Source organism: Gilliamella sp. W8136, assembly GCF_016101285.1.
Classification (GTDB): Bacteria; Pseudomonadota; Gammaproteobacteria; order Enterobacterales; family Orbaceae; genus Gilliamella; species Gilliamella apicola_N.
On the sequence record NZ_JACFQU010000008.1, the window covers coordinates 57,672 to 165,253 of the forward strand.

Annotated in this window: 94 protein-coding genes and 2 pseudogenes (1 of these 96 only partly in view); 29 read left to right on the plus strand and 67 right to left on the minus strand. The window is 34.7% G+C overall.

Annotated elements, in window-relative coordinates; all coding sequences use genetic code 11:
- From H3T96_RS06565 to ilvI, 19 genes are all read right to left on the minus strand, one after another.
- Positions 1-323, minus strand: partial view of a sugar-binding transcriptional regulator gene (locus H3T96_RS06565; RefSeq protein ID WP_065737256.1) — the beginning only. It extends 652 nt beyond the left edge of the window; 323 of the gene's 975 nt are visible here — the first part of the coding sequence; the start codon lies at positions 321-323; the stop codon falls past the left edge of the window.
- 23 nt (positions 324-346) lie between these two features.
- Positions 347-1,126 (minus strand): triose-phosphate isomerase, encoded by a 780-nt coding sequence (locus H3T96_RS06570; RefSeq protein WP_144091925.1) that lies wholly within the window; start codon positions 1,124-1,126, stop codon positions 347-349.
- A 369-nt stretch (positions 1,127-1,495) separates the two neighbouring features.
- Entirely contained in the window at positions 1,496-2,146 is a 651-nt protein-coding gene (gene dhaL / locus H3T96_RS06575; protein ID WP_144091924.1) for a dihydroxyacetone kinase subunit DhaL, read from the minus strand.
- Between the two features lie 18 nt (positions 2,147-2,164).
- Complete coding sequence (locus H3T96_RS06580; protein ID WP_039129964.1) at positions 2,165-3,163, minus strand: dihydroxyacetone kinase subunit DhaK; 999 nt, start codon at positions 3,161-3,163, stop codon at positions 2,165-2,167.
- Positions 3,164-3,205: 42 nt separating this feature from the next.
- The gene (locus H3T96_RS06585) at positions 3,206-3,550 is read right to left on the minus strand and encodes a hypothetical protein (RefSeq protein WP_144091923.1); all 345 of its coding nucleotides are present in this window, start codon (positions 3,548-3,550) and stop codon (positions 3,206-3,208) included.
- A gap of 25 nt (positions 3,551-3,575) precedes the next feature.
- Positions 3,576-4,049 (minus strand): hypothetical protein, encoded by a 474-nt coding sequence (locus H3T96_RS06590; RefSeq protein WP_144091922.1) that lies wholly within the window; start codon positions 4,047-4,049, stop codon positions 3,576-3,578.
- A gap of 15 nt (positions 4,050-4,064) precedes the next feature.
- Entirely contained in the window at positions 4,065-4,448 is a 384-nt protein-coding gene (gene dhaM, locus H3T96_RS06595; protein WP_144091921.1) for a dihydroxyacetone kinase phosphoryl donor subunit DhaM, read from the minus strand.
- Positions 4,449-4,748: 300 nt separating this feature from the next.
- Entirely contained in the window at positions 4,749-5,660 is a 912-nt protein-coding gene (locus H3T96_RS06600; RefSeq protein WP_144091920.1) for a lysine exporter LysO family protein, read from the minus strand.
- Positions 5,661-5,856: 196 nt separating this feature from the next.
- Entirely contained in the window at positions 5,857-6,783 is a 927-nt protein-coding gene (locus H3T96_RS06605; protein WP_186279248.1) for a VirK/YbjX family protein, read from the minus strand.
- 250 nt (positions 6,784-7,033) lie between these two features.
- Entirely contained in the window at positions 7,034-8,335 is a 1,302-nt protein-coding gene (gene eno, locus H3T96_RS06610; RefSeq protein ID WP_025315203.1) for a phosphopyruvate hydratase, read from the minus strand.
- A gap of 48 nt (positions 8,336-8,383) precedes the next feature.
- Entirely contained in the window at positions 8,384-10,021 is a 1,638-nt protein-coding gene (gene pyrG, locus H3T96_RS06615) for a glutamine hydrolyzing CTP synthase (protein WP_025315202.1), read from the minus strand.
- Positions 10,022-10,238: 217 nt separating this feature from the next.
- Entirely contained in the window at positions 10,239-11,816 is a 1,578-nt protein-coding gene (locus H3T96_RS06620) for an IgaA/UmoB family intracellular growth attenuator (RefSeq protein ID WP_144091919.1), read from the minus strand.
- A 340-nt stretch (positions 11,817-12,156) separates the two neighbouring features.
- Positions 12,157-12,849 (minus strand): Crp/Fnr family transcriptional regulator, encoded by a 693-nt coding sequence (locus tag H3T96_RS06625; RefSeq protein ID WP_086327696.1) that lies wholly within the window; start codon positions 12,847-12,849, stop codon positions 12,157-12,159.
- 174 nt (positions 12,850-13,023) lie between these two features.
- Complete coding sequence (tsgA, locus tag H3T96_RS06630; RefSeq protein WP_144091918.1) at positions 13,024-14,202, minus strand: MFS transporter TsgA; 1,179 nt, start codon at positions 14,200-14,202, stop codon at positions 13,024-13,026.
- 39 nt (positions 14,203-14,241) lie between these two features.
- On the minus strand, positions 14,242-14,943 hold the full coding sequence (deoD, locus tag H3T96_RS06635; RefSeq protein ID WP_039128350.1) for a purine-nucleoside phosphorylase: 702 nt from the start codon (positions 14,941-14,943) through the stop codon (positions 14,242-14,244).
- Positions 14,944-14,996: 53 nt separating this feature from the next.
- Positions 14,997-15,191: a hypothetical protein gene (locus tag H3T96_RS06640; RefSeq protein ID WP_198248618.1), complete on the minus strand. Its 195-nt coding sequence runs from the start codon at positions 15,189-15,191 to the stop codon at positions 14,997-14,999.
- A complete protein-coding gene (locus H3T96_RS15040; protein WP_144091955.1) occupies positions 15,133-15,255 on the minus strand; it encodes a hypothetical protein in 123 nt (40 codons plus the stop codon). Before H3T96_RS15040 ends, H3T96_RS06640 begins: the two co-directional genes overlap by 59 nt.
- A gap of 78 nt (positions 15,256-15,333) precedes the next feature.
- Entirely contained in the window at positions 15,334-15,828 is a 495-nt protein-coding gene (gene ilvN / locus H3T96_RS06650) for an acetolactate synthase small subunit (RefSeq protein WP_039128719.1), read from the minus strand.
- Positions 15,828-17,546, minus strand: coding sequence for an acetolactate synthase 3 large subunit (ilvI, locus tag H3T96_RS06655; protein WP_039128722.1), 1,719 nt, complete (start codon positions 17,544-17,546; stop codon positions 15,828-15,830). Before ilvI ends, ilvN begins: the two co-directional genes overlap by 1 nt.
- 304 nt (positions 17,547-17,850) lie before the next feature.
- Here ilvI and ygfZ point away from each other — a divergent pair, with 304 nt between their 5' ends.
- Positions 17,851-18,729, plus strand: a complete 879-nt coding sequence (gene ygfZ / locus H3T96_RS06660; RefSeq protein WP_144091917.1) for a tRNA-modifying protein YgfZ — start codon at positions 17,851-17,853, stop codon at positions 18,727-18,729.
- Between the two features lie 409 nt (positions 18,730-19,138).
- Here the strand turns inward: ygfZ and H3T96_RS06665 are convergent, their stop codons facing one another.
- The 5 genes from H3T96_RS06665 to ppdD form a co-directional block, all read right to left on the minus strand.
- On the minus strand, positions 19,139-20,290 hold the full coding sequence (locus H3T96_RS06665) for a M20 aminoacylase family protein (protein WP_144091916.1): 1,152 nt from the start codon (positions 20,288-20,290) through the stop codon (positions 19,139-19,141).
- 165 nt (positions 20,291-20,455) lie between these two features.
- Complete coding sequence (locus H3T96_RS06670) at positions 20,456-21,190, minus strand: A24 family peptidase (protein ID WP_186279247.1); 735 nt, start codon at positions 21,188-21,190, stop codon at positions 20,456-20,458.
- 35 nt (positions 21,191-21,225) lie between these two features.
- Positions 21,226-22,401, minus strand: coding sequence for a protein transport protein HofC (gene hofC / locus H3T96_RS06675; protein WP_144091914.1), 1,176 nt, complete (start codon positions 22,399-22,401; stop codon positions 21,226-21,228).
- Positions 22,398-23,507, minus strand: a complete 1,110-nt coding sequence (locus tag H3T96_RS06680) for an ATPase, T2SS/T4P/T4SS family (protein ID WP_144091913.1) — start codon at positions 23,505-23,507, stop codon at positions 22,398-22,400. Before H3T96_RS06680 ends, hofC begins: the two co-directional genes overlap by 4 nt.
- A 33-nt stretch (positions 23,508-23,540) precedes the next feature.
- Positions 23,541-23,972 (minus strand): prepilin peptidase-dependent pilin, encoded by a 432-nt coding sequence (gene ppdD / locus H3T96_RS06685; RefSeq protein WP_086326789.1) that lies wholly within the window; start codon positions 23,970-23,972, stop codon positions 23,541-23,543.
- Between the two features lie 203 nt (positions 23,973-24,175).
- On the opposite strand from ppdD, the pseudogene ampD reads away from it, so the two are divergent.
- Both ampD and H3T96_RS15050 read left to right on the plus strand, forming a co-directional pair.
- Positions 24,176-24,724: pseudogene (gene ampD / locus H3T96_RS15045) on the plus strand (1,6-anhydro-N-acetylmuramyl-L-alanine amidase AmpD); the annotation flags it as partial.
- The gene (locus H3T96_RS15050; RefSeq protein ID WP_370545722.1) at positions 24,704-25,039 is read left to right on the plus strand and encodes a YqcC family protein; all 336 of its coding nucleotides are present in this window, start codon (positions 24,704-24,706) and stop codon (positions 25,037-25,039) included. The pseudogene ampD and the gene H3T96_RS15050, both read left to right, overlap by 21 nt.
- Before the next feature lie 119 nt (positions 25,040-25,158).
- On the opposite strand, the gene mltG is transcribed toward H3T96_RS15050, so the two are convergent.
- Positions 25,159-26,169: an endolytic transglycosylase MltG gene (gene mltG, locus H3T96_RS06695; protein WP_172398402.1), complete on the minus strand. Its 1,011-nt coding sequence runs from the start codon at positions 26,167-26,169 to the stop codon at positions 25,159-25,161.
- Between the two features lie 6 nt (positions 26,170-26,175).
- Positions 26,176-27,264 (minus strand): alanine racemase, encoded by a 1,089-nt coding sequence (gene alr, locus H3T96_RS06700; protein WP_144091911.1) that lies wholly within the window; start codon positions 27,262-27,264, stop codon positions 26,176-26,178.
- A 207-nt stretch (positions 27,265-27,471) separates the two neighbouring features.
- Here alr and H3T96_RS06705 point away from each other — a divergent pair, with 207 nt between their 5' ends.
- Positions 27,472-29,619, plus strand: a complete 2,148-nt coding sequence (locus tag H3T96_RS06705) for a TonB-dependent siderophore receptor (protein ID WP_198248619.1) — start codon at positions 27,472-27,474, stop codon at positions 29,617-29,619.
- Positions 29,620-29,701: 82 nt separating this feature from the next.
- Here H3T96_RS06705 and H3T96_RS06710 read toward each other — a convergent pair whose 3' ends face one another.
- Positions 29,702-30,031, minus strand: a complete 330-nt coding sequence (locus H3T96_RS06710) for a nitrous oxide-stimulated promoter family protein (protein ID WP_144091910.1) — start codon at positions 30,029-30,031, stop codon at positions 29,702-29,704.
- A gap of 72 nt (positions 30,032-30,103) precedes the next feature.
- Here H3T96_RS06710 and H3T96_RS06715 point away from each other — a divergent pair, with 72 nt between their 5' ends.
- Positions 30,104-30,934, plus strand: a complete 831-nt coding sequence (locus H3T96_RS06715) for a shikimate 5-dehydrogenase (RefSeq protein ID WP_186279246.1) — start codon at positions 30,104-30,106, stop codon at positions 30,932-30,934.
- 74 nt (positions 30,935-31,008) lie between these two features.
- Here the strand turns inward: H3T96_RS06715 and ycaO are convergent, their stop codons facing one another.
- Positions 31,009-32,775 carry a 30S ribosomal protein S12 methylthiotransferase accessory factor YcaO gene (gene ycaO / locus H3T96_RS06720; RefSeq protein ID WP_144091909.1) on the minus strand — a complete coding sequence of 589 codons (1,767 nt, stop codon included), beginning with the start codon at positions 32,773-32,775 and terminating at the stop codon, positions 31,009-31,011.
- 127 nt (positions 32,776-32,902) lie between these two features.
- Between ycaO and H3T96_RS06725 the strand changes: the two genes are divergently transcribed.
- Complete coding sequence (locus H3T96_RS06725) at positions 32,903-33,262, plus strand: DUF4282 domain-containing protein (RefSeq protein WP_086326889.1); 360 nt, start codon at positions 32,903-32,905, stop codon at positions 33,260-33,262.
- A 106-nt stretch (positions 33,263-33,368) separates the two neighbouring features.
- Here the strand turns inward: H3T96_RS06725 and tsaD are convergent, their stop codons facing one another.
- The 4 genes from tsaD to coaE are packed head-to-tail and all read right to left on the minus strand — an operon-like array spanning position 33,369 to position 35,989.
- Positions 33,369-34,394 (minus strand): tRNA (adenosine(37)-N6)-threonylcarbamoyltransferase complex transferase subunit TsaD, encoded by a 1,026-nt coding sequence (gene tsaD, locus H3T96_RS06730; RefSeq protein ID WP_144091908.1) that lies wholly within the window; start codon positions 34,392-34,394, stop codon positions 33,369-33,371.
- Positions 34,394-34,612, minus strand: a complete 219-nt coding sequence (yacG, locus tag H3T96_RS06735) for a DNA gyrase inhibitor YacG (protein ID WP_065737285.1) — start codon at positions 34,610-34,612, stop codon at positions 34,394-34,396. Before yacG ends, tsaD begins: the two co-directional genes overlap by 1 nt.
- Before the next feature lie 28 nt (positions 34,613-34,640).
- Positions 34,641-35,378, minus strand: coding sequence for a cell division protein ZapD (zapD, locus tag H3T96_RS06740; protein ID WP_144091907.1), 738 nt, complete (start codon positions 35,376-35,378; stop codon positions 34,641-34,643).
- A 2-nt stretch (positions 35,379-35,380) separates the two neighbouring features.
- Positions 35,381-35,989 (minus strand): dephospho-CoA kinase, encoded by a 609-nt coding sequence (gene coaE / locus H3T96_RS06745; protein WP_086351400.1) that lies wholly within the window; start codon positions 35,987-35,989, stop codon positions 35,381-35,383.
- Between the two features lie 406 nt (positions 35,990-36,395).
- On the opposite strand from coaE, the gene lexA reads away from it, so the two are divergent.
- Both lexA and H3T96_RS06755 read left to right on the plus strand, forming a co-directional pair.
- A complete protein-coding gene (gene lexA, locus H3T96_RS06750) occupies positions 36,396-37,022 on the plus strand; it encodes a transcriptional repressor LexA (protein ID WP_065737288.1) in 627 nt (208 codons plus the stop codon).
- A 51-nt stretch (positions 37,023-37,073) separates the two neighbouring features.
- Entirely contained in the window at positions 37,074-37,445 is a 372-nt protein-coding gene (locus H3T96_RS06755; RefSeq protein WP_086327406.1) for a hypothetical protein, read from the plus strand.
- 121 nt (positions 37,446-37,566) lie between these two features.
- Here the strand turns inward: H3T96_RS06755 and H3T96_RS06760 are convergent, their stop codons facing one another.
- The 3 genes and pseudogenes from H3T96_RS06760 to H3T96_RS06770 form a co-directional block, all read right to left on the minus strand.
- Positions 37,567-38,271 carry an ABC transporter permease gene (locus H3T96_RS06760; RefSeq protein WP_086327407.1) on the minus strand — a complete coding sequence of 235 codons (705 nt, stop codon included), beginning with the start codon at positions 38,269-38,271 and terminating at the stop codon, positions 37,567-37,569.
- Between the two features lie 16 nt (positions 38,272-38,287).
- A pseudogene (locus H3T96_RS06765) lies at positions 38,288-38,970 on the minus strand (ABC transporter permease).
- A gap of 3 nt (positions 38,971-38,973) precedes the next feature.
- Positions 38,974-39,759 (minus strand): lysine/arginine/ornithine ABC transporter substrate-binding protein, encoded by a 786-nt coding sequence (locus H3T96_RS06770; RefSeq protein ID WP_144091906.1) that lies wholly within the window; start codon positions 39,757-39,759, stop codon positions 38,974-38,976.
- Positions 39,760-41,337: 1,578 nt separating this feature from the next.
- Between H3T96_RS06770 and argS the strand changes: the two genes are divergently transcribed.
- On the plus strand, positions 41,338-43,071 hold the full coding sequence (argS, locus tag H3T96_RS06775) for an arginine--tRNA ligase (RefSeq protein WP_144091905.1): 1,734 nt from the start codon (positions 41,338-41,340) through the stop codon (positions 43,069-43,071).
- Positions 43,072-43,198: 127 nt separating this feature from the next.
- Here argS and H3T96_RS06780 read toward each other — a convergent pair whose 3' ends face one another.
- Positions 43,199-43,492 carry a putative quinol monooxygenase gene (locus tag H3T96_RS06780; RefSeq protein WP_144091904.1) on the minus strand — a complete coding sequence of 98 codons (294 nt, stop codon included), beginning with the start codon at positions 43,490-43,492 and terminating at the stop codon, positions 43,199-43,201.
- A gap of 580 nt (positions 43,493-44,072) precedes the next feature.
- On the opposite strand from H3T96_RS06780, the gene H3T96_RS06785 reads away from it, so the two are divergent.
- The 8 genes from H3T96_RS06785 to H3T96_RS06820 all read left to right on the plus strand — a co-directional run bounded on the left by H3T96_RS06785 (position 44,073) and on the right by H3T96_RS06820 (position 54,810).
- Positions 44,073-45,092: an amidohydrolase family protein gene (locus H3T96_RS06785; protein ID WP_025315173.1), complete on the plus strand. Its 1,020-nt coding sequence runs from the start codon at positions 44,073-44,075 to the stop codon at positions 45,090-45,092.
- A gap of 573 nt (positions 45,093-45,665) precedes the next feature.
- On the plus strand, positions 45,666-48,188 hold the full coding sequence (locus tag H3T96_RS06790) for a type VI secretion system Vgr family protein (protein WP_144091903.1): 2,523 nt from the start codon (positions 45,666-45,668) through the stop codon (positions 48,186-48,188).
- Between the two features lie 3 nt (positions 48,189-48,191).
- Positions 48,192-50,924, plus strand: a complete 2,733-nt coding sequence (locus H3T96_RS06795) for a hypothetical protein (protein ID WP_144091902.1) — start codon at positions 48,192-48,194, stop codon at positions 50,922-50,924.
- Positions 50,924-51,730 (plus strand): hypothetical protein, encoded by an 807-nt coding sequence (locus H3T96_RS06800; RefSeq protein ID WP_144091901.1) that lies wholly within the window; start codon positions 50,924-50,926, stop codon positions 51,728-51,730. The genes H3T96_RS06795 and H3T96_RS06800 overlap by 1 nt, the downstream gene beginning before the upstream one ends.
- Positions 51,711-52,625, plus strand: coding sequence for a hypothetical protein (locus tag H3T96_RS06805; protein ID WP_144091900.1), 915 nt, complete (start codon positions 51,711-51,713; stop codon positions 52,623-52,625). Before H3T96_RS06800 ends, H3T96_RS06805 begins: the two co-directional genes overlap by 20 nt.
- Complete coding sequence (locus H3T96_RS06810; protein WP_186279245.1) at positions 52,603-52,779, plus strand: hypothetical protein; 177 nt, start codon at positions 52,603-52,605, stop codon at positions 52,777-52,779. The genes H3T96_RS06805 and H3T96_RS06810 overlap by 23 nt, the downstream gene beginning before the upstream one ends.
- 334 nt (positions 52,780-53,113) lie before the next feature.
- On the plus strand, positions 53,114-53,374 hold the full coding sequence (locus H3T96_RS06815) for a PAAR domain-containing protein (RefSeq protein WP_039126882.1): 261 nt from the start codon (positions 53,114-53,116) through the stop codon (positions 53,372-53,374).
- The gene (locus H3T96_RS06820) at positions 53,374-54,810 is read left to right on the plus strand and encodes a hypothetical protein (RefSeq protein ID WP_144091899.1); all 1,437 of its coding nucleotides are present in this window, start codon (positions 53,374-53,376) and stop codon (positions 54,808-54,810) included. The genes H3T96_RS06815 and H3T96_RS06820 overlap by 1 nt, the downstream gene beginning before the upstream one ends.
- 130 nt (positions 54,811-54,940) lie before the next feature.
- On the opposite strand, the gene H3T96_RS06825 is transcribed toward H3T96_RS06820, so the two are convergent.
- A complete protein-coding gene (locus tag H3T96_RS06825; protein ID WP_039126875.1) occupies positions 54,941-55,321 on the minus strand; it encodes a VOC family protein in 381 nt (126 codons plus the stop codon).
- Between the two features lie 134 nt (positions 55,322-55,455).
- Here H3T96_RS06825 and H3T96_RS06830 point away from each other — a divergent pair, with 134 nt between their 5' ends.
- On the plus strand, positions 55,456-56,400 hold the full coding sequence (locus tag H3T96_RS06830) for a YafY family protein (protein ID WP_144091898.1): 945 nt from the start codon (positions 55,456-55,458) through the stop codon (positions 56,398-56,400).
- Positions 56,401-56,503: 103 nt separating this feature from the next.
- Here H3T96_RS06830 and H3T96_RS06835 read toward each other — a convergent pair whose 3' ends face one another.
- The 6 genes from H3T96_RS06835 to H3T96_RS06860 form a co-directional block, all read right to left on the minus strand.
- Positions 56,504-56,719, minus strand: a complete 216-nt coding sequence (locus H3T96_RS06835; protein WP_144091897.1) for a hypothetical protein — start codon at positions 56,717-56,719, stop codon at positions 56,504-56,506.
- A gap of 192 nt (positions 56,720-56,911) precedes the next feature.
- On the minus strand, positions 56,912-58,303 hold the full coding sequence (locus H3T96_RS06840) for a hypothetical protein (RefSeq protein WP_144091896.1): 1,392 nt from the start codon (positions 58,301-58,303) through the stop codon (positions 56,912-56,914).
- A gap of 263 nt (positions 58,304-58,566) precedes the next feature.
- Positions 58,567-59,457, minus strand: coding sequence for a 23S rRNA pseudouridine(2605) synthase RluB (rluB, locus tag H3T96_RS06845; protein ID WP_039126869.1), 891 nt, complete (start codon positions 59,455-59,457; stop codon positions 58,567-58,569).
- 175 nt (positions 59,458-59,632) lie between these two features.
- On the minus strand, positions 59,633-60,136 hold the full coding sequence (locus H3T96_RS06850; protein WP_144091895.1) for a DUF3592 domain-containing protein: 504 nt from the start codon (positions 60,134-60,136) through the stop codon (positions 59,633-59,635).
- A gap of 21 nt (positions 60,137-60,157) precedes the next feature.
- Entirely contained in the window at positions 60,158-60,778 is a 621-nt protein-coding gene (locus H3T96_RS06855; protein ID WP_144091894.1) for an L-threonylcarbamoyladenylate synthase, read from the minus strand.
- A 45-nt stretch (positions 60,779-60,823) separates the two neighbouring features.
- Positions 60,824-61,657: a PHP domain-containing protein gene (locus tag H3T96_RS06860; RefSeq protein ID WP_144091893.1), complete on the minus strand. Its 834-nt coding sequence runs from the start codon at positions 61,655-61,657 to the stop codon at positions 60,824-60,826.
- Positions 61,658-61,728: 71 nt separating this feature from the next.
- On the opposite strand from H3T96_RS06860, the gene rraB reads away from it, so the two are divergent.
- Positions 61,729-62,124, plus strand: a complete 396-nt coding sequence (gene rraB / locus H3T96_RS06865; RefSeq protein ID WP_039126862.1) for a ribonuclease E inhibitor RraB — start codon at positions 61,729-61,731, stop codon at positions 62,122-62,124.
- Positions 62,125-62,211: 87 nt separating this feature from the next.
- Here rraB and H3T96_RS06870 read toward each other — a convergent pair whose 3' ends face one another.
- The 5 genes from H3T96_RS06870 to prfA all read right to left on the minus strand — a co-directional run bounded on the left by H3T96_RS06870 (position 62,212) and on the right by prfA (position 69,588).
- Positions 62,212-64,890: a beta-N-acetylhexosaminidase gene (locus H3T96_RS06870; protein ID WP_144091892.1), complete on the minus strand. Its 2,679-nt coding sequence runs from the start codon at positions 64,888-64,890 to the stop codon at positions 62,212-62,214.
- Positions 64,891-64,899: 9 nt separating this feature from the next.
- Complete coding sequence (locus H3T96_RS06875) at positions 64,900-66,315, minus strand: OprD family outer membrane porin (RefSeq protein ID WP_144091891.1); 1,416 nt, start codon at positions 66,313-66,315, stop codon at positions 64,900-64,902.
- 483 nt (positions 66,316-66,798) lie between these two features.
- Positions 66,799-67,653, minus strand: coding sequence for a 3-deoxy-8-phosphooctulonate synthase (kdsA, locus tag H3T96_RS06880; protein WP_086308427.1), 855 nt, complete (start codon positions 67,651-67,653; stop codon positions 66,799-66,801).
- Between the two features lie 16 nt (positions 67,654-67,669).
- The gene (gene prmC / locus H3T96_RS06885; protein WP_039126859.1) at positions 67,670-68,506 is read right to left on the minus strand and encodes a peptide chain release factor N(5)-glutamine methyltransferase; all 837 of its coding nucleotides are present in this window, start codon (positions 68,504-68,506) and stop codon (positions 67,670-67,672) included.
- Positions 68,503-69,588 carry a peptide chain release factor 1 gene (gene prfA / locus H3T96_RS06890; RefSeq protein WP_039126855.1) on the minus strand — a complete coding sequence of 362 codons (1,086 nt, stop codon included), beginning with the start codon at positions 69,586-69,588 and terminating at the stop codon, positions 68,503-68,505. The genes prmC and prfA overlap by 4 nt, the downstream gene beginning before the upstream one ends.
- A 347-nt stretch (positions 69,589-69,935) precedes the next feature.
- On the opposite strand from prfA, the gene H3T96_RS06895 reads away from it, so the two are divergent.
- The 3 genes from H3T96_RS06895 (at position 69,936) to H3T96_RS06905 (ending at position 74,218) form a co-directional block, all read left to right on the plus strand.
- Complete coding sequence (locus H3T96_RS06895; RefSeq protein ID WP_039126852.1) at positions 69,936-71,120, plus strand: carbohydrate porin; 1,185 nt, start codon at positions 69,936-69,938, stop codon at positions 71,118-71,120.
- A gap of 171 nt (positions 71,121-71,291) precedes the next feature.
- A complete protein-coding gene (manA, locus tag H3T96_RS06900; protein ID WP_144091890.1) occupies positions 71,292-72,479 on the plus strand; it encodes a mannose-6-phosphate isomerase, class I in 1,188 nt (395 codons plus the stop codon).
- Positions 72,480-73,489: 1,010 nt separating this feature from the next.
- On the plus strand, positions 73,490-74,218 hold the full coding sequence (locus H3T96_RS06905; protein WP_198248620.1) for a GntR family transcriptional regulator: 729 nt from the start codon (positions 73,490-73,492) through the stop codon (positions 74,216-74,218).
- Between the two features lie 100 nt (positions 74,219-74,318).
- Here H3T96_RS06905 and deoC read toward each other — a convergent pair whose 3' ends face one another.
- Positions 74,319-75,029 carry a deoxyribose-phosphate aldolase gene (gene deoC, locus H3T96_RS06910; RefSeq protein WP_144091889.1) on the minus strand — a complete coding sequence of 237 codons (711 nt, stop codon included), beginning with the start codon at positions 75,027-75,029 and terminating at the stop codon, positions 74,319-74,321.
- Between the two features lie 191 nt (positions 75,030-75,220).
- Between deoC and H3T96_RS06915 the strand changes: the two genes are divergently transcribed.
- The 4 genes from H3T96_RS06915 to H3T96_RS06930 are packed head-to-tail and all read left to right on the plus strand — an operon-like array spanning position 75,221 to position 77,864.
- The gene (locus tag H3T96_RS06915) at positions 75,221-75,646 is read left to right on the plus strand and encodes a PTS sugar transporter subunit IIA (protein ID WP_144091888.1); all 426 of its coding nucleotides are present in this window, start codon (positions 75,221-75,223) and stop codon (positions 75,644-75,646) included.
- A gap of 26 nt (positions 75,647-75,672) precedes the next feature.
- Positions 75,673-76,164, plus strand: a complete 492-nt coding sequence (locus H3T96_RS06920) for a PTS sugar transporter subunit IIB (RefSeq protein ID WP_025315142.1) — start codon at positions 75,673-75,675, stop codon at positions 76,162-76,164.
- A 24-nt stretch (positions 76,165-76,188) separates the two neighbouring features.
- A complete protein-coding gene (locus tag H3T96_RS06925) occupies positions 76,189-77,022 on the plus strand; it encodes a PTS sugar transporter subunit IIC (RefSeq protein ID WP_186279243.1) in 834 nt (277 codons plus the stop codon).
- A 14-nt stretch (positions 77,023-77,036) separates the two neighbouring features.
- Positions 77,037-77,864 (plus strand): PTS system mannose/fructose/sorbose family transporter subunit IID, encoded by an 828-nt coding sequence (locus H3T96_RS06930; RefSeq protein WP_144091886.1) that lies wholly within the window; start codon positions 77,037-77,039, stop codon positions 77,862-77,864.
- A gap of 358 nt (positions 77,865-78,222) precedes the next feature.
- Here the strand turns inward: H3T96_RS06930 and H3T96_RS06935 are convergent, their stop codons facing one another.
- The 8 genes from H3T96_RS06935 to H3T96_RS15055 are packed head-to-tail and all read right to left on the minus strand — an operon-like array spanning position 78,223 to position 87,072.
- Positions 78,223-79,107 (minus strand): putative type VI secretion system effector, encoded by an 885-nt coding sequence (locus tag H3T96_RS06935; protein ID WP_144091885.1) that lies wholly within the window; start codon positions 79,105-79,107, stop codon positions 78,223-78,225.
- Positions 79,108-79,133: 26 nt separating this feature from the next.
- Positions 79,134-80,012 carry a putative type VI secretion system effector gene (locus H3T96_RS06940; RefSeq protein WP_144091884.1) on the minus strand — a complete coding sequence of 293 codons (879 nt, stop codon included), beginning with the start codon at positions 80,010-80,012 and terminating at the stop codon, positions 79,134-79,136.
- A 26-nt stretch (positions 80,013-80,038) separates the two neighbouring features.
- Positions 80,039-80,923 carry a putative type VI secretion system effector gene (locus H3T96_RS06945; RefSeq protein WP_144091883.1) on the minus strand — a complete coding sequence of 295 codons (885 nt, stop codon included), beginning with the start codon at positions 80,921-80,923 and terminating at the stop codon, positions 80,039-80,041.
- 49 nt (positions 80,924-80,972) lie between these two features.
- Entirely contained in the window at positions 80,973-82,226 is a 1,254-nt protein-coding gene (locus H3T96_RS06950) for a type VI immunity family protein (RefSeq protein WP_144091882.1), read from the minus strand.
- An 18-nt stretch (positions 82,227-82,244) separates the two neighbouring features.
- Entirely contained in the window at positions 82,245-83,498 is a 1,254-nt protein-coding gene (locus H3T96_RS06955) for a type VI immunity family protein (protein WP_144091881.1), read from the minus strand.
- 18 nt (positions 83,499-83,516) lie between these two features.
- Positions 83,517-84,770: a type VI immunity family protein gene (locus H3T96_RS06960; RefSeq protein ID WP_144091880.1), complete on the minus strand. Its 1,254-nt coding sequence runs from the start codon at positions 84,768-84,770 to the stop codon at positions 83,517-83,519.
- 18 nt (positions 84,771-84,788) lie between these two features.
- The gene (locus tag H3T96_RS06965; RefSeq protein ID WP_144091879.1) at positions 84,789-86,042 is read right to left on the minus strand and encodes a type VI immunity family protein; all 1,254 of its coding nucleotides are present in this window, start codon (positions 86,040-86,042) and stop codon (positions 84,789-84,791) included.
- 34 nt (positions 86,043-86,076) lie between these two features.
- Complete coding sequence (locus H3T96_RS15055; RefSeq protein ID WP_144091878.1) at positions 86,077-87,072, minus strand: VRR-NUC domain-containing protein; 996 nt, start codon at positions 87,070-87,072, stop codon at positions 86,077-86,079.
- 26 nt (positions 87,073-87,098) lie between these two features.
- On the opposite strand from H3T96_RS15055, the gene H3T96_RS15060 reads away from it, so the two are divergent.
- Positions 87,099-87,194 (plus strand): hypothetical protein, encoded by a 96-nt coding sequence (locus H3T96_RS15060; RefSeq protein ID WP_370545721.1) that lies wholly within the window; start codon positions 87,099-87,101, stop codon positions 87,192-87,194.
- Between the two features lie 580 nt (positions 87,195-87,774).
- On the opposite strand, the gene H3T96_RS06975 is transcribed toward H3T96_RS15060, so the two are convergent.
- The 8 genes from H3T96_RS06975 to aceE form a co-directional block, all read right to left on the minus strand.
- The gene (locus H3T96_RS06975; protein ID WP_144091876.1) at positions 87,775-89,028 is read right to left on the minus strand and encodes a type VI immunity family protein; all 1,254 of its coding nucleotides are present in this window, start codon (positions 89,026-89,028) and stop codon (positions 87,775-87,777) included.
- Between the two features lie 18 nt (positions 89,029-89,046).
- Complete coding sequence (locus H3T96_RS06980) at positions 89,047-90,300, minus strand: type VI immunity family protein (RefSeq protein ID WP_144091875.1); 1,254 nt, start codon at positions 90,298-90,300, stop codon at positions 89,047-89,049.
- An 18-nt stretch (positions 90,301-90,318) separates the two neighbouring features.
- Positions 90,319-91,572, minus strand: coding sequence for a type VI immunity family protein (locus H3T96_RS06985; protein WP_144091874.1), 1,254 nt, complete (start codon positions 91,570-91,572; stop codon positions 90,319-90,321).
- A 36-nt stretch (positions 91,573-91,608) separates the two neighbouring features.
- Positions 91,609-93,177, minus strand: coding sequence for a VRR-NUC domain-containing protein (locus H3T96_RS06990; RefSeq protein ID WP_186279242.1), 1,569 nt, complete (start codon positions 93,175-93,177; stop codon positions 91,609-91,611).
- A gap of 20 nt (positions 93,178-93,197) precedes the next feature.
- Positions 93,198-96,182: a type VI secretion system Vgr family protein gene (locus tag H3T96_RS06995; protein ID WP_198248622.1), complete on the minus strand. Its 2,985-nt coding sequence runs from the start codon at positions 96,180-96,182 to the stop codon at positions 93,198-93,200.
- Positions 96,183-97,617: 1,435 nt separating this feature from the next.
- On the minus strand, positions 97,618-99,042 hold the full coding sequence (gene lpdA, locus H3T96_RS07000; protein WP_086308754.1) for a dihydrolipoyl dehydrogenase: 1,425 nt from the start codon (positions 99,040-99,042) through the stop codon (positions 97,618-97,620).
- A gap of 16 nt (positions 99,043-99,058) precedes the next feature.
- Entirely contained in the window at positions 99,059-100,675 is a 1,617-nt protein-coding gene (gene aceF, locus H3T96_RS07005; RefSeq protein WP_144093138.1) for a pyruvate dehydrogenase complex dihydrolipoyllysine-residue acetyltransferase, read from the minus strand.
- Between the two features lie 12 nt (positions 100,676-100,687).
- Complete coding sequence (aceE, locus tag H3T96_RS07010) at positions 100,688-103,354, minus strand: pyruvate dehydrogenase (acetyl-transferring), homodimeric type (protein ID WP_039128263.1); 2,667 nt, start codon at positions 103,352-103,354, stop codon at positions 100,688-100,690.
- Positions 103,355-103,731: 377 nt separating this feature from the next.
- Here aceE and lipB point away from each other — a divergent pair, with 377 nt between their 5' ends.
- Together lipB and lipA are read left to right on the plus strand one after the other, a co-directional pair.
- On the plus strand, positions 103,732-104,349 hold the full coding sequence (lipB, locus tag H3T96_RS07015) for a lipoyl(octanoyl) transferase LipB (RefSeq protein WP_039128260.1): 618 nt from the start codon (positions 103,732-103,734) through the stop codon (positions 104,347-104,349).
- Between the two features lie 18 nt (positions 104,350-104,367).
- Positions 104,368-105,327 (plus strand): lipoyl synthase, encoded by a 960-nt coding sequence (gene lipA / locus H3T96_RS07020; RefSeq protein WP_144093140.1) that lies wholly within the window; start codon positions 104,368-104,370, stop codon positions 105,325-105,327.
- 94 nt (positions 105,328-105,421) lie between these two features.
- Here lipA and H3T96_RS07025 read toward each other — a convergent pair whose 3' ends face one another.
- Both H3T96_RS07025 and H3T96_RS07030 read right to left on the minus strand, forming a co-directional pair.
- Positions 105,422-106,624 carry a hypothetical protein gene (locus tag H3T96_RS07025; protein ID WP_144093142.1) on the minus strand — a complete coding sequence of 401 codons (1,203 nt, stop codon included), beginning with the start codon at positions 106,622-106,624 and terminating at the stop codon, positions 105,422-105,424.
- Positions 106,624-106,896 (minus strand): PAAR domain-containing protein, encoded by a 273-nt coding sequence (locus tag H3T96_RS07030; RefSeq protein WP_039128253.1) that lies wholly within the window; start codon positions 106,894-106,896, stop codon positions 106,624-106,626. The genes H3T96_RS07025 and H3T96_RS07030 overlap by 1 nt, the downstream gene beginning before the upstream one ends.
- Between the last annotated feature and the right edge of the window lie 686 nt (positions 106,897-107,582).

Genomic DNA, 107,582 nt, shown 5'->3' on the forward strand with positions numbered 1-107,582 from the left:
ACACTCGATAAATAATTAGTCACAAGTGCGGCTACTTGTCTGCGTTGTTCATCCTCATCTTGATGATCTAAAGCAATTAGCGCTCGTTTTATACCAAAACTATTAATAAATTGTTGTTCGATTCTTGAACTAAATATTGGATGATATTTAACATTAATTTCTACAATTCCTTCCGATCTTGCTTTTTTAAGTAACCGACCGACTTTAATGCGAGAAATACCAAATCGCTTAGCAATCTCTTCTTGAGTCTGCTCATACTCATAGTAAGCAACAGCAATTTCGGTAAGGAGCTCTGTTTCTTGCTTATCTTCAAATATATCCATTATTTTAGCCTTTTGTCATAACATTAATTTTGCTGATTAATTGCTGATAATATATTACAAAAACCTGTCGCTTGCCATGCACTACGACCAATAAATAAGCCATCAATATCTGGTTGAGCAATTAATGAAGTTGAATTTTCGAGATTTACGCTGCCTCCATATAAAAGTATCATTTGATAGGCGATCTGTTGACCATAGAGTTTAACTAAAGCTGATCGCAGCTGATGATGAATATATTGTGCCTCTTCTGGAGTTGCGGCAATACCATTTTCACCTATCGCCCATATTGGTTCATAAGCTATAATCACTTGGGTCGCGTGCTGTTTATCAATCTCAAATAAGGCTATTTTCATTTGTTTAATCACTGTTTCAGCTGATACATCTAAAGACTTTTCCTCATAACTATCACCAATACAAACTAAAGGTGTTAATCCATGTTTCAAAGCAGCTTTCACTTTTTTATTAATGGCTATATCATTTTCACCAAAATTAGCCCGACGTTCAGAATGCCCTATTTCAACAATTTTTGCTCCTGTATCTTTGACCATGATAGGCGATATTTCACCGGTAAAAGCGCCCGAATCTTCAAAGTGCATATTTTGTGCACCAGTTAAACAATTAATTTTATTATTTAGTAGATAATCTGAAACTTCACGAACACAAGTAAAGGGAGGAATAACAAAAGGTTGGATTTGAGACTTTAAATTTTCTGGATAAAAAGTTCGAAATTGCTCACAAAATAATAACGCTTCTGCAAGCGTTTTATTCATTTTCCAACTGGTGCCTATGTATATTTTTTTCATAACTCATCCTTTAAATAATCACATAATTTTCAGGCAAAAGTGTTAGCCAATTTAAATATAAATAAATGAGTTTAATAACATAAAGATAAAAATAGTTTCACTTATCATTGATTGAGTAAACTAACTTGCCTAAAACAATTTGAAAAGGTTATATAAAAACACTTCATTCTCGAATTTTTTAAATTTCAAGAATAAAGTGTTATTCTAAAAGGTTTGATATAAGCATCTGCTCGTGTAAGTAGATCTTTCCCTTGTACATATCTGTTAGGACTGACAAAAACCTTATCCATATTATTACCCTCATAGAAATACATCGCTAACCAATTAATCATCATTAAATTAAATAATAATTAATTTACTACTCTAGAATTACTTCTCTAGTTTCAATTGTTTTAAAAATTCATTCATAATCATCCAAGCTGATTCAGAACCGGCATCCCTATGACCAATTGCCCTTTCACCTAATCGCATTGACCGACCTTTTTTTGGAATTAAATTAATGGTTTTGTCTGAACCTTTTTTCATCTCACTTACGCAAGTTTCCAATGTCTTAATCGGATCATCCTCTTCTTGATAATGTTTCAATACATTAAGACCCGGTATGAGAGCATCAATCATGGTTTTATCATTGAGTTCGGCTTTTCCACGCATTTGTACCGCCTCTACCCCATCTTGGTACATTTGGCAAAATTCTTTAAAAGTTACCGATTGTTTTCCAACGGTATGATTAGCCATTTTCATAAAAAAACTGCCATATAAAGGGCCTGATGCACCCCCAACTTTACTCAATAAAATCATGCCAACTTTTTTCATCAACTCTGCAATATCTGCCGTTGTCTCGGATAATATATCGAGTTGCTTTGAAACTTCACGAAAGCCAATGGTAAGATTGATACCATGATCACCATCACCAATATCTGAATCTAATTGACTTAAATGATCGCGATTTTGCTCTGCCATATCAGCAATTTTTTTGAATGTCTCAATAAAATAAGTTTTGTTTAGTTCCAAAGCGCTCATTTTTTCTCTCCTTGAAGATTAATAGGCAATCTTGAAATAAGGTGTATCACAAGGATGACTTAATAAACCTTTCAACTCATCATCAAGTTTGATCATAGAAATAGACATGCCTACCATATCCATTGAAGTGACATAATTACCAACAAGCGGTTGATAAATCTTGATCCCCTTTTGTTCAAGTAATTTATGTGTTTTTCGATAACAGATATATTGATCCATTAAAGCTAGACCACCTAATCCATTTATCAGTAACTGAACTTCGTCACCAGCTTGTAGTTTTGATTCTTGTAAAAGATGATCGATTAATTGGCTTACCACAATATCGGCTTTTGCCAATTTGGTTCTTTCTATACCAGGTTCACCATGAATACCCATGCCAACTTCCATATCACCATCTTGCATATCAAAAATAACTTCACCTGTCACTGGCAAGGTAGACGAAGATAAGGCGACCCCCATGGAATAAGTATTCGCATTGGCTTTTTCAGCTAGCGCTTTAACTTTATCTAAGTCATAACCTTTCGCTGCTGCACTGGCTGCAATTTTGAAAACAAACACATCGCCAGCCACACCTCGCCGATCAGCAATATTTTGTGATGAATAGATATCGTCAGTCACGGTAACCGTCTCAACACGGATCCCCTCTTCAGCAGCTAATTCTGCCCCCATATCAAAATTCATTACATCACCAGCGTAATTTCCATATACAAAAAGGCATCCCTTACCACAATCAACAGCCTTTACAGCTTCATAACAATATTCAGGAGAAGGAGAAGTATTTACATTCCCCACCGCTGCTGCATCTGCAAAATCTTTACCGACATATCCTAAAAATGCCGGTTCATGTCCAGAACCGCCTCCAATAATGATTCTTACTCTTGGTTCAGTACTAATATGTTTACTTACCACAACTCGATCACAATTTTGTTTAAGTTCAACATAACTGCTGTGTGCTAAGCAGTATCCTTCTAACATCTCTTCAACAACATCATAACCATCATTAATCAATCTTTTCATATTGTTACCTATCCATCCTTCCAACATCTACTGCATCACTAATCAAACTAGGAAAAGTGATAATATATATCCACCGACAATACCTGCACTTACAGCTGCCATAACATTTTTTGCAGATTTGAGTTTGCTACCACCTGTTAAAGCCGAAGCTACCCACACACCGACCCCTGCTGCTAATCCTTGGTCGACCCATGCCGAACCACTTTGGGTGATCATGGGGGTTGCTATGCCGTGATTAATGCACCAGACAGTACCAACAATGAAAGCAGCGGCCATCCATCCACCAATAGGGCCCCAATTATCGACCATCCGTCCCCATGCCATCCTTATTACAAATGGGAAAATAAACGCCCCAATTAAAGTGGCTATCGCGAGTTTTATAGACATAATTATTCACTCCAGAATTCAGTATTTATCTCTTTTTTTGAAAAACTTTGATTTGTTTGCTGCGTAAAATCTTCTCTTTTGTCTCTTTTAATTTTTCAAAATCAGAACGCCTCAAACCTGGCTCTCTTGGATTTTCATTGATAAAGTCTTTTTTCTTTGCCATATCTTTTTCAATGTAAGCGGCTGTAATACCACCTAAAGTCGCACCACAGATAACTAACAATATAGTGGGTAATGAAGCAACAAAAGCGCTACCACCTTGGAGAAAGGTGTCTCGCATAATGCCACACACGGCAATTGCCAATCCCATGTCAACAAAAGCTGCATCATCTTCATTACCTGTTAAATTAATATAATGATTCATATACCACATTGGTCCGATAATCATAATTGCAGCCAAATATCCGCCAAAGATACCGTAAGCGCCTAATTGAGACCAAACCGCCATAACGATCATTCCTGCAATACAATAACCAACAAAACTTCGAAAAAATTTCATCTCAATTATCTCTTATTAAATATTTTGTAATTCAGCTAAAATACCTTCAATATCGTCATCCACCATAGCTTGAATTGATGCAACAAAAGCACCCTCAACTAAAGGTGCATCAACTAATGTCACTTTGTTTTTTAATGGTTCGTCTTCTATAAGGTCAATGGCTGTTTCAGCACTTAAAATGGCACTACCAATATCAGCAAAGATTAGAATATTACGATGATCAGAAGATTGTTTGATGATGTTATAAATTGCGAGAGGATCTGTTCCCATTCGACCATCTTCCGTTCCCCCTGCTGAAAAAATTTTTACATCACCTGTTGAATCCACCATCTCTTCTATCATTTCTTTAAGCCCATCAGTGATTTTTCTACTGTGTGACACTAATACGATACTAACCATGAAACCTCCGAACAAATGATTGATAGATTATCTTTTGTTCGATTATATAGAGTAAAAAAATAGAGAAAATTATTTTTTAATAAATTTGTGACTAAGATCTAAATATTAAAATGATGAGAATTTATGGCTAAATGAATGACGATTATTAGTAATTATTGAATTAAAGATAGGATAAATGATTTAAATTTCTTAATAATGGATAATAAGAGCAGAGTAATGGGTTATTAAATTTATGATCATAAGTTTAAGATTAAAACAAAAGTAAAAAGTTAAATTTTAATAATGAGTTGTTACTCATTATTAAAAAAAGAAGCCATAATTAAATAACGTCATGAATATTGGCATAATTAAGGTTAATAAAAATCCTTGCACAATTGCAGAAGGAACAATCATTATACCTGCGCCTTTTTGTAGCATCGGTAAGGTAAAATCCATTGAGGTGGCACCACATAAACCCAGTGCAGTAAGTTTATAACGTTTTATTAAACTCGGAATTAAAATGATGGCGCATAATTCGCGTAAAATATCGTTTAAAAAGGTGGCACTACCAATAATTGCACCATGCGCTTTTGTCATTAAGAGTCCAGAAAGTGAATACCAGCCAAACCCTGATGACATAGCTAATCCAACCCGAATTGGCTGATTGAATATCAATGCCGCTATAATACCGCCTAAAAAAGTACTTATTATTACAATTATTGTGGTAGCAATACCAACTTTACTAAGTAAGATTTGCTTTAATGAGATATTATTACTTCGTAACTGAATACCAACTAATAAGAGTAAAAAGATCAAAACAACTTTAGTAATATCTTCATTATAATGCCAGATAAAAAGAGGAATTAGGCCAGCAATAAAACCTAGAATCAAAGCAATACAAACCCGTAATGATTCTAAAATCATTTTAAAGCGTGAGCCAATATCATGTTTAGTATGAGTGGTTTGCCAAGGTAGAAAAATATCAAATAACATCAAAAAGATAAAATTACCACCAAAAGTACATATAAATAAAATACCAGCATAAAATAAGATGGTTTGTAAATTATCTTTGAGATTATCAAGGTGAGCTAATTCGGATCCCATTAGAAATAGAATAAAATAAACCATCCAGCTAAGGGTTTTGTTAATTTTGGTTATCCATTGTTGGTTTTTAAAAGTAATTAAATATCCCAAACACAATGGCACAAATGCAATAAGAAGACCAAAATACATTTTTTATTCCCTGACTATTTAGTTTTAATTATTATCTTACTCATATGAAGTTTTCGATAAATCGACAATTGGGTTAAGTAGACTAGCATAATTATGCAGGAGTCGATTTTACGTGTCGCTTGTAAACACCCAATACAAGCGACAATTTTGTCTATTTTAATATAGAGATATTGTGATTAACAATAAAGCTAGTTTATTATTTTAATAAAGCCAAATTCTCTGTAATACTATTTTCAAGTTGATCCAATAAAGCATAACGATTGCGATATTCTGATCGTTTTTTACTAGCGATTTCATCCAGTGATTTTCGATAGATTTGATTTGGCAATATAAATAAACCATTGCTGTCTTGCTTGCCATCAATGGTTAACCAGAAATCATCATAATCCGATAAAATACGTTCTTGTCGGCTATTGTAGCGCCAATTATTGTAAATATGCGTTTTATTACCCACCGCCACTATTTGTTCTAGATTAAAATAGCGCGCAATGACTAAGATCGCCTCTAGCGCAACACGTTTAGGAAACAGTCCATAACACTGTTTTGTTGCTTGTTGTACTCGAATGCGAGCCTCACGATGACCTGTACCTTGTAGTCCAGCAATAAAAAGTGTTGTTTTTTGTTGATATTGCATTATCGTAAAAGTTACCGTAGCCAGATCAATGCCATCGTTATCATAAAAATATAGACTGATTTCACCTTCACGAGCAAACTTATTGCGTGCTTGAATAGCGATTTTGATATTAGCATCATTTTTTACCTTAACATCAGCCAATACAAAAGCGATATTCGGATTATAAAAAGCTTTAGTCATACTGTCTGGATGTTTAGCTAAAAAATCATAATGGTAGGCTAATGCCTCAAAACGTTCTTGTTGACTTAGACAAGAGGCTAAATAAGGTCGTTGTAATTTACATGGTAAATTGGTTTGGCATGATAAATAATAGCCCAATAATGGATATAATCTCAATTTATCCAATAATTTGAATGTTATCGGACTTAAAAATAAGGTTCGAAAAAAAAATTTGAAACGATAAGTCGATTTTAGCCACAGTTCATTAAGCGGCAGTTTACCGGTACAAAGCCAGTTAAACAGTTGCCACTTACTTTTAGGCTGGGACATATTCGTAATATTATTCATAAGCAAAAAAATTAAATCAATAAGTTATTTTATTAAATAGTTATATGATGACTAAACTAATAAATAATAATGAAATATTAGTAAAAAGCCATAAAAATCGAACAATAAGGTTACAACACAATCTGAGTTGGCGCAACTGTTCCGAATAAAAGACTGAATTATGTGAAAATAAAAAACGGTGAACTGGTCACCGTTTTTCTATTAAAGTAAATAATTAGTTTAATAACAATAATTATTGTCCTTTAACTTCTTTCAAACCGTTGAAAGGTGCTTTAGAACCTAATGCTTCTTCAATACGAATTAATTGATTATATTTAGCAACACGATCAGAACGGCTCATAGAACCAGTTTTGATTTGACCAGCAGCTAAACCAACAGCTAAATCAGCAATAGTTGAATCTTCAGTTTCACCAGAACGATGAGAAATAACAGCTGTATAACCAGCATCTTTCGCCATTTTAACTGCAGCGATAGATTCAGTTAATGTACCAATTTGGTTCACTTTAACTAATATAGAGTTTGCGATGCCTTTTTCAATACCTTGTTTGAAGATTTTAGTATTAGTAACAAATAGATCATCACCAACTAATTGAATTTTGTTACCAAGAGCCTTAGTTTGGTATGCCCAACCTTCCCAATCACTTTCATCTAAACCATCTTCGATAGATACGATTGGATACTCATTAGTTAAACCTTCTAAATAGTGAGTAAATTCTTCAGCAGTGAATTCTTTGTTGCCTTCACCTTTTAATACATATTTACCTGTTTCTTTGTTATAGAATTCAGAAGCAGCACAGTCCATCGCTAAAGTAATGTCTTTACCTAGTACATAACCTGCTTTTTCTACAGCTTCTTTAATGCATGCTAATGCTTCTGCATTTGAACCTAAGTTAGGCGCAAAACCACCTTCATCACCAACAGCCGTATTCATACCTTTAGCATGTAAAACTTTTGCTAAGTTATGGAATACTTCAGAACCCATACGGATTGCTTCACGAACTGTTTTAGCACCAACTGGTTGAATCATGAATTCTTGTAAATCGATGTTGTTATCAGCGTGTTCACCACCATTGATGATGTTCATCATTGGTAATGGCATAGAGTATTGACCTGGTGTGCCGTTAAGATCTGCGATATGTTGAAAAAGTGGAACACCTTTAGCAGCAGCAGCAGCTTTAGCAGTTGCTAAAGAAACAGCAAGGATTGAGTTAGCACCTAAGTTAGATTTGAAGTCAGTTCCATCTAAGTCAAGCATGATTTGGTCGATAGCTGCTTGATCTAGTGCATCCTTACCAACAACAGCTTTAGCGATTGGGCCATTTACATTTTCAACAGCTTTTAATACGCCTTTACCTAAAAAGCGAGATTTATCACCATCACGAAGTTCTAATGCCTCACGTGAACCTGTTGATGCTCCTGATGGAACGATTGCTAGACCAACAAAGCCACCTTCTAAATGAACTTCTGCTTCAACAGTTGGGTTACCACGAGAGTCGATTACTTCACGACCATGTACTTTAACGATTTTTGCCATGTTATTTTCCTCTATATGACAGATATATTACTAATGTTAATCCAAAAACTATTTTTGTTGCTGCTCTTGATAAGTTTTGGCAGCTTTCACAAAACTCCCAAATAGTGGGTGTCCATCTCGTGGTGTCGAGGTAAATTCCGGGTGGAATTGACAAGCAACAAACCAAGGATGATCTGGGATTTCAATGATCTCAACAAGTTTTCTATCTGTTGAAAGACCTGTTACTTTTAACCCAGCCTCAACTACTTTTGGTAATAAATTATTATTTACTTCGTAACGATGACGATGACGCTCCGTGATCGACTCATTTTTATACATGCTATATACTAATGAATTCGGTTCTAAATGGCAAATCTGAGATCCTAAACGCATAGTACCACCTAAATCACTGTTTTCATTACGTTGTACTACATTACCTGATTCATCGCTCCACTCAGTAATTAAAGCGATAATAGGGTTAGCACAGTCTTTAACGAACTCAGTAGAATTGGCATCTTTAATCCCAGCTACATTACGTGCATATTCAATCATTGCAACTTGTAAACCAAGACAAATACCTAAATAAGGGATTTTATTTTCACGGGCATAACGAGCTGCCATGATTTTACCTTCAACGCCACGATAACCAAATCCACCAGGAATGAGAATCGCATCTAAACCTTTTAACAGATCCGTACCGCGTGATTCAAGATCTTCTGAATCAATATAACGGATATGCACAGTTAAACGATTTTTTAATCCACCATGTTTTAATGCTTCATTCACTGATTTATAAGCATCAGGTAGAGCAATATATTTACCCACCATACCAATTGTAACTTCACCAACTGGATTGGCTTCTTCATAAATTACTTGTTCCCACTCAGAAAGATCCGCTTCTTTGCATTCAAGATGGAAACGATTGCAAACAAAGGTATCTAAATTTTGTGATTTTAATAATGCCGGAATTTTATAAATAGAATCGACATCTTTAAGTGAAATAACTGCACGCTCAGGCACATTACAAAATAGTGCAATTTTAGATCTTTCATTTGCAGGAATAATGCGATCAGAACGACAAATAAGAACATCTGGTTGAATACCAATTGAAAGAAGTTCTTTCACTGAATGTTGCGTTGGTTTGGTTTTAACTTCACCAGATGATGCTAAATAAGGCACCAATGTTAGATGCATAAATAGAGTGTGCTCACGACCAACATCAACGGCTAATTGACGGATCGCTTCTAAAAATGGTAACGATTCAATATCCCCTACCGTGCCGCCAATTTCAACAATGGCGACATCAAAACCTTTTGCACCTTCAATTACACGTGATTTAATCTCGTTAGTAATATGAGGAATAACTTGAATGGTTGCCCCTAAATAGTCTCCACGACGCTCTTTACGCAATACGTCAGAGTAGATACGTCCAGTTGTGAAGTTATTTTTACGTGTCATTTTAGTACGTATAAAACGCTCATAATGACCTAAGTCCAGATCTGTTTCAGCACCGTCCTCAGTCACAAAAACTTCACCATGTTGAATAGGGCTCATTGTACCCGGATCAACATTAATGTAGGGATCAAGTTTTAGCATGGTGACTTTTAAATTGCGGGCTTCTAAAATTGCAGCAAGAGACGCTGCGGCAATGCCTTTACCTAAAGAAGAAACGACACCGCCTGTAACAAAAATATAATTCGTGACCATTAATACCAGACCATTATTTATTTAATTGAATAATATTGCATCGATTTTAAACTATAAAAATCACTGCAATATACGATGAATCAGACGGGAAATTAGTATAACAGAATCTGCCTTAGCTCACAATTGAATAATTAAGCACAGCAAATAACTTGCTCACTTTGCTCAATTAAATAACATCAATTATTCAGCTAATCCGCCTAAATATTAATCCAAACCATTAATTTGTATCTTGAATAAATTTATCTTTATAGTTACTGATTATTTTTTCTAGTCTCAAATGATTCGAACCTTTTTTCCAAATAATCAAAATACTATTGATTAAGCTGATTAAGATAACAAATAGAAATACGCAATTGTTGATCAAAATAGGCGATGAAAAAGAAAATAACTGTTTTTTATCAAAATTATAGATTGTTTGCGTAGTTACTAATAATTTCGAATTCTTCTCATTGTGATAATTTCCACTTTTTACTATATCTGCTTTTTTAAGGTTGCTACTATTACCTGAAAAAATTGCATTATAATCAGTTTGTGGTTTGATTGACGATTTATTTATGCTGTTTTTATCATCAATGTTTCTAATGGTGATCAAATCATTTAATATCTGATAGGTAAAATCTAATTTTTCACCGGCATTGGTAAGAAAGAACATTAACACGGCAAGTATTAACCCCGTAATAGCTAATAAAACATTATGGTAGATAAATTTTGGTGCGCCATAATTTTTCACTTCTTCACTTATTGATAAATAGTCACCGTAACTGAGTAATTGTGCAGTTTCAAGCTCTGCCTGCATATCAATCGATACATCACTGTTATTAGGAAGAAACATTTTCCAGTGTTCGGGATAAAAGACATTAAAATTTGATTCAATACTTAATTGATGATTAACAGGACAGTTATCCCTAATTTGTGCTTTAATATGATTAACATACTCGCTAGGTATTTCTCGCTTTATATACGATGCTATCATAGATAATATGAAACAGATGATTGAAAAGGCAACCAGTACGAGCGATTGAAAATGCTCTAAAGCCAATAATCCCATCACGCCAAATACAAACAATCCAATCATTAATTTGCCAGAGTTGCTCCGGTCTTCGATTGCTGTTTCAAATTGATTTTTTTCTCTTTTGTTAAGAATCTCAAAAGTAGGTACTCTTTCTGATTCTTCTGTTATTAGTTGAGTAAAGGTTTCATTTGCGCTTTCAGCTTTACTCAAAGGAATAGGTATTAATTTTCCCGTCTGCCAATATTCTATAATTTGATTTTCTTTACGACAAGATAGATTTATACCAGCTTCCAATAAATCATAATTGTTTATTTTAACAACAATTGCATAGCTTCTAGTCAAAACAACTTCTGCAGTATTGATGTAGTTTGTCTGAATTCTAATGTCATCGTCACATAAAATATTCTGAAACCCTTTAATACGACTTTCCATATGGTAAGGAAAGAATAACCGTAGACTCCCCATCTTGTAATAGTAATCATAATGACTTTCATCGGGATAATCTTTTTCAATATAACTCTTGATTCTCATGACATCCAAACTGATTAATGAACTTTGCCATTGATAAGGAGGAGAAATAAAATCTTCATTATCAAGATAAGGCTTAAGCAAAAAAACTTCTTCTTCAGTTAACTGTCGGACGGCATTTTCACGGATAACGACATCACCTTCAAGTGGCCTTTCTTTATACAGATCATTCAGTATTTTTGGTTTCTGGATAATCCCCTTTACCAAAGATGGCAAGTAACCAACAAAAAATATAATCGCTAAAATATATAACATACTATTGATTTCTTATAAAAATAAATAAACAACGATATTGCCTAACTTAACTTCATAATATTAAATGATTTCGTCTGCATTAGATTAATTTACTCTGAAACCAGTAATACTATGGCTATAGTAATAACAACTATCACTCACCTATCAGACAATATAGATTGTCAGACAAAAACCATGCCAGCTAAAATAGCATAATGATTGATAAATTCTTTTGACTGTTCATCTAATATTTAAATTCCTTATTTTAAAAATTATTTATTTTTTTATTTAAATACAGCTCATTTATAAAATAATAAAAAATTATTTATCTGCTTGCTGTAATGTGTTAACTCTTTTTTAATTATTTGGCGAGTTTCTCCTGACATTCAATAAAAGCTTTAAGCTTATCGATATCTTTAATCACCAATTTTCCAGCAACTTTATGTACGATATCTAAATTTATTAATTCATTAACAGCGCGGCGATAGACACGATCTGTTGTACCAAAACGTTCAGCTTCTAGGTAGCTTTTTTGAAAATTATTGACTGGATGTACATTTAGATGATGCTGATAAATATCAAAAGCAATATTAAAACAAATTGAATATAACGTTCTTTTTAATAAGATATCTAATGTTTCTTGATAATCAAAAGCGATAGCACTGGCAAAAAACAGCGCTAATTTAGGGTGTTCAAGTAATGATAGATATAATTTATCAATACTAACTATAGCAATGGTTAACACATCTTCGGCAATAATATCAAATTGACATAAATAATCGGTAAAAAACTCCATTTCACCAAAAATATGCTCATCACAATCTATGGTACCAAGATGAAAACAGCGCCCATTATTTGCCTGATAACGTATCGAAATCGTACCATTATAAACAACAATTAACTTATCGACTTTACATCCCTGCCGGAAAAGAATCGTCTTTTCATCAACAATTTTTTTATCAACAATACACTGCTCTATAATTGTTTCAAATAATTGATTATTATCTTGCCAATATTGGCTAAAACGACCTTTATTTAATGATCTCAACTGCATAAAATTATCACAACTAACGAACTTTTAATCACAATATTACTTTATATTTGTAAAATCTAGATATTCAACTATCCATATCATTATCTTATTTTAATATGGCATAATTATAATCAACTGTGATAATAATAGCGATATACTATTTTATTTTAACTTTTTGTAATTCATTATTTTTTGTTAAATTTTATCGATACTACTTATCCTCTTCTTCTCGATCATTGAAATAGCTAACATTATAATAATAATTACATAAAAAACTGGGATTGCATTCATAATAATTTGAATACTGAAATACTTACTCAATACAGAACTAATTGCCGGACTAAACATGGCTCCAGCACTGCCACTAATTAAAATATATGACACATTTTTACTTGAGGCATTCTTTACAAATGTCACGCCGTAAGCGACAAAGGCATTATATAATGCAGCACAAACAAAACCATATCCATAGGTAAAGTAACCAATATAATCAATATGTTGAATATTAACAATCAACAATGTCATAATAAAGGCTAATATAATAATAGTTACGAAAAAATACTCAATTTTAATGCGTGTAACAATTGCTGTCGAAACCAGAGCACCTATCAAGGCTGCACCCCAATATTGAGTAATAATATTGCCTGCATTTTCAAATGTAATAGAAAATTTATAACTTACAAATAATGGCGCCCAAGTTAAAAAAGTGTATAAGGCAAGCATTGCCAAAAATAATCCAAAACCAGCAGATAAAATGCCAAAGTTCCATTCAGATTTTTGATGACTTTGCTGTTTTTGATCAGCAAAAGGCTTACTAATTAAATTAAAATTGGTAAATAGAATGATAACTAACATCAATACAGTGACAATGCCAACCGTTAAATAGCTAGTAGCCCAAGACAGGTCATGGGTTAAAGCGTAGGTTGTAATAAGTGGAAAGATCACGCCAGCAATATTGAAAGTAGCATCTTGTACAACTAATATTGTACTTTGTATTTTATCTTGCCAAGTAGATACCACAATTGTACCAGCAATACACAAACCTATTCCACCACATAAACCAACCAAAATCATACAAAATTTAAGTATTATTAGAGATTTAGTGAGATATAAAACAAATGAACATATTATGATAATACTATAATTTAGTAAGGTAATTCGTTTAATACCAATAATATCAATTAAAAAAAATGCTAAAATTGTTCCCAATAATGCCCCTCCATTTAATAAAGAAAAAATGAATGCAACATTATCGATATCAGCACTGAAACTTTGTGCAATTGGTTCAATTAGCATACCAAATTGACTGGCAAAACCAGCCATAATGAAATTCGCTAAAAAACTGATAAGAGTAAGAGATAATTTATTTTTCATTTTATTATCCAAAAATATGCATTACATTACTAATTAAGATTATGTGGCAACATTTAAAGCCAGCTTTATCATATTATTGAATGTTAATTGCCTCTCCTCTGCAGTCGTTTCTTCGCCAGTTAAACAATGATCGGAAACCGTTAAAATGGCTAATGACTCAATATTAAATTGCTGTGCAATACCATATAGACCTGCGACTTCCATATCTATACCTAAAACACCCGATCTTTCGAGCGTACCAATTAACGTTTCATCTGGGTCATAATAAAGATCACCACTAAAAACATTACCAACTTTTACAGGTAAACCCATCTCATTAGCTATTTCATATGCACGATGTAATAATGAAAACGTCGCGGATGTTGCAATGTTATAACCATTAGCTCTTTTTTGATTAGTCATAGAATCTGTTCCAGCAGCCATCGCTAAAATAACATCTCGCATTTTAATGCCTAGTTGGGTAGCACCTATACTACCAACTCGAATAATGCGCTTAACGTTATAGTCATTAATTAATTCATGTGCATAAAGTGTCATTGATGGGATACCCATTCCATGTCCCATCACAGAAACAGCAACACCATCATAAAGGCCTGTATATCCAAGCATATTACGTACATTACAAACTTGTTTTGCGTCAGTTAAATAATTTTCTGCAATAAATTTGGCTCGTAAAGGATCGCCAGGCATGATAACGGTTTGCGCAAAATCGTTAGGATTAGCATTGATATGTGCGGTCATAATATTTCCTGATTAATTAGTGATTTATTTCCAAATTATAATCAGAATATATTTCATTCAACTAGGACATAAGTCCGAAATCGTTGTTCTATGCCACATTTTTGGAATTTTTTGGGTAATTTGATAATTAAATTATCATTGATTTTTAGAAAGTCGCTTAATGCGCCTTTCGTTTTTTTTAAAGATAACTTATTTGACTGTTTTTTCGCTGCAGGATAAGCCGATAATACCAGATCGAACCATTTCAACTATATTACAGGTTTCACGAATTGAAGAAAGAAATGACTCAAGTTTGTTACTCGTTCCTATTATAAAAAAGGCGCTTAATAAAAGTGTCCAACTTTATGGGGTCACTTCATAATGCGCCTTTCGTTTTGTTTTGAAGATAACTTATTTAACCGTTTTTTCGCTGCGAGATAAGCCGATAATACCAGATCGAACCATTTCAACTATATTGCAGGTCTCTCGAATTGAAGAGAGAAATGACTCAAGTTTGTCACTCGTACCTGATAATTGCACAATATAGTGAGTTGCTGTCACATCGACAATCGAACCTCTAAAGATATCGGCACAACGTTTAACTTCATCACGAGCATCTGACGTTTTAGCCGCTATTTTCACTAACATAATTTCACGCTCTACATGTGGACCTTCGGTTAAATCATTAACACGATACACATTAACTAGTTTATGAAGTTGTTTTTGGACCTGTTCAAGCACATGTTCATCACCTGAGGTTTGAATCGTCATTCGACTCATTGTCGGATCTTCAGTTTGTGCGGTCGTAATGGATTCAATATTAAACCCACGTTGTGAAAACAAACCAATGATACGTGACAATGCGCCTGGCTCGTTTTCTGTTAAAATTGATAAAATATAACGCATTAGGTTCTCTCCGTTTTACTTAACCACATTTCATTCATTGCCCCACCGCGAACTTGCATTGGATAAACATGTTCTGTGGCGTCTGTCATGACATCAATGAAAACCAAACGATCTTTTATCGAAAGCGCTTTTTTAAGCATAGGTTCAAGATCTTCCCGTTTGTTAATCATCATACCCACATGACCATAAGCTTCAGCAATTTTTGCAAAATCAGGTAACGACTCCATATAAGATGAAGAGTGACGACCAGCATAAATCATATCTTGCCACTGTTTAACCATTCCTAAAAAACGGTTATTAAGATTTAAGATAATAACAGGCAAGCCATATTGCAATGCCGTTGAAAGTTCTTGTATATTCATTTGAATACTGCCATCGCCTGTAACGCAAACAACCGTTTTATCAGGAAACGCTAATTTAACGCCAAGTGAAGCAGGCAAACCAAAGCCCATGGTCCCTAACCCGCCCGATGTAATAAAGTGACGCGGTTTATCAAATGGGTAATAAAGTGCAGTGAACATTTGATGTTGTCCCACATCCGTTGCCACATATGCATCACCTTTAGTTAATTTGTATAACACTTCTATGGCTTCTTGAGGTTTGATACTTTGACCTTCATGACTATAGGCTAAGCAGTGTCGTGCACGCCAATGTTCAATTTGTTTCCACCAATCAACTAATGCATCAAAATCACGTTCGATGTTTAACTCATCCAACATGGATAACATGATTTCAAGAACGACTTTGGCATCACCAACAACAGGAATTGTCGCATGAATTGTTTTGGATATTGAGGTAGGATCGATATCAATATGGATAATTTTGGCTTTTGGACAATATTTTTCAACGTTATTGGTCGTTCGATCATCAAAACGTGCACCAATAGCAAGAATCACATCGGCATTATGCATCGCCATATTGGCTTCATAAACACCATGCATACCAATCATCCCTAAAGAATGTTTGTCCGATCCAGGAAAAGCACTGATACCCATTAGTGTTGAAGCAACAGGTAAATTCAATGTTTCCGTAAGCGTTTTAACTTCACTACTTGCATCAGCACTAATTACACCACCACCAACAAATAACACTGGCTTTTTAGCAGACAATAAAGTAGTTAATGCTTTTTTGATCTGTTTTTTATGACCTTGAATAGTTGGATTATAAGAGCGCATTAATACTGTTTCTGGATAATGATAAGTGTATTTATTAGCAGGATTAACAATATCTTTCGGTAAATCAATTACGACTGGTCCCGGTCTACCTGTTGAGGCGATATAAAACGCTTTTTTTATCGTTTCAGGAATATCTTTACTATTTTTAATTAGGAAGCTATGTTTAACAATTGGACGCGAAATACCAACCATATCACATTCTTGGAAAGCATCATTGCCGATAAGATTACTGGCAACTTGACCAGACAAAATAACCAATGGCACTGAGTCCATATAGGCAGTGGCAATGCCTGTTATCGTATTGGTTGCGCCTGGCCCTGATGTGACCAAAACCACGCCAACATCACCAGTTGCTCTGGCATAACCATCCGCCATATGGACAGCGGCTTGTTCATGACGAACTAAAATATGCTCAATACCACCGAGTGTGTGAATTGCATCATAGATATCGAGAACACTACCACCAGGATAACCAAATATCTGTTTTACTCCTTGATCAATCAAAGATTGAATGACCATCTCCGCACCTGACAATTTTGCCATGCTTATTGCCTCCAATATAACTTATTTGTCATTTAATATTTCATTTTGCATTAACTTATACATAAAATCAATAAACTCAATGATATAAGGGATACAAATTTTGTTAATCAAAAAATATATTAAATTGTGAGAAATAAAACTAATTAAAACAATGTTTAATAATTTTCTTTAAAATAATATAATATTCTTTAAAATATTATTTATTGATTTTATTGTTATTTTTATCGTATTTATATAAACTCTTAATAAGTTAATCTCTGGCAATACTGATTCAAGATTCCATTACTATAATATAGGCGTTATTATGAGCATTCTCTCAATTAAACCCATCTCACTTGCCGATTGGCAATTAGTCAAAGTTTCTGGTACTGATAATCATAAATACTTGCAAGGACAAGTAACAATAGATATTGACAATCTCACAGAACAAACAGCATTATTTGCTGCTCATTGTGATCCTCAGGGAAAAATGTGGAGCAATTTGTTATTATTCCAACGAGGTCAAGATATTTACTATATTGTTCGAAAAAGTGTAGTAGAAAAACAAATGGCTGCCTTAAAAAAATATGCAGTCTTTTCAAAAGTCAATATTGAACCTGTTACCGACTTAAATATTGTCGGATTAGATTCTCAAGCAATACCGAGCGAAATACTTGCAAAATTTACGGATAATAATTGTTTTACTGAAAACAATGTTACCTATATAAAATTAACCTCTCCTCATGTTCGAGTAATTAAGATAACACCAGAGGCAATCGATGATGATTTAGAGCCTTGTAGTCGTTGGTTACAACTTGAGTTAGAAGCGGGTTATGCCATTATTGATGCAGAAAATACCGAAAGCTTGTTACCTCAAGCCTGTAATTTGCAATATCTTAATGCTATCAGTTTTGATAAAGGATGTTATTGTGGGCAAGAAATGGTCGCTCGCGCACAATATCGTGGAGCCAATAAACGCGGACTTTATTTATTAGCCGGCAAAAGTGCTGTTTTACCTGTTATTGGTGGCACCATAGAATACCAAATTGATGGTAATTGGCGAGAAAGCGGTCAAGTTTTAGCAGCTTTAAAACTTAATCAAGATAATGAAATTTATGTGCAAGTTGTGCTGGCTAATGGCATCGATTTTAATACCCCATTTAGAGTAAAAGGGGAAATTGATAGTGCACTTAGTTTCCATTAGTTAAATATTATTTTAAGGACATTTATCAAACAGTTAACCAAAAAATATTATTAATTGGTTAACTGTTTAATCATTTAAGTATGTTTACAAATTATAGATTAATTAATATCGACTTTTGTTTGACCAATTCTGTTGTCTCAATTAGCCAAACATTCTTTCAATGATATTCGTCAAACAATTAACCAAAAATATTGTTAATTGGTTAACTGTTTAATTATTTTAATATTTATATAGATTATAGATTAATTAATATCGACTTTTGTTTGACCAATTCTTATTGTCTCAATTAGCCAAACATTCTTTCATTGATATTCGTCAAACAGTTAACCAAAAAATATTGTTAATTGATTAACTGTTTAATCATTTAAGTATTTTTACAAATTATAGATTAATTAATTAATATTAACTTTTATTTGCCTAATTCTTGATTGACTATTTCAATAAAATACTCAACGCCAGTTGTTAAAACTTCATCATTGAAGTTATAAGCTGGATTATGTAAATTAGCACCTTGCCCCGCACCTAACCACACATAAGCACCGGGTATTTTTTTTAGCATAAAAGCGAAATCCTCAGCACCCATTGATGGATTTGGATCAATAATAACACTGGCTTCCCCGACAACATTTTTAGCTGCTTTAATGGCAATGTCTGCTTGCTTTGCATAATTGATAGTAGCAGGATAACGTCTTTGATAGTCTACCTCAGCTTTAGCTTCAAATGTGGATGCAATACCTGTAGCAATTTGTTTAATACGATTTTCAGCCATATCTTGAATTTTTGCATCGAAAGTCCTGACTGTTCCTCGAATAACGGCTTGTTGCGGTATCACATTCCAAGTATCGCCACTGTGTATTTGAGTTACACTGACCACTAATGAACTGAGTGGATCTGCATTACGGCTTACAATACTCTGTAAACCATTAACAATTTGAGTTGCGGTTAAAATCGTATCTTTACTTAAATGAGGTGCTGCTGCATGGGCACCGACACCCGTAATTTTAATTTCAAAAACATCATAGGATGCCATCATTGGGCCATGGGTTACATAGAAATGGTTAAGTTGCATATTAGGTTGATTATGGATACCATACACAGCTTCAATTGGAAAACGTTCAAATAATCCATTTTCCACCATAACACGCGCCCCACCTTCATTTTCTTCTGCAGGTTGGAAAATGACAACTACTGTTCCAGCAAAATCTCGATGTTCACTTAAATATTTGGCTGTTCCTAATAATGTAGCAGTATGACCATCATGACCACAAGCATGCATTTTACCCGGTATTGTTGAGCAATAAGTAATTTTATTTTCTTCAATAATATCTAATGCATCAATATCAGCTCGTAAAGCAATCCATCGACCATCTTTATTACCTTTAATAATACCAACTACACCCGTTGGTGCAAACTCTGTATAGAGTTCGTTAATACCAAAAGATTTCAGTTTTTCGATTATAAATTTTGTCGTATTTAACTCTTCAAAAGCGGTTTCTGGATGGGCGTGGATATGATGACGCCAAGTGATCATATCTGATTTCAATTCATTGATAGTACTCATTATAAATTCCTTATTGATTCTCGTCTTTAACTGAGTCAGTATAAATGTTCATTACTATACTGCTATTTCATCTTTTATGAAAATAACTATTTTTACTAAGATTATTGATTTTAGTTATATCGTGAAACTGAAACAGTTATAAGCCTACAAATTGTTGACTAAAACTTATAGTTGACCTGAAATTTCTTGACAAAAATAACAGAGACAATAACCCGAAATTAATAAAAAGGGACCAAATGGAATAATCGTCAAAGACTGTTTTTTCAGAATATTCTTCTGAAAAAAATAATAGAACATACCTAGTAGCGAGGCAATTATCAATAATAGTGCAATTAATTGATATGGAACCCAAGTACCTAGAGCTGCAAGTAGTTTTATATCACCTCCGCCTAATCCCTGCTTGTTAGAAATCAGATAAAACAAAATAGCAGGTAATTTAAGCAAAAGATAACCACATAAAATACCAATTAATGCGTCATTTAACCTAATGTTTGTTATATTGAAATAGGCTGCAATTAATCCAGCCCACATCAAAGGTTGAGTAAAAAAATCAGGCAGTAAAAAGTATTTAAAATCAATGGATGCCAACAATAAAAAATAACAACTTAGAAACATTAAAATAAAACTCTGATAACTGAGGCCTTTATGCAAATAAATCACTAAAAATAAAGTAGCGACCAGCAATTCCCAAGCAACATATTTGAATAAAATGATGCTTTGACAGTAATAACAACGCCTTTTTAAAATGAGCCAAGAAACAATTGGAATTAATTGCCAAACGTTTAATCTCGTTTGACAACAAGGACATTTTGAACGTTGCAAGCTTATTTCTTTCAGATAAACTGATAATGTTTGTGATGGAGCAAAACGACAATATGCAACATTAATAAAACTACCCACACATAGACCTAGACATATGACTATAAGCATTATCATTAGTGAATTACTTCTCCGAGTTGAAATATCGGTAAATACATAGCAATTATTAAACCACCAATGATCACAGCCAAGACTAACATCAATAAAGGTTCAAAAGCTTGGGATAGATTTTCTATCAATGTTTGATTCTGTACTTCATAATAAAGGGCTAAACGACTTAACATCAGATCTAAAGTACCGGATTGCTCACCGACATGAATTAACTGACGGCACAAGTTAGGAAAACAGGGTTGTAGATGTAAAACATGACTGAATGAGTGCCCTTGCTCAATGCCTGAAATGATTTGTAAAATACTATTACGATAAATACAATGGTAAGAAGCATTAGCCGCAGCGGTTAAACCCGCCAATAACGGAATTCCGGCTTTTTGAGTGATCGCAATTGTTTGGAAAATTTGAGTTAAACAGCTTGTTTGAATGATCTTATTAACAAAAGGGATTTTCATTAAGGCGATTTCAATTTTGTTACGGTATTGCTTGTTAACGTAACGTTGAAAAACAAAAAAACTCCCTACTAAAATCATACACCCTATTTGCCAGCTTTGTTGCAGATAGTCAGCAATATCAATAATGCACTGAGTAAAAAAAGGAAGCTCTGCATCAAAATCATGATAGATATCAGCAAATTTTGGTAAAACAAATAATAACATGACTAAGCTTACAATTATGGCTACCGATAATAAAAACACAGGGTACCGCATTGCTTTTTTAAGATTTTTTTGTAATTTAATGGATTTTTCGAGCAATGATGCTAATTGCTCAAAACTCTCATCAAGTTTACCCGTCAGTTCACCCGTGGCAATAATTTCACAATACAGTGAAGAAAACACATAATTATATTTGGCTAATGCATTGGATAAGGACTCACCTTTTACAATTTGCGCCTCAATTTCATTTATTAAATATTGCCAATGAGGTTTAGATTGTTCTTCCGCCAATAAATTTAGACTTTCAATTATCGATAATCCAGCCTTTAACATCGTTGCCAATTGTGTCGTTATATTCAGTAATTCCGATCGGTTAAAGCTACGCGCCGTTATAAAATTGCCCGCTTTTACTTTTATGGCTAATTTACCTTGTAATAATAGCTGTTTTTTGGCATCACTTTGTGAAGTTGCGATTATTTGATATTGATGAAAATCCAAGTCATACCAAAAATAGAGCCTCTTCATACAAAATCACCTAAAACACGATACAATTCGGCAACTGAGGTAATACCCTCTTTGACCATTTTCTGACCTGCTTTTTTTAAGGTGATCATATTGGATGGCGCACGAAGCTGATGAGTCAATATTTGATGTTGAATTTCTGGAGTGATTACCAGAAATTCGTATAATCCAATTCGTCCTTTATAACCGCCAACACAATGTGAACATCCCGATGCAACATAATGCGGGATAGTTTCATCAGCTAAAAAAATTAATTGGTTGGCCACCACTTTACAGCTATTGCAAAGCTTACGCACTAATCGCTGTGCAATAATCAACTTCAAACTGGATGAGAGCAGATAATTTTCAATGCCCATTTGATTTAAACGTGTCAACGCTTCAATACTTGAATTAGTATGTAATGTTGATAAAACCAAATGTCCTGTTTGCGCTGCTTGAATGGCGATTTCTGCGGTTTCTTGATCGCGAATTTCACCGATCATCATCACATCGGGATCTTGCCTTAACAGTGCACGTAGTATGATAGAAAAAGTCAAACCGGCTTTAACATTCACAGAAGTTTGATTGATACCTTCAATTGGCACTTCAATCGGATCTTCAACACTGCAAATATTTCGATCACTGCGATTTAACTTTTTCAGTCCACTATACAGTGTCACCGTTTTACCACTTCCAGTTGGCCCCGTTACTAAAATTAACCCTTGCGGATAATCGAGTATTTGCTGAAAATGATTTAAATCATCAACACTCAAACCTAAATCATTAATAGTCAACTCAGAGTCATGATTATCCATAACACGTAATACAATCTTTTCACCGTTTATGACGGGTAAAGTTGCTATTCGCATGGCATAACGATCAATCACCAATTGTCCATCTTGGGGTAACCGCTGCTCAGCAATATTAAGATTGGCCATAATTTTCAACCTAGCCGTTATTTGTTTGGCTAATGATAATGGTGGTGTAAGCATATCTTGCAGCACACCATCAATACGCATTCGAATACGATAGTAATTTTGATAAGGTTCAAAATGAATATCCGAAGCACGTTTATCCAACGCCGATAGGAGTAATTTATCAAGGCTGGCAACTAACTGTTCTTCTTGCATTATAAATTTTCCTTATTCTGAATTTTTACGAGATTAAAATTTGAAAATATCTTCACATGCAGCTGTCAAACTGTCATCTAGTGGTGAAGTTAAGCAAGTTCGTGTCCAATCTAATCCGCCATGAGCACTATTTTCAGTGGGTGTTAAAGTTGTCGTTAACCCGGTCAAAGCACTGGCACCCACTAATGTAATCGCGCCATTTGTAACGGTAACGGATGTAACATAATTCGTACTTTTAGTCAGTGGCACGCCATTGCTACCACTTTTACAATGAGTTAAATTTCCTTGTTCAATTGCACAAATTTCAACGGCTGTCTTATAAGCCGTCATCGTTTGCAACATATCGGTTAAAGCCGCTTTTTTTACATATCCTTGATAAGCAGGCAAACCAATGGCAGTTAAAATAGCGATTACAACAATTGCAATCATTAGTTCGAATAAAGTAAATCCTGATTGATTGGACATAAATTCCTCGGGAAACAAAGCAAATGATTTAAGTTCTGCCTTTATAGCAAAACAAAAAAATGAAATAATAAGAGAATCGATATTCTGGAAAAAAGAATGCACCATGTTTGCAACGATCCGAATTTAGTAAGCTTTGTTTGTGAAATATGTCGCAAAGACAAGCTGATGAATGAAAGATCTTTTAAAATGAGTTGGAGTTTACTATGTCACTAAAAATTGTTAATGGTTGGTTACAAGGGATCAAACAGATCATTTCGCCTTTTTATGATGAACGCCCAACCGATAAATCTATATCTTTACTGGTGATCCATAATATCAGCTTACCACCTAATCAATACGGTGGGCCTTATGTAGAACAGTTATTTACCGGTAAACTTGATCCGAATGAACATCCCTACTTTGCAACAATTTATCAATTAAAAGTATCAACTCATCTGTTCATTCGTCGAGACGGAGAAATCATTCAATTTGTACCGTTCGATAAACGAGCTTGGCATGCAGGTAAGTCAATCTTTGAGGGGCAAGAAAACTGTAATGACTTTTCAATTGGTATTGAAATGGAGGGATGTGATACTGATAATTTTACAGATATACAGTATCAACAACTTGCAGCGGTAACCTTATTACTACAACAAACTTATGCTATAAAAAATATTATCGGTCATAGTGATATTGCGCCCGACCGTAAAACGGATCCTGGTCCATGTTTTGATTGGCAATTTTATCGAGGATTGCTTACTCAAAAATCACAAGTAAAGCTATTTGAAAAACAACTAGAGTTAATTATCGCAGAGCTACAAAAAATTGCATTATGGCAAACATCGCCACCGAATCCTGATGCCTTTTTAAGTGAGCAACCCTTTGCGCTTGATACTATGCAAGCCCATGAATGGTTACAATGGATTTTTATTCCACGCATGCGAGCACTTATTGAAGCTAATGCCAATTTACCTCAATTTGCTTTACATCCGTACTTTGAAGAAGCACTAAAAGATGAAGAAGCAAACATTCATAATTTATTAAATCTGATTAAACAGCTTGATGAATTATCCTCCTCACAAAAATAAAGATAAAAAAATTACCGCATTCAATTTGCGGTAATTTTCAAGTTAACATCAATATGGAGCCAATCAAAACAGTTGAGAATACCATTAATCTCATTTAGGTGACTTTAAAATTAATCATCCTATTTTGACAATTTACGATACTCATTGACTGCCTGTAGATGATTTCCATAATTATCAGAAAACGTATGTCCACCTGTGCCATTGGCTACGAAGAATAGATAATTTGTTTTAGCCGGGTGCGCTGCGGCTTCTAATGAGGCTAAGCTTGGCATAGCAATGGGGGTTGGCGGTAATCCATCAATAACATAGGTATTATATGGATTTTGGGTATCTGTTAAGTCGATACGCCTAATCACTCCAGTATAATTATCGCCTAAACCATAAATAATAGTAGGATCGGTTTGCAACTTCATTTTGGCTTTTAAGCGATTAACAAACACTGAAGCAACATTGGCACGCTCAGAACTAAGAGCCGTTTCTTTCTCAATGATTGAAGCAATAATCAACATTTCATAAGGTGATTGATAAGGTAAATCATTATCGCGGTTACCCCATATTTTTTGTAAATTGCTTTTCATAGTCATATGCGCACGTTTTAATATATTAATATCTAACGTATCTGCCGTATAAAGATAGGTATCAGGGGTTAACCAACCTTCAATTGAACCTTCAATCCCTAATAATTTTGCGATCTCTTCGTCTGTTTTGCCAGCCAAGGTTTGCTGTATATAAGGCGTGTTTTGAATCACTTTTAGCCAATCTTTAGCACGTTTACCCTCAACAAATTGAATAGAGAAATTACTCTCTTTACCTGATACTAATAAGCGCAAAAATTCTTCGACGGTCATATGAGGGTGTAGTTGATACGTTCCAGCTTTGATGGAGCTTAAGGAGGGATCTAACTTAGATAAATAAGGCAGCAGAAAAGCTCTATCCATCAATTTCGTCTCTTTGAGTTGAGTAATTAATTGATGCATTGATGTGCCTTTTTTCAAAACAAACATTTGATTATCAGGTGTCACATTAATTTGCTGCTTGGAAAATTGCTGTAAAGAATAGTAACAGATACTGAAAGAACCAACGACAATTGCAACAAAGGTAAATAACGTATATAAAAATATTTTCTTAATCATAACTTATCTATCTACATAATGGATTTTTGCTCGTGCAGTTAAGCGTGTAACTAATTCATAAGGGCTAATGCCCGTGTATTTAGCGATCTCTTCAACGGGTAAATCTTGTCCCCAAAAGATCACTTCATCACCTGGTTTTTCCTGACTATCGATACCTAAATCGACTACAATCATGTCCATTGATACATGACCAACAATCGGCACTCTACGACCATTCACTAAAACGGGCGTATTTTCGGGAATATTTCTTGGGTAACCATCGCCATAGCCCATAGCTACGACACCGAGTTTTGTATCGCGCTGGCTACGCCAGATCTGACCATAACCGACAGATTCACCTTTTTTATGGCTGCGTACCGCGATAAGTTCCGATTTGAATGTCATGGCTGGTCTCAATTCAGCAATGGGATCATTAAAGGGTGAAATGCCGTATAAACTAATACCAGGGCGCACTATTTCACGTTGTGATTGCGTCCAAGCAAGCGTACCACTTGATGCTGCTATCGAACATTTACCAATTAATGATTTATCTTCGATTGAGGCAATGAACTGATCAAACAATTTGATCTGTTTTGCAGTTTGTTCTGAGGTTAATTCATCAGCAGAACTAAAATGACTTATAATATTAATTGGTTTACGCACCACCGAACAACTGGCTAAGCGATAAAATTCTGCCTTTGCTTCCTCAAGATTAAATCCTAAACGATGCATCCCTGTATCAAGTTTAAACCATGCAGTAATTTCGTTTTCTAGAGGAGATGATTGTAATGCATCAATTTGCCATTTACTGTGAACAGCTGATTGGATATTAAAATCGACTAAATCAACAATATCATCATGTGGAAAAAAACCTTCTAAACAAATGATAGGAGTATTGATCCCTTTTTGACGCAACAGCATTGCTTCACAAATCCGTGCTACACCAAAACAATCCACCATGTTTTGTAACAGTTCAGCCACACCTACAATTCCATGCGAATACGCGTTTGCTTTAATGGTTGCCACCAATTGACTATTTGGTGCAATTTTTCGAATATACTCGACATTATGAACAATTGCTTGACGATTAACTTCTATTACTGCGATAGACATTTTTATCAACCTAAATTTTTCTTAAGTCATCATTGTAAATATTGTTATCAATAATGACAAATTTTTCTTTTCATAAAAAAACCTATTTTTACCATTAAAATTTTCACAATTCTAATTAATTTAATTATTTACACATATAATAATAATGATTATCATTTGCATTAAATTTACATAAATAGTTTAAAGTTGTACAGGATAAAATAGATAATGAGAACAATTAGTACCAAAAATTTCATTAAACCAAGCTGTTATATAGCAATATTGAATATCTGCTTTTGTATGGATACTTTTGCAGAAGAGCGAAAAAACAATCCACAAGATACCATTATTGTGACAGCCGATCGTAATGAAAAAACTGTTTGGGACAGCTCAATATCAGTCAATGCAGTCAATCGAGATGATATTGATAAGCAAAATGGTGATTCTGTTGTTGAAGCATTACGTGACATCCCTGGAGTTGAAATTACCGATAATGCTCTTGCTGGACGCAAACAGATCATGATCCGTGGTGAAGCGCCTTCACGCATTTTAATGTTAATTGATGGGCAAGAAGTAACTTATCATCGTTCCGGACACGGATCGAGTGCCGGTGTGTTAATTGATATGGAATCGGTTGAACGCATTGAGGTGATTAAAGGACCTCACTCTGTATTATACGGTTCACAAGCTATTGGTGGTGTGGTTAATTTTATTACACGTAAAGGTAGCAAAAATGGTTCTCCCATCAATGGTGATATGAAATTTATTTATAATCAATCGACAGATGGTTTTACTGAGATGGGTACCGTAAACGGTTCAATTGACGGTATTTTTGATTACCGTATTAGTGGAACTTATGCTGAAAATAATGATCGCAAAGCCTATCAAGGCAAACTGCACAATACCGATTTTGGTAATAACAGTTTAAGTTCATGGTTTGGGCTTAATCTGGATAAACATAAATTGGGTATCTCACTAGATCGTTATAAACTTGATACTAAAACCTATACTGATAAAGATGATACCTCACCACAAGTTAAAGAATTCTGGGTAAAACTACCCAAATTACAACGAGAAAAAGTTGGATTGTTTTATGATTATGAAGCCAATGGTGATTTCTTAAAAAAACTTCATTATGATGCTTATGCACAAAAACTAAATCGTCAATTTAGAAATCATGTTGTGGTATCACCTGCACCTATTATGAATGTTACAACTAATACCGCAACTGATGATGAACAAAAAACGTATGGTATGACATTGCAATCAGATTTTGAGCTACGCAAGGATATGAATCTTATTACGGGTATGCAATATCAACAAGATAATGTCGATCAAGATTCACATAATGTCGTCGTATCAAAAATGCCTTCACCAAAAGCAAGTTATACACAACACAGATATCTAACCAATAAATGGCAGCAATCCAGTATCTCACTATTTGGCCAAAATGATTGGACAATTACTGATGATATTTCTTGGAATATTGGCGCTCGCCAATATTGGGTACAATCAAAATTAAAAAAAGGTCACACGACAATCAATAAAGTTCCAATTATAGGTGCGACTTCCTCCAATTATAAAATTGATGGCAGAAAGAAAGATCATGATAATAACTTTGTTGTATCGTCAGGTTTAACCTATTCTGGAATTGAACATACGCAATTAAGAGCCTCTTTTGCCCAAGGATATGTTTATCCAACACTTTCACATCTTTATGCAGTCACTTCAGCGGCTTCGCAAACAATCTATGGTAACGCTAATTTAAAAGCTGAAAAATCCAATAACTACGAAATTGGGTTACGTTATAATAATAACCAATGGTTAATTGATGGGGCGATTTATTTTTCAGATGCAAAAGATTATATTACGCAAATGAATTGTAATGGTTCGGCGATTTGTGATGGCACATCTGGGCGAAATTACACTTATTACGGTAATGCCAATAAAGCCAAAACTCATGGTCTTGAATTGAGTATTGAATATTTAGAACTACCCGTTACCCCTTATCTAAAAGGCAATTATTTACGTCGTAAAATTGAAACAGAAACCTATACAACTTATGATACTGGCAACCCACGCTTTACAGGGAATGCAGGGATAAAACATACTGCTTACTTTGATAAATTTGATATCGATTCCGATCTGTTTATGCGATTTGCGACTAAAGCCACACAACGTAGTGATTCATCGGTGTATCATTACAGTGGTTGGTCAACGCTCAACTTATCTGCAACCACCTCGTTCGGTTTAGATCGTCAGTACCATATTGGGATAGATCTCAATAATATATTAAATAAGAACTATAGGACTGCTTATGAATCGATTCCTGCGGCTAAATTCCACGCTATAATTAGTGCAAGTATGAAATTTTAGATTGAAAGATTAACCTTGCTCACTCATGAGTGATTATGATCAACATCGAATCGTTTTGAGTGAGTAAAACCGATTAGTCACACTATTTTCGGGTCAAATTTTTATACAAATGCTTAAACGCCATGATAGGATGATGGATAATCATTCGAGGTCCTGAAAAGCGCATAACTTGTTTAATTTTCTGTTTATAATCCTTACGATAACAATGCTTCGGGCAACGCTCGCAGGTCGTTTTCTGCTCTCCAAAACGGCACATGGTTAAGCGTTGCATGGCATATTGCAATAAGTCGTTACATTCTTCACATAACTGATTAGCTTTAGAGTGATGATGTTTGTTGCAATATAGATAAATCATTGCACTAACGGTTTTCTTTTCTTCTTGTATTTTGGGTCCGGTATTATTAGCAACCATAATCTTACATGTCAGATGAATAAAGTGTTAAAATAAATATGAATTTAATTATGATCACAAGGATTCGTTGTAATGGCAAGAATTATTAACAAAGATACCACCGTTTGCATGTCCCTTTCAGCAAGACCTAGCAATTTTGGCACCCGTTTTCATAACTATTTATATGAACAACTTAATTTAAATTATCTCTATAAAGCCTTTACCACTAATAACTTAAAAGATGCGATTTATGGTATCAAAGCATTAGCCATTCGTGGCTGCGCTATTTCAATGCCTTATAAAGAAGCGTGTATTGAGTTTATTGATGAATTGGATGATTCTGTAAAATCGATCCAATCGGTCAACACAATTGTTAATACTGATCACCATTTAAAGGCTTATAATACCGATTATATTGCTGTTGCTAAACTGATTGAAGAAAATCACATTGATAATAATACCCCTTTTGTATTAAAAGGAAGTGGTGGAATGGCCAATGCGGTGATTGGTGCCTTTTATGATGCAGGTTTTAAAAATGGCATAATTGCAGCACGCAACCAAACTAAAGGTGAAGCGTTAGCCAAGCGTTATGGTTATGCTTGGGTTAAAAATGAGCAAGACATCGCACCTGAACAGGCAAAACTCATTATTAATGTAACGCCAATTGGAATGCTAGGCGGTGCTGAAGCCAACGATCTGGCCTTTCCACAATTAATGATTGAAAATGCCGATATTGTATTTGATGTAGTTGCTCTGCCCGTAGAAACACCTATGATCAAATTGGCCAAATCACTCAATAAAATCATTATTTCCGGTGCAGATGTCGCTGTAATACAAGCACTGGAACAATTTGTGTTATACACCGGCGTTACGCCAAGTAAAGAGTTAGTGAAGCAAGCTGGAGATTTTGCTAGGCAGGGTTAAACAATAGTCTATTCCACCCGCTTTATGGGTGGAATAATATCAAAAGTAGATGAACCACTTTAACAATTGGAAATTTATAACATAGCTTGATGTAACTTCTGATACACTGCCAATAACTTTTGATGCATCGCGAATTGTTGCAAATTATTATTGGATGATTTATCCGTCATGGTTAAATCAGCTAACCCAAAAAACGTTTTTTCGCCATTGGCATATTGCCACATCTCATCAACACACTCTTTACCATACATTTTATAAAATGCATCTTGATAATGGTTGAACTGTTTTTTATCTCGCTCAAGAATAAAATTAACCAATGTTTGTAAGCAACGATAAGCATGATTGCGTTGAGGGGTAAAAATTGACTCGTTCATTTCTACTGTCCAATCAATCCAAGCTTGGGCTTGCTCTAAATCTTTTGCTGCCAATGCCATCATCGCTTTAAGTTCACCAATACGTAACGTTAGCCAAGCATTATCCGATCCAGTTGCAATACCGAGCAATTCACGAACTCGGGCAAAATCATCTAAGCCTTCTTCATCCAATTGTTCAATAATATTCAGATACTGTTTAGCCGTCAGTTTTTTATAAGGCAACGATAAAATCAGATCTCGCAGATGAATCGCCATATTATTATTGGCAAACAACAAATCTTCTGGTGGATAGATTTCTGACATTCCAACCGCTAAAATTCGACAAGCATAGACGCCTAAATGCTCATAATCCATAATTAATACTTCGATTTTATGGCGGTTAAAAATCGCCATTAAGTTTGCAAATTCCTGTTCGGTGGTTCCAGAAAAATCCCAATCCACAAATTCATAATCAGATTGTTGATTAAATAGATCCCAAGAAATTAAACCACTTGAATCGATAAAATGTGTTTCTAAATTACTCAAATCTGCGACATCATCGTTATCAAAGCTTGGTGGCGAAAACACATCAAGATCTTTCAAACTGCGACCTTGCAACAGCTCAGTAACGGTTCTTTCAAGGGCAACGCCAAAATTAGGATGCGCTCCAAACGACGCATAACTCGTACCATTTTGAGGATTAAATAACACGACACAAATTACTGGAAATTCCCCACCAAGAGACGCATCAAAGCAGTAAAGCGGAAATCCTTCTTTTTCTAGCGCCTCAATTGCTGCTAATACCTCAGGATAGCGATTAATCACATCAGTTGGTATAAGCGGTAAACTAATCGCCTCAGCAATAATTTTATTTTTGGCAAAACGTTCGAAAATTTCGGATAGCCCCTGTACTCGAGCTTCATTACAGGTGTTGCCAGCAGACATACCATTAGAAGCGTATAAATTAGCAATCAAATTGACAGGCACATAAACTGTTTTTTGATCTGACTGTTGAACAAAAGGTAAAGCACATATGCCTCGTTGCGGATGACTTGATTGCAAATCAATTAAATCCATAGCCGTCAATTCGTCATTGGGATTGTAAAACTCAAGCAATTTTTCAGATAATAATCCTTCAGGTAAAAACCCATCTTCAGGGATTGGGAACCATTTTTCTGTTGGATAGTGTACAAAATCTGCATTGGCTGCACTTTGACCCAAATAAAAATCGGAAAAGAAATAGTTAGTCGATAATCGTTCAAAATACTCGCCTAGCGCTGACGCTAACGCAGCTTTTTTACTTGCTCCTTTACCATTGGCAAAACAAAGTGGGCATTCGGTGTTTTGAATATGAACAGACCAAACATTTGGCACAGGGTTAAGCCAAGAGGCTTCTTTCACTTCTAAATTATAGTTAGCTAATTGTTGATGAAAATAGTTAATAGAATCTTCAAGAGCAGCGTCTTTGCCGGGGATAAAAGTTTTCATGTAGTTTCTCAAAAGTTTTTTATATGATAAAAATATTGCTTTATTGGTAGATTTATTCTTAAATGTATACGCTATTGATCTAAATTAAAAGTATTAATCATCAATAATTTTTAATTAAGGAAATAAAATGAAAAAAATAATAAATTCTGAGAATTTTTCACTAGCTGACTTTTTCTTTTTCAAAAAAATGATCACTCCAGTATTCATTACTGTTATTTATTGGATAACATTAGTTTTTATCGCATTGGGCGGATTGGGTGTGATTTTTGCTAGTTTTGCAAGTTTTCAATACAGCTTTTTTGGTGGAATGTTTACGCTTATTAGCGGTATTATTACTCTTGTAGTTGGAATTATTTCAGCCAGAATTGGTTTTGAATTAATATGTGTTTTATTTAATATTAACCGAAACATCGAAAAGTTAGCATTAAATAAAGATGATGATCTTAACAATCGTTCAGATGATCAAACTACAATTAGCCAAAATTAATTTTAGTTTTCTAGTCACATAAAAAGTGGGAAAAATTCCCACTTTAATAAAATCATTCCCTAAAAAAATTTAAAACGAATAACAGACCAACCATTAATCAATGATATTATGACACATTTAGCTCGCTTAACGGCCATCTTGGTCGGACATTAATTGCTAAATCGCTATACTGTTGTTGTTTTAGATGAATCATACCTGCATAGGCAATCATAGCGCCATTATCCGTACAAAATTCAATGCGAGGGTAGTAAACCTGACCTTTACGTTGTGCCATCAGCTCAGCTAATTTATTACGTAATGTTTTGTTGGCACTTACCCCACCGGCAATCACCAAGCGGTTAAAACCCGTTTGCTCAAGTGCTCGGCGAGATTTTATTAATAATGTATCAACTAACGCATCTTCAAACGCCCGTGCGATATCGGCTTTCGTTTGTTCATCAAGATCAACACCTTGATTATACTGATGGATAGTATTGGCCGCAGCCGTTTTTAATCCCGAAAAACTAAAATCCAGTCCGGGACGATCCGTCATCGGTCTTGGAAAATGGAATCGAGAAGAATCACCTTGCTCAGCTAATTTCGAAAGTTTAGCACCACCCGGATAATCTAAACCAAGTAATTTAGCTGTTTTATCAAATGCTTCACCAGCCGCATCGTCAATAGATTCGCCCATTAAGCGATATTGACCAATACCGGTCACACTAATAAGCTGTGTATGCCCACCAGAAACAAGTAACGCCACAAACGGATACTGCGGAGGATTATCTTCCAACATTGGCGCAAGTAAATGCCCTTCCATATGATGCACTGCAACAGCTGGGACATTCCAAGCATAGGCAAGAGAACGACCTATTGACGCTCCAACCATTAAAGCTCCCACTAAACCGGGCCCTGCAGTATAAGCAACACCATCAATATCCGCTGAGGTTAAATTAGCTTCTTTTAATGCAGCTTGAATTAAAGGGACTGTTTTGCGAATATGATCACGCGAGGCCAGTTCAGGGACAACGCCACCATAATCAGCATGTAATTTAATTTGTGAATAAAGTTGGTTTGCGATCAAGCCTTGCTCATCATCGTAAATAGCAATACCTGTTTCATCACATGAAGTTTCAATTCCAAGTACTTTCATTAATGTTTACCTACATAATCGGAAAGGTCATCTTCACTCCAAAGATCTTGTTCAGATATCTCTTTATCTGCAATGCGGTGTTCTTCATTAGCCCACTCACCGAGATCGATAAGTTGACAACGTTTACTGCAAAACGGTCGATATATACTTTTGTCTGACCACTCAACATCCTTTTGACAAGTTGGACATTTGACAAATTGGATAGTTTCTTTATTCATTTAAACTCTTTTAAAATATTTAATAATGTTAACAACAAGCTAATTCAAATTCGATTGCTTCGGTATGGGTGTTTTCATTCGCTTCAAGAGGTATAAATCGAATACTATAACGAGACATATGCCCAGAAACTTGCGGATAAACATTTTTATCCAATGAAACACGAATTCGAATTAAATTAAACTCGCCATTGGTTTCTTGAAAAAAATTATTGCTACAAACAAATGGTTTAAAATTACCCATTTGCCGAATCATTTGCATACAACATGACAAGGCCTCATCAAGAATTGCCAAATGTTGTAACCAGTTTTGCACTTGCCTATCACGTTTTTCTTGTAACTGCTCTAACCATAAATAAAAGGATGGCAGATCAAAACTACAGCATCCTCCTGGGATCATTAAACGTTGACGAATCGCAGTAATAAAACGGTCATCTTTTAAGGCCTGCCCTAATCGCATAACCGAGTTAAATTTAACCAAGTAGGCATCAAATTGATTAATTAAATTATTCAATAACTCTTGATCGACACCGTCGATATTTACCCATGATAAAAGTCTATTTTTTTGGGTCTCAATTTCCTTGATTAATTCACTTTTTACATCATTGCGTTCAATGATTTCTAATAGTTCAGATAGAGCATGAAAAAATAAAAGCGCATTATTTTGATCAAAATGACTGTGCAAATTTAATTGCTTTAATAAAAATTCAATACGTAACCATGTTCGCATCTTTTCATTTAGTGGATGTTCAAAAATAATTTTATCCATACTTAACCATTCTTAATATTAAAGTTATTCAGATATTGTTGATGCAATTTATTTACTTGTGCGGTTAATGAAGTCAAATCACCATTATTAACAATGATATCATCAGCATACGTTAATCGTTTTTGAGAAGAAATTTGTGACGATATCATTTTCTTTGCTAGCGATTCATCGATATTATCTCTTTGGATAAGTCGCTCTAATTGTAATTGTTCTGGCGTATCAACCATTAGGACTCTATCAGCCAAATTATGTAAATTATTCTCAACTAATAGGGGGACAACCCAAATTACATAAGCAGCAGTTTGCTGGGCAATTTGGATTTGTGTTTGTTCTTGAATGATTGGATGTAACAAATTATTTAGCCAAAGTCTTTCATGATCATTATTGAAGATAATGTCTCTTAATTGACTACGGTCTATCTCATTATTGGGTAATAAAATTTCTTGGCTAAAATGTTTAACAATCACCTTATAGGCATCAGTTCCTATTTCAACAACTTGCCGAGCAATGACATCAGCATCAATAATAGGCACACCTAACTGAGCAAAAAGGTTAGCGATGGTACTTTTACCACTAGCGATTCCACCACTCAGAGCTACAATATAAGGCATGAAATAGATTCCAAATCCAATCAAATAAAATTCTTCTAATAGTATAACATACAAGTGATTTTCATTACATACGCCAAATTATCTAAAAAGTAAAGAAAACAGCGAATTTTGTTTAGATATCATAAGCAATATTTGTTCAAAATAGCGTCAGGATTGATCAACGAATTGATTTTTTTGAAAATAGTAAAACCGTGTTATTTTTTTTTGCCCAATTGATTAAAATAAATAGCTGTTTTAAGCGTATCATCCTGCAAATAGTCGAAAAAATGGTGTTTATTTTGCAGAAATAAGCCCACTATTACTTTGATTTATCATCATACCGAAAATAAATTTAATAAAATTGTTGGTTTTATATCTATAGCTGTATATAATCACATGCATCTGTATAAAAAAACAGGAATTAATAATGAGACCATTAACGGAACGCCAAAGACAGATTTATGATTTAATCAAAGATAATATTCAAACAACTGGCATGCCACCAACTCGAGCTGAAATTGCCCAAAAATTAGGATTTCGCTCAGCAAATGCAGCAGAAGAACACCTAAAAGCACTTGCCAAAAAAGGGGCAATTGAAATGATTGCCGGATCATCTCGAGGAATTCGTTTATTACTGGAAAGACAAGAAGAGCAAAATGATTTTCAGGGAATTCCTTTAATTGGACAAGTTGCAGCAGGTTCGCCAATTTTGGCACAAGAACATATTGAAAGTCACTACCAAGTCGATCCATCCCTATTTAAACCTCATGCCGATTTTTTACTTAGAGTTCATGGTATGTCAATGAAAGACATCGGGATTATTGATGGTGATCTGCTTGCCGTACACAAAACGCAAGACGTAAAAAATGGGCAAGTCGTGGTTGCTCGCATTGATGATGAAGTAACAGTTAAAAGACTTTCACGTAAAGGTAAACATGTACAATTAATTGCCGAAAACGAAGAGTTCTCACCTATCGAAGTTGATCTTGAACAGCAAAGTTTTGCAATTGAAGGAATTGCTGTTGGTATAATTCGTAATGGATCATGGATGTAAGAACAAAGTTGGTATAAAATGGCGAATAATTGTTAATTAGGAGATAACAATATGTGGCTATTTTGGTTATTTGAATTTTTAGGATTTGTTGCAGTTATTTTACTTATCGTTGCTTACTGTCGTATTCGTAATCAAAGATTTTGGTCGTTTACTTGGAAATATTTAAAGTGGATATTATTGTCAATTGTTGGCGTTTGGTTGGTGATAGCCGTACTTTGTCGAAATGATCTCTACAATGCCACTCATTGTTATTTTCGCGGAGTGAGTATGCATGCCCAAACAAAATATTCCATCTATTTGGGCGAATGTCAGATAGAAACGCCAAGTGGCAGTTATGTACCGATCGATCGAACTCGAGCATTACCTGGCTCAAGTGACCATGGTAATCATGACGACGTAAATGATATCTATCCAACTAATTAAATAGTTAAATCTTAAAAATCAGGCTATCACAACTATGATAACCTGATTTTTTTATTACGATAAAATCTTAATCCACTGATTCAAAACACTGTTTTGTATATTTATGTTTAAAATAATGATACTAATAATGCTGATATGCTAAACAATACTTTTCTAACTTTTTAAAACCAAAGATTAATACAAAACTCACACAAAGATAGATAACCGCCGCTATGCCAAACGCATGAAAAGGTTGATAGGTTTCAGCATAAATATCTCGAGCAATTTTCATTACATCTTGAACCGTTACCGTAAATGCCAGTGCCGTCGAATGTAACATAAAAATCACTTCATTACTGTAAGCAGGTAAAGCAATATGAAAAGCTCTTGGAAAGATAATATATTGATATAATTGCCAACGATTAAAGCCTAATGCCGTTGCAGCTTCAATTTCACCGCTTGGCACATTGCGTATGGCCCCCGCAAAAACTTCAGTTGTATAAGCACAAGTATTAAGCGTGAAAGCCAAAATAGTACAATTCAAACCGCTTTGAAAAAAATCGTCTAGCCACTGGTGATCTTTAACAATGCTTAACGTATAAATTCCTGTATAAATCACAAGTAATTGTACATACAGCGGTGTGCCTCTAAAAACATAGGTGAATAACCAAATTGGCAGTTTGATAAATTTATTTGAGCAATTACGCCCAATGGCTAAAAAAATAGACAAAATACCGCCAAACAAAACAGATAAAATTAAGATCCAAAGCGTCATAGCTAGGCCAGTAATATTATAGCCATCAGTCCATAACAAAGCTTGCCAATAATCTTGAAGAATTTCTATCATTCTATAATGCTCTTTTTTATGATTTTGCTTTTGTTAGGCCGACTGAATAACGCCTATCTAGCCAATTTAATACAAGAATCGAAATAGTGGTAAAAAGCAGATAAAAAGCCGCTGCGATTAATGCAAAAAATAACGGTTGATAAGTTGCTTCCCCTACTGTCTTAGTCGCTTTAACTAAATCAAATAGTCCTAATAGTGAAACCAACGCCGTTGCTTTTAATATAATGAGCCAATTATTAGCCATACCAGGAAGCGCAAAACGCATCTTAAAGGAAACATCACATAACGAAATACCTGCATCTGACTAAATCCAAGTGCTACCGCTGCATTTAGGGTATTTTTTGATACGGCTTGATAAGCGCCACGAAAGGTTTCCGTAAAGTACGCACCATAAATAAATCCAAGCGTTAAAATACCCGCAACAAAGGGATTAACTTCGATAATATCGGCATTAAAAAAATCAGTGATATTATTGACTGCAAATTGCAAACCAAAAAAGATTAACATCATTAACACCAAATCAGGCACACCTCGAATGACCGAAGTATAAATCTGACATATTAATCGCAATGTTTTTAAATGTGACAATTTACCAAGTGCACAAACCACACCCAGTAAAACGGCAACCACTAAAGAAGCAATTGCCAGTCCTATGGTAATTAATGCACCTTGAAAGATGAGTAAACTATAGCCCTGCATTACTTATTTCTTATTATAAACATCAAAATCAAAGTATTTATCGTTGATTTTTTTATAGGTGCCATCGGCTAAAATCTCGACAAGTGCTTTGTTAAAAGCTTCCTTAAGTTCATTATCTTTTTTACGGAATCCTAAACCTACCCCAACATCAAAATATTTTTTATCGGTAAGTGCCTCACCGGCAAAAATAAAACCTTTTCCTTGAGGTTGTTTTAAAAATGCATAGCTTCCTGTTACTTCATCTTGCAGAGCCGCATCTAAACGCCCTGCTACTAAATCAGAAAAAACTTGTAACTGATTTTGATAAGGAACAATGGTCACACCCTTTGGACGCCACACTTCATTAGCAAAATGTTCTTGTGAAGTACCTTGTTCAATGCCGACTCGTTTCCCTTTTAATGACTCAACTGTCGGCAGGATATTAGTGCCCTCTTTTGTTATCAGACGTGATTTAGTGGCAAAAATTTCATCTGAAAAAGCTATCTGCTTTTTACGTTTTTCAGTCATCATCAATGATGATGAAATCATATCAATCTTTCTTGATAAAAGGGATGGAATTAACGCATCAAAGTCAGTGGTTTGAAAAACACACTTAACATTTGCTTTTTCACAAAGTGCTTTAGTTATTTCAATGTTAAAACCCGTAATTTCACCATTTTCATCAATGTAATCAAATGGAGCATAAGAAGTATCAGAACCTATTTTAATTGATTCAGGTAATGCAGCTTGACTGTTTAGGGATATGCTTAAAAAGACAAGGCTAGATAATACTTTTATAAATTTTTTCATCCGAATACTCATGTAATTTATTAAAGAAGTAATATAACGGGTAATTGAAATTTTTAATAATAAAAAAATATTATTAACCTACTGCAAAATATAAGGATTTTCTTATAAAAAACTATTCTATAAACGGAGCTTTTCTAGTTTTAAACCAAAAACAAATGAAAAGTCTAATATAATAAAAATATTAAAAACTGAATCACATTAAAAACGACAATTATAACTTTGTAAAAATTATTCAGGAGTCTATACCGTTTCATTTTCTTAGCTTGAAATAATTGTTTAAAAGACGACTTATCATTGTTATTAAATGTAATGAGATAATTGACTACAGATTCTTTTAACTTACATGCACTAATCATCAAATACCAATAAATTTTTCTGGAATATCTTTACTTCAATAAACTGCCAATATGTGAATAATAAACTTGATTGCATAAAAACGGTTTACATAAATGTTTTAAAAAACATGATTAACTTACTTCACTAAACCGATCTTCTTTAGGTTTAAACCAAAAAAAATGATCAATCTAATACAATAAAAATATTAAAAATCGAATCACATTAAAAACGACAGTGATAACTTTGTAAAAATTATTCAGGAGTCTATACCGTTTCATCTTCTTAGCTTGAAATAATTATTTAAAAGACGACTTATCATTGTTATTGTATGTAATCAGATTATTGGCTACAGATTCTTTTAACTTACATGCACTAATCATCGAATACTAATAGATTTTTCTGGAATATCTTTACTTCAATAAACTGCCAATATGTGAATAATAAACTTGATTGCATAAAAACGGTTTACATAAATGTTTTAAAAAAACATGATTAACTTACTTCACTAAACCGATCTTCTTTAGGTTTAAACCAAAAAAAATGATCAATCTAATACAATAAAAATATTAAAAATTGAATCACATTAAAAACGACAGTTATAACTTTGTAAAAATTATTCAGGAGTCTATACCGTTTCATCTTCTTAGTTTGAAATAATTGTTTAAAAGACGACTTATCATTGTTATTGTATGTAATGAGATAATTGATTACAGATTCTTTTAACCTACATGCACTAATCATCGAATACCAATAAATTTTTCTGGAATATCTTTACCTCAATAAACTGCCAATATGTGAATAATAAACTTAATTGCATAAAAACGGTTTACATAAATGTTTTAAAAAAACATGATTAACTTACTTCACTAAACCGATCTTCTTTAGGTTTAAACCAAAAAAAATGATCAATCTAATACAATAAAAATATTAAAAATCGAATCACATTAAAAACGACAGTTATAATTTTGTAAAAATTATTCAGGAGTCTATACCGTTTCGTTTTCTTTTGTTTGAAGTGATAATTTAATTGATTAGTAAAAAACTAGATGAGGTAATTAATGGATTGGTAGTTTGAATAAATTTTTGAAATCATACATAAGTTTTGTTATAAAAATAGCCATTGAGTCATTAAAAACAGTCCTACTATTCTAAAAAAAGCCCTCTAAAACTAATCCTACAGTGACAATTTATCACTTTGTCGGTATCATATTGGGCATTTTATTATAATCGATTAGGTTTAGTGTGAATATTCAACAATTATTAACGCAACGCGTTTCGCAAGCAATGATTCTGGCTGGCGCCGATAACAACTGTGATGCTTTAATTAAGCAATCGGCTAAGGTGCAATTTGGTGATTATCAAGCTAATGGTATTATGGCAACCGCAAAAAAACTAGGTATGCCACCAAGAGCATTGGCAGAAAAGGTTTTACAGCATTTAGATATTGATGATATTGCCGATAAAGTTGAAATTGCTGGTCCGGGTTTTATTAATATTTTTCTAAAAAATAGTTGGATTGCCGAGCAGAATGAAATCGCATTAAACAGTGATAAACTCAATATTACTTTACCTGCTAAGCCACAAACGATTGTGGTTGACTATTCAGCGCCAAACGTCGCTAAAGAGATGCACGTTGGCCATTTGCGTTCAACCATCATTGGTGACGCCAGTGTGCGGGTATTATCTTTCTTAGGTCACAATGTCATTCGCGCTAACCATGTCGGCGACTGGGGTACACAGTTTGGTATGTTGATTGCTTATCTTGAAAAGATGCAAAACGAACATGCTAATGATATGGAACTATCGGATTTAGAATCTTTCTATCGTGCAGCAAAAAAACATTATGATGAAGATGAAGTCTTTGCTGAAAAAGCTCGTAATTATGTGGTTAAATTACAAGGCGGTGATGAGTACTGTCGTGATATGTGGCGTAAGCTTGTTGATATTACCATGACACAAAACATCGCAACTTATAAACGATTAAATGTGACATTAACAGTTGAAGATACCATGGGCGAAAGCATTTATAACAGTATGCTACCGGGTATTGTTGCCGATCTTAAACAGAAAAAATTAGCGGTTGAGAGTGAAGGTGCTATTGTTGTATTTTTAGATGAGTATAAAAATAAAGAAGGCGAACCAATGGGTGTTATTATCCAAAAACGTGATGGTGGCTATCTGTATGCAACAACCGATATCGCTTGTGCAAAATACCGTTATGAAACGTTACATGCTGATCGTATTCTTTATTATACTGATTCTCGTCAACATCAACATTTAGAGCAAGTATGGACGATTGTACATAAGGCTAAATATGTTCCAGAATCATTAAAATTAGAACATCATATGTTTGGTATGATGCTTGGTAAAGATGGCAAACCATTTAAAACACGTTCGGGTGATACCGTAAAATTAAATGACTTGCTTGATGAAGCTTGTGAACGCGCAAGCTCGCTCATTCGTAGCAAAAATCCTGATCTGTCAGAAGCTGAACTTGCCCAAATCGTTGATGCTGTTGCTATCGGTGCTGTCAAATATGCAGATCTTTCCAAAAACCGTACTACCGATTATGTATTTGATTGGGATAATATGTTGTCGTTTGAAGGAAATACTGCGCCTTATTTACAGTATGCTTATACTCGAGTGCTGTCCGTGTTTAGAAAGTCTGATATTTCTGAAGACAGCTTAACAGGCGATATAAGTTTGGACAGCGATAAAGAGCGCGCTTTAGCAACTCGTTTAATCCAATTTGATGAAACGATCACTACAGTAGCAAACGAAGGTACGCCACATGTGCTTTGTGCTTATCTTTATGAAATTGCAACACTGTTTTCAAGTTTCTATGAAAACTGCCCTATTTTGACGGCTGAAAATGAAAACTTGAAGCAAAGCCGTTTAAAATTGGCTTCATTAACGGCTAAAACACTTAAAGTTGGTCTTGATATGTTAGGTATTAAAACCGTCGATAAGATGTAATTAAAAAGATAGCCAGTAGTAATTAAGTAAATAAAATTATCTTGCAAAAAATCCATTTAAAAGCCACCGATAAAAATTGTATCGGTGGCTTTTTTATATTTAAATATATTGTTAACCTGAAAAGATTTTAGAAATTAACAGGTTTTGCTACACAAATATCTAACCCATCTACGTGATCTTTGGCAAACGTAGCAAACTCAACAAAATGTGGCATTGCGTTATGACTGTCTATAGCCGCTTGAGAAGCCCATGTTTCAATTACTACATAAACATTAGGATTACTAATACTCTGATTAAGTTCATAATGGAGGCAACCTGCTTCTTTTTGGCTCTCTTCAACAAGTTTTTTTAAAATAGGTTGAAAAGCTTCGTAGTATTCTGTTTTAACTGTAATTGTCGCGATAATACTTAAATGGCTCATATAAACCTCTTGATGTTTAATCTAAATAATCAAATTAAGAGTATAGCTAAAATTACCGATTAGTAAAAAGAGATTACGAACATGATGTCTATTTTTAATTATTTCTACTCATCATTGATTACTCATAGAAATTGGATACACACGAGTAAATGATGGCAGACATTCAATAAATTTTTCTATATTTATCTGAAAGTTGAAATATTGACTTAGCATAAAAATATCTCGATTTTTGGACTAGTAAATCTTTATATAAAATATAGAGTTATATGTTAAAAATTGCCATAGACCCAAAACCATCTTATAAAAACCCTGTATTTAGGCTCGAAAAAATCTAAAAAATAATACTTTAACCATTTCATTTATTTAGATATTTTTTAAAATTTTAAGCTTGCTATTAACCCCAATTTGGTTAGAATTCCAATAGTTTTATACACCAGTCTAGGTTAGCTTGATATGTTAAATTTGAATCAACAATATTTTCGTCCACAATTGTTGATTTTTTTAATCCTCCTTCATGGAGGATTTTTTTATCCACCATTTTTATTAAATCCCAAAAGTAATTGAATTATAGAGGCACATTATGACCGATAATAAAAAAATGTTATCCACCAGTCGAGATCAAAGTTTAAAAGCATATTTGATGAATAAAATAAAGCAAAATGGCGGTTGGGTTAACTCACATATGCATGCCGATCGTGCTTTTACCATAACGGTAGATAGTTTTGATGTGTACCAAAAACAGACCTTAATTGAAAAATGGGATACTTTAGATAAAGTTAAGGCATCAATGAGTGAAGATGATTACTATCGCCATTTTAGTATGGCGGTTGAGCGTATGATTGAACAAGGTGTAACGGCAATGGGGTCATTTGTGGATATCGACCCAATTGCTGAAGAACGCGCTATTAGAGGCGCACTTCGAGCTCGTGAAACATACAAAGATGACATTATCATTAAATTAGTCAATCAAACACTTAAAGGTGTCATCGATAAAGAAGCTCGCTATTGGTTTGATAAAGGTGCTGATTTGGTTGATATCATTGGTGGCTTACCTCGCCGAGATGAACGTGATCATGGCAAAGGAATGGGATTAAAACATCTTGATGTGTTAATGCAAACAGGTAAATCATTGGGTAAAATGGTTCATGTTCACGTTGACCAATTTAACTCATCAGACGAAATCGAAACCGAACAACTCACCGATAAAACTTTAGAGCATGGTATGCATGGTCGTGTCGTTGCTATTCACAGTATTTCAATCACTGCACACAGCTTGGAATATCGTCAAAAACTTTATCAAAAAATGAAAGAAGCAAAAATGATGGTCATTGCTTGCCCATTTGCTTGGATTGATAGCCCACGCCGTGAAGAACAAGGCCCTACTCGTAACTCACTCACCCCCGTTGACGAACTTGCCTCAGCCGGGATTCCCGTTGCCATTGGTACCGATAATATTAGTGATTATATGCTGCCATTTTCAACAGGCAATATGTGGGAAGAACTTAAACTACTTGTTACCGGCTGCCGCTATACCGATTTGGATAATGTGGTAAATGTAGCAACCAAAAATGGACGAATGGTACTAGGACTGGAAAAATAAATCGTCTTTTATAAATAAAAATCTCACCAAAAATAATAAAATTATGGTGAGGTTTTTTTGGATATTATCTCATTTGCAAAAGCATCTTTCTCTACTTTCAAGCAACAAGTATACTCGTTATCAAATTATTAAACGATTGGATTTTTCACTATTAATTGTTTGATAAAACACATATTAGTATACTTGTTTTTTATAGATTAATTTCTATAAATCTTTCCGAACTTTATAAAATTCATGTTAATTTTACCGATTTTTTGTTTTGGTTAATTATTGGTATTACAACGATAATTACCCAAAATTAAAATTAATTCTACATCTCAAAAAATTATGAATAGAAACATTTAGAAATCCGTTTTTTTTAACAAAGCGACCTGTAGCTATTTCTTTAATGTCATGGATTAAGACGTGAATAATAAAAAAACTAAATCATATCAATTATTAGTCTATTTTTTTGCAAAAAATGATCACATTTATTGAATTAACCCATTGACAAGAACCTATTTTGAAGTATCTTATTTATACAAATTTACATGGTTTAATGTAAAAAAGTAAAGATAAGTATAAGAGGCAAAAATGGATAGGATATCCGCTTTAATAAATGGAATTGCTTCATCAGCAACTGATAGTCAACTCAATCACTATAGCCTGTCAATTGATCAACTTGATGAACTCACAATTCTCTCAATTTACTCCATTAATGGGCAAGAGTCATTGAATGTACCTTGGCATTACGAAATAACATTTACCAGTACCAATAAACAAATCGACATTAACTCAATACTTAATCAACCTGCCTCGCTTACCTTTCATGCACCAAATTCTATAAAACAACTTGTTCAACTCAGTTCGCTAACCTCTCAAGCACAAAATAGGACAATATATGGTGTTATTACTGAATTTAGCTTGATATCAGTAAGTAAAGATGAAGCTCGTTATCAAGTCATATTAAATTCACGCTTGGCACTACTAGCCAATGAACATCGATGTGCTATCTATCAAAATAAAAGCGTGGTTGATGTTGTAGAAGATGTTTTACGTTCCCATGGATTTACTGGTATTGAATATCGCCTAGAACTGAAAAACGCCTATCCTGCTCGTGAATTTATTACTCAATGGCAAGAAAGTGACCTTGTTTTTATTCAGCGTATTTTAGCCGATGTTGGGATTTGGTTTCGTTTTGAAACACATGTACAGCACTCTTGTGATGTCATGGTTATCAGTGATTACGAACAAGGATTTGATAATACAGGACACTTGCCTTTTAAACCGCCTAGCGGCATGAATGATATTCAACAAAACAGTATTTGGAATTTACAATTTAGAAGTAAAACCAAACAACAACAAGTATCAGTTAATGATTATAATTATCGCGCCGCCGAGAGTAATCTAAAATCTAACGTTAATACCCAAATTAAGGACACCACTACTTATGGCAATGATTACCGCTATGGTGAACACTATAAGCAAAAAGGTAGTTCAAACACAGTAGAAAGTGGCCATTGGTATGCGCAAATCCGTCATGAATATTACATCAGTGATAAAATCATTATCCGTGGTGAGTGTAATGATTATCAATTAATGCCTGGGCAAATTATCATTATTGATGAAAGTCCAATTAACCATATTCAAAAAGGGATTATAATCCTATCGACGCAGAGTTATGCAGACCGAAGCTCATCTTACAAAACCCATTTTACAGCTATTCCATTCGAAGAATTAAAACCTTATCGCCCTGCTCCAATTGCTTGGCCAAAGGTAAGTGGAACCTTGCCAGCCAGAGTCACCAGCCCAGACAATGATATCTACGGTTACATTGATACTCAAGGTCGTTATCGTGTTAAATTCGATTTTGATTTAACCGAATGGAAGAAAGGTGAAGAAAGCTTATGGGTTAGACTCGCTAAACCTTATGCAGGTGATACTTATGGGTTCCACTTCCCGCTTATAGACGGCACAGAAGTGGCGATAGGTTTTACTTCGGGCAATCCAGATAGACCTTATATTGCTCATGCAATGCATGACAGTAGCAATCCTGATCACGTTTCGACCAGTAACAAACACCGTAATGTAATTCGAACACCTGCCAATAATAAACTGCGCATGGATGATAAGCGTGAGCAAGAACACATCAAATTAGCCACCGAATACGGTAAAACGCAACTTAACCTTGGGCATTTAGTAAATAATAAAAAGCAACAGCGTGGCGAAGGGTTTGAACTTAGGACCGATGAGTTTGGAGCAATAAGAGCCAGTAAAGGTGTTTATCTTACGACCATAAGCCAAGAAAAAGCGACTGGTGAACAGCTTGATATGAAAGGTACCATTAAACAGATTGAAAAGTCTCTTGATATATCTCATGCTTTGATCGGTTGTGGCAAAGTGAGTGGCGCTGAACTAGCCGAAATAACCGAACAGCAAGCATTATTCGATGCCAGTAATCAATTACATGAATCAGCCGTTGTTATTCATGGTGAAAAAGGGATCACACAAATTTCGCCCAGAAGCATTCAACATGCTGCAAATGAAAATATTATTGCTACCGCAGGTAAAAATGCAAGTATCAATATTTTTAAAAAGCTCTCTATGGCAGCAGGTGAAATGATATCTATTTTTGCCCATAAGTTAGGAATAAAACTTATCGCTGCTTCAGGGCGAGTTCAAATTCAAGCCCAATCCGATGAAATGGAATTAACTGCCCAAAAAAATATGTTTATCACTAGTTGTGCAGGTAAAATTACCATTAATGCCCAAAATGAACTGCTACTGCTTAGTGGAGGTAGCGGAATTCGTATCAAAAATGGCACTATCGAAATGATAGCACCAACCAGCATATTACAAAAAACAGCAGTACTATCTTACAGTGGTCCTGAAAGTATAAAAGAAGCGGCACCTTCATTTGAAAAAGGCAGTCTTGCACGTAAATTCAAATTGCACTTTAATGATTCACCCTCACAAGTGCTAAAAAATCAACCGTATCGTATCCACTTCAATGACGGAAGTACACAAGATGGTATAACCGATGAGAATGGAGAAACAGAAATCATTCCAATGACAGAATTAGAACAAATAAAAATAGAAATATTAACAAAGGAATAAGTTATGACTGATTTTGATAACTTAAAAGGAAACAATATCTCGGTTAGTACTACAGGACTTCCTCTTGAATCGGGAGCCATGTTAACAAGTAATGTAGATGCACCTCGTCCATTACCCTGTGTTGTAATATTAATTCATGGCGTAAATGATGCAGGAGAAGCGTTTGAAAATCTAGATAAAATGATTTGCAAAGGTTTAAATCGTCGCTTAGGGCGTAAAGATTTAAAACCTAACAAGTGGCGATGGGCGAAAACAAGCGCTGATGATTTTTCACCAAGAATAGAAATGTTAACAGAATGGCAAGAAACCGTTGGCCGGATAGAACCACCTTTTGCACCTAAGACAGTTAAACATAAAAGTTATTCTCCTATCATTCCATTCACTTGGGGATACAGACCAGTTGACGAAGATACCTATAAACAAGAACTGATCGCCTATTGCAAAAGATTACAGGATGACAATATCGAAGATCCTGAATTACCCTACGATAGCTATTTGATTGACCGCGACTGTCATTTCAAAACCAAAAATATAGAGGTCAATAAACTTAATTGCGACAAATTTGGTAACTGGATCGATTACCTTTATCAACGTAATGGTGGGCCTTTCGCCAATGCAACCACTTGTATACCCGATATGTATGGTCCAGGGATGGCTGGTTTGTTAGGATATGTAGGAAAAAAAATTACTCCAATACTAGGGGGGGATGTGAGCTATGATAACCCACATCGCATCTATTATGCCTTTGCCGCCCATCGTTTGGCGAAGTTAATCAAACAGATTAGAAAGGATACCGAAGGTCAAGATATTCCAATTAATATTGTTGCTCACAGTCAAGGCACCATTATTACCATGTTAGCCAATCTGATTTTAGCCAATGATAAGGATAAACCATTACCTGCTGATTGTGTGATTTTAGCGCATTCACCCTATGCTTTTGAACCAACCTACGCTGAAGAAACATCCAAAGATCTAGGTATGGGTGTCCAATCAAAATATGGGCGTGAGCAGACATTTATTAATTTTGTTGATCAAATGTATAATTTACAGGGTGCTCGAAGGAGTAAATTTTTTAAATTAGACGATTTAATTAAAACAGGGGTAATTAATACTACAGTTAATGATAATGAAATTTATACCCAAGCGGATGGAACTAAAAAACAGTATGATAGACTTGGCGATGATAAAGAACTATTTTATCGTGATAACTTTGGTAAAGTGTATCAATACTTTAGTCCCAATGATCAAGTGGTATCATTATCGAATGTTCAAGGCATGGGTTGGCAAGGTATACACGAGGAAATTTTTGTTAATTGTAAAAATCAAAATCTAAAACAACGAATTTTTAGTCATGGACATATTGCTGGCAATGATCCAATAGGTAAAAATGTATCACCTGTTTTGGGCTACTTACATATAACTGAAAAAGATTACCCGAGTAATATTAGTGTAAAGGATTATAAACAACGTTTAAAGGCTATAGTGTCTGATAACAAAAACATTGAATTAGACGTTATGTTGCTTCCTGAACAATTAGCATCAATATCAGAGAAATTTTCAGAGAAACTTATTATTGAAAAAGCTGAATCTATTGACTATGGTATGTATACTCGAAATGGTCATGCTGTCAAAGTTTTTTTTTCATACAACATAGAAACAATTAAAAAATATTTTCCCAGTGCTTATTATGAAATTGTAGTTGCTGAGAATTTAGATTCAGACTGTAAGAAACAACAAATAAATAACAATTTTAAAAAATATCCAAATAGATCTGTATCTTATGATAAGCTTGAGTCTGAGGCGAAGTCGCAATGTTCTAAATTAAGAACTGGTCGTATTATTACTGGTACTGCAAAATTTGAACCGAAGTTATTATTTATAAATGGTGAACTCGTTCCTGAAACCATGATCTATACAGTAGATCAACCAAAAGGAAAAACAGCGTTAAGCCGAGCCATCCATTATAATGATATATATAATAGTGATAACCTTTTTTTTGAAAATATTGAAAAAAAAGTAATTAATCAGATAATTGACCGGCCTGATTATATACCTGAAAAAATAATATATCCCTTCGATAGTTCATCTGCTTTGATTACTAATAAACTCCAATTAAAAAAATTGCTCGACGATCATCCTGAATGGGATAGAGGCATAGAGTCCGCAAGATACATACCTCGGATGGCAAATAAAATATCAGTGAACTACTGTAAAACACAAGAACAAATTAAGACCGAAATAGGTAAAAAAGTAGACGATGAAGCAGATATCAGTTCTCACCATTCGGGCATAACCAATAGTCTGGAAGTGCCAGCTAAAATTATGGCTTATGATTTGGCAATTGGGGTCGTTAAAGAAATCAATCCAAACAATCAAGGAACATTAAACAGTTGGCGGGCACAGGCTGACTGGCATAACCCTTACAATCCCGATTCCGAAACTGTTGAGTATGCTAAATCCGGTAAACTACCTAAAGAGTTAAAAAGAGCTATGAACTACCCAAGTAAGCATATGCCAGAAGGTGAAGAATTAGTTGTCAATGATTTTTACCACGTCGAGCTTGAAACTAAAGTAACTATACCCATCAGCAAATCGCCATTCTTTGTAGTCACTGCAGAGGTTAAAATCAATATAACTGACATAATAAAGAAGCTAAAAAAGCTAAACAAGAAAAACAAGAAAAACAAGAAAAAACAATGGCCACTTCCCACACGTGACTTAATAAGGAGTAACTGATGCTGATATTGATTAGTTATTTACTACTGAGTTTAGCATTATTTCTATTTTGTTTTTTTAAACGTTGGCATCTTTTTTGTTGGTTAAGTTACAGCGTTTTTTTGATCTGTTTTTTGGCAATCATCCCTTTACCGGGTGAAGATAAAGTAAAATATACAGCCCCTACCCAAGTTGTGTTTCGTTTTGATGAGCACCGATTTATTCAACTTACTGGCTATGGTTGCCAAGGGCGAATGTACTATGTTGATGATCAAAAGCAGATCTATTACGAATTAGCTCGGCACTCGGCAAAGGTTTTAACCGAGCCTTTTGCCCATATGCCTGAAGATTATATCTTTGTACCTTTAAGTGATTATTCTGCTATAGATGTTTCCCAAGACGGCGGACGTTCTTTTCGTACCATTCATATTGAGACGTATGAGGGTATGGGAAGTTATCAACCTACTTATAATACTATAGAAAACATTATAGTTATGAATAATCAATTTTTCTTAAAAGATAAAAATAGAAGTATTTATCGTTCACCCAAACCTTACGGTACACGTTCTGCCATAATTTCAGCTACCAGTGAAAAATCTTTTGAAGGCAGTATAAGATATATGGGACTTCGCTGGACGGATCAACCTCAAACTATGCCAATCATGCCTGCCAATTATACTGGTTGGCAGCGATGGCAGTGTGATCCTAGCTTAAAACAATCGATAACCGTCTATAACCGTTATGCGCCACTTATTAAATTACAAGCCCAATTACGCCATCTATTAGGCGTCACAGACGAGGTAAAGCATGAAAAAGAGACTAATTAAATTGTTGATCTGTTGCATTGTCATTCCTGGCGGTTTATGGGCTTTTATCATTAACTTTGGTTCAAATTTACCGGAAAGATATGAAGAAACAACGGGACTGGATATTCCAATGCCTGAGCCAAGAGAAGGTTATGAAATTATTTATCCAGAAGTTATTAAAACAAGTAATCCCAACTATACAGCTTCGTTTTATTATTTAAGTGAAAAACGTCAGGTTATTTACCGTTATGATGCAGATCGTTATTTAGAGCTACAAGGTGAAAACTGTGAAGGATTAATTTGGTACCACGATCAGGCCAAAAATATTCATACGCGTATCGACAAAATCTTTTTTACTCATGATAGGTTACCAAAATTTAACTATTACAACCCAGGTAAGGACTATATTGGCATTCCAACCGACGATATGTCAGCAATACCGTTTTCAATTGACGGCGGTAAAACTTTTTATGTTGGCGAGGTGACCGATTTTGCAGCTAACCCAAGTGAGCAAGTCGAGCGTTTTATTGGGGTAGATGATAAACCATTAACCCTGCAATTTAATGATGTTAAAAAATCGACTATGGAAAGCTTTATTAATACTGTTACCGTTTCTGGTAATACAGGCTATTTTATTCTAAAAAATGATGTACTGTTTGGGGATACTGTATTTTGGCAAATGTTTAAATATCCTCAACAAACTTTTCATTCATTAAGTGGTGTTGTAAACACAAAAAAAAATATTGATTTATACCTTAAAGGTGAACACCTGAAAGAAGTCCAACTATTGGGGCGATATTGGGAAATTTATTATAAACCCGCTTATATAGAGCGCATAACTGACGCGCGTAATATTAAACTTGAACCCTATCAAGGTTGGGACAAAATTCGTTGTGAAATTGGGGCAGAAAAATAATTCTAATATTGACACTCAAACCGATAAAAGTGTCAGGTTAACCATTGTTGATGTATTGGCAAGAATAGAGCGGATAACTGACGCACGTAATATTAAACTTGAACCCTATCAAAGTTGGGACAAAATTCGCTGTGAAATTGGGGCAGAAAAATAATTCTAATATTAACAAATAAGCCGATAAAAGTGTCAGGTTAACCATTGTTGATGTATTGGCAAGGATAGAGCGAATAACTGGCGCGCGTAATATTAAACTTGAGCCCTATCAAGGTTGGGACAAAATTCGTTGTGAAATTGGGGCAGAAAAATAATTCTAATATCAACAAATCCAATAAAAGTGTCCAGTTGACTATTGTTGATGTATTGGCAAGGATAGCGAAAATAGCTGACGCAAGCAATCCCAAACTTGAACCATATCAAGATTAAGACAAAATTCGTCATGAAATTAGATCTGAAAAAAGGTAAATAAAATATAAGTAAGGAATTTATTTATGAAAGGTGTAATACGGTTAGGTGATCCACATTCGCATGGTGGAAATGTTATTAGTGCATCTGGAGCTGATTTTGATGGTATACCTGTTGCTTTAGTGGGAGACAGTGTATCTTGCCCGAAAAAAGGACATGGTATAAATCCGATTATTGAAGGGCATCCTACTTGGTTAATGCATGAACGCCAAGTTGCTGTTGAAGGATGTCATGCCGCATGTGGCTGTGTATTAATATCAACATTAACACAAGTGGGATGCAACTAATGAAATGGCAATTACCAAATATTGAAGACAAAACAATACCCAAGAATTTTTCAAAATGGGGGTATTTTTTGATTTTTGTGATTAGTTTTTTATTTTATATCATTTTTATTGTTATTGTTCAGAATGATAACGATGCTGTGTTCTCACAATTTAATCTTATCTTCATTTTTTTTATTATTATGCCAATATTATTTGGTTTGTCTATGATAGGTTTTTTATACAGCTTCTTTTTTTATGAAAAAGTTGATGCGTTAATATTTAATAACTATCTAAAAAACATGCGTATAAATTGGCAAAGTTGGTGCCAAAATTCAATTAATTTGATTGATTACCATTATATTACAGGAATTGATAATGTCTCTTTAAAAATAATGAAAATTGAGGGACACTCTCCAATAAATCCAGATAAAGTAATACCCATTTCAATTATAAGAGAAAATGACAGTTCTCCATTATTACATTTGTTTGATAAGATTTTATTACCAATGAAATCTAAATTAAACATTCTTCCAAGTGTGACAATTCTTTTAAACACTAATCAAGACCTGGAAGTTATAAAAAATGTATTAATGACTTATAGTCAACTCAATGAGCTAAATATTCATCAATCTAATATTACTTTTTCCAACATAATACCTTCTATAGATAAGATTAATGATTGGATTGATGATAATTCAATTCAAAATATACTATTAATTAACCTATTATTTGACACTAAAAATCAATTAGAGGTGACTGAATATTGTTGTGCACTATTGTTTTCAAATGATGAAGAGGTATTAAATCAATCCCCTTTGAAAATAAATTTATTCCGCTCCCTTAATACAAATTTAACTAATTTCAATAAAGATCTAGAGTACTTTTTGGATTCAAAACAAGTACAAAGAGAAAAGATTAACCAAGCATGGACACTCTATTTACCATCTCCAGCTTTACACAGTTTTAAAGCTACATTATTTGATCCAAATAGCGGAATAAAACTTGAACCAAATAAATTTTATCAATTGGAGATAAATTTAGGTAAGTTAGATTATAGTCATGCATGGCTTGCATTGTCACTCGCTGCAGATGGTATAGTTAAAGAGCAAAAAGGGCAAATCATTGCTACGCAAAATAAAGATTCAATTAATATTATGCAATTATCCGATGAAACGGCATATACACCGACAAAAGAAGATAACATAAAAGGTTACTATCCAACCATAACTTGTTTAAGTTGCTTATTACTCTTGTTCTGCATCTATTTAACAATAATATTTTCACTTGAAGAAACAGATTCTGAATTTTTGATGCAAATAGGCGTTTTTTCTTTTATTGCGGGACTTTTTATTATCGGGGCAATTATTGTAGGTACCCTTTATCAAAGATCTTCAAAAGAAGATGATTTCATCGAAATGTGGTTTGAAGAACAAGATAAAATATCAAATAGTATTTAATTTAGAATATTCTATTTATATAGGAGCGTGTTCCACCGCTCCTATTCTTCCTATCACCCAAATTAGTTTAAATATAAATCTTTCATGAAAAAAAGATAATCATTGTTTTTATAATTTTATTTCATCACTTTTATTCAAACTTTGAGGTGTCAGTGGCGCAAATTCTAAGGCGATGCCCGTCTGGATCATTGCCAACACAAGTATATCCAAAATCAAGCATTTGAGGTTCAAGTTCTATTTTTACGTTGAGCTTTTTCCATGTTAAATAGATTTCGTCTACCTTATCTTTTGTTATATCACTAAAAGAGAGTTCAAAACCACCAAAATGATTCGGTGCTTTAGGTGTGATTTGATCGGCTTGTTGTAATCCTAAAATAAAATCGTCTTTTAATGAAAAAACTGCAAATCCTGGATAGGTTTCAATAGGATTTTGTTCAAGTATTTTTGTGTAAAAGTCGGTACTGATATCGATGTTTTTAACATAAATAATAACGCTATTTGGTTTAAACATTTTGGTCACCTTTTTGTAATAGATATTAAAAAAATTAATATATTTAAATTATGTTATCTATATTATGATGAGGTAACCCTGACAACTGTATGTCATATTAAAAATTTAAGATCAATTATTTCAACACTTAAAATATGAAAATTAACCGTATAATTACTATCATTATGATACTACTTCAGAAAGATAGAATAAGCGCTAAAGTATTATCGGAAAAATTAGATGTATCATTGCGAACCATTTATCGAGATATACAAGTTATTGAACGTGCGGGAATTCCGATCATCACATATGCAGGAAGTCAAGGCGGGATCAGTATTTTAAAAGATTATAAAATCAGCAAAGGGCTATTTACTAAAGACGATGTGACTGTTCTTTTAAAAGGTCTGAATTTATTATCTTCTCCAATTTTAAGTGACAATGAAAAATCCCTTACTCAAGAAAAAATTAAAAGCTTTTTAACTCAGCAAGAACTTAATGATTTAGGCAATGAGCTGAACCAACTTGCTGTGGATTTATCTCCTTGGTTTTTAAAACAAAACAATAATAATAAAATAGCGATTATTAAAGTGGCGTTGAGTCAGCAATTACTGTTATCGTTTGATTATGTAAAAATTAAACATGATACGATTTCTCGATTAATTGAGCCTTATCAACTGCTATTTAAAGAAAAAGAGTGGTACTTACAGGCTTTTTGCTTAAATAGAAATGATTTTCGCCTATTTAAATTATCGAAAATGTCTAATGTCCGTAAAACAGACATTAATTTTACCAAAAGATCGATTCCAGACATGGTTTCTTTATTTAAACGTGATATGAAAACAAAAGTCTTTAAAATAAAATTATTAATTGATAGCTCTATCTTAGAACGCATATTAGATTATTGTGATGAGAAAGATATAAATCCATTCGATGATAATAAATATCTAGTCGATTTTGATTTTATCGAAGATGATTATAGTTACGGTATATTAATGAGTTTTGGGCATCAATGCCTCTGCTTAGAGCCTGAACACGTCCGTCACAAACTAATCCAACGAACCGAAAAACTTAGGCGATTATATAACGAAGAAGAAATTTGAATTAATTCCAACTTCGTGTAACCGATCTGCCAATTAATTTAGAAACTTTTGTTGTCATATCAACTTTATTGAAAATTAACGTTATTCGCTATACTAACGATACTTAATATTGGTCAGATATATTAGTCCAATCAATATGATTTGAATCAAAAATATCTACCCCCTTTTGACGAATCCGTTCAATCCACTCTTCTGCTTGGCATTGACCAATATCAAAATGTTTGATTGCCGTTTTCATCATCACGTCGTGTTCATTAGCAATGGTTGTTGGCATTAATACACAATCATCCGTATTGATACAAACCGAAATAGACCTCATTCTGATACCGATTACATATCAGTCAATTTAAACTTTTTACTTTCACTACTAAATGATTCTTATTTTATGATAATTAGCTGTAGAGTTGGTATCTTGAGGTGTTAACGTAGTCGTGCAATTTACTAAAAAAGTATGTGCAACATGTCCATTACCAACCTCAAGATACTTTTTATCATCTCTTAAATCTTTCTATTAAAGGTAAGAGAGATCATTAGCAATATCCTTAAGTCTAGACCTTAATTCGGTTAGTTGTTCTTGTTGGGCTTGTTTATAAAGTTCATCTTGAGATTTTAAACTTCCTTCACTATAGTTACGGTATTTTGATGGTACATCACCACTATAAATATATTTGTATTTAGCGGAAGTTTCTTTAACTTTAAATGATTTAATATAGCTATACATACCGTTAACCATGATGTTTGTCGTTAATGTTAGTTGATTGCTATGAGTTTCTGTTTCTATAGTGTAGCGCTGATCTTTATAGCTTTTGAGTTTGGTTATTCTCCCTTTTTTATCTGGCACTTCGACATATTTATCAAATACCAGTTCAGTTTTTGTTTCATAATTAACTGATTTGCCAAGATCATTAAAATCAATATCGTAGTCAATTCGTATATCAATATCTGCTTCACTCAAGTAATTGGTAAACTCAATATAATATGAGCCTATATATTCTCTAATTTCATTCGTAAATTGAGATGGGGATGAATTATAGTAAACTTTAACAATTCCCTTTTTTTGGTAGGTGTCAGCTAATGCTTTTGCATCGCGATATTTTCCATATGGCTGGTAAACTTTTACTGCTTTGTTAAAGTAATCTGCCACCTCTCGAAACTCGTGACGCTTTCTGGCATTTTGAGAGAGTTGTTGGGCTTGTTGATAAGCAGCCTCGGCTTGTTGCGTACAATATTTTTTGTCATTTTCAATTGCTCGTTTATCACTATCTCTATATTTACCGAGTGGTTGATAAACTTGTGAAGCATTACTAAAAGCCGTTGCAGCCTCTTTGTAGTTTTTTTCTTGTGCAAATTTTTTACCTAAATCATAGTATTCTTTGGCAGCAACCTGCATATATTTCGTATTGGCGTTTTGATACCGTTTTTCAATATCTTTATAATTATATCGTTCTAAACCACGTTGGTATAAATTGGCTTTGTTCTTATAGCTTATACTGTCTGTGCCCGTTATTGAATTTGCATAATCGTAATATTGTTTAGCAATGGTTTGCTCCAATTGTTCCGAATCGTATTTATTATTGAAAAAATCGACCGTTGAACTATAAAAACGATCCCTAAGCATCATTTTCATCTTAAGTAAGTTTTGGTAGATATCAATACGTTTTTTATAATCGGTGTCTGAAGTATTGGCTAGATTGGTTTCATAATGTTCCATAACATTAGTGACTAAAGTGCGTAACTTTTCGGCTTTATCTTTGTCATACTTTTTGAGGCCTTTTTCTTCAATATTGTTAGTTAATAAACTGATACTTTCTAGATATTTTCCCTCTTTATATGCTTCCTCACTTGTACGTGTATGGCAAGCGGTAAGAAAAAAAATGACAAAAATGGTTATTACTATTCGCATAATATTTCCTTTCAATAATTATTCATCCTTTATCAAACTATTTAGAATATAACAAGTTTGATGGGTTACACGTTAATTAAAATAGCCTTTAATTATTTTTGCCGATTTTATGAAAAAAAAATACTTAGCATTTTTCATTTAATGCTATATTTCTATACCACAACGATGATAACAAAGCGTAAAAAATAATATTTTTAACATTAATCAATTTTTTGATGGGTGCACACCTCAATACAAATTATGTATTGAGGTGATGAATAACTCTATTTTCGAGTAGGTTTTTTAGCCGTAGCACGGCGAGGTGATTTAGACGGATTATTCAATTTGATACGTTTTGGTCTAACCGTTTTTTTGTCCGATGATGAAGTTGTTTTAGTAAAACTTTTAACTTCTGCTGGTAAGCCCACAAGTTCACGTAAATAGTTGACAGAATCAATACCTAGTTCCATCCATGTACCGCGTGATAAGCCTTTTGGTAAGTTGATGTTGCCATAACGAATACGCAATAAGCGGCTTACTTGTACATCGATGGCTTCCCACATTCTACGCACTTCGCGATTACGACCTTCGGTTATAACGACATTAAACCATTGGTTAAGACCATCACCACCTTGTGCTTTAATTGAATTAAATGAAGCAGGACCGTCTTCCAATTGTACACCTTTGCGCAATTGATTAATTTGCTGATCGGTAATATTACCAAACACTCGCACAGCATATTCACGTTCGATTTCATGTCTTGGATGCATTAAACGGTTAGCCAATTCACCATCAGTAGTAAATAACAAAAGTCCTGACGTATTGATGTCTAAACGACCAATATTGATCCAACGTGCATTTTTTAAACGTGGCAATCGTTCAAATACCGTCGCACGACCTTGAGGATCATTACGTGAACAAATTTCACCCTCTGGTTTATAATAAGCCAGAACTCGGCAGATCTCTTTTTCTTTACTTCTTAGTTGAATTAAATGCCCATTGATGCGAATTTTGGGATTAGCACTGACATCGACACGATCGCCTAAATTGGCAATTTTACCGTTAACGCTGATCTTCCCTGCCGCTATCATGGCTTCAATCTCACGCCGTGAACCATTGCCTAAATTGGCTAGTACCTTTTGTAATTTTTCAGTATTATCTTTTATGTTTTTCATAAGCAGTTCTCGCTACCTTCACAGGTATCATATTTGTTTAACTTTAAGTGAAAACTTATATCAAAATCGATTTTATTATTTTGATACAGTTAGTAAATTTTATTTGTTGAATATTGAGTTACTCAATTTGCAACAAAAAATAGGTATAAATTTTTAATGTTACTAAATAATTATTTTATTTACGTTTATTCTTTCGAAGTATTTTATATTTGTGTTTGCGTTTATGTCGTTTGCTGTTTAAGAGATTAATTCTATAATTTTCAGAATGTTTTGCCAAAAAATAAGGCAGATAAAATCCAACTACACTAAATATCGTTCCCATAGAAGCGATAAAAACTATATCAAACCAAAGTGCCATAAAATCCGATATTTTAGCTTCCTTATCATTATAACGAACTTTCACCTGTTGACCTATATCATAAAAGCTGGGATTAGACCCAAATGATGAAGTAAAGATTCTCTTTTGATCCTTTTTATCAGTAAAAGTAACAATAGGATAATAAATTAAACTATGATGAGGATGTCGGTCTCTAGAATGACGAAATTCAAAACTTGTAACATAACCTACTGTAGAGTCTGATTCATTAATAAAACCAATTTGTTGGTAAGCTAACAAGGTACTTAACAAACAGAGAAATATACCTATCAAAGCAAAAGGTATAAAAAATTTATATTTCATTAATCTATCCAGAAAGTTACACTAAATAAACGGGCTTATATCACCACTGCCTTGACGAATAATATCTGGATAGTCATTAGTTAAGTCGATTACTGTTGTAGGTTGCGGACCAATGTATCCGCCATGCACAATAGCATCAAGTTGATGACCAATTTTATCTTCAATCTCTTCAGGATCGGATTGGGCTTCATCTTCATTAGGTAAAATTAATGTGGTTGTCATTAATGGTTGCCCTAACAATTCAAGTAATGCTAAATCAATTTTATTATCAGGAATACGTAAACCAATGGTTTTACGTTTTTCATTCATTAATCGACGAGGTACTTCTTTGCTGGCTTGCAAAATAAAGACATATTTACCGGGGGTATTATTCTTCAAGAGACGGAAAGTCGTGTTATCAACAAAAGCGTAAGATGATAGTTCTGAAAGATCGCGACACATTAAAGTAAAGTTGTGATATTTATCAAGCTGGCGAATTTGGCAAATGCGATCAACACCATACTTATTATCGAGCAAGCAGCCTAATGAATAACCTGAATCTGTCGGAAAAGCGATAACGCCACCCTCATTTAAAATTTTGACAACTTGATCTAATAATCTTGTTTGTGGATTATCAGGATGAATATAAAAAGTTTGGCTCATAGTTTTCTTCTATATTAGTGTTATGGTTAAGTTTTGTTGTTTTATTTAGTCATTCCAATTATGCCAGATTGGTGTCACACTGGCGGGTAAAGGTGTGGTTTTACCTAAATCAAGATAATTAACCAAATCATGAAAATCGGAACCTTGAGATGCCAATAATCCGAATTCATTAGCTAATTTTGCCAATCGTTGTAAATCATCTTGTGTTTGTCGGCTTTGTGATACTTCCATTGCATCACCACCATATTCTTTAAATTCACCAATTAAGGTTTTTAATTTAGTTAACGTTAAATCATAACGACTAGGATGAGCAAGTACTGCTTGCCCACCTGCTGCATGAATAGCATTAACCGCATCACCAATAGAGCAACATTTTGCAGGCACATAAGCATAACCACTTTTGCCTAAATATTTTTTAAATGCTTGTTTAACATCTTTAACATGACCATTGGCCACTAAAAAACGGGCAAAATGGGCACGTGATACAATATCACCTTTCGAAAATTGTTGTGCTTGTTGATATGCATTATCAATGCTAACTTTCGCCAATTTTTGATCAATGCTTATTGCTCTATCAATTCGACCTTGTTCTTGGGCTGATAACAATTCAAGCAACGGTGAATTTTCAATATCGATATTTAATCCAACAATATGAATTTCATTATTCTTCCAAATTGTTGACACTTCAACGCCATAAATTAATTTAACGGGTAAATTGTCACGTTCTATCGTGTTTTTTGCCTCTAACAGACCTTTGATAGTATCATGATCGGTAATTGCTAACATACTGATTTGATTATCAGCTGCTCTTTTGACCAGTTCACTAGGTGTCAATATGCCATCTGACGCAGTTGTATGCGAATGTAAATCGACGATCACTTTTTTTCTCGAAAATTATTTTTAAACGTGTAATATACCACACAAATTGCATGACCACTAAAAGGTAAATTATGAAAGATCAAATTATGCTTGCTCAACAAGATACTAACGCTATTATTGAAGAACTATTAGAAGATGGCAGCGATCCTCATGCGCTTTATATTATTGAACATCATATCTCATCACAAAATTTTGATCTACTTGAAAAAGTCGCTGTAGAAGCTTATAAATTAGGTTATGAAGCTACCGACCCTGATGAAGATGTAGATGATACTGGCAATGTTGTTATCGGGTTTGATATTGTGGCTGAAAGTCCACTTAATGCAGAATTAATTAATGCCCAAATAGCGGAAATCATCACATTAACTAACCAATTTGGTGTCAATTATGATGGTTGGGGAACCTATTTTGAAGATGGCAGTGATGATTTTAATGAAGTTGATGATAATATGGAAACGCTTCATTAATAGGGGTGATATTTTTAATCTATTTGTTTTATCGATTATTTATTCTTATCCGTTAAATAACGGATAAGAATAATGATTAATATTAATTTATTTCACAATTTCAATGCGACTGGTCCTTTGTTTATTTGGCGAGACGCTACGAATAATGACACTTTCACCTTTCTTAATGGCAGTAGGACCTTGATAGCGTTGCCACTGATTACCTTTATCAATTGAATATTCAATACTTAAACCAGGGAAGACGATGTTCGCGATCAATTTACCATTTTCAATCTTCGCACCCGGGACAGGTAGACGATAATTAATTGAAGCTGCATCTAATTTAGCTAATTCTCGTTGACCGATTAAATTGGCAAATTGATTCCAATCATTGAAAAGCTTTTGCTGATCAACATAATGGGTTTCGCCTTGTTGGAATTGGCGATCTTTTTGATAATTTGTCTCCCAATCGGCTTTATGCCATGCACGCTCTGCAACACTGAGCAATCGAGGGTAAGCCATGTAAGCCATTTTATCATCTGTGCGAATATTTTCAGTCCAAATTTGAGCGGATAATCCGTATGCGCCCGGCCAATTCATGGTGCCTTTTGCAGCAAATGCATCACCGTTACGATCATACGATGTTTCTGCATTTTGTGGTAAGTTATCAGGCGCAAAACTGAATATTTTGCGTTCATCATTGAAACGAGAAGCCCAATAGTAACCACTTTCTTTTGGATTAACTTCGTAAGGCATATCTAAATAGACATAATCAGGGTTAGATACAATAACTTTATAACCTTTATTGGCGTATTCATTTACTGAATCATATCCCCCCCAATACAAGCTATCCCAGAAATTGACAATCACTTCATCGGTGGCAAAAGATTTGGCATCGGTTGCGAATTTTACGCCATCTTGCCATACTTGCATGCGATTAATTCCGTTGTTTTTAATGATTTTACTCACTTCGACAGCAAAATGACTTGGTAGATGTTCAATGTTTTTAACAACCCCTTTGTTAACAAAGGCTTGGCAAGCTTGTGATTTTGCCCATGGATGATCTTCAATACTTTGATCAATTAAACCTTTACCCGTCTCTTTTTGAGCGGCATTAATATCTTGGTAACCATTACCAAAATGAATATTTTTCGCTTCATCACCACCAAAATGCCAAGTTGAAATTGGTTGTTTAGCTTCAGCATGCATTTTGGCTATTTCACTAATGACTTTATTCACAAATTTTTTCGAAGAATCTAAACACGGATTAAGATAACTTTGTCGATTATAAAATTGTACTGTGGTCGTATTTGATGTATCGGTTGGATCGACTAATCGATATTCATTAGCTTGTTGTTCTTGACCTTTATTCATTAGGCGTTGATATCTCACTTCCATCGACATAATCGCCGCTCTAGCATGTGCAGGCATATCTATTTCTGGGATGACTTCAATAAATCGAGCATTTGCATACTTCACTATTTCAATATAATCATTTCGAGTAAAGTATCCACTGCCACTATTGTTGCTATTTGGACCCGATCCGAGTTGTGGTAATAAGCATTTTGTCTCACTCAGATCATGACAGCGTTTGCTCCCAAATTCGGTCAATTCAGGTAAACCCGGAATTTCAATTCGCCAACCTTCATCGTCACTTAAATGGAAATGAAATTTATTCATTTTATATTTTGACATCGTATCAAGTAACTGTAATACCGCTTCTTTACTTTTAAAGTTTCGACCGGTATCTAACATCATTCCTCGATATTCAAATCGAGGAGCGTCCTCGGCTGAAAGTGTAGGTATAACTTGAGGGTTTTTGGCATGTATTACTGATAATATCGATTCTACACCATAAAAAATTCCGCTTTCATCAAAGGCTAAAATGGTTGCTCCTTGAGGCGTTATCTCTAATTTATAACTCCCTTTTACACCTTTTTTAAATGCACTTTTATCAATTGAAGCATTAATGTTAAAACCTTTACTGCTAACAGCAATCTCTAGTTTTCTAAAATGTTCTTCTAATACTGATTTACTCTCTTTTGATAAGTGATTAAGCACTAAATTAACGCCATTTTCATTTAGGATAATTGTCTCTTTACCAACAGTAAGTTTGGATGGAGTCGGTAAAATTTGCCCTTTTAACAACTCTTCGTTAATTTCTTGTATATCTTTGTTACGTTGATAACGATTTTCAGGCGTCATTAAAACATTATGATCATTTGGCGAGATTTTCCATTGTTCGCCTAATGGTTTTACAAATGCAGAGAGATTATCAGAATCGGTATCGGTATTGGCAATCACTTTTGGTTCAGCTTTTGATGAGGTCACATACCATCTAGGCATAACATCACTTTCACTGATTTGCCAATATTCACCAATGATCGGAATAGTCACAACAGCATTTGCGGGAATATTTTTGAATTTCTCCGTAGGTTCAAGCTTGTGTAGGTCACCGGTGACATGGGTAATTTTAAATTGATCATTGTTTACCGCTAAGATCATTCGAATATTATGAAAATAGATTGCCCAATCTTTGTCAGTAATCGCAGACCCTGTATTTTTAAGGGTTAAGGTCACTTTGTTACATGATGCCCAATCTGCACCCAATGCCGCACAATCTATTCCATGATTTACAGCATCATTATCCACGATTTGATAATTTAGACGTAATTGTGAACTCATGGTATCTACAATTTTTTGTGAAGCACTAGCAGATTGTGTTGCTCCCATACTTAATAATGTTGCTATGGATGTAGCAATAATAGCTGATTTAAACTTTTTCATGACGATTACCTATTTTTGTTTAGCATTGAAAACGGTGAAAGGTACAGTAACAATAAATTTGATATCGCGTTCATCTTGGAAGATATTGCCATATCCACCTCCCCAACTTGGGATATTGGTGTGATTGTTATATTTGGTAAAATGAAGTTGCAAAGAGGTATCTTTTATCCAACCATTTTGTACGGTATAACCTAAATCAAAGTTATAAGCTGATTCAATTAAACGTTTTTTCTGATTAAATTGTTTGTTTGTGCTTGGTTTTGCATCCCAACCATAAGCATAAGAAGCACCTGTTCTCCACCCTGTTAAGTAATTTGATAAGTCCCCTAAATCATAAGTGATTTCTGCAAATAGCGCTTTTTCACCATTGGCATTGAAGTCAGAGCGAGAATTCCACCAGATATCTAATCGACCATTTGAAGAAGCATAATCAGGCGTCATACGTTGCAAAAAGAATCCTTGCTCCCCTTCTGCTTTAACAACAACACCTTCGAGGCGTAAACCAACAGGCCCCATTTGATAACCTAAGGTAGCGGCCTGCAACCATGCTAAGCCATCATAAACATTTTTACCTTTGTGAGACTGATCTTTAGCGCCATAAAATTGGTAGCTCATAGTCAGTGGGTTATTAAATACATCTGTTTTATATGAGGCTTTACCAAAAAATTGGTTCATATAATTTTGTGCCTGCCCGAAAGCACTTTCTATCACAAAATCGTTTTTAAAGTCATATTTCAAACCAGCAGAATGGAGGTAATCAATTTTTTTCCCTTTTCCCCATTGTTTAAATTCATAAAGTCGTTTATACCAAGGTGCTTTATATTTATCTGTCCACATATAAGACATGGATAACGCACCCGCATCATCGAAATCAAGCAAAGTGCCGAATTCCACACCTCGATAAGTGCCCGGTAATAAACTCCAATGTGGAGCAAGTAACGTTTGACCTGAGGGTTGGATATATCCTGCTCTGAGCCAAAATTTATCGTCGAGTTTAAAATTAACTAATGCTTTATAAAAACTGAGTCCACTGACATCTTTTTTCCAATCTTCACCCCATCGAGTATTGGCGCCACTAAAACCGATTTCATTAGGATGTCCATTACCACCGTTACTCACTTCCCAAGCGCCATAACCGCCTAATTCAATCGCAAATCGATCAGCAATATAACCAGACTTGAAATCTAAATTTGTGTTAAATGATGAGTGCCTAAGGTTTTTTTCATATTTATGTTCGTCGATATTTTTTCTTTCACGATCACGGTTCCAGAAAAATACATTGCCAGTGAGTGACGAATCATCAACAAAATTACTTTCATAAGCAGCATAAACGGGTGTAACACTGGTTAACACGGTCAAAGATAGGATGAGTTTAGTCAAACAACTCAAAGAACGAGGAATGTTTAATCTATTATAGTGGTTCATAATTTATTTCCTTAAAACGATTCCATTTAATTTAAATAGCAATTCTTCGTTAGAAGATCTCGTTATTTAACTCAAAATTGAATCCATTTTTATTTTATACGTTTTTATTTTATACGTTTTTATTTTATACGTTTTTATTAACACTTTTAAAAAGCTTTGCTAAACCAAAAAAGAAGCTAAATGTCTATTTTTATAATGCATAAACATATTTTAGTTAGCAAATTAAATAATTTAAATTCGTGATCCTAATCACTAAAAAGATCTAATTTTGAATGATTTTAGTTGAAAAAAAGTTCACTTTTTTTATTTTAAAAAATAATAATGTATTGAGATAAAACAGGTTAAATAAATAATTTATACTATTATGATAGATTAAATTATCAACATGATTTTTGTTAAGGCGGGTTTGGAATGAAAGGCAAAAAAAGAGAAATGCCCAGCATTTCCCTTATCTTTAAAATTGAAATTTAATATAGAATTAGATTAACTTTCAGTATCAATTTCTTCGAAACTTTTTACGAGTTCATCAATCGCTTTCATCTGTTTTAAGAAAGGTTCCAGTTTCGCTAATGGCAATGCTGACGGACCATCACATTTTGCGTGATTTGGATCAGGATGTGATTCTAAAAATAGTCCAGCTATACCTACCGCCATACCTGAACGGGCAAGTTCAGTCACTTGACCTCGTCGTCCGCCAGAGGCTGCACCCATAGGGTCACGACATTGGAGTGCATGAGTGACATCAAAAATCACCGGTGAGCCTTTGCTGGCTTTTTTCATGATATTAAAACCAAGCATATCAACGACTAAATTGTCATAACCAAAACAGCTACCGCGATCACAAAGAATCACTTTGTTGTTACCCGCTTCTTCGAATTTTTCCACAATATTCCCCATTTGACCCGGGCTGACAAATTGTGGTTTTTTAACATTAATCACTGCACCTGTTTTTGCCATTGCAACCACTAGATCCGTTTGTCTGGCTAAAAAGGCAGGTAATTGAATGACATCAACCACATCAGCAACGGGTTGACATTGCTCTTCAGTGTGAACATCAGTAATGATTTTTATGCCAAACTGCTGTTTAAGTTCTTGGAAGATTTTTAACCCTTCTTCTAAGCCGGGTCCACGATACGAGTGAATTGATGATCGATTGGCTTTGTCAAAAGATGCTTTAAAAATATAAGGGATATTTAATTTATCCGTTACAGTGACATAATGTTCACAAATTTTCATAGCCAAATCACGTGATTCAAGTACGTTCATACCACCAAATAACACAAATGGTAGATCATTGGCTACGGTAATATCACCAACGTTTACTCTTTTTTGTTTCATCATAAAATTATCCTTGTTAAGGTTTAAACCAGCGACCGAGCGTAACCCTATCATTGCCACTATAGTCGGTGAAAGTTTCAACTAATTGAAATCCGTGTTGTTTAAAAATGGTCTGTACGGCTTCGCCTTGTTTCCAGCCATGTTCGATGAGTAGCCAGCCATATTGATTTAGATGTTTCGTTGCACCTTGAACAATCAATTTAATATCAGCTAAACCCTCATCTTCAGATACTAAGGCGCTTTTCGGTTCGAATCGAACATCGCCTTGTGATAGATGAATATCTGTGGGTTCGATATAAGGCGGATTACTGGTTATCATTGAGAATTTACGGTTTTTTATTGGTTTATACCAATCACCTTTTAAAAAATAGACGTTATTAACCCCAATCTGATTGGCATTTTTCTGAGCTAAATTTAAAGCATCATTATTTTTTTCAACGCCAGTAAATAAACAATCAGGACGTTCAGTTGCCATAGCAATAGCTATGGCACCGGTACCAGTACCAAGATCTAACACTTCACACGGTACTTTAGGTAAATATTCTAAACTAAGCTCAACCAATTTTTCAGTATCGGGTCTTGGAATTAACGTCGCGTTTGACACATTAAACTTCAAAGACCAAAATTCTTTTTCGCCCGTAATATAAGCGATAGGTTCACCGGCTTGGCGACGTTTCAAATTTCTATCTAAGGCAATTAGCTCATCATCGGTTAATTTGGTTTCGCTAAATGCCATTAAAAATGTGCGTGTTTTATGTGTGACAAAACTTAATAAAATTTCGGCATCACGCTTAGGACTTTCACTATCAATTAATGTTTGTGAAGCGCCCTTAAGCCATTCTAAATATGTCATTCATCCTGTTCCGATAAAGCTGCAAGTTGGTCTGCTTGATATTCTTGTACAATTGGATCGATTAACATTTCTAGTTTACCTTCCATTACTTCGTCTAAGCGATAGATAGTCAGGTTGATTCGATGATCGGTCACTCGCCCTTGTGGATAGTTATAAGTTCTAATTCTATCTGAGCGATCGCCAGAACCTAAAAGATTACGCCGAGTTGACGCTTCTTCTTGTTGACGTTTACGTATTTCAGCATCCTGAATACGAGCAGCCAATACAGACATGGCTTTGGCTTTATTTTTATGTTGTGAACGTTCATCTTGACACTCAACAACAATTCCCGTTGGCAAGTGGGTAATACGAATAGCTGAATCGGTAGTATTAACGTGCTGCCCACCCGCACCCGATGAACGATAAGTATCGATTTTTAAATCGGCTGGATTGATTTCAGGCATTTCCGCTTCAGGGATTTCTGGTAATACAGCAACAGTACACGCAGAAGTATGAATACGTCCTTGAGACTCTGTTTCAGGTACACGTTGAACGCGATGACCACCCGATTCAAATTTTAAGTTACCGTAGACGCCATCGCCACTAATTAGCATAATCACTTCTTTATAGCCACCATGCTCACCCTCATTCGAGCTCATTATTTCAACTCGCCAACGACGTGATTCAGCATAACGGGTATACATTCTAGCTAAATCACCCGCAAAAATCGCCGCTTCATCTCCGCCGGTTCCTGCGCGAACTTCGACAAAACAGTTATAATCATCATTCGGATCTTTTGGTAATAATAATACCTGTAACTGTCTTTCTTGTTCTTCCACTTGTCCTAATGCTTCATTCAGTTCTTCTTGAGCCATTTCACTCATTTCTGGATCAGAAAGCATCATTTTAGCGGTTTCAATATTTTCTTGAGTTTGCTTCCAGCTAGCAAAACACTTCACTACACCACCTAATTGTGCATATTCTTTAGAAAGTGTGCGAAAGCGATTTTGATCGGCGATTACCGAAGGGTCAGATAATAATGCTTGAACTTCTTCATAACGTTCTTGCAATGTTTCTAACTTACTGATAATTGAAGATTTCATAAATATATAACTTTAACTTAAATTAATAGGATATGCTTAACATTATATACTTAATCACTCGTAAAATATAGCTTAGGCTCATCTTCGTATAGCTTGAACATTTTTGTTAACCTCAAAATTAAGAATCTGCGATAAATTAAAATTAAAAATGTTACACCTGTCACATAAATAGATTTTTGAAGTTTGAAAAATACTCATCAGCCTATAACATCATAAATGTAAACGATATCATTTATTATTTTTTAAGTAGTTACATAAATAATAATTGACATTACTTTTCAATATAATGTTATCGCATACATCCTACAAACAATGAAATAATATAAAACGGTTGAGGGGTTAGTTTTATGAAAAAAATAGTTATATTCAGTTTAATAGGGTTGAGTTCAATGGCCAATGCTGCAATTGAGTGGGATACCCCACAAGGCAAACTTAAACTCTATGGCGATGTTGAAATAAATGTTGATGCTGCAAGTAGCAAGCAACAACTTAGCTCACTAAAAGAAAGTGCCGAGAAAAAAAATAAACCTGCTGATAAAGATCGCTGGGATATTAATGGTCGAATTTTGATAGGTTTAGATGGGTATCGCGAAATAAATGGTCATAATTTTGCGGGTTTTGTGGTACAACCACTGGCTGATCTGGGTGGAGATATGAATTTGGATGATGCGGCTTTTTATTTTGGACAAAAACAAGAATGGAGCATCAAAGTAGGACGTTACGAAGCCTATGATATGTTTCCTCTTGGTCAAGATACTTTTATTGAATATTCAGGCAATACGGCTAATGATATCTATGAAGATGGTTTTGGCTATATTTATATGATGAAAGAAGGTCGCGGACGCAGTAAAAACGGTGGTAGCATCCAATTAAATAAGCCTTTTTTGAATAATTTCAATTTAGAAGTCAATGCGTTAGTCAATAACGGCGAAAAAATGTTTAATAAATCGACCTATCACGGCTATGACATTGAGAAAAAGAAAAATGTAGTATATGTTCGCCCCGTTTTATCTTGGAAAAATAATAGTTTCTCAACCGCCATCGCAGCTGAAACCAATGTGGTAAAAAACGCGTATGGGTATTACGACAAAAATGGTAAATTCCGCGATCAATCACAGCGTACTGGTTATGGCGCAACTTTTTCTTGGAACAGTGAAGGTGATTGGGGGGCGGAAAACAAAGGTCTCAAAATCAATACCAGCTTTGCTTATATGAGTGCCAAAGATGAAAATGACATGACCATCGGTGCCGATATCATCTGGGAAAAAGTTGGGCTAGGTTACTACTATGCCAACAATAATATTAAAAAATTTAATCCAGAAAATAAAATTAAAGATGGGCATATTAATAGCAAAGGCAAATATAAAATTCACACCGTTAATGCCTCTTATTTGATTGATAATGTATTGGATATGGATAATTTTAATATTTATTTAGGTGCTTATTGGTCATTATTAGATAGAAATAAATCACATGGTGATAATACTGATGATCGATACGGTGCTCGTATAAGATTTAAATATTTTTATTAATTAATTACCAGTAATGCAAAGCGAACAGTAATATGACTTCTAAAACAAACCAATTTATTGCAATATATTGGTTTGTTTTTAGGTTATGCATTGATGATTACTAAGAGTATAGTAGCCTATAACAAGTATTAAATAGTATGGATATAACTGAAAAACTAGAGGATTAAATTTATGCACCAAACCATATGGAAACTTGAAAATAGTGTTAAAAATTACGATTGGGGAAGTATTGAGGATATACCTAGATTGTTTGCTATCAAAAATCCAACGAAAAAACCCATTGCTGAAATCTGGATGGGCGCTCACCCAATGGGATGTTCATTGGCTATCGATAATCATCATAAAAAAATCAGACTTGATGATCTTATTAAAAAACATCCTTTAGAAACGTTAGGTGCTAAAACTTATCAACAATATTCTGCTCTTCCCTACTTATTTAAAGTACTATCAGCAAATAAAGCATTATCGATACAAGTACACCCAACTAAGTTAAATGCCGAACAAGGTTTTGCAAAAGAGAATCAATTAGGTATCGCTTTAGATGATCCTAAGCGCAATTATAAAGATCCTAACCACAAACCAGAGCTGATTTATGCTCTAACGCCATTTAAGGCCCTGCGCTCTTTTCGCCCTATTACTGAAATTTTGCAGTTGTTTAAGGAAATTAATGTTACGGCATTAAGCAATGAACTTGAACAATTGCAAAATTATGCAAATGAACAACAATTAAAGCTGTTTTTTCAGGCATTGCTAACACTATCTCCAGAAAGAAAAGAGCAAGCGATTAACCAATTGTTAACTAATATTGAACCGTTTTCAAACGAGCCTTATTTAACCATTAAAACTCTTGCTAAGGATTACCCAAATGATATTGGGGTATTTATGCCATTAATCTTAAATGTTATTGAACTGCAACCAACGCAAGCCATGTTTTTATCCGCTCAAACACCGCATGCTTATTTAAGTGGTACTGGACTTGAAGTGATGGCAAGCTCGGATAATGTATTACGGGCAGGTTTGACCAATAAGCATTTAGATGTCGATGAATTATTGAAAAATACCCAGTTTAATAGCCTTAGTTTAGATAAGTTATTAACTTCGCCTGTTATTCATCAAAATAAAATTGATTTTCCTATTCCTGTTGATGATTTTAAGTTTGAAATTATTGAAAGTGATAATCAAGCAAGAGATGAAAAGGTAACCAGTCCGCAAATACTATTTTGCATTGAGGGCAATATCACTTTAACATCAAAATCGGTAACACTGACACTGATTAAAGGTGAATCAGCTTTTGTCGCCTATAATACAAGAATTTATCATTATCAAGGTCAAGGCGTATTAGCAAAAGTTTCAAATTAAATAAAAGATATACTTATTTTTTATACTCAAACGTATGGTTAACCTGAAACTTTTTGACAGATTTAGCGACTTAATTATTATTAAATCGTGTCATAAATTATCATTATTCAAAAAGTTTCAGATTTTGTTGCTTATGATATTTAACGCATTAGCCATCAAATCTTAAGTGTGTTAACTAACGTTTCGAATCAATAAATCGATTCTCTTTTTTATACTCAAACGTATGGTTAACCTGAAACTTTTTGACAGATTTAGCGACTTAATTATTATTAAATAGTGTTATAAATTATCATTATTCAAAAAGTTTCAGATTTTGTTGCTTATGTCATTTAACGCATTAGCCATCAAATCTTAAGTGTGTTAACTAACGTTTCGAATCAATAAATCGATTCTCTTTTTTATACTCAAACGTATAGTTAACCTGAAACTTTTTGACAAATTTAGCGACTTAATTATCATTAAATCGTGTCATAAATTATCATGATTCAAAAGGTTTCAGATTTTGTCGCTTATGACATTTAATGCATTAGCCATCAAATCTTGAGTGTTCTAACCAACGTTTCGAATCAATTAATCGATTCTCTTTTTATACTCAAACATATGGTTAACCTGAAACTTTTTGACAGATTTAGCGACTTAATTATTATTAAATCGTGTCATAAATTATCATTATTCAAAAAGTTTCAGATTTTGTTGCTTATGATATTTAACGCATTAGCCATCAAATCTTAAGTGTGTTAACTAACGTTTCGAATCAATAAATCGCTTCTCTTTTTTATACTCAAACGTATGGTTAACCTGAAACTTTTTGACAGATTTAGCGAATTTATTATCGTTAAATCGTGTCACGGACTTTTCGTGTTAGCCAAGAATAATGAACCATTAGCATCATCAAACAATCTTTTATTACTCTTTTTCAACAATAAACCGAAGATAATTATGATAATAATTTTACATAATAAAATCTTTCGACTAATATGTAGCAACATAACAAATAAACTACTATCATTATGAATCATATTAATAAAATGCCACGTCATTTGACTATTCAACAAGATCTATTAAAAAAAATACAGTCAGGTGTCTATCCACAAGGGCAGTTAATACCGAAAGAATGTGAACTTACTGAAATCTATCAAGTCAGTAGACCAACCGTGCGTCAAGCAATTCAGCAATTAGTTAATGATGGTTACCTTGAACGTCGAAAACGCCGAGGCACGATTGTTAAACAACAGAAGATCAGTCAAGAATTCACCCACATTATTGAAAGTTATGATTCCGAGATGAATCGGAAAGGACTTCATCCTAAAACTAAAGTACTTACATTTAAGCTGGATAAAGCTAATGCTGATATTGCCAATAATTTGCAGATAAATGAGTATGAAGATGTCTACAAGCTCGTTCGCCTGCGCTATGCAGAAAGTAAACCTGTGGTATTAGTTACCACTTATTTGCCCGCCAAACTTTTACCTAATTTCATCAATAATGATTTTACTCAGGAAAAACTGTATTCAGTATTACAAAAGATGGACTTTCCTATTTTACAGATTCGTCGCAAACTTGAAGTATTAAAAGCCGACGAAACCACAAGTGATCTATTGGATATAGAAACAGGCGATCCGATTTTTTATTTCCATTCCATTGCTTTCACTCACGATCGGATCCCCATTGAGTACTCAATTTCCAAATACCGTGGTGATATTAACTCTTTTGTATTTGAACTAAATCATGCAAGTTAACTCACATTTAACAAATTAATGCAAAAAAATTATCCTCGCAATTTAGTTATTTGCGAGGATAATCAGCATCAAGATAGATAGTATTTAAATAAATTGATGATTAAAGTTCGATAGTATCTTTATTACTTGCTACTAACTCCTGTTTTAGCTCATCAATAATAGCTATGCCAGAACTGGTACCAATTCGTTGTGCACCTGCTGCAATCATTTTTTTGAAACTATCGGCACTGCGTATTCCACCAGCAGCTTTAACTTTAACTGCATCACCTACCTGATTTTTCATTAATTTAACATCCTCGACAGTAGCGCCTGAAGTGCCAAATCCAGTAGAAGTTTTTATAAAATCAGGTTTAACTTTAACCGCAATTTTACAAAGTGCGATCTTCTCTTCATCGGTTAAATAACAGTTTTCAAAAATAACTTTCGATACCACATTATGTTGTCGACAAATTTTAACTATTTGCGTCATTTCATCTTCAATATAGTGTAAATTTCCAGCTTTTAACTCGGAGATATTAATTACATAATCAATTTCGGTTGCACCATTTTCAATAGCATTTTGAGTTTCAAAACATTTCGAAGCAATAGTCGTTTGCCCTAAAGGAAAAGCGATGGCTGCACCGATATCAACCCCCGTTCCTTTCAATAACTGTGCACAAAGCTGCGACTGAACCTGATTGATTGCCACCATTTTAAAATGATAATTTTTTGCTTCCTGACATAATTTTTCCATCATGGCTGTGGTCGCATCAGGTTTTAAGTTAGTGTGATCAATAAGTTGGCTTAATTGTATCAAAGAATATTTATTCATAATTCCACCTTTTTATTTATATATGTAAAAACATATATTAAAAACATTAACAGTATTGTCAATAATAATAGCCTTGAAAATGTGATAGATATCTCACATTTCAAAAAATAAAACATAATTTATTTGTTATAAAAAAATCAATATGTAAATATATATTTAATAAAAGTGGTTTTAATGGAGGGTGAAAAATAATGAAAATAGTGATCACTTCACATGGAGATTTATGTGAAGGCATTTTAATAAGCTATGCAATGATTGCTGGGGATACATCACATTTTACGGTAGTGAAACTTGATGAGAAAGGGATTAGTGACTTTTCAGTAAGATTAAATAACGTTCTAGATAGTTTACTAACATCAAATGAATTTGTCATTGTGTTAAGTGACATTATGGGGGGAACCCCCTATAACGAAACATTTCGTTACCTGCTCGCTAACCCTGATAAAAAAGTATTTTTAATCTCAGGATTAAATTTACCGATGTTGATTCAAGCAGGTACCGCATCTGAAGATGTATCAGATATTCACGCATTACTTGATTCAATTTTGCAAGCAGGTCAAGACGCTATTTCACTTGCACCAACAGCAATAACGAACAATGACGATTTGGATTTTTAAAAGTTAAATGATAGGAGTAAATAGTTATGGCAATCACATTAACCAGAGTGGATGATCGGGTGATTCATGGGCAAATAATGACCCGTTGGACAAAAGTAAGACCCGTCGATGGCATCTTAGTTGTTGGCGATAATATTGCCGCAGATGACTTACGAAAACGTGTACTAAAAGCGGCGGCGGGCAACTTAAAAATAGGCATTTATACCGTTGCTCAAGGAGTAGAAAAAATCCAGCAAGGCATGGAATCGGCTAAGAATTTTTTTTTAATAAGTGATTCACCTCAAACGTTTGAAAAACTCCTTAAAGCTGGAGCAAAACTCAATCCAGTACTTAATATCGGTTGTATGAATACCAGACCGGATACCAAAGTGTTAGGGCGAACGGTTGCCATTGATGATAAAGACTATCAAGCTTTTGATTATATCGAAAGTCAAGGTATCACCATTGAATTTCAGTTGCTACCCGATGATGAACCGAAAAGCTGGTCAGTTATGAAGAAAAAATATGACACCTTATAGTTTTCAATAATTGAGGAAAACATCATGGAAACACTATTTATCCCAGCCTTGCTTACAGGTATATTCTGTTACTTAGGAGCGATTGAATCACCTTGGTTATTTGGTATGTCAGGAGGATTTTATGTTGTTGGACGTCCTTTGGTTGCAGGTCTTTTAGTTGGTTTAGCCTTTAATGACGTTCAAGCGGGAGTTGCTTGTGGTTTAGCCGTTCAAGCTGTTTTTATTGCCAACTTATCAACAGGTGGCGCAACCAACAGTGAAATTACTTATGCGGCTTATGGCGGTATTGGTCTAGCATTAGCAACGACTAAAGAGCCTGCGGTAGCTGTGACCTTGTCAGTATTTTTAGGGCAAACATTTGGTTTAATCTTCTATAATACGCGAATGGCAGTCTATTCGTTTTGGAATAATAGAGCACAGCAAGCTGCTGAACACAATGATACACGGGGTATCGTTCTTAATCATCTATTCTTTCCACAAATTACTACATTTTTATTAAGAGCAGTGCCAATATTTTTGGCGATCTTTTACGGTTCAGGTTTAGTTGATTGGTTATTAAATCATGTACCAGAAGTAATAACAAAAATCATCTCAGTATTAGGCGGTGTATTACCTGCATTAGGTATTGCAATGCTAATGAATATTGTCATTAAATCAAAGATTCAGCTTATCTTTTTCTTTGCAGGCTTTGTACTACTAGCGTTCGCTGGATTAAGTATGGTTGCGTTAGTATTTATTTCCGCTTTAGTAGCCTATTTATACTATATGGCAATCAATAAACCCGCTACATTAGCAATCAAAGAATCAAATAATTCGACCTCAAATTCTGATGTATTTGAAGATGATGATCTATTTTGATAGGAGAATTAACAATGGATAAAACAATTAATAACCAATCAAAATTGACTAAAAAAGAGTTATGTCAAATTTGGTATCGATGGGGTTTTACACATCTATCTTCAATGAGCTATGAAAAATTACAAGCTCACGCTTGGGCGTTTTCTTATATTCCATTTGCCGAAAAATATTACAAACATGATCCCGAAGCAAAACGCCGTTTATTAACCAGACATTCAATGTTTTACAATACCGAACCGCAAACAGGACAAATCATCAATGGTATTGTCGCCTCAATGGAAGAAGAGATAGCTTTAGGTCACAACGTTCCTGAAGAGTTACCGGTTAATATCAAAGCAACGTTAATGGGACCATTAGCGGGAATTGGTGATTCATTAATTCAAGGCATCATTGTTCCTATTTTGTTATCCATCGCAATGGGTATGGCAGCAGGAGGAAATGCTATAGGTCCAATCTTCTATATTTTATCATATGGTATTTTAGGACCATTGATTTCTTACATTAGCTTCCATTACGGTTATAAACTTGGTGTAAATGCCATTGATAATATTATTGGTGATAATATAAAACGCATTACAGATGCCTTTAATGTTCTTGGTATTATGGTGGTGGGAGGACTTGCCGCAGGGAATATTGTGCTTAATTCAGAACTAGAAATTCCGATGGGTGAAAGCATGCGTTCATTACAAAGTGTACTGGATGGTATATTCCCTAAAATTCTACCATTAACTATGGTATTACTGGCTTGGTGGCTCGTGTCAGCCAAACAGATGAGCGCGACCAAAGTCATTTTGATCCTAACGGCCATTACTTCTGTGGGTGTCGTGATTGGTATATTTTAGTTCAATTAATTCTAAATTGAGTGATGAATAAACGCTTTCATTACAACCATCTCATATAAATTAAGGGAATTACGACTGATTCCCTTAGCTACTTCTGATTATATAAAAAATGTGTGAAAAACGTCCTAAATAATTATTTTGAGCGTTCATAATTGAATCGCTCAAAGTATTATAGGAATATTTAAGAAAGAATAAACTATTAGATAACTGTTTACCAACCTTAGGGATATACTAAGGAAAGAAATTAACGCTTTAAACAACAAGGGTTAGTTAATGACACCAAGATCTATCTTCAATTTCTTTCTGGATTTTATAAAAGTCTTTATGCTCATAATTCCATTCACAATAATTATTATTTTTAGTAATAAAATAGATAATTATCATTCGTCCATGTTAATAAAATAATTTTAGGTTTGAGAGAATTCGATTGATATGTTCCTTGTCGTTTTAATCTTCGTACTTTTCTGTTAGTTTTTTTTCTTAAATCAATCCTTGTTAGTTTTTCTAGGTTTAGTGCTTTAAATATCTGTTCAGCAATTTTGACTTTAGTTGTCAAACTGTCTTTTATTGCCATATATAAAGCTAAAGTTGTAAGACTACCGAAAAAAAATGTGAGTACTGAAATATATTCTGTATATTCTTCATCTAATGTCAATACACTATCCAAGTCATTATAATGTATATAGAAACCAGTCATTACTAGCGATATTATCAATAAAGTAATAATAGCTCGGGGAAAAGTATAAAAGAAATAGGCCCAGCGCCCTCTAAAACAGTTTGGACAGACACTGATTATTCGTTCGTCTGGCTTTGCAATGGCATACAGTTCGTAGTGGTCGTTTTGCCATTCAACTACTACTTCAACTTCATCACCTGCTTCAAACGGGCAATCACCTACCCAACCTCGATAAATCTCATTATTAATTTGTACATTGACAAAAGTTGCTTTACGCGATGGCGGTTCAACATATGCCCCCCCAGTCAAACCATATTGACCACGAAATATACCAAGAATTGCGCCTATTTTTGCCCCTTCGCGCATTTTTTGTATACTCTTTTTTACATGCTCATAAGATTCAATTTCAAATCCATGCTCTTCTACTTCTTTATCAATTCGCTCTATCCTGCCTCGAATTGCAATAAATTCATTGCCCCAACAGGGTAAAACGGGTTTCGTTGGCTGATGACGCCAAGATCTATTTTCAACTTCTTTTTGAATTTTATAAAAGTCTTTTATGCTCATAATTCCATTCACAATAATTATTATTTTTAGTAATAAAATAGATAATTATCATTCGTCCATGTTAATAAAATAATTTTAGGTTTGAGAGAATTCGATTGATATGTTCCTTGTCGTTTTAATCTTCGTACTTTTCTGTTAGTTTTTTTCCTTAAATCAATCCTTGTTAGTTTTTCTAGGTTCAGTGCTTTAAATATCTGTTCAGCAATTTTGACTTTTGTTGTTAAACTGTCTTTTATTGCCATATATAAACCTAAAATAGCAATGAAACCCATATTATATGCTATAACCAATACCCTATTCAGAAAAGATTTGTTCAATGATAATAATTCATCAATACTATTAGACATGAAAAAGGTTATCACAAGAAGAGATATAAACCATATAATTATTGTACGAGGAAAAGTGTAAAAGAAATAGGCCCATCGCCCTCTAAAACAGTTTGGACAGACACTGATTATTCGTTCGTCTGGTTTTGCAATGGCATACAATTCGTAGTGGTCGTTTTGCCATTCAACTACTACTTCAACTTCATCACCAGCTTCAAACGGGCAATCACCCACCCAACCTCGATAAATCTCATTATTAATCTGTATATTGACAAAATTAGCTTTAATACGAGCTGGTTCAACATATGCACCGCCCGTCAAACCATATTGACCACGTAATGTACCAAGAATTGCGCCTATTTTTGCCCCTTCGTGCATTTTTTGAATACTCTTTTTTACATGCTCATAAGACTCAATTTCAAATCCTGCTTTTTCTACTTCTTTATCAATTCGCTCTATCTTGCCTCGAATTGCAATAAATTCATTGCCCAAACAAGGTAAGACAGGTTTCGTTGGCTGATGACGCCAAGATCTATCTTCAACTTCTTTTTGAATTTTATAAAAGGTTTTTATGCTCATAATTTCATTCACAATAATTATTATTTTTAATAATAAAATAGATAATTATCATTCATCCATGTTAATAAAATAATTTTAGGTTTGAGAGAATTTAATTGATATGTTCCTTGTCGTTTTAGTCTTCGTACTTTTCTGTTAGTTTTTTTCCTTAAATCAATCCTTGTTAGTTTTTCTAGGTTTAGTGCTTTAAATATTTGTTCAGCAATTTTGACTTTTGTTGTTAAACTGTCTTTTATTGCCATATATAAACCTAAAGTTGTAACACTACCGAAAAAAAATGTGGAAAATGAAATGTATCTTTTATATTCTTTATTTAATGTCAATACGCTATCCAAGTCATTATAGTGTATATAGAAGCCAGTCATTACTAGCGATATTATTAATAAAGTAATAATAGCTCGGGGAAAAGTATAAAAGAAATAGGCCCAGCGCCCTCTAAAACAGTTTGGACAGACACTGATTATTCGTTCGTCTGGCTTTGCAATGGCATACAGTTCGTAGTGGTCGTTTTGCCATTCAACTACTACTTCAACTTCATCTCCTGCTTCAAACGGGCAATCACCTACCCAACCTCGATAAATCTCATTATTAATCTGTACATTGACAAAATTAGCTTTACGCGAAAGAGGCTCAACATATGCACCGCCCGTCAAACCATATTGACCACGTAATGTACCAAGAATTGCGCCTATTTTTGCCCCTTCGTGCATTTTTTGAATACTCTTTTTTACATGCTCATAAGACTCAATTTCAAATCCTGCTTTTTCTACTTCTTTATCAATTCGCTCTATCTTGCCTCGAATTGCAATAAATTCATTGCCCAAACAAGGTAAGACAGGTTTCGTTGGCTGATGACGCCAAGATCTATTTTCAACTTCTTTCTGGATTTTATAAAAGTCTTTTATGCTCATAGGTTGTATCTCTTTTAATTTAGTATCTCCTTAACTGCTCTATTTTGGGTTAATCACGATAGACATTTCCACCATCTTCCCGACGTAACAGTTGCCAAGTTACATCGTTATAGACTTGTTGCGTTTCACTATCAATAAATGGCTCAACTTTATGACCTTGGATTAACTCTCGATACTCAATCTTGCCATTGATCTGGGCAGAATAAACACCCGTATGTGGGCATAATTGACCAGTTTGTATGCTAATTCGAACCTTTGAATCCATATTAATAACTTTCGCTGATTGTGGCTCATGACTTACGGTTATATCCGTTGCTTCGACATCATCAAACCGACATTGCCACTCTTTTGAGGTTCGATTATTAAAACGAATTTCACCGTTTATTGAACCAAAACCTAATGAGCCAAGCTTTGGTGCTCGTGCGGGTTTTAATAAAGCATTAACATTGACATAGTGCTTAGGATAGGGGTTTCTTGCTACATCACCGAGTTCAGGAACCTCACCTGCCCGAACAACCACGCCTCCTGCGTAAGGATAAAAACGGATCTCGTTATCACTATTACGCTCTTTTAACGCTTCAAGACTGCCTAATTTATCGGTTATAAGTTGGTCACTGAGTATGGTTAACCAGTTGATACATTTAAAACCCTCTCTAAAGTTCTTATCGGCTTCAACATTAGAAATATCTAAACCCAAAAACTGATGCGCCAGTTCATATTCTAAATATTGATAATCATAATACTCATGACTATGCTGAATGCCTAATCCAAAAAATCCATTCATTGGCTGTAATATTTCGCAGATTTGTTGATTTAACGCTATTAATTGCTCTACGCCAAACTCTTTAAGTTCGGATATAGGTAAATAGAGTTGAACATAACTTATATACTGATGTAATTTTTCATGCCACTCTGGTTCTGAAAAGGTTTCGATAAAATATTCTGGAACAAATTCCATATTATCAACGTTACTCCAATAAAAATTCAACACATCTAATGCATAATTATTAATTAGATCTTGCTTTTTATCTATACTGAATTTTTGATAAGGATGCAGTTGGTTGGCGTCTCCGTCAAAAAAACCAAACTTTAGCTTATCACCCCAATATTTATCATATAGAGCCAAAACCTGACCGATTGCTTGGCGCTTTTCAGGTAGATAACCTTGGTCTAAATAATAACACCCTACCAAGCCTGTTTTTATTGCATCTTCAATATTATTCGGATCTAAATAATGACCATAGGTAAATCTGTTATAGTTTTCTTGATATTCATCTAATAATTTTTGTAATTTATTTTTCATTCACTGCTCAGCCTTGGGTTAATCACGATAGACATTTCCACCATCTTCCCGACGTAACAGTTGCCAAGTTACATCGTTATAGACTTGTTGCGTTTCACTATCAATAAATGGCTCAACTTTATGACCTTGGATTAACTCCCGATACTCAATCTTGCCATTGATTTTGGCAGAATAAACGCCCGTATGTGGGCATAATTGACCGGTTTGAATGCTAATTCGAACCTTTGAATCCATATTAATAATCTGCGCTGATTGTGGTTCATGACTTACTGTAGTATCCGTTGCTTCTACATCATCAAACCGACATTGCCACTCTTTTGAGGTTCGTTTGTTAAAACGAATTTCACCGTTTATTGAACCCAAACCTAGTGAAAGAATTTCTGGTGCTCGGGCGGGTTTTAATAAAGCATTAACATTAACATAGTGCTTAGGATAGGGGTTGCTTGCTACATCACCGAGCTCAGGCACTTCACCTGCCCGAACAACCACGCCTCCTGCGTAAGGATAAAAACGGATCTGGTTATCACTATTACGCTCTTTTAGCGCCTCAAGACTGCCTAATTTATCGGTTATAAGTTGGTCACTGAGTATGGTTAACCAGTTGATACACTTAAAACCTTCTCTAAGGCGCTTATCAGCTTGAACATTAGAAATGTCTAAACCCAAAAACTGATGTGCCAGTTCATACTCTAAATATTGATAATCGTAATACTCATGACTATGCTGGATACCCAATCCAAAAAATCCATTCATTGGCTGTAATATTTCGCTGATCTGTTGATTTAACGCTATTAACTGCTCTACGCCAAACTCTTTAAGTTCTGATATGGGTAAATAGAATTGAACATAACTTATTTCTTGATGTACCTTCTCATACCATTCTGCTCTTGAATAGGCATTGCATAAATATCCTGGAACGAACTCTAAATCATCAACATTACTCCAATAAAAACAAATATTATCTGTTCCTGCTAGATTAATTTGATTAATTTTTTCATGTAATGTTGTTTGCGTATAAGAAATTAGATTATTTGGTTCACCGTCAATATATCCAAACTTTAGTTTATCGCCCCAATATTTATCATATAGTGCCAAAACCTGACCGATTGCTTGACGCTTTTCGGGTAGATAACCCTGATCTAAGTAATAACACCCTACCAAACCTGTTTTTATTGCATCTTCAATATTATTGGGATCTAAATAATGACCATAGGTAAATCTGTTATAGTTTTCCTGATATTCATCTAATAACTTTTGTAATTTATTTTTCATTCACTGCTCAGCCTTGGGTTAATCACGATAGACATTTCCACCATCTTCCCGACGTAACAGTTGCCAAGTTACATCGTTATAGACTTGTTGCGTTTCACTATCAATAAATGGCTCAACTTTATGACCTTGGGTTAACTCCCGATACTCAACCTTACCATTGATCTGGGCAGAATAAACGCCCGTATGTGGGCATAATTGACCGGTTTGAATGCTAATTCGAACCTTTGAATCCATATTAATAATCTGCGCTGATTGTGGTTCATTACTTACTGTAGTATCCGTTGCTTCGACATCATCAAACCGACCTTGCCACTCTTTTGAAGTTCGTTTGTTAAAACGAATTTCACCGTTTATTGAACCCAAACCTAGTGAAAGAATTTCTGGTGCTCGTGCGGGTTTTAATAAAGCATTAACATTGACATAGTGCTTAGGATAGGGGTTGCTTGCTACATCACCCAACTCAGGCACTTCACCTGCCCGAACAATCACACCTCCGGCGTAAGGATAAAAACGGATCTCGTTATCATTATTATGCTCTTTTAACGCCTCAAGACTGCCTAATTTATCGGTTATAAGTTGGTCACTGAGTATGGTTAACCAGTTGATACATTTAAAACCTTCTCTAAGGTGCTCATCACCTTCAACATTAGAAATATCTAAACCCAAAAACTGATGAGCCAGTTCATACTCTAAATATTGATAATCGTAATACTCATGACTATGCTGGATACCTAATCCAAAAAATCCATGCATTGGTTGTAATATTTCGCTGATTTGTTGATTTAACGCTATTAATTGCTCTACGCCAAACTCTTTAAGTTCGGATATGGGTAAATAGAGTTGAACATAAGTTACATCTGGATATAATTTTTCATACCACTCTGGTTCTGAAAAAGTTTTAATTAGATATTCTGGAACAAACTCTAAATTATCAACATTACTCCAATAAAAATTCAATACATCTAATGCATAATTATTAATAAGATCTTGTTTTTTATCTATACTGAATTTTTGATAAGGATGCAGTTGGTTAGAATTTCCATCAAAAAAACCAAACTTTAGCTTATCGCCCCAATATTTATCATATAGCGTCAAAACCTGACCTATTGCTTGGCGCTTTTCGGGTAGATAACCCTGATCTAAATAATAACACCCTACCAAGCCTGTTTTTATTGCATCTTCAATATTATTGGGATCTAAATAATGACCATAGGTAAATCTGTTATAGTTTTCCTTATATTCATCTAATAACTTTTGTAATTTATTTTTCATTCACTGCTCAGCCTTGGGTTAATCACGATAGACATTTCCACCATCTTCCCGACGTAACAGTTGCCAAGTTACATCGTTATAGACTTGTTGAGTTTCACTATCAATAAATGGCTCAACTTTATAACCTTGGATTAACTCCCGATATTCAACCTTGCCATTGATCTGAGCAGAATAAACACCCGTATGTGGGCATAATTGACCGGTTTGAATGCTAATTCGAACCTTTGAATCCATATTAATAACTTCCGCTGAGTGTAGCTCATGACTTACTATCATATCCGTTGCTTCGACATCATCAAACCGACTTTGCCACTCTTTTGATGTTCGATCATTAAAACGAATTTCACCGTTTATTGAACCAAAACCTAATGAGCCAAGCTCTGGTGCTCGTGCGGGTTTTAATAAAGCATTAACATTGACATAGTGCTTAGGATAGGGGTTGCTTGCTACATCACCGAGCTCAGGCACTTCACCTGCCCGAACAACCACACCTCCTGCGTAAGGATAAAAACGGATCTCGTTATCACTATTACGCTCTTTTAGCGCCTCAAGGCTGCCTAATTTATCGGTTATAAGTTGGTCACTGAGTATGGTTAACCAGTTAATACATTTAAAACCACCACGAAAACGCAAATCACTTTCAACATTAGAAATGTCTAAACCCAAAAACTGATGTGCCAATTCATACTCTAAATATTGATAATCGTAATACTCATGACTATGCTGGATACCTAAACCAAAAAATCCATGCATTGGCTGTAATATTTCGCTGATCTGTTGATTTAACGTTATTAATTGCTCGACGCCAAACTCTTTAAGTTCGGATATGGGTAAATAGAGTTGAACATAGCTTATTTCTTGATGTACCTTCTCATACCATTCTGGTTCTGAAAAGGTCTCGATAAAATATTCTGGAACAAACTCTAAATTATCAACATTACTCCAATAAAAATTCAATACATCTAATGCATAATTATTAATAAGATCTTGCTTTTTATCTATACTGAATTTTTGATAAGGATGCAGTTGGTTGGGGTTTCCATCCAAAAAACCAAACTTTAGTTTATCGCCCCAATATTTATCATATAGCGCCAAAACCTGACCGATTGCTTGACGTTTTTCAGGTAGATAACCTTGGTCTAAATAATAACACCCTACCAAGCCGGTTTTTATTGCATCTTCAATATTATTGGGATCTAAATAATGACCATAGGTAAATCTGTTATAGTTTTCCTGATATTCGTCTAATAACTTTTGTAATTTATCTTGCATGGTATATCCTATAATTAATTGTGCTTAGTGGTTATCAATTGCCTTCAAAACCTGTAGGTTCATCGCCGGGAGTAAAATAGTAATAAAACTGTTGTCGATATGGATAGTAATGAATTTTATAATTGTTTTTATCCAACCGAAATCTGTCCTTATTTTGCTTAGCTTCGGCAGAATCATCGATATATTCTATTGTTCTGTTTATTTTATTAAAGTCTGAATTCTGCTGATAACGATAATCAATTTCAATAAGGCGATCATCTTCATATTTAAGCTTTTCTTGTTCATTAAATTCTGGATAATAGGTAAGCTGCCCATTGCGCTCTAATACATAATTATTAGTCATTCCCTGCTCGGCTGCTAATGGCAAAGATGCTGCTCCAACGGTTGCTACTGTGGCTTTTGTTATTGGGGTAAACTCTATGACTTTAGCCCCACTACGAACTACTGTTGTTGTAGTGGCTATTTCGGTAACCGAGGTTCCAGTAACGAAAGCACCAGCCATTGCGGACATGCTTGCAATGCCAACTGAAGCTAATGGATAGTTAACAATCATCTCATGCCGTTGTTCATAACGTTGCCAAGCTTCTGCATATCTTTTTTGGTTGGAATCATCAATTGCTACTAATTGTGGACGGCTGTACTCAATCTCTTGTTGTTTGACCCATTTAATAATATGCTTGTATATAGCATCATATTCAAGCTGCATGCGCTGTTCAATGCTAAGTACTGATTTGGTATTGGCCATAGCGGTTTCGCCAACAGTTTGATAAAGTGGTTCTTTTTTAGCCTTGGTAAGCATCTCTTCTTCTTTATCTTTGCGGTTACGGAATTCACATTGCTTTAACGTCATTAAACGCAATTTTTTAATTTTATTACTAGCAATTTTTAAATAAGCACTTCGTTGTTCTTTTGTAAGTTTATCCCCAGGAAATTTTATTTCAATAACAGTATTAATATTATCAGGATGATAACCTTTTTCACCGGTTAAAGTATGATCCTTTTTTCTAATTACGTCAGGAATACGAATCATACCTCGTCCATTTGGAAACCGCTCATTTGCTTTCTCAGGATCGAGTGTTCGATATCCATTTTCAATGTCATTATCACTACTTCTTTTTAGCGATAACTCGTTTTCAAGTGTTGTTTTATTAACCATAGAATCAACCACGTTAACGCCACCAAAATCAAATTGATAACCTCCTGTTGGGTCACCATATATATTTGCTTCGCGGTATTCACGATAGATCATTTGATATTTAGATACGGGCCAATAACTTGGTCGAGACGGTTCACTGTTACTCATTAATGGCGTTGGAGGGTTAGTGGTCATGTTGTATCCTACCTCACCACAATATGGGAATTGATACCCAAAATTTGCAGCATCTTGCCTAATCCACATGGTTACTTGTCGTTGATATCGTGGCGTATTATTTGTTTTACAAATATAGGGGGAATTTTTTGCTGCTTGCATTTTATTACATAAATAAAAAATATCGACAGCATTATCTACTAATAAAACTGTACCTAATTCGGATGCATCATCACGAGTTGTGGCAGTACTACGCCCTGCAGTTGTTGGTTTTGCGGTTTTTTTATCACTCATTCCATTCATTGTTTTTTGTCCTAACTATCATTAAAATCGAGCTTTACTCGCTTACCTGTTGCTATATGCTACATGTCTTGCTTCGAACGTATTTTGTAATTTATTTTTCATTCACTGCTCTGTTTTAGGTTAATCACGATAGACATTGCCACCATCTTCCCGACGTAACAGTTGCCAAGTTACATCGTTATGGACTTGTTGAGTTTCACTATCAATAAATGGCTCAACTTTATGACCTTGGATTAACTCCCGATACTCAATCTTGCCATTGATTTTGGCAGAATAAACGCCCGTATGTGGGCATAATTGACCGGTTTGTATGCTAATTCGAACCTTTGAATCCATATTAATAATCTGCGCTGATTGTGGCTCATGACTTACTGCAATATCCGTTGCTTCAACATCATCAAACCGACATTGCCACTCTTTTGAGGTTCGATTATTAAAACGAATTTCTCCGTTTATTGAACCAAATCCTAATGAGGCAATTTCTGGTGCTCGTGCGGGTTTCAATAAAGCATTAACATTAACATAGTGCTTAGGATAGGGATTTCTTGCTACATCACCCAACTCAGGTACTTCACCTGCCCGAACAACCACGCCTCCGGCGTAAGGATAAAAACGGATCTCGTTATCACTATTACGCTCTTTTAGCGCCTCAAGGCTGCCTAATTTATCGGCTATAAATTGGTCACTGAGTATGGTTAACCAGTTAATACATTTAAAACCACTACGAAAACGCAAATCACTTTCAACATTAGAAATATCTAATCCCAAAAACTGATGTGCCAGTTCATACTCTAAATATTGATAATCGTAATACTCATGACTATGCTGGATGCCTAATCCAAAAAATCCATGCATTGGCTGTAATATTTCGCTTATCTTTTGATTTAAATCTATTAATTGCTCTACGCCAAACTCTTTAAGTTCGGATATGGGTAAATAGAGTTGAACATAGCTTATTTCTTGATGTAATTTTTCATACCACTCTGGTTCTGAAAAAGTTTTAATTAGATATTCTGGAACAAACTCCAAATTATCAACGTTACTCCAATAAAAATTCAACACATCTAATGCATAATTATTAATTAGATCTTGCTTTTTATCTATACTGAATTTTTGATAAGGATGCAGTTGGTTGGGGTTTCCATCCAAAAAACCAAACTTTAGCTTATCGCCCCAATATTTATCATATAGTGCCAAAACCTGACCTATTGCTTGGCGCTTTTCGGGTAGATAACCCTGATCTAAATAATAACACCCCACCAAACCTGTTTTTATTGCATCTTCAATATTATTCGGATCTAAATAATGACCATAGGTAAATCTGTTATAGTTTTCCTGATATTCATCTAATAACTTTTGTAATTTATTTTTCATTAACTGCTCTGTATTGGGTTAATTTCGATAGACATTTCCACCATCTTCCCGACGTAACAGTTGCCAAGTTACATCGTTATAGACTTGTTGCGTTTCACTATCAATAAATGGCTCAACTTTATGACCTTGGATTAACTCTCGATACTCAATCTTGCCATTGATCTGGGCAGAATAAACACCCGTATGTGGGCATAATTGACCAGTTTGTATGCTAATTCGAACCTTTGAATCCATATTAATAACTTTCGCTGATTGTGGCTCATGACTTACTGCAATATCCGTTGCTTCAACATCATCAAACCGACTTTGCCACTCTTTTGAGGTTCGATTATTAAAACGAACTTCACCGTTTATTGAACCAAAACCTAATGAGCCAAGCTTTGGTGCTCGTGCGGGTTTTAATAAAGCATTAACATTGACATAGTGCTTAGGATAGGGGTTGCTTGCTACATCACCGAGTTCAGGAACCTCACCTGCCCGAACAACCACACCTCCGGCGTAAGGATAAAAACGGATCTCGTTATCACTATTACGCTCTTTTAACGCTTCAAGACTGCCTAATTTATCGGTTATAAGTTGGTCACTTAGTATGGTTAACCAGTTGATACATTTAAAACCCTCTCTAAAGTTCTTATCGGCTTCAACATTAGAAATATCTAAACCCAAAAACTGATGCGCCAGTTCATATTCTAAATATTGATAATCATAATACTCATGACTATGCTGAATGCCTAATCCAAAAAATCCATTCATTGGCTGTAATATTTCGCAGATTTGTTGATTTAACGCTATTAATTGCTCTACACCAAACTCTTTAAGTTCGGATATAGGTAAATAGAGTTGAACATAACTTATATACTGATGTAATTTTTCATGCCACTCTGGTTCTGAAAAGGTTTCGATAAAATATTCTGGAACAAATTCCATATTATCAACGTTACTCCAATAAAAATTCAACACATCTAATGCATAATTATTAATTAGATCTTGCTTTTTATCTATACTGAATTTTTGATAAGGATGCAGTTGGTTGGCGTCTCCATCAAAAAAACCAAACTTTAGCTTATCGCCCCAATATTTGTCATATAGCGCCAAAACCTGACCTATTGCTTGACGCTTTTCAGGTAGATAACCTTGGTCTATGTAATAACACCCCACCAAACCGGTTTTTATTGCATCTTCAATATTATTGGGATCCAAATAATGACCATAGGTAAATCTGTTATAGTTTTCCTGATATTCATCTAATAACTTTTGTAATTTATTTTTCATTCACTGCTCAGCCTTGGGTTAATCACGATAGACATTTCCACCATCTTCCCGACGTAACAGTTGCCAAGTTACATCGTTATGGACTTGTTGCGTTTCACTATCAATAAATGGCTCAACTTTATGACCTTGGATTAACTCCCGATACTCAATCTTGCCATTGATTTTGGAAGAATAAACGCCCGTATGTGGGCATAATTGACCGGTTTGAATGCTAATTCGAACTTTTGAATCCATATTAATAACTTCCGCTGATTGTGGCTCATGACTTACTGTAGTATCCGTTGCTTCTACATCATCAAACCGACATTGCCACTCTTTTGAGGTTCGATTATTAAAACGAATTTCACCGTTTATTGAGCCAAAACCTAATGAGGCAATTTCTGGTGCTCGTGCGGGTTTCAATAAAGCATTAACATTAACATAGTGCTTAGGATAGGGATTTCTTGCTACATCACCCAACTCAGGTACTTCACCTGCCCGAACAACCACGCCTCCGGCGTAAGGATAAAAACGGATCTCGTTATCACTATTACGCTCTTTTAGCGCCTCAAGGCTGCCTAATTTATCGGTTATAAGTTGGTCACTGAGTATGGTTAACCAGTTGATACATTTAAAACCTTCTCTAAGGTGTTCATCGTCTTCATCGTTAGAAATGTCTAATCCCAAAAACTGATGCGCCAGTTCATACTCTAAATATTGATAATCGTAATACTCATGACTATGTTGGATGCCTAATCCAAAAAATCCATGCATTGGCTGTAATATTTCGCTTATCTGTTGATTTAACGCTATTAATTGCTCTACGCCAAACTCTTTAAGTTCCGATATAGGTAAATAGAGTTGAACATAAGTTATATCCTGATGTAATTTTTCATACCACTCTGGTTTTGAAAAGGTCTCAATAAAATATTCTGGAACAAACTCTAAATTATCAACATTACTCCAAAAAAAATTTAATGTCTCAAAAGCATAGTTATTAATAAGCTCTTGCTTTTTATCTATACTGAACTTTTGATATGGATGCAGTTGGTTAGGGTTTCCATCAAAAAAACCAAACTTTAGCTTATCGCCCCAATATTTATCATATAGTGCCAAAACCTGACCGATTGCTTGGCGCTTTTCAGGTAGATACCCCTGGTCTAAGTAATAACACCCCACCAAACCTGTTTTTATTGCATCTTCAATATTATTGGGATCTAAATAATGACCATAGGTAAATCTGTTATAGTTTTCTTGATATTCATCTAATAACTTTTGTAATTTATCTTGCATGGTATATCCTATAATTAATTGTGCTTAATGTGGTTATCAATTACTTTCAAAATCTGTTGGTTCATCGCCGGGAGTAAAATAGTAATAAAACTGTTGTCGATATGGATAGTAATGAATTTTATAATTGTTTTTATCCAACCGAAATCTGTCCTTATTTTGCTTAGCTTGGGCAGAATCATCAATATATCCTATCGTTGTGTCTATTTTATCAAAGTCTAAATTCTGCTGATAACGATAATCAATTTCAATAAGGCGATCATCTTCATATTTAAGCTTTTCTTGCTCATTAAATTCTGGATAATAGGTAAGCTGCCCATTGCGTTCTAATACATAATTATTAGTCATTCCCTGCTCGGCTGCTAATGGCAAAGATGCTGCTCCAACGGTTGCTACTGTGGCTTTTGTTATTGGGGTAAACTCTATGACTTTAGCGCCACTACGAACTACTGTAGTTGTAGTTGCTATTTCGGTAACGGAGGTTCCAGTAACGAAAGCACCAGCCATTGCGGACATGCTTGCAACGCCAACTGCAGCTAATGGATAGTTAACAATCATCTCATGCCGTTGTTCATAACGTTGCCAAGCTTCTGCATATCTTTTTTGATTGTAATCATCAATTGCCACTAATTGTGGACGGCTATATTCAATCTCTTGTTGTTTAACCCATTTAATAATATGCTTGTATATAGCATCATATTCAAGCTGCATGCGCTGTTCAATATTAAGTGCTGATTTGGGATTAGTCATAGCAGTTTCGCCAATAGTTTGATAAAGTGGATCATCTTTAGCATTGGCAAGCATCTCTTCTTCTTTATCTTTGCGGTTACGAAATTCACATTGCTTTAACGTCATTAAGCGAAATCTATCACGATTGCCTCCTGCAATTTTTAAATAATCTTTACGCTGATCCTTACTAAGGTCATCCCCAGGAAATTTTATTTCAATAACAGTATTAATATTATCAGGATGATAACCTTTTTCACCGGTTAAAGTATGATCCTTTTTTCTAATTACGTCAGGAATACGAATCATACCTCGTCCATTTGGGAATCGCTCACTTGCTTTCTCAGGATTGAGTGTTCGATATCCTTTTTCAATGTCATTATCACGACTTCTCTTTAGCGATAACTCGTTTTCAAGTGTTGTTTTATTAACCATAGAATCAACCACGTTAACGCCACCAAAATCAAATCGATAACCTCCTGTTGGGTCACCATATATATTCGCTTCGCGGTATTCACGATAGATCATTTGATATTTTGATACTGGCCAATAACTTGGTCGAGACGGTTCACTGTTACTCATTAATGGTGTAGGTGGTTCAGTGGTCATGTTGTATCCTACCTCACCGCAATAAGGGAATTGATACCCAAAACTTGCAGCATCTTGTCTAATCCACATGGTTACTTGTCGTTGATATCGAGGCGTATTATTTGTTTTACAAATATAGGGAGAATTTTTTGCTGCTTGCATTTTATTACATAAATAAAAAATATCGACAGCATTATCTACTAATAAAACTGTACCTAATTCGGATGCATCACGACGAGTTGTGGCAGTACTGCGCCCTGCAGTTGTTGGTTTTGCGGTTTTTTTATTACTCATTCCATTCATTGTTTTTTATCCTAACTATCATTAAAATCGAGCTTTACTCGCTTACCTGTTGCTATATGTCTTGCTTCGAACGTATTTTGTGATTTTTTCTCAAGAGCCTTACCGACAATTGTTTCTGGATTCTCAGTAAATATTCGTCGGGTATGTCCTTTTGCATCTGTGATACCACTAACAATTTGTCCATTAATTTCAATTTGATAAGGATGGAAAGGTAAAGGCTTGCCGGTTTCATGATCCGTTAGAATAAAAAATTCGCTACATCCATTGACATAAGGTAAGCTAAGATAAGGAGTCGGTATTGAAGCTGGCCCCATTTTTTGTAGTGCACTACTTTTTATATAAACATTATCCGCCGTACCCAGTTCAATCCCAGCACTACTGATTTTGATGTATGAACCTCCGCACATTAACTTCAGATCTTCACTTGCGGTGACCGTTAATTTTCCATCAACACTGTCTATTTTAATATCTTGCTTAGCAGCCATATTCAGGTTGGCATTTTGTGCCTGCACCTCAACATCACCTTGGTTAGCAAAGACTTTCATTCCCGACTTATGGGCAAACAGACCGATGGATTCCCCTGATGAGACAGTTATGTTTTTTAACGCATTAATGTCAGTTTGGTTTTCACTGGTCATTGAAACGCTGTTTGATGTGGACAGTTGAATGTTTTCTGGACTGGTTAAAGCGATGCCCTCTTGTGCATAAGCAAGAATACCACTTTGGGCTAATTGGGTTAATGTTGTTTTAAGTTGCGCCTGACTGTCAGTATCCGCACCATGGGCTTCAGAGGCAGTTGCTGCATTTTGCAGTGCTTTGGCAATTGATAACGCATTTTCAAGCTGGGTAATGGCACCTTGCATATCCAGTTGTTTACCCTGTGCCTTAGGCTCGGTCTGACTGGTCAGATATAAACCTTTATTGGCCGCAATCGCTCCCCACTCATCGGTGCGCAGTTCAAATCCCTCACCGCGCTGCTCTTTGTTTTGGTCAACTAAATGCCCGATGTTAAGCTGGGTTTTACCGTATTCGGTCGCTAACTTGATGTGCTCTTGTCCGCGCTTATCATCCATCCGCAGTTTGTTGTTAGCAGGAGTACGAATTACATTTCGGTGTTTGTTTATGGCGGTCACATGGTCAGGGTGTTGACTGTCATGCATCGCATGTGCAATATAAGGTCGGTCCGGATTACCGTTAGTAAACGCTACCGCAACTTCTGTGCCATCAATCAGTGGAAAGTGAAAACCATAGGTACTGCCCGCATACGGTTTAGCCAGTCTTAACCATAAGCTCTCTTCACCGTTTCGCCACTCTTTTAAATCAAAGTTAAATTTAACCCGATAGCGCCCTTGTGTATCAATATAACCATAGGTGTCATTATTCGGACTGGTTACTCGTGCCGGTAAAGTGCCGTCAATAGTCGGAAAAGGAATCGGCTCTGGGCGGTAAGGTTTTAATGGTTGGTATGGTATAGCAGTAAAACTCAGCTCATAAGCCTCACTGCGATTTCCCTGTCCTTGCACCGTTAATATCATTACCCCCTCATCTATTCCGGCAATCGTACTGCCTTTGATGCGGATATGTTGACCAGGAGCTAAATTGGCCTGATTGCTTTTACCCCGGATAACAATTTGACGGCTAATGGCGTGTTCATGGCGAATGCGGGCATACCATTCACCACTTTCAACAACATTACCGGTGTTAGCTTGATTACTGTTAATATCACTGCTGTTGTTATTGCTATTACTATTGTTAGTGTTATCGCTATTATTGTCGTTGTCATTACTATTGCCGTTACTGCCTTGACTGTCATCGGTATCAATATCACCACTGTTTTCATCATCATTACTGTTGTAATTATTTATATCATTGTTATTGGTATTACTACCATTGCTATTTAAGCCTTTATAGTGCTCATCATAACGGTAATCGGTGCCATAAGTGGTATTATCTTTCCTTTGGCTGTTAACTTCACCGAGTAAATTGGCCTGCGCATCGCGGTAGTTATAATCTTGTACTTGTACCGAAGATTCCACCATCTGACTGTGTAAGGTTATATCCCAGACACTTTCAACGCCATTATCCAGTGTGCCACTCGGTTGTTTGTACACAATATCAGCCACCTGCTGATAACCTTGCTCATAATCACTGATGACCATCACATCACAATTATGTTCACCATGCGTTTCAAACCGGAAATAGACCCCCACATCAGCAAGCAGTCTTTGAATAAACTCAAGGTCACTCTCTTGCCACTGGGTGATAAATTCGCGTTCAGGGTATTGCTCTTTAAGCACTAAACGATAATCAATTCCTGTATAACCATGACCACGCAAGACCTCTTCAACCACACTGATAACGCTTTGATTCTGAAAAATAGCACAGTTATGACTTAATGCCAGTTTGGCTAATTGCGAGGACAAGACAACCTGATAACGGGCTTCATCATTACTGACTGATAATTGACTGAACTGGGTTATCACACCATAAAGAGTGCGTGAGCTGCCTTGAGATAATAGTGAGTTTAACGGATTAAGCGGATTAAACTGGGTTAAAGAGTTAAGTGAATCAAGTGGATTAGATTGTTTAAGTTTATCTAACTGTTTTAATGGCTCAGACTGTTTTAATGCATCTAATGGATTAGCCGAAGTTAAGGAATTAAGTGCATTAAGTCCTTGAGTTGCAAAGTCACTTAAACTACTAGAATTAGCAGGATTAAAACTCAAACAGGCATTTTGGTTAAGAAATGACTCAACAGAAAGTTGTTTATCCGAGCTGGTAAAGGTAATGGTGTAATACCAAGGCTGGTTAAGTTGCTCATTACCCTCAACTTGTAAAACTGAAACTTCAGCAGGTAAACCATCAATATTTAGTGTATAACGATTATGTCCTGCTCCATTAACTAAACCTTGCTTTAAACCCCGACTTAAACCATTGCCCAACTGATCCACTAGATTGGGTGATCCTTTATCCATGCTATCCTCAATATATTTCATGTACACTGCAAATGTGTTTTATTGAATTATTTATTATTAATAAGTATTTAGGATTATTTTTCACTAACAATTTGATTATTTGAAAATTCGTTAGAAATAAAACGCTTGAATAAAGCTGTGATAAAAAATAATCTAAGAAGTCTATAAAATACCTTTTTTTGCGTTTTTTGCAATCTTTTTTTAGTATTTTTTTAAATCAAATTACATGCATAACTTACTGATATTATTAATTATATTAATAAAATATCATTAAAAATTTGTTACTTAAACATGATCAAACAAGGATTAACAAAATTTGGATATTGCAGATTTTTTATTGAGTATTTTGCATCGAATTTTTATTAAAAGTTATATCTAAAAAATCACTTCTATTCAAACATAACCTGAAAGCTTTTGGCATAAATAACTAACCAACAATTACCAAAAAAATTTTCTCTTTAAAAATACCAATAAAATTATGAATAAAATTTTAGAGTAGTTAAATAATAGAGTTAAAGACATTCAAAAACTTAATTATATCATTTGGTTATAATCAGTTATGTAAAAATTATTCAGGAGTCTATACCATTTCATTATAAAATCACGCCAGATCTAAATTCTAAGAAAGAATGATCATTGTGAATTGTAGGTATAATTTGGATTTTATGTATTCTGCATAAGTATTTTGTAGAGTGTTTTTAAATCATTAGGCCTAAAAATTGACTTTTACTCAAATATAGCTATAACCTGAAGCTTTTGGCATAAATAACTAACCAACAATTACCAAAAAAATTTTCTCTTTAAAAATACCAATAAAATTATGAATAAAATTTTAGAGTAGTTAAATAATAGAGTTAAAGACATTCAAAAACTTAATTATATCATTTGGTTATAATCAGTTATGTAAAAATTATTCAGGAGTCTATACCATTTTATTATAAAATCACGCCAATTTTAAATTCTAAGCAAAGAATGATCATTGTGAATTATAGGTAGAATTTGGATTTTATGTATTACCCAAAGGTATTTGGTAACATCTATTTTTAAATCATTAGGCCTAAAAATTGATTTTTACTCAAATATAGCTATAACCTGAAGCTTTTTGACAAAATAACTGATTGCACAGCGATAAAAAATAGTTTTTAAACTATCGATAGGATTGTGAATAGGATTTTAGTTTGAATAAATAATTGGGTTGAGTTTTATCTAAAATAATTAATTATATTAATAGTTTATAATTTATTTTGTAAAAAATATTCAGGAGTCTATACCGTTTCATTTTCTTTTCACGAAATAGGTTCTATTAAGTAAATGTGTCGTTAACTTGAAAATAACTTAATAATTAACTTTGAGCTTTTTTATAAGAATGAAATTTAATTAACATAACGTACAAAATAAAAAAAACCGTCAGAGTAAACTGACGGCAAATTATTGAAGGAAACTTAAAATTAAAATTTTATTTTTTTACTGCTTTTGCATTAGGTAAATCGGTAATAGAACCTTCATAAATTTCAGAAGCTAAACCGATTGATTCATGCAGTGTTGGGTGGGCATGGATGGTTAAAGCAATATCTTCTGCATCACAGCCCATTTCAACGGCTAAGGTGATTTCACCAAGTAATTCACCACCATTCGCACCGACTACGGCACCACCGAGTAAACGATTATCCGCTTTATTAAAAATTAACTTAGTCATACCTTCTGAACAATCAGATGCAATAGCTCGTCCTGATGCTGACCAAGGGAAAATCGCAACTTCGTAATCAATGCCCTTTTCTTTTGCCTCTTTTTCGGTTAAACCAACCCAAGCAACTTCGGGTTCAGTATAGGCAATAGAAGGAATCGTTTTAGGATCGAAGAAGTGTTTTTTACCCGCGATGACTTCAGCTGCAACATGTCCTTCATGTACCCCTTTGTGAGCCAACATTGGTTGACCTACAATATCACCTATAGCATAGATATGAGGAACATTGGTACGCATTTGCTTATCCACTTCGATGAATCCTCGATCGGTAACATTTACGCCCGCATTTTCAGCGCCGATGAGTTTACCATTTGGAGAGCGACCAATTGCCACTAAGACTGCATCATAAGTGTGAGTTTCAGTAGTGCCGTCTTTCTTCTCCATAGTGACATAAATTGCATCGTGTTTTGCTTCAACTGTCGTCACTTTAGTTTCAAGCCTTAGAGTGAATTTATTTTGAATCTGCTTAGTAAAGACTTTGATCACATCTTTATCCGCAGCAGGGATCACTTGATCGAACATTTCAACCACATCAACTTCTGAACCTAAGGCATGGTATACGGTTCCCATTTCAAGACCGATAATTCCGCCTCCCATTAATAATAATTTTTTAGGAATGGTAGTTAATGCTAACGCATCCGTTGAATCCCAAATTCGCGGATCATCATGAGGAATAAAAGGTAATTGAATTGGGCGTGAGCCTGCGGCAATAATGGCATTATCAAAAGTAATTTTAGTAATACCTTTAGCTGATGTCACATCCATTGTATGGCTACCAGTAAACTGAGCGTCACCTTGAATGACATTCACTTTACGCATTTTAGCCATGCCTGCAAGACCGTTAGTCAATTGATTAATGACCTTTTCTTTCCAAGCTCGCACTTTATCCAGTTCTAGCTTTGGTGTACCAAAATGAATACCGTGCGCGGTCAATGATTTGGCTTCATCCATAACTTTAGCAACATGTAGTAATGCTTTAGATGGAATACAACCCACATTTAGACACACACCACCTAAAGTTGAATAGCGTTCAACTAAGGTGACATCTAACCCAAGATCGGCAGCGCGAAAGGCAGCGGAGTAACCCGCTGGACCTGCACCCAAGACGACAAGTTGTGTTTTAACTTCTTGACTCATAATCTATATTCCCCCACTACATCACTAAACGACGTAAGTCGGATAAAACGTTAACAATATGACTTAGGAAGCGTGCACCATCTGCTCCGTCGATCACACGGTGATCAAAAGATAAAGATAATGGCAACATTAAGCGAGGTGTAAATTCTTTACCGTTCCAAATAGGTTTCATGCTAGAACGAGAAACACCTAAAATACCCACTTCCGGAGCGTTCACAATTGGCGTGAATGAAGTTGTACCAATTCCCCCTAAGCTGGAAATAGTGAAGCAACCACCTTGCATATCGCTACCCGTTAATTTACCATCCCGTGCTTTTTTAGAGATTTCCGCAAGTTCACGAGAAAGATCAACAATACCCTTTTTATCAACATCTTTAAATACAGGTACTACAAGTCCGTTTGGTGTATCAACCGCTACACCAATATTAATGTATTTTTTGATAATTAGCGTTTGCGCATCTTCAGATAGTGAGCTGTTAAAACGTGGATAAGCTTTTAATGCACTGGCTACTGCTTTCATAATAAAGACCAGTGGTGTGATCTTAAGGTCGAGTTTTTTCTTCTCAGCTTCGGCATTTTGTTGTTTGCGGAATGCTTCAAGATCAGTAATATCTGATTCATCAAACTCAGTAACATGAGGGATCATTACCCAGTTACGATGTAAATTAGCGCCTGATACTTTTTGAATTTTAGTTAATGGTAAGCTTTCTATTTCACCAAACTTACTAAAATCAACTTTTGGCCAAGGTAATAAGCCTGGTAGAGCACCACCCGCAGCGCCACTCTCAACTTGTTTAACCGCATTTTTAACATACGCTTGAATATCTTCACGTAAAATACGATGTTTTGGTCCTGTTGGTGTGACTTTAGCCAAATTAACACCAAATTCACGCGCTAAGCGACGTACTGACGGTGTAGCATGTGCATAAGCATCGTTTTCAACAAAATCATTACCTGAAGTGGCTGGTACCGTTGCAGATGCAGTAGGCGTTGCAGCAACCGCAGAGACTGGTGCGGATGCAGTTGGTGTTGAAGCTGGAGCAGGAGCTGTCGCAGCACTATTAGCCATAGGTGCCGCTGCTGTAGTCGTTTCAAATTCCATAATTTTGGAACCAGTTTTAACTTTATCACCAACTTTAATGATAATATTTTTAACTATACCGGCAACTGGTGCGGGAATTTCCATTGAGGCTTTATCACCCTCAACCGTTATAATATTGTCATCAATCGCAACAGTATCACCTACCTTGACTGAAATTTCGGTAACTTCAACCTCGTCACCACCAATATCTGGAACATTGACATCAACAGTTTGACTCACTGATGAAGTAGTCGGTGTAACTTCAACTTTTGGTGCAGCAGGTTGTGATGCTGATTGTGGCGCTGGAGCAGCAGCGCTGCCCTCTTCATCAAATACCATAATATCCACACCGGTTTTAACTTTATCACCAACTTTAACAATAATTGATTTTACAATCCCTGCTTGTGGAGCAGGAATTTCCATTGAAGCTTTATCCCCTTCAACCGTCATGATGTTATCATCAACAGCGACCTTATCACCCACTTTTACTAAAATTTCGGTAACTTCAACTTCATCATTACCAATATCAGGCAATTTAATTTCAATACTCATTCTTTTTACCTCTTATGCAATACGTGGGTTGAGTTTATCAGCATTGATCTCGAACTTTTTGATCGCTTCTTCAACGACACTTGCTTCAATGTCACCCCGTTTAGCAAGCTCACCTAATGCTGCAATGACAACATAAGAAGCATCGACTTCAAAGTGATGACGTAAATTTTCACGGCTATCACTGCGTCCGAAACCATCGGTTCCTAATACACGATAATTTTCCGCTGGTACAAAGCCACGTATTTGTTCGGCAAATAGTTTCATATAGTCAGTTGAAACAACAGCTGGATTATTATTCATTACTTGCGCCACGTAAGGCACTTTCGGTGTTTCGCTTGGATGTAACATGTTGTAACGTTCACAATCTTGACCATCACGAGCAAGTTCAGTAAATGAAGTGACACTATAGATATCAGAACCAACACCATACTCTTTAGCTAAAATATCCGCCGCATCACGCACATGACGTAAAATTGAACCAGAACCTAATAGCTGAACGGTTGGTTTACCGTTTTGACCTTGAACAGTGTCAAGTTTATAGATACCACGACGGATCCCCTCTTCCACACCTTCAGGCATTGCAGGTTGAGCATAGTTTTCATTTAGTGTCGTAATATAGTAGTAGACGTTTTCTTGATCGCCATACATACGACGTAAACCATCTTGCATAATAACAGCAACTTCATAAGCATAAGCAGGATCGTAAGATACGCAGTTTGGAATCGTTAAAGCTTGAATATGACTGTGACCATCTTGATGTTGTAACCCTTCACCATTTAAGGTTGTTCGGCCTGAAGTACCACCAATCATAAAGCCTCGTGCTTGTTGATCACCCGCTGCCCACATCAAATCACCAATACGTTGGAAACCAAACATTGAGTAATAGATGTAAAATGGAATCATTGGGTAATCATTAGTGCTGTATGATGTTGCCGCAGCAATCCATGATGCTGTTGCACCACATTCATTGATCCCCTCTTGTAGGATTTGCCCTTTTTCATCTTCACGATAATAAGCGACTTGTTCTCTATCTTGCGGCGTATATTGTTGACCATGCGGATTATAAATACCGATTTGACGAAATAGTCCTTCCATACCAAAAGTACGAGCTTCATCAGCTAGAATTGGTACTAGACGTGGCGCAAGATCTTTGTCTTTCAACATGATATTAAGCGCTCGTACAAAAGCAATAGTTGTTGAAATTTCTTTAGTTTGTGCTTCAAGTAGTGGAGCAAATTCACTTAAAGGAGGAATTGAGACCGTTCCTGAAAAATGAGTTAATCTTGATGGTACATAACCATTTAAAGCGTTACGGCGTTCATGAATGTATTTATATTCAGGTGTGTGCTCTTCAAATTTAATGTATGGTAATTTTTCTAAAGCATCATCCGTAACAGGAATATTGAAGAAGTCACGCACATGACGCACACCATCCATATTCATTTTTTTCACTTGGTGAGCAATATTTTTCGCTTCCGCTGCTTCACCCATACCATAACCTTTGATAGTATGCGCTAAAATAACTGTTGGTCGGTCTTTGGTCTCTTTAGCACGCATAAAGGCTGCAAACATTTTAGATGGGTCTTGACCACCACGATTAAGTCTGAAAATTTCTTCATCAGACATATCTTTTACTAATTCTGCTGTTTCAGGATATTTACCAAAGAAATGCTCACGTACATAAGCACCATCTTTTGATTTAAAGGTTTGATAATCACCATCAAGCGTTTCGTTCATTAATCTTACTAACTTGCCAGATTTATCTTTTTGTAGGAGTTTATCCCAACGGTCACCCCAAATAACTTTGATAACATTCCAACCTGCACCAGCAAAGACACCTTCTAATTCATTGATGATTTTACCATTACCGGTAACTGGACCATCTAAACGTTGTAAGTTACAGTTGATGACGAATACTAAGTTATCCAGTTTTTCACGAGTAGCAACCGTAATTGCACCTTTAGATTCTGGTTCATCCATTTCACCATCACCTAAGAAAGCATAAACAGTTTGTTCTGTGGTGTCTTTTAAACCACGATGATTTAAATATTTTAAGAATCGAGCTTGATAAATAGCACTTACTGGTCCCAATCCCATTGAAACGGTTGGGAATTGCCAAAATTCAGGGAGTAATTTAGGGTGCGGATATGATGGAAGTCCTTTACCGTGAACTTCTTGGCGGAAATTATCAAGTTGTTCTTCAGTGAGTCGGCCTTCAATAAATGCTCTTGAATAGATACCTGGGGAAATATGACCTTGGAAATAAACTAAATCACCACCGTCTTTGTCATTTCTAGCTCTAAAAAAGTGGTTAAAACAGACTTCGTAAAAAGTTGCTGCTGATTGGAATGATGCCATATGCCCGCCAAGCTCTAAATCCTTTTTAGATGCTCTTAACACCATCATAATTGCATTCCAACGCACAATTGAACGAATCCGTCTTTCTATTTCCCAATCACCTGGATACGCTGGCTGTTCTTCTACCGGAATGGTATTAATATAATTACTGGTTGAAGAACCAAAAAGTAAAGGAACTCCTCCTTCTTTTGCCTTATTGACTAATTGTTCAATAATATACTGCGCACGTTCAATTCCTTCTTCACGAATGATTGAATCAAGACTTTTGAGCCAATCTTGCGTTTCAACAGGATCGATATCATTCATTTGCATGTCCGACATATAAAAACCTCTTTTTTGTTTATAAAAATGCAGTATTTGCCATCCTTAGCTACAGCTAAAACTATAACTAACTTTGTAAGCTTCAACTCTGCATTATGGAGCTTTATGGATATAAGTCTGCCATTTTCCAAAAAAAAGTAAAGCAGACAACTGGTTAGAAAAGAATGTTAATTCCTATTAAATTAATCAACTATTTCAATTGTTATGTAAAGAAAAAGATAATTATTTGATATAAATCAAATTTAAGATACATTGAATTGCTAGAACTACTAACATCGGTTATACCTTGTTTACCTATGTGTTGTCAAGCTATAGTAAAATCTGATATATAGAAGTAAATTTACTAAAAATTAAATTTGCATAGAGCAAAAAATAATATGATCACAAACAATATTATAATTAGAGAGTTACATACTCAACCTTACATGCAAACCTATCAAGCTATGCATGATTTTACGCTCAATCGCAATGAACAAACGCCTGATGAAATATGGCTAGTTGAGCACTATCCTGTTTTTACGCAAGGCAGAGTTGGCAAACCAGAACATTTATTACATCAAACAGACATTCCAATTGTCGCAACCGATCGTGGTGGACAAATTACCTATCATGCACCCGGTCAGCAAATCATGTATATCTTATTTGATTTAAAACGTCGTAAAATAGGTATTCGTGATATTGTTAGCTGTTTAGAAAAATGCGTCATTCAAACTTTAGCACATTATGATATTATGTCTTATGCTAAAGCAGAAGCTCCCGGTGTGTATATTGATCACAAAAAGATTTGCTCTTTAGGATTACATATCAAACGAGGATGTACACTGCATGGGCTTGCATTAAATATCGATATGGATCTGGCACCATTTAAAAACATTAATCCTTGTGGTTACGCAGGATTGCAGATGACTCAATTAAAAGAATTTGTCCCACAAATTAACCGTTCTGAATTAAAACAATTGTTGACCAACAATTTTATTAATCTGTTAACAAACTAATCTAATAAGATATCTATTATGCAAAATAATGAAACCATAGTCAGAAGTTCAAAATATCGAGATGCGGATAAAACACGACTCATTCCAACCGTTACGTTAGAAGATGCAGCACCTTTAAAAAAACCCGATTGGATGAAAATCAAAATACCAGTTCATTCCACCAATATTGCGCATATTAAAAGTACGATGCGTAAACATGGATTACATTCCGTATGTGAAGAAGCGTCTTGCCCTAACTTAGCAGAATGTTTTAATCATGGTACCGCCACTTTTATGATCTTAGGGGATATCTGTACACGACGATGTCCATTTTGTGATGTTGCGCACGGACGACCATTACCTCCAGACCGCGAAGAACCCATTAAACTCGCTCAAACCATTCAAGAGATGAAATTACGTTATGTGGTAATAACTTCGGTCGATCGTGATGATTTAAAAGATGGTGGAGCCAGCCATTTTGCAGACTGTACTCGCGAAATTCGCGCATTAAGTCCAAATATTAAAGTTGAAACGCTTACACCTGATTTTCGCGGTTGTATCAATGAGGCTGTCGAAGTATTAAGTGATAATCCACCTGATGTATTTAACCACAATTTAGAGAACATTCCGCGGTTATATAAAAAGATACGTCCTGGAGCCAATTATGTAGGTTCACTTAAATTATTATCGGCATTTAAAGAAAAACACCCAGATATTCCGACAAAGTCCGGTTTAATGGTTGGACTTGGTGAAACCAATGAAGAGTTAATACAGGTTTTAAAAGATTTACGAACTCACGGCGTAACCATGTTAACACTGGGTCAATATTTACAACCAAGTAAGTATCACTTACCCGTCGAACGTTATGTTTCACCCGAAGAATTTGACGAACTCAAGCAAATTGCCTTAGGTATGGGATTTACTCATGCGGCCTGCGGACCATTTGTTCGATCCTCTTATCATGCTGATTTACAAGCGATGGGAAAAGAGGTGAAGTAAATAAAAAAACAGTTACCTTATAAAGGTTGCTAATGAACAATGATAAGATAAGCGTTGATACCATTTCATAAATATCATCACTTATCCTTTAAAATTATATCTGATTTGGAAAAGCAACAACAAAAGCAGTCACATTGGGTTTACCGATTAAAACAAGCTGCTTTTTTTTGTTTTCTTGACTATATTCAACCGCTAATGCTAAAGATAACCAATAGGCACAGTTTCTAACTGAACCTATAGAAAAATCGACATCAAAAAAATTATTTAATTTAAATTGAATATCAGTCAGATGCGTCATAATCAATTTATTCTGTTCTTCTGATACTTGGCTTGTCCAAATACCATCATAATCACTTTGATTATCTTCTCCCCACAATAGTGCTTTATCAAGAGTTTCCGTTAATGTTGAAGTTTGTTCACTGCGATGAACTTTTACGGTTCGAGCTTTAAAATCGGATAATAATGGATCTTCTATTGCTTCTTCTCCTGCAAAAAGAATAACTGAAGCAAATTCACCTTCATTTTCGGTTGGTGATTGAAAAAGGTGGGCATTTATCACCAACAATAAATCACTATCATAATCGCTATTATCTAACCATGATTCGATAAATGTGGTGCTTGTTGCCGAATCGTTAATTTCAAAACTGGTTGGTTTAACAAATTTACCAAATGTTTTAAGCCATATCCTTTCTAACTCTTCAGTTGTTATTTGCGTATCAATAAATATACGCACATGTAATTTAAGTTGTGATGATAATTGATTAAGAATCGGTTGGTAATCAGGTAACCAGTTATTAAATAACAATTCAATCCTTTTGGGCATATCACTTGGATAGATATTTTCAGGAACGGTTAAGGAACCATATTTAAAAAATAGACCATTATTACCAACTGGTTTTGTACTTAAGGAGAGTTTACTTTCGGCAACGCCTACACCATTTCCATATTTACCATGACTGGTTTCAAGAGAATGGCTAATAACATATAATCCTCTTTTTGCAAACTCAATCAGGTGTTGATGCTCCCTTTCACAATTATAATTCCATTCTTCAATATAAATATTATTATAAAATCGTATATATATTTTATATACAAAACAAAAAGACCATAATAAAAATGGTGTTATACCTGAGCAACAGATAAACCAAAAATCAGATATACCAAAAAAGTAACCATAACTGAGTGTAGCGATAAACCCGATAAGGAAAAATATTATAAGCAGTGCAAGCCAACGCCATAGTTTGATTTTTCCTTTTTTGGGCAATGGTTTGGGTAAGGATTCAAAATCAATAGCCATCAGCTTTTTCCTACTTCTGGCAGTGAAGAGATTAAGGCACAACCACAGGCAGCATGATGTCCATCTAAGGCGATTTTTTTGCCCTGATCTTTCATTGTTGCTTCACCTTCAACAATTGGGTTTACTCCATGTTTATGTATTGGACAACTGACAAGATCGCCAACACGTGCAATTGGTTTTCCACATACTTTTATCGTTGTTGATCCAGTAATGACTTTACCACCATGATCTGTATCATCCCCTAATCGAATGACGCCTCGATACTTACTCATTTCAAATCCTTGTTTATACTTTCTTTCATCAAAATTTTATAATAGTACATTATTTAACATCGTATTATTTATCTTCAATTATAACCTAACAAATCACCACTATAATATGTTTCGTTACATTTAATTTTATGAACATCATTGAAGTTAGATAAATATTTCAGGTAATTTTACTTATATTTGTATATAAAATCCATTTAACTTCTACTATTTATTTATCACCATTTTGGTTCTATCAACTCACTGATTTTAATTATTATATTTTAATACTAACTTATCAATATAAAGAAATGTTAATTTGGTGCTTTTTGGTTATAGTTATTGCAACTAAAAAGGAGATTTAGCTAAATATTACGGTTATTAATTGGATAATTTTTTATTGTTTATCCGTTAATTATTTTCCAGAGGGTTGCAAAACTCGATAAGATGACGATTCTTGATATATATCACCATTTTTTCCTTTTATATAAGGTAGCTTTTGAGTGTATATAATATCTGGTAAGCGTACGGAAGTTGAACCATATAACGCTTTAAGTTTATCTTTATTGTTATTAAGTTTACTTTCATTAGTAGTTGTTGCTTCTTAAAGACAAACACATCCATATAGTTTTTGCATTCATACTTGACCAATGACTGATAATTGAGATTAATTTTTCATAACTTACTTGATATTAGTCTTAAGGCTTAAT

Bases quoted from the DNA above. Each gene is read 5' to 3' on its own strand.
- H3T96_RS06710 (WP_144091910.1), bottom strand. From the start codon at position 30,031: ATGGTTGCTAATAATACCGGACCCAAAATACAAGAAGAAAAGAAAACC.
- eno (WP_025315203.1), bottom strand. From the start codon at position 8,335: ATGGCAAAAATCGTTAAAGTACATGGTCGTGAAGTAATCGACTCTCGT.
- H3T96_RS06600 (WP_144091920.1), bottom strand. From the start codon at position 5,660: ATGTATTTTGGTCTTCTTATTGCATTTGTGCCATTGTGTTTGGGATAT.
- H3T96_RS06870 (WP_144091892.1), bottom strand. From the start codon at position 64,890: ATGAAAAAGTTTAAATCAGCTATTATTGCTACATCCATAGCAACATTA.
- H3T96_RS06850 (WP_144091895.1), bottom strand. From the start codon at position 60,136: ATGAAATATAAATTTTTTATACCTTTTGCTTTGATAGGTATATTTCTC.
- ilvI (WP_039128722.1), bottom strand. From the start codon at position 17,546: ATGGCAAAATTGTCAGGTGCGGAGATGGTCATTCAATCTTTGATTGAT.
- H3T96_RS06590 (WP_144091922.1), bottom strand. From the start codon at position 4,049: ATGAAATTTTTTCGAAGTTTTGTTGGTTATTGTATTGCAGGAATGATC.
- coaE (WP_086351400.1), bottom strand. From the start codon at position 35,989: ATGCCTTATATTGTAGCTCTGAGTGGTGGAATCGCTAGTGGTAAAAGT.
- H3T96_RS06990 (WP_186279242.1), bottom strand. From the start codon at position 93,177: ATGAGTAATAAAAAAACCGCAAAACCAACAACTGCAGGGCGCAGTACT.
- H3T96_RS06605 (WP_186279248.1), bottom strand. From the start codon at position 6,783: ATGTCCCAGCCTAAAAGTAAGTGGCAACTGTTTAACTGGCTTTGTACC.
- prmC (WP_039126859.1), bottom strand. From the start codon at position 68,506: ATGACATATTTAGAATGGCTTAAGGGCGCTTCACAAACATTAATTGAT.
- H3T96_RS06815 (WP_039126882.1), top strand. From the start codon at position 53,114: ATGAAAGGTGTAATACGGTTAGGTGATCCACATTCGCATGGTGGAAAT.
- H3T96_RS06790 (WP_144091903.1), top strand. From the start codon at position 45,666: ATGGATAGGATATCCGCTTTAATAAATGGAATTGCTTCATCAGCAACT.
- H3T96_RS06725 (WP_086326889.1), top strand. From the start codon at position 32,903: ATGAAAAAAATAATAAATTCTGAGAATTTTTCACTAGCTGACTTTTTC.
- H3T96_RS06915 (WP_144091888.1), top strand. From the start codon at position 75,221: ATGAAAATAGTGATCACTTCACATGGAGATTTATGTGAAGGCATTTTA.
- lpdA (WP_086308754.1), bottom strand. From the start codon at position 99,042: ATGAGTCAAGAAGTTAAAACACAACTTGTCGTCTTGGGTGCAGGTCCA.
- H3T96_RS06985 (WP_144091874.1), bottom strand. From the start codon at position 91,572: ATGCAAGATAAATTACAAAAGTTATTAGATGAATATCAAGAAAACTAT.
- H3T96_RS06570 (WP_144091925.1), bottom strand. From the start codon at position 1,126: ATGAAAAAAATATACATAGGCACCAGTTGGAAAATGAATAAAACGCTT.
- H3T96_RS06930 (WP_144091886.1), top strand. From the start codon at position 77,037: ATGGATAAAACAATTAATAACCAATCAAAATTGACTAAAAAAGAGTTA.
- aceF (WP_144093138.1), bottom strand. From the start codon at position 100,675: ATGAGTATTGAAATTAAATTGCCTGATATTGGTAATGATGAAGTTGAA.
- H3T96_RS06830 (WP_144091898.1), top strand. From the start codon at position 55,456: ATGAAAATTAACCGTATAATTACTATCATTATGATACTACTTCAGAAA.
- H3T96_RS06945 (WP_144091883.1), bottom strand. From the start codon at position 80,923: ATGAGCATAAAAGACTTTTATAAAATCCAGAAAGAAGTTGAAAATAGA.
- H3T96_RS06680 (WP_144091913.1), bottom strand. From the start codon at position 23,507: ATGCAAGAAGAACAGTTAGTTGCCAGCCTTGATAAATTACTCCTATCG.
- H3T96_RS06770 (WP_144091906.1), bottom strand. From the start codon at position 39,759: ATGAAAAAATTTATAAAAGTATTATCTAGCCTTGTCTTTTTAAGCATA.
- dhaL (WP_144091924.1), bottom strand. From the start codon at position 2,146: ATGAGCGCTTTGGAACTAAACAAAACTTATTTTATTGAGACATTCAAA.
- H3T96_RS06955 (WP_144091881.1), bottom strand. From the start codon at position 83,498: ATGAAAAATAAATTACAAAAGTTATTAGATGAATATCAGGAAAACTAT.
- H3T96_RS06965 (WP_144091879.1), bottom strand. From the start codon at position 86,042: ATGCAAGATAAATTACAAAAGTTATTAGACGAATATCAGGAAAACTAT.
- H3T96_RS06840 (WP_144091896.1), bottom strand. From the start codon at position 58,303: ATGCGAATAGTAATAACCATTTTTGTCATTTTTTTTCTTACCGCTTGC.
- H3T96_RS06935 (WP_144091885.1), bottom strand. From the start codon at position 79,107: ATGAGCATAAAAGACTTTTATAAAATTCAAAAAGAAGTTGAAAATAGA.
- aceE (WP_039128263.1), bottom strand. From the start codon at position 103,354: ATGTCGGACATGCAAATGAATGATATCGATCCTGTTGAAACGCAAGAT.
- tsaD (WP_144091908.1), bottom strand. From the start codon at position 34,394: ATGAAAGTACTTGGAATTGAAACTTCATGTGATGAAACAGGTATTGCT.
- pyrG (WP_025315202.1), bottom strand. From the start codon at position 10,021: ATGGTCACGAATTATATTTTTGTTACAGGCGGTGTCGTTTCTTCTTTA.
- H3T96_RS06665 (WP_144091916.1), bottom strand. From the start codon at position 20,290: ATGAGTACTATCAATGAATTGAAATCAGATATGATCACTTGGCGTCAT.
- H3T96_RS06705 (WP_198248619.1), top strand. From the start codon at position 27,472: ATGAGAACAATTAGTACCAAAAATTTCATTAAACCAAGCTGTTATATA.
- lipB (WP_039128260.1), top strand. From the start codon at position 103,732: ATGATCACAAACAATATTATAATTAGAGAGTTACATACTCAACCTTAC.
- H3T96_RS06995 (WP_198248622.1), bottom strand. From the start codon at position 96,182: ATGAAATATATTGAGGATAGCATGGATAAAGGATCACCCAATCTAGTG.
- H3T96_RS07030 (WP_039128253.1), bottom strand. From the start codon at position 106,896: ATGAGTAAGTATCGAGGCGTCATTCGATTAGGGGATGATACAGATCAT.
- H3T96_RS07025 (WP_144093142.1), bottom strand. From the start codon at position 106,624: ATGGCTATTGATTTTGAATCCTTACCCAAACCATTGCCCAAAAAAGGA.
- H3T96_RS06780 (WP_144091904.1), bottom strand. From the start codon at position 43,492: ATGAGCCATTTAAGTATTATCGCGACAATTACAGTTAAAACAGAATAC.
- H3T96_RS06835 (WP_144091897.1), bottom strand. From the start codon at position 56,719: ATGAGGTCTATTTCGGTTTGTATCAATACGGATGATTGTGTATTAATG.
- H3T96_RS06795 (WP_144091902.1), top strand. From the start codon at position 48,192: ATGACTGATTTTGATAACTTAAAAGGAAACAATATCTCGGTTAGTACT.
- dhaM (WP_144091921.1), bottom strand. From the start codon at position 4,448: ATGGTTAGTATCGTATTAGTGTCACACAGTAGAAAAATCACTGATGGG.
- H3T96_RS06925 (WP_186279243.1), top strand. From the start codon at position 76,189: ATGGAAACACTATTTATCCCAGCCTTGCTTACAGGTATATTCTGTTAC.
- ycaO (WP_144091909.1), bottom strand. From the start codon at position 32,775: ATGAAAACTTTTATCCCCGGCAAAGACGCTGCTCTTGAAGATTCTATT.
- H3T96_RS06895 (WP_039126852.1), top strand. From the start codon at position 69,936: ATGAAAAAAATAGTTATATTCAGTTTAATAGGGTTGAGTTCAATGGCC.
- zapD (WP_144091907.1), bottom strand. From the start codon at position 35,378: ATGGATAAAATTATTTTTGAACATCCACTAAATGAAAAGATGCGAACA.
- manA (WP_144091890.1), top strand. From the start codon at position 71,292: ATGCACCAAACCATATGGAAACTTGAAAATAGTGTTAAAAATTACGAT.
- H3T96_RS06805 (WP_144091900.1), top strand. From the start codon at position 51,711: ATGAAAAAGAGACTAATTAAATTGTTGATCTGTTGCATTGTCATTCCT.
- H3T96_RS06820 (WP_144091899.1), top strand. From the start codon at position 53,374: ATGAAATGGCAATTACCAAATATTGAAGACAAAACAATACCCAAGAAT.
- H3T96_RS06950 (WP_144091882.1), bottom strand. From the start codon at position 82,226: ATGAAAAATAAATTACAAAAATTATTAGATGAATATCAAGAAAACTAT.
- hofC (WP_144091914.1), bottom strand. From the start codon at position 22,401: ATGAAGAGGCTCTATTTTTGGTATGACTTGGATTTTCATCAATATCAA.
- H3T96_RS06580 (WP_039129964.1), bottom strand. From the start codon at position 3,163: ATGAAAAGATTGATTAATGATGGTTATGATGTTGTTGAAGAGATGTTA.
- H3T96_RS06800 (WP_144091901.1), top strand. From the start codon at position 50,924: ATGCTGATATTGATTAGTTATTTACTACTGAGTTTAGCATTATTTCTA.
- H3T96_RS06620 (WP_144091919.1), bottom strand. From the start codon at position 11,816: ATGTTATATATTTTAGCGATTATATTTTTTGTTGGTTACTTGCCATCT.
- kdsA (WP_086308427.1), bottom strand. From the start codon at position 67,653: ATGAAACAAAAAAGAGTAAACGTTGGTGATATTACCGTAGCCAATGAT.
- rluB (WP_039126869.1), bottom strand. From the start codon at position 59,457: ATGAAAAACATAAAAGATAATACTGAAAAATTACAAAAGGTACTAGCC.
- H3T96_RS06760 (WP_086327407.1), bottom strand. From the start codon at position 38,271: ATGATAGAAATTCTTCAAGATTATTGGCAAGCTTTGTTATGGACTGAT.
- H3T96_RS06940 (WP_144091884.1), bottom strand. From the start codon at position 80,012: ATGAGCATAAAAACCTTTTATAAAATTCAAAAAGAAGTTGAAGATAGA.
- H3T96_RS06875 (WP_144091891.1), bottom strand. From the start codon at position 66,315: ATGAACCACTATAATAGATTAAACATTCCTCGTTCTTTGAGTTGTTTG.
- deoC (WP_144091889.1), bottom strand. From the start codon at position 75,029: ATGAATAAATATTCTTTGATACAATTAAGCCAACTTATTGATCACACT.
- lipA (WP_144093140.1), top strand. From the start codon at position 104,368: ATGCAAAATAATGAAACCATAGTCAGAAGTTCAAAATATCGAGATGCG.
- H3T96_RS06980 (WP_144091875.1), bottom strand. From the start codon at position 90,300: ATGAAAAATAAATTACAAAAGTTATTAGATGAATATCAGGAAAACTAT.
- ilvN (WP_039128719.1), bottom strand. From the start codon at position 15,828: ATGCGTTATATTTTATCAATTTTAACAGAAAACGAGCCAGGCGCATTG.
- tsgA (WP_144091918.1), bottom strand. From the start codon at position 14,202: ATGAAAAATAAATTATCTCTTACTCTTATCAGTTTTTTAGCGAATTTC.
- ppdD (WP_086326789.1), bottom strand. From the start codon at position 23,972: ATGTCCAATCAATCAGGATTTACTTTATTCGAACTAATGATTGCAATT.
- H3T96_RS06855 (WP_144091894.1), bottom strand. From the start codon at position 60,778: ATGAGCCAAACTTTTTATATTCATCCTGATAATCCACAAACAAGATTA.
- H3T96_RS06715 (WP_186279246.1), top strand. From the start codon at position 30,104: ATGGCAAGAATTATTAACAAAGATACCACCGTTTGCATGTCCCTTTCA.
- H3T96_RS06625 (WP_086327696.1), bottom strand. From the start codon at position 12,849: ATGCAGTTGAGATCATTAAATAAAGGTCGTTTTAGCCAATATTGGCAA.
- H3T96_RS06585 (WP_144091923.1), bottom strand. From the start codon at position 3,550: ATGTCTATAAAACTCGCGATAGCCACTTTAATTGGGGCGTTTATTTTC.
- H3T96_RS06920 (WP_025315142.1), top strand. From the start codon at position 75,673: ATGGCAATCACATTAACCAGAGTGGATGATCGGGTGATTCATGGGCAA.
- H3T96_RS06755 (WP_086327406.1), top strand. From the start codon at position 37,074: ATGTGGCTATTTTGGTTATTTGAATTTTTAGGATTTGTTGCAGTTATT.
- yacG (WP_065737285.1), bottom strand. From the start codon at position 34,612: ATGAATAAAGAAACTATCCAATTTGTCAAATGTCCAACTTGTCAAAAG.
- ygfZ (WP_144091917.1), top strand. From the start codon at position 17,851: ATGAGCATTCTCTCAATTAAACCCATCTCACTTGCCGATTGGCAATTA.
- lexA (WP_065737288.1), top strand. From the start codon at position 36,396: ATGAGACCATTAACGGAACGCCAAAGACAGATTTATGATTTAATCAAA.
- rraB (WP_039126862.1), top strand. From the start codon at position 61,729: ATGAAAGATCAAATTATGCTTGCTCAACAAGATACTAACGCTATTATT.
- alr (WP_144091911.1), bottom strand. From the start codon at position 27,264: ATGTCTATCGCAGTAATAGAAGTTAATCGTCAAGCAATTGTTCATAAT.
- H3T96_RS15055 (WP_144091878.1), bottom strand. From the start codon at position 87,072: ATGATTCGTATTCCTGACGTAATTAGAAAAAAGGATCATACTTTAACC.
- deoD (WP_039128350.1), bottom strand. From the start codon at position 14,943: ATGACCGCACATATCAATGCTAATCCTAACGATTTTGCGCAAACCGTT.
- H3T96_RS06960 (WP_144091880.1), bottom strand. From the start codon at position 84,770: ATGAAAAATAAATTACAAAAGTTATTAGATGAATATAAGGAAAACTAT.
- H3T96_RS06975 (WP_144091876.1), bottom strand. From the start codon at position 89,028: ATGAAAAATAAATTACAAAAGTTATTAGATGAATATCAGGAAAACTAT.
- H3T96_RS06785 (WP_025315173.1), top strand. From the start codon at position 44,073: ATGACCGATAATAAAAAAATGTTATCCACCAGTCGAGATCAAAGTTTA.
- H3T96_RS06905 (WP_198248620.1), top strand. From the start codon at position 73,490: ATGAATCATATTAATAAAATGCCACGTCATTTGACTATTCAACAAGAT.
- H3T96_RS06825 (WP_039126875.1), bottom strand. From the start codon at position 55,321: ATGTTTAAACCAAATAGCGTTATTATTTATGTTAAAAACATCGATATC.
- prfA (WP_039126855.1), bottom strand. From the start codon at position 69,588: ATGAAATCTTCAATTATCAGTAAGTTAGAAACATTGCAAGAACGTTAT.